Annotated in this window: 97 protein-coding genes, 1 tRNA gene and 5 pseudogenes (1 of these 103 cut by a window edge); 40 read left to right on the forward strand and 63 right to left on the reverse strand. The window is 70.2% G+C overall.

Annotation, left to right across the window (positions count from 1 at the left end):
* The 3 genes from ACPT94_RS19460 to glgB form a co-directional block, all read left to right on the forward strand.
* Nucleotides 1-927 (forward strand): alpha-glucosidase C-terminal domain-containing protein (locus tag ACPT94_RS19460; protein ID WP_425246412.1); only part of this gene is annotated, 927 nt, incomplete at its 5' end.
* A 92-nt stretch (nt 928-1,019) separates the two neighbouring features.
* A complete protein-coding gene (locus tag ACPT94_RS19465; protein WP_425246413.1) occupies nt 1,020-2,390 on the forward strand; it encodes a maltokinase N-terminal cap-like domain-containing protein in 1,371 nt (456 codons plus the stop codon).
* Between the two features lie 13 nt (nt 2,391-2,403).
* Nucleotides 2,404-5,085, forward strand: coding sequence for a 1,4-alpha-glucan branching enzyme (glgB, locus tag ACPT94_RS19470; protein WP_425246414.1), 2,682 nt, complete (start codon nt 2,404-2,406; stop codon nt 5,083-5,085).
* A gap of 175 nt (nt 5,086-5,260) precedes the next feature.
* Here the strand turns inward: glgB and ACPT94_RS19475 are convergent, their stop codons facing one another.
* The 5 genes from ACPT94_RS19475 to ACPT94_RS19495 all read right to left on the reverse strand — a co-directional run bounded on the left by ACPT94_RS19475 (nt 5,261) and on the right by ACPT94_RS19495 (nt 10,473).
* Nucleotides 5,261-6,658: a cytochrome P450 family protein gene (locus ACPT94_RS19475; protein ID WP_360337739.1), complete on the reverse strand. Its 1,398-nt coding sequence runs from the start codon at nt 6,656-6,658 to the stop codon at nt 5,261-5,263.
* 75 nt (nt 6,659-6,733) lie between these two features.
* Nucleotides 6,734-8,965: a HelD family protein gene (locus tag ACPT94_RS19480; RefSeq protein WP_360337736.1), complete on the reverse strand. Its 2,232-nt coding sequence runs from the start codon at nt 8,963-8,965 to the stop codon at nt 6,734-6,736.
* A gap of 211 nt (nt 8,966-9,176) precedes the next feature.
* Complete coding sequence (locus tag ACPT94_RS19485) at nt 9,177-9,491, reverse strand: thioredoxin family protein (RefSeq protein WP_360337733.1); 315 nt, start codon at nt 9,489-9,491, stop codon at nt 9,177-9,179.
* A 14-nt stretch (nt 9,492-9,505) separates the two neighbouring features.
* Nucleotides 9,506-9,934 (reverse strand): MerR family transcriptional regulator, encoded by a 429-nt coding sequence (locus ACPT94_RS19490; protein ID WP_360337730.1) that lies wholly within the window; start codon nt 9,932-9,934, stop codon nt 9,506-9,508.
* A gap of 29 nt (nt 9,935-9,963) precedes the next feature.
* On the reverse strand, nt 9,964-10,473 hold the full coding sequence (locus ACPT94_RS19495) for an Lrp/AsnC family transcriptional regulator (RefSeq protein WP_360337727.1): 510 nt from the start codon (nt 10,471-10,473) through the stop codon (nt 9,964-9,966).
* A gap of 141 nt (nt 10,474-10,614) precedes the next feature.
* Between ACPT94_RS19495 and ACPT94_RS19500 the strand changes: the two genes are divergently transcribed.
* The 3 genes from ACPT94_RS19500 (at nt 10,615) to ACPT94_RS19510 (ending at nt 13,552) form a co-directional block, all read left to right on the forward strand.
* Nucleotides 10,615-11,505 (forward strand): Rossmann-fold NAD(P)-binding domain-containing protein, encoded by an 891-nt coding sequence (locus ACPT94_RS19500; RefSeq protein WP_360337724.1) that lies wholly within the window; start codon nt 10,615-10,617, stop codon nt 11,503-11,505.
* A 1-nt stretch (nt 11,506) separates the two neighbouring features.
* Nucleotides 11,507-12,412 carry an aldo/keto reductase gene (locus ACPT94_RS19505; RefSeq protein ID WP_360337721.1) on the forward strand — a complete coding sequence of 302 codons (906 nt, stop codon included), beginning with the start codon at nt 11,507-11,509 and terminating at the stop codon, nt 12,410-12,412.
* A 516-nt stretch (nt 12,413-12,928) separates the two neighbouring features.
* Nucleotides 12,929-13,552 (forward strand): TetR/AcrR family transcriptional regulator, encoded by a 624-nt coding sequence (locus tag ACPT94_RS19510; protein WP_425246415.1) that lies wholly within the window; start codon nt 12,929-12,931, stop codon nt 13,550-13,552.
* Nucleotides 13,553-13,710: 158 nt separating this feature from the next.
* On the opposite strand, the gene ACPT94_RS19515 is transcribed toward ACPT94_RS19510, so the two are convergent.
* Nucleotides 13,711-15,141, reverse strand: coding sequence for a cation:dicarboxylate symporter family transporter (locus tag ACPT94_RS19515; protein WP_360337774.1), 1,431 nt, complete (start codon nt 15,139-15,141; stop codon nt 13,711-13,713).
* A gap of 122 nt (nt 15,142-15,263) precedes the next feature.
* Between ACPT94_RS19515 and ACPT94_RS19520 the strand changes: the two genes are divergently transcribed.
* Together ACPT94_RS19520 and ACPT94_RS19525 are read left to right on the forward strand one after the other, a co-directional pair.
* Nucleotides 15,264-16,934 carry a sensor histidine kinase gene (locus ACPT94_RS19520; protein WP_360337715.1) on the forward strand — a complete coding sequence of 557 codons (1,671 nt, stop codon included), beginning with the start codon at nt 15,264-15,266 and terminating at the stop codon, nt 16,932-16,934.
* A complete protein-coding gene (locus ACPT94_RS19525; protein ID WP_360337712.1) occupies nt 16,931-17,683 on the forward strand; it encodes a response regulator in 753 nt (250 codons plus the stop codon). Before ACPT94_RS19520 ends, ACPT94_RS19525 begins: the two co-directional genes overlap by 4 nt.
* A gap of 198 nt (nt 17,684-17,881) precedes the next feature.
* Here the strand turns inward: ACPT94_RS19525 and ACPT94_RS19530 are convergent, their stop codons facing one another.
* A complete protein-coding gene (locus tag ACPT94_RS19530) occupies nt 17,882-18,442 on the reverse strand; it encodes a hypothetical protein (protein ID WP_360337709.1) in 561 nt (186 codons plus the stop codon).
* 45 nt (nt 18,443-18,487) lie between these two features.
* Here ACPT94_RS19530 and ACPT94_RS19535 point away from each other — a divergent pair, with 45 nt between their 5' ends.
* Nucleotides 18,488-19,333: a 5'-methylthioadenosine/S-adenosylhomocysteine nucleosidase gene (locus ACPT94_RS19535; protein ID WP_360337706.1), complete on the forward strand. Its 846-nt coding sequence runs from the start codon at nt 18,488-18,490 to the stop codon at nt 19,331-19,333.
* 386 nt (nt 19,334-19,719) lie between these two features.
* Here ACPT94_RS19535 and ACPT94_RS19540 read toward each other — a convergent pair whose 3' ends face one another.
* Complete coding sequence (locus ACPT94_RS19540) at nt 19,720-20,745, reverse strand: ATP-dependent 6-phosphofructokinase (RefSeq protein WP_360337703.1); 1,026 nt, start codon at nt 20,743-20,745, stop codon at nt 19,720-19,722.
* Nucleotides 20,746-21,056: 311 nt separating this feature from the next.
* Between ACPT94_RS19540 and pta the strand changes: the two genes are divergently transcribed.
* The 3 genes from pta (at nt 21,057) to pyk (ending at nt 25,936) form a co-directional block, all read left to right on the forward strand.
* A complete protein-coding gene (gene pta / locus ACPT94_RS19545) occupies nt 21,057-23,159 on the forward strand; it encodes a phosphate acetyltransferase (protein ID WP_425246416.1) in 2,103 nt (700 codons plus the stop codon).
* Complete coding sequence (locus ACPT94_RS19550; RefSeq protein WP_425246417.1) at nt 23,156-24,373, forward strand: acetate kinase; 1,218 nt, start codon at nt 23,156-23,158, stop codon at nt 24,371-24,373. Before pta ends, ACPT94_RS19550 begins: the two co-directional genes overlap by 4 nt.
* Before the next feature lie 132 nt (nt 24,374-24,505).
* Entirely contained in the window at nt 24,506-25,936 is a 1,431-nt protein-coding gene (gene pyk / locus ACPT94_RS19555; RefSeq protein WP_360337694.1) for a pyruvate kinase, read from the forward strand.
* A 94-nt stretch (nt 25,937-26,030) separates the two neighbouring features.
* On the opposite strand, the gene ACPT94_RS19560 is transcribed toward pyk, so the two are convergent.
* The 4 genes from ACPT94_RS19560 to ACPT94_RS19575 all read right to left on the reverse strand — a co-directional run bounded on the left by ACPT94_RS19560 (nt 26,031) and on the right by ACPT94_RS19575 (nt 30,399).
* Nucleotides 26,031-27,422 (reverse strand): hypothetical protein, encoded by a 1,392-nt coding sequence (locus ACPT94_RS19560; RefSeq protein ID WP_425246418.1) that lies wholly within the window; start codon nt 27,420-27,422, stop codon nt 26,031-26,033.
* Nucleotides 27,412-28,023 carry a DUF6114 domain-containing protein gene (locus tag ACPT94_RS19565; RefSeq protein ID WP_360337688.1) on the reverse strand — a complete coding sequence of 204 codons (612 nt, stop codon included), beginning with the start codon at nt 28,021-28,023 and terminating at the stop codon, nt 27,412-27,414. Before ACPT94_RS19565 ends, ACPT94_RS19560 begins: the two co-directional genes overlap by 11 nt.
* Nucleotides 28,024-28,142: 119 nt before the next feature.
* Nucleotides 28,143-28,778 (reverse strand): DUF6230 family protein, encoded by a 636-nt coding sequence (locus ACPT94_RS19570; protein WP_360337685.1) that lies wholly within the window; start codon nt 28,776-28,778, stop codon nt 28,143-28,145.
* 646 nt (nt 28,779-29,424) lie between these two features.
* Nucleotides 29,425-30,399 (reverse strand): tetratricopeptide repeat protein, encoded by a 975-nt coding sequence (locus ACPT94_RS19575; protein WP_360337682.1) that lies wholly within the window; start codon nt 30,397-30,399, stop codon nt 29,425-29,427.
* A gap of 226 nt (nt 30,400-30,625) precedes the next feature.
* Between ACPT94_RS19575 and ACPT94_RS19580 the strand changes: the two genes are divergently transcribed.
* Nucleotides 30,626-31,264 (forward strand): TetR/AcrR family transcriptional regulator, encoded by a 639-nt coding sequence (locus ACPT94_RS19580; RefSeq protein WP_360337679.1) that lies wholly within the window; start codon nt 30,626-30,628, stop codon nt 31,262-31,264.
* On the opposite strand, the gene ACPT94_RS19585 is transcribed toward ACPT94_RS19580, so the two are convergent.
* From ACPT94_RS19585 to ACPT94_RS19605, 5 genes are all read right to left on the reverse strand, one after another.
* Nucleotides 31,261-31,962, reverse strand: coding sequence for a hypothetical protein (locus ACPT94_RS19585; RefSeq protein WP_425246419.1), 702 nt, complete (start codon nt 31,960-31,962; stop codon nt 31,261-31,263). The genes ACPT94_RS19580 and ACPT94_RS19585 overlap by 4 nt on opposite strands.
* Before the next feature lie 35 nt (nt 31,963-31,997).
* Nucleotides 31,998-33,725 (reverse strand): coenzyme B12-dependent isobutyryl-CoA mutase large subunit, encoded by a 1,728-nt coding sequence (gene icmA / locus ACPT94_RS19590; RefSeq protein ID WP_360337673.1) that lies wholly within the window; start codon nt 33,723-33,725, stop codon nt 31,998-32,000.
* Between the two features lie 73 nt (nt 33,726-33,798).
* Nucleotides 33,799-34,137: a DUF3817 domain-containing protein gene (locus ACPT94_RS19595; RefSeq protein WP_360337670.1), complete on the reverse strand. Its 339-nt coding sequence runs from the start codon at nt 34,135-34,137 to the stop codon at nt 33,799-33,801.
* A gap of 132 nt (nt 34,138-34,269) precedes the next feature.
* The gene (locus ACPT94_RS19600) at nt 34,270-34,779 is read right to left on the reverse strand and encodes a MarR family winged helix-turn-helix transcriptional regulator (RefSeq protein WP_360337667.1); all 510 of its coding nucleotides are present in this window, start codon (nt 34,777-34,779) and stop codon (nt 34,270-34,272) included.
* Nucleotides 34,780-34,929: 150 nt separating this feature from the next.
* Entirely contained in the window at nt 34,930-35,925 is a 996-nt protein-coding gene (locus ACPT94_RS19605; protein ID WP_360337664.1) for a matrixin family metalloprotease, read from the reverse strand.
* 209 nt (nt 35,926-36,134) lie between these two features.
* Between ACPT94_RS19605 and ACPT94_RS19610 the strand changes: the two genes are divergently transcribed.
* From ACPT94_RS19610 to ACPT94_RS19620, 3 genes are read left to right on the forward strand one after another with little or no spacing between them, the layout of a single operon-like run.
* Nucleotides 36,135-36,887 (forward strand): hypothetical protein, encoded by a 753-nt coding sequence (locus ACPT94_RS19610; RefSeq protein ID WP_425246420.1) that lies wholly within the window; start codon nt 36,135-36,137, stop codon nt 36,885-36,887.
* The gene (locus ACPT94_RS19615) at nt 36,884-37,564 is read left to right on the forward strand and encodes a DUF4166 domain-containing protein (protein WP_360337658.1); all 681 of its coding nucleotides are present in this window, start codon (nt 36,884-36,886) and stop codon (nt 37,562-37,564) included. The genes ACPT94_RS19610 and ACPT94_RS19615 overlap by 4 nt, the downstream gene beginning before the upstream one ends.
* A complete protein-coding gene (locus ACPT94_RS19620; RefSeq protein WP_360337655.1) occupies nt 37,561-38,214 on the forward strand; it encodes a TetR/AcrR family transcriptional regulator in 654 nt (217 codons plus the stop codon). The genes ACPT94_RS19615 and ACPT94_RS19620 overlap by 4 nt, the downstream gene beginning before the upstream one ends.
* Before the next feature lie 175 nt (nt 38,215-38,389).
* Here ACPT94_RS19620 and ACPT94_RS19625 read toward each other — a convergent pair whose 3' ends face one another.
* Together ACPT94_RS19625 and ACPT94_RS19630 are read right to left on the reverse strand one after the other, a co-directional pair.
* Nucleotides 38,390-38,692 (reverse strand): MTH1187 family thiamine-binding protein, encoded by a 303-nt coding sequence (locus tag ACPT94_RS19625; protein WP_360337652.1) that lies wholly within the window; start codon nt 38,690-38,692, stop codon nt 38,390-38,392.
* Nucleotides 38,689-39,039, reverse strand: coding sequence for a DUF3817 domain-containing protein (locus tag ACPT94_RS19630; protein ID WP_425246421.1), 351 nt, complete (start codon nt 39,037-39,039; stop codon nt 38,689-38,691). Before ACPT94_RS19630 ends, ACPT94_RS19625 begins: the two co-directional genes overlap by 4 nt.
* A 196-nt stretch (nt 39,040-39,235) precedes the next feature.
* Here ACPT94_RS19630 and ACPT94_RS19635 point away from each other — a divergent pair, with 196 nt between their 5' ends.
* The 4 genes from ACPT94_RS19635 to ACPT94_RS19650 all read left to right on the forward strand — a co-directional run bounded on the left by ACPT94_RS19635 (nt 39,236) and on the right by ACPT94_RS19650 (nt 41,883).
* Entirely contained in the window at nt 39,236-39,868 is a 633-nt protein-coding gene (locus ACPT94_RS19635; RefSeq protein ID WP_189942729.1) for an AIM24 family protein, read from the forward strand.
* 1 nt (nt 39,869) lies between these two features.
* The gene (locus tag ACPT94_RS19640; protein WP_360337646.1) at nt 39,870-40,520 is read left to right on the forward strand and encodes an AIM24 family protein; all 651 of its coding nucleotides are present in this window, start codon (nt 39,870-39,872) and stop codon (nt 40,518-40,520) included.
* Complete coding sequence (locus ACPT94_RS19645) at nt 40,517-41,314, forward strand: AIM24 family protein (protein WP_360337643.1); 798 nt, start codon at nt 40,517-40,519, stop codon at nt 41,312-41,314. The genes ACPT94_RS19640 and ACPT94_RS19645 overlap by 4 nt, the downstream gene beginning before the upstream one ends.
* 92 nt (nt 41,315-41,406) lie before the next feature.
* Complete coding sequence (locus ACPT94_RS19650; RefSeq protein ID WP_360337640.1) at nt 41,407-41,883, forward strand: MarR family winged helix-turn-helix transcriptional regulator; 477 nt, start codon at nt 41,407-41,409, stop codon at nt 41,881-41,883.
* A 9-nt stretch (nt 41,884-41,892) separates the two neighbouring features.
* Here ACPT94_RS19650 and ACPT94_RS19655 read toward each other — a convergent pair.
* The 4 genes and pseudogenes from ACPT94_RS19655 to ACPT94_RS19670 form a co-directional block, all read right to left on the reverse strand.
* A pseudogene (locus tag ACPT94_RS19655) lies at nt 41,893-42,370 on the reverse strand (ATP-binding protein); the annotation flags it as partial.
* 151 nt (nt 42,371-42,521) lie between these two features.
* On the reverse strand, nt 42,522-43,814 hold the full coding sequence (locus ACPT94_RS19660) for an MFS transporter (protein ID WP_425246422.1): 1,293 nt from the start codon (nt 43,812-43,814) through the stop codon (nt 42,522-42,524).
* 338 nt (nt 43,815-44,152) lie between these two features.
* Nucleotides 44,153-45,109 carry a methylmalonyl Co-A mutase-associated GTPase MeaB gene (gene meaB / locus ACPT94_RS19665; protein WP_360337634.1) on the reverse strand — a complete coding sequence of 319 codons (957 nt, stop codon included), beginning with the start codon at nt 45,107-45,109 and terminating at the stop codon, nt 44,153-44,155.
* A gap of 42 nt (nt 45,110-45,151) precedes the next feature.
* Nucleotides 45,152-46,354 carry an acetyl-CoA C-acetyltransferase gene (locus tag ACPT94_RS19670; protein WP_360337631.1) on the reverse strand — a complete coding sequence of 401 codons (1,203 nt, stop codon included), beginning with the start codon at nt 46,352-46,354 and terminating at the stop codon, nt 45,152-45,154.
* Between the two features lie 150 nt (nt 46,355-46,504).
* Here ACPT94_RS19670 and mce point away from each other — a divergent pair, with 150 nt between their 5' ends.
* From mce to ACPT94_RS19705, 7 genes are all read left to right on the forward strand, one after another.
* Entirely contained in the window at nt 46,505-46,945 is a 441-nt protein-coding gene (gene mce / locus ACPT94_RS19675; RefSeq protein ID WP_360337628.1) for a methylmalonyl-CoA epimerase, read from the forward strand.
* 233 nt (nt 46,946-47,178) lie between these two features.
* On the forward strand, nt 47,179-51,054 hold the full coding sequence (scy, locus tag ACPT94_RS19680; protein WP_425246423.1) for a polarized growth protein Scy: 3,876 nt from the start codon (nt 47,179-47,181) through the stop codon (nt 51,052-51,054).
* 183 nt (nt 51,055-51,237) lie between these two features.
* Nucleotides 51,238-52,173: a coiled-coil domain-containing protein gene (locus ACPT94_RS19685; protein WP_360337621.1), complete on the forward strand. Its 936-nt coding sequence runs from the start codon at nt 51,238-51,240 to the stop codon at nt 52,171-52,173.
* 154 nt (nt 52,174-52,327) lie between these two features.
* Nucleotides 52,328-53,281 carry an ABC transporter ATP-binding protein gene (locus ACPT94_RS19690; protein ID WP_425246424.1) on the forward strand — a complete coding sequence of 318 codons (954 nt, stop codon included), beginning with the start codon at nt 52,328-52,330 and terminating at the stop codon, nt 53,279-53,281.
* Nucleotides 53,282-53,283: 2 nt separating this feature from the next.
* Nucleotides 53,284-54,054 (forward strand): ABC transporter permease, encoded by a 771-nt coding sequence (locus ACPT94_RS19695; protein ID WP_425246425.1) that lies wholly within the window; start codon nt 53,284-53,286, stop codon nt 54,052-54,054.
* Between the two features lie 111 nt (nt 54,055-54,165).
* Nucleotides 54,166-55,629 (forward strand): ABC transporter ATP-binding protein, encoded by a 1,464-nt coding sequence (locus ACPT94_RS19700; RefSeq protein WP_425246426.1) that lies wholly within the window; start codon nt 54,166-54,168, stop codon nt 55,627-55,629.
* Nucleotides 55,626-56,495 (forward strand): ABC transporter permease, encoded by an 870-nt coding sequence (locus tag ACPT94_RS19705; protein WP_425246427.1) that lies wholly within the window; start codon nt 55,626-55,628, stop codon nt 56,493-56,495. The genes ACPT94_RS19700 and ACPT94_RS19705 overlap by 4 nt, the downstream gene beginning before the upstream one ends.
* Nucleotides 56,496-56,553: 58 nt before the next feature.
* Here the strand turns inward: ACPT94_RS19705 and ACPT94_RS19710 are convergent, their stop codons facing one another.
* Nucleotides 56,554-56,886 (reverse strand): ATP/GTP-binding protein, encoded by a 333-nt coding sequence (locus ACPT94_RS19710; protein WP_360337606.1) that lies wholly within the window; start codon nt 56,884-56,886, stop codon nt 56,554-56,556.
* 223 nt (nt 56,887-57,109) lie between these two features.
* Between ACPT94_RS19710 and ACPT94_RS19715 the strand changes: the two genes are divergently transcribed.
* Nucleotides 57,110-58,138, forward strand: a complete 1,029-nt coding sequence (locus tag ACPT94_RS19715) for an LLM class flavin-dependent oxidoreductase (RefSeq protein ID WP_360337603.1) — start codon at nt 57,110-57,112, stop codon at nt 58,136-58,138.
* A gap of 85 nt (nt 58,139-58,223) precedes the next feature.
* Here the strand turns inward: ACPT94_RS19715 and ACPT94_RS19720 are convergent, their stop codons facing one another.
* The gene (locus ACPT94_RS19720) at nt 58,224-58,616 is read right to left on the reverse strand and encodes an SCO5389 family protein (RefSeq protein ID WP_360337600.1); all 393 of its coding nucleotides are present in this window, start codon (nt 58,614-58,616) and stop codon (nt 58,224-58,226) included.
* A 308-nt stretch (nt 58,617-58,924) separates the two neighbouring features.
* On the opposite strand from ACPT94_RS19720, the gene nucS reads away from it, so the two are divergent.
* Nucleotides 58,925-59,596: an endonuclease NucS gene (gene nucS, locus ACPT94_RS19725; RefSeq protein ID WP_026084867.1), complete on the forward strand. Its 672-nt coding sequence runs from the start codon at nt 58,925-58,927 to the stop codon at nt 59,594-59,596.
* Nucleotides 59,597-59,685: 89 nt separating this feature from the next.
* Here the strand turns inward: nucS and ACPT94_RS19730 are convergent, their stop codons facing one another.
* Both ACPT94_RS19730 and ACPT94_RS19735 read right to left on the reverse strand, forming a co-directional pair.
* Entirely contained in the window at nt 59,686-62,196 is a 2,511-nt protein-coding gene (locus ACPT94_RS19730; protein ID WP_425246428.1) for an ATP-binding protein, read from the reverse strand.
* 235 nt (nt 62,197-62,431) lie between these two features.
* On the reverse strand, nt 62,432-62,755 hold the full coding sequence (locus tag ACPT94_RS19735) for an STAS domain-containing protein (protein WP_360337593.1): 324 nt from the start codon (nt 62,753-62,755) through the stop codon (nt 62,432-62,434).
* Nucleotides 62,756-63,176: 421 nt separating this feature from the next.
* Between ACPT94_RS19735 and ACPT94_RS19740 the strand changes: the two genes are divergently transcribed.
* On the forward strand, nt 63,177-63,749 hold the full coding sequence (locus ACPT94_RS19740; RefSeq protein ID WP_360337590.1) for a cob(I)yrinic acid a,c-diamide adenosyltransferase: 573 nt from the start codon (nt 63,177-63,179) through the stop codon (nt 63,747-63,749).
* Nucleotides 63,750-63,808: 59 nt separating this feature from the next.
* Here the strand turns inward: ACPT94_RS19740 and ACPT94_RS19745 are convergent, their stop codons facing one another.
* The 3 genes from ACPT94_RS19745 to ACPT94_RS19755 all read right to left on the reverse strand — a co-directional run bounded on the left by ACPT94_RS19745 (nt 63,809) and on the right by ACPT94_RS19755 (nt 69,516).
* Nucleotides 63,809-64,228 carry a hypothetical protein gene (locus ACPT94_RS19745; protein ID WP_425246429.1) on the reverse strand — a complete coding sequence of 140 codons (420 nt, stop codon included), beginning with the start codon at nt 64,226-64,228 and terminating at the stop codon, nt 63,809-63,811.
* Complete coding sequence (locus ACPT94_RS19750) at nt 64,225-68,778, reverse strand: DNRLRE domain-containing protein (protein ID WP_360337584.1); 4,554 nt, start codon at nt 68,776-68,778, stop codon at nt 64,225-64,227. The genes ACPT94_RS19745 and ACPT94_RS19750 overlap by 4 nt, the downstream gene beginning before the upstream one ends.
* A gap of 153 nt (nt 68,779-68,931) precedes the next feature.
* Nucleotides 68,932-69,516, reverse strand: coding sequence for a hypothetical protein (locus ACPT94_RS19755; protein WP_360337581.1), 585 nt, complete (start codon nt 69,514-69,516; stop codon nt 68,932-68,934).
* A gap of 152 nt (nt 69,517-69,668) precedes the next feature.
* On the opposite strand from ACPT94_RS19755, the gene ACPT94_RS19760 reads away from it, so the two are divergent.
* From ACPT94_RS19760 to ACPT94_RS19770, 3 genes are all read left to right on the forward strand, one after another.
* Nucleotides 69,669-70,874 (forward strand): sensor histidine kinase, encoded by a 1,206-nt coding sequence (locus ACPT94_RS19760; RefSeq protein ID WP_360337578.1) that lies wholly within the window; start codon nt 69,669-69,671, stop codon nt 70,872-70,874.
* The gene (locus ACPT94_RS19765; protein WP_360337575.1) at nt 70,871-71,512 is read left to right on the forward strand and encodes a response regulator; all 642 of its coding nucleotides are present in this window, start codon (nt 70,871-70,873) and stop codon (nt 71,510-71,512) included. Before ACPT94_RS19760 ends, ACPT94_RS19765 begins: the two co-directional genes overlap by 4 nt.
* 131 nt (nt 71,513-71,643) lie before the next feature.
* Nucleotides 71,644-73,467: a glycosyl hydrolase family 18 protein gene (locus ACPT94_RS19770; protein WP_425246430.1), complete on the forward strand. Its 1,824-nt coding sequence runs from the start codon at nt 71,644-71,646 to the stop codon at nt 73,465-73,467.
* A gap of 118 nt (nt 73,468-73,585) precedes the next feature.
* On the opposite strand, the gene ACPT94_RS19775 is transcribed toward ACPT94_RS19770, so the two are convergent.
* From ACPT94_RS19775 to ACPT94_RS19905, 27 genes and pseudogenes are all read right to left on the reverse strand, one after another.
* Nucleotides 73,586-74,032, reverse strand: coding sequence for a DUF2550 domain-containing protein (locus ACPT94_RS19775; RefSeq protein ID WP_360337569.1), 447 nt, complete (start codon nt 74,030-74,032; stop codon nt 73,586-73,588).
* Nucleotides 74,033-74,180: 148 nt separating this feature from the next.
* Nucleotides 74,181-74,552, reverse strand: a pseudogene (locus tag ACPT94_RS19780) (F0F1 ATP synthase subunit epsilon); the annotation flags it as partial.
* 237 nt (nt 74,553-74,789) lie between these two features.
* Nucleotides 74,790-76,226, reverse strand: a complete 1,437-nt coding sequence (gene atpD, locus ACPT94_RS19785) for a F0F1 ATP synthase subunit beta (protein WP_360337563.1) — start codon at nt 76,224-76,226, stop codon at nt 74,790-74,792.
* Complete coding sequence (locus tag ACPT94_RS19790) at nt 76,226-77,143, reverse strand: F0F1 ATP synthase subunit gamma (protein WP_360337560.1); 918 nt, start codon at nt 77,141-77,143, stop codon at nt 76,226-76,228. The genes atpD and ACPT94_RS19790 overlap by 1 nt, the downstream gene beginning before the upstream one ends.
* Nucleotides 77,144-77,164: 21 nt before the next feature.
* The gene (gene atpA, locus ACPT94_RS19795) at nt 77,165-78,757 is read right to left on the reverse strand and encodes a F0F1 ATP synthase subunit alpha (RefSeq protein WP_360337557.1); all 1,593 of its coding nucleotides are present in this window, start codon (nt 78,755-78,757) and stop codon (nt 77,165-77,167) included.
* Nucleotides 78,758-78,876: 119 nt separating this feature from the next.
* Nucleotides 78,877-79,692, reverse strand: a complete 816-nt coding sequence (locus ACPT94_RS19800; RefSeq protein ID WP_360337554.1) for a F0F1 ATP synthase subunit delta — start codon at nt 79,690-79,692, stop codon at nt 78,877-78,879.
* Nucleotides 79,689-80,234 (reverse strand): F0F1 ATP synthase subunit B, encoded by a 546-nt coding sequence (locus tag ACPT94_RS19805; RefSeq protein ID WP_360337551.1) that lies wholly within the window; start codon nt 80,232-80,234, stop codon nt 79,689-79,691. Before ACPT94_RS19805 ends, ACPT94_RS19800 begins: the two co-directional genes overlap by 4 nt.
* A gap of 41 nt (nt 80,235-80,275) precedes the next feature.
* Nucleotides 80,276-80,527 (reverse strand): ATP synthase subunit c family protein, encoded by a 252-nt coding sequence (locus ACPT94_RS19810; RefSeq protein ID WP_360337548.1) that lies wholly within the window; start codon nt 80,525-80,527, stop codon nt 80,276-80,278.
* 72 nt (nt 80,528-80,599) lie between these two features.
* Entirely contained in the window at nt 80,600-81,421 is an 822-nt protein-coding gene (gene atpB / locus ACPT94_RS19815; protein ID WP_360337545.1) for a F0F1 ATP synthase subunit A, read from the reverse strand.
* A gap of 225 nt (nt 81,422-81,646) precedes the next feature.
* Entirely contained in the window at nt 81,647-82,093 is a 447-nt protein-coding gene (locus tag ACPT94_RS19820; protein ID WP_360337542.1) for a Cg1360 family ATP-synthase-associated protein, read from the reverse strand.
* A 389-nt stretch (nt 82,094-82,482) separates the two neighbouring features.
* Nucleotides 82,483-83,775, reverse strand: a complete 1,293-nt coding sequence (locus ACPT94_RS19825) for an MraY family glycosyltransferase (protein ID WP_360337539.1) — start codon at nt 83,773-83,775, stop codon at nt 82,483-82,485.
* A gap of 293 nt (nt 83,776-84,068) precedes the next feature.
* The gene (locus ACPT94_RS19830; RefSeq protein ID WP_360337536.1) at nt 84,069-84,503 is read right to left on the reverse strand and encodes a hypothetical protein; all 435 of its coding nucleotides are present in this window, start codon (nt 84,501-84,503) and stop codon (nt 84,069-84,071) included.
* A 179-nt stretch (nt 84,504-84,682) separates the two neighbouring features.
* Nucleotides 84,683-85,915, reverse strand: a complete 1,233-nt coding sequence (gene glyA / locus ACPT94_RS19835; RefSeq protein WP_360337533.1) for a serine hydroxymethyltransferase — start codon at nt 85,913-85,915, stop codon at nt 84,683-84,685.
* Between the two features lie 218 nt (nt 85,916-86,133).
* The gene (locus ACPT94_RS19840) at nt 86,134-86,814 is read right to left on the reverse strand and encodes an arsenate reductase/protein-tyrosine-phosphatase family protein (RefSeq protein WP_360337530.1); all 681 of its coding nucleotides are present in this window, start codon (nt 86,812-86,814) and stop codon (nt 86,134-86,136) included.
* Nucleotides 86,811-87,458, reverse strand: a complete 648-nt coding sequence (locus ACPT94_RS19845; RefSeq protein WP_360337526.1) for an L-threonylcarbamoyladenylate synthase — start codon at nt 87,456-87,458, stop codon at nt 86,811-86,813. Before ACPT94_RS19845 ends, ACPT94_RS19840 begins: the two co-directional genes overlap by 4 nt.
* 55 nt (nt 87,459-87,513) lie before the next feature.
* A complete protein-coding gene (prmC, locus tag ACPT94_RS19850; protein ID WP_360337769.1) occupies nt 87,514-88,353 on the reverse strand; it encodes a peptide chain release factor N(5)-glutamine methyltransferase in 840 nt (279 codons plus the stop codon).
* Between the two features lie 109 nt (nt 88,354-88,462).
* The gene (gene prfA / locus ACPT94_RS19855; RefSeq protein ID WP_360337523.1) at nt 88,463-89,530 is read right to left on the reverse strand and encodes a peptide chain release factor 1; all 1,068 of its coding nucleotides are present in this window, start codon (nt 89,528-89,530) and stop codon (nt 88,463-88,465) included.
* A gap of 108 nt (nt 89,531-89,638) precedes the next feature.
* Nucleotides 89,639-89,860, reverse strand: coding sequence for a 50S ribosomal protein L31 (rpmE, locus tag ACPT94_RS19860; protein WP_189942647.1), 222 nt, complete (start codon nt 89,858-89,860; stop codon nt 89,639-89,641).
* 260 nt (nt 89,861-90,120) lie between these two features.
* On the reverse strand, nt 90,121-91,275 hold the full coding sequence (locus tag ACPT94_RS19865) for an LCP family protein (protein ID WP_360337519.1): 1,155 nt from the start codon (nt 91,273-91,275) through the stop codon (nt 90,121-90,123).
* Nucleotides 91,276-91,491: 216 nt separating this feature from the next.
* Nucleotides 91,492-93,258, reverse strand: a complete 1,767-nt coding sequence (locus ACPT94_RS19870) for a trypsin-like serine protease (protein WP_425246433.1) — start codon at nt 93,256-93,258, stop codon at nt 91,492-91,494.
* A gap of 332 nt (nt 93,259-93,590) precedes the next feature.
* Nucleotides 93,591-95,567, reverse strand: coding sequence for a transcription termination factor Rho (gene rho, locus ACPT94_RS19875; protein ID WP_425246434.1), 1,977 nt, complete (start codon nt 95,565-95,567; stop codon nt 93,591-93,593).
* A gap of 408 nt (nt 95,568-95,975) precedes the next feature.
* Nucleotides 95,976-96,905: a homoserine kinase gene (thrB, locus tag ACPT94_RS19880; RefSeq protein ID WP_360337510.1), complete on the reverse strand. Its 930-nt coding sequence runs from the start codon at nt 96,903-96,905 to the stop codon at nt 95,976-95,978.
* Between the two features lie 261 nt (nt 96,906-97,166).
* Entirely contained in the window at nt 97,167-98,225 is a 1,059-nt protein-coding gene (gene thrC, locus ACPT94_RS19885) for a threonine synthase (RefSeq protein WP_425246435.1), read from the reverse strand.
* A 6-nt stretch (nt 98,226-98,231) separates the two neighbouring features.
* Nucleotides 98,232-99,524 carry a homoserine dehydrogenase gene (locus tag ACPT94_RS19890; protein ID WP_360337505.1) on the reverse strand — a complete coding sequence of 431 codons (1,293 nt, stop codon included), beginning with the start codon at nt 99,522-99,524 and terminating at the stop codon, nt 98,232-98,234.
* 212 nt (nt 99,525-99,736) lie between these two features.
* Nucleotides 99,737-101,128, reverse strand: coding sequence for a diaminopimelate decarboxylase (gene lysA, locus ACPT94_RS19895; protein WP_425246436.1), 1,392 nt, complete (start codon nt 101,126-101,128; stop codon nt 99,737-99,739).
* Nucleotides 101,129-101,143: 15 nt separating this feature from the next.
* Nucleotides 101,144-102,139: an ArgS-related anticodon-binding protein NrtL gene (gene nrtL / locus ACPT94_RS19900; RefSeq protein ID WP_425246437.1), complete on the reverse strand. Its 996-nt coding sequence runs from the start codon at nt 102,137-102,139 to the stop codon at nt 101,144-101,146.
* Between the two features lie 203 nt (nt 102,140-102,342).
* Nucleotides 102,343-102,897: a response regulator gene (locus tag ACPT94_RS19905; protein WP_360337496.1), complete on the reverse strand. Its 555-nt coding sequence runs from the start codon at nt 102,895-102,897 to the stop codon at nt 102,343-102,345.
* A 117-nt stretch (nt 102,898-103,014) separates the two neighbouring features.
* Here ACPT94_RS19905 and ACPT94_RS19910 point away from each other — a divergent pair.
* Nucleotides 103,015-103,086, forward strand: a tRNA-Arg gene (locus ACPT94_RS19910).
* 273 nt (nt 103,087-103,359) lie between these two features.
* Here ACPT94_RS19910 and ACPT94_RS19915 read toward each other — a convergent pair.
* Nucleotides 103,360-104,205 (reverse strand): annotated as a pseudogene (locus ACPT94_RS19915) (nuclease-related domain-containing protein).
* A 108-nt stretch (nt 104,206-104,313) separates the two neighbouring features.
* Nucleotides 104,314-105,689: pseudogene (locus ACPT94_RS19920) on the reverse strand (tyrosine-type recombinase/integrase).
* A 482-nt stretch (nt 105,690-106,171) separates the two neighbouring features.
* Between ACPT94_RS19920 and ACPT94_RS19925 the strand changes: the two are divergent.
* The 3 genes from ACPT94_RS19925 (at nt 106,172) to ACPT94_RS19935 (ending at nt 108,885) form a co-directional block, all read left to right on the forward strand.
* Nucleotides 106,172-107,269, forward strand: a complete 1,098-nt coding sequence (locus ACPT94_RS19925; RefSeq protein WP_425246438.1) for a helix-turn-helix domain-containing protein — start codon at nt 106,172-106,174, stop codon at nt 107,267-107,269.
* Nucleotides 107,266-107,817 carry a PIN domain-containing protein gene (locus tag ACPT94_RS19930; RefSeq protein ID WP_425246439.1) on the forward strand — a complete coding sequence of 184 codons (552 nt, stop codon included), beginning with the start codon at nt 107,266-107,268 and terminating at the stop codon, nt 107,815-107,817. Before ACPT94_RS19925 ends, ACPT94_RS19930 begins: the two co-directional genes overlap by 4 nt.
* Before the next feature lie 945 nt (nt 107,818-108,762).
* Nucleotides 108,763-108,885: a hypothetical protein gene (locus ACPT94_RS19935; protein WP_425246440.1), complete on the forward strand. Its 123-nt coding sequence runs from the start codon at nt 108,763-108,765 to the stop codon at nt 108,883-108,885.
* A gap of 108 nt (nt 108,886-108,993) precedes the next feature.
* Here ACPT94_RS19935 and ACPT94_RS19940 read toward each other — a convergent pair whose 3' ends face one another.
* Both ACPT94_RS19940 and ACPT94_RS19945 read right to left on the reverse strand, forming a co-directional pair.
* Nucleotides 108,994-109,761 carry a hypothetical protein gene (locus ACPT94_RS19940; RefSeq protein ID WP_425246441.1) on the reverse strand — a complete coding sequence of 256 codons (768 nt, stop codon included), beginning with the start codon at nt 109,759-109,761 and terminating at the stop codon, nt 108,994-108,996.
* 732 nt (nt 109,762-110,493) lie between these two features.
* A pseudogene (locus ACPT94_RS19945) lies at nt 110,494-110,821 on the reverse strand (IS110 family transposase); the annotation flags it as partial.
* 533 nt (nt 110,822-111,354) lie between these two features.
* Here ACPT94_RS19945 and ACPT94_RS19950 point away from each other — a divergent pair.
* From ACPT94_RS19950 to ACPT94_RS19960, 3 genes are read left to right on the forward strand one after another with little or no spacing between them, the layout of a single operon-like run.
* Entirely contained in the window at nt 111,355-111,651 is a 297-nt protein-coding gene (locus ACPT94_RS19950) for a DUF6313 family protein (protein WP_425246442.1), read from the forward strand.
* Nucleotides 111,648-111,953 carry a hypothetical protein gene (locus ACPT94_RS19955; protein ID WP_425246443.1) on the forward strand — a complete coding sequence of 102 codons (306 nt, stop codon included), beginning with the start codon at nt 111,648-111,650 and terminating at the stop codon, nt 111,951-111,953. The genes ACPT94_RS19950 and ACPT94_RS19955 overlap by 4 nt, the downstream gene beginning before the upstream one ends.
* A 19-nt stretch (nt 111,954-111,972) precedes the next feature.
* Complete coding sequence (locus ACPT94_RS19960; RefSeq protein WP_425246444.1) at nt 111,973-112,695, forward strand: pentapeptide repeat-containing protein; 723 nt, start codon at nt 111,973-111,975, stop codon at nt 112,693-112,695.
* 339 nt (nt 112,696-113,034) lie between these two features.
* Here the strand turns inward: ACPT94_RS19960 and ACPT94_RS19965 are convergent, their stop codons facing one another.
* Both ACPT94_RS19965 and ACPT94_RS19970 read right to left on the reverse strand, forming a co-directional pair.
* Nucleotides 113,035-114,273, reverse strand: a complete 1,239-nt coding sequence (locus tag ACPT94_RS19965) for an MFS transporter (protein WP_425246467.1) — start codon at nt 114,271-114,273, stop codon at nt 113,035-113,037.
* Between the two features lie 404 nt (nt 114,274-114,677).
* On the reverse strand, nt 114,678-114,709 hold the 3' end of the coding sequence (locus ACPT94_RS19970) for an ISNCY family transposase (RefSeq protein ID WP_425246445.1). It continues 1,333 nt past the right edge of the window; 32 of the gene's 1,365 nt are visible here — the last part of the coding sequence; its start codon lies beyond the right edge, outside the window; its stop codon occupies nt 114,678-114,680.

Below are 114,709 nucleotides of genomic sequence, written 5' to 3' on the forward strand. Positions count from 1 at the left end.
GCGGAGGCCAACCAGTGGCCGGAGGACGTCGTCGACTACTTCGGCGACTACGCCTCCGGCGGCGACGAATGCCACATGGCCTTCCACTTCCCGGTCATGCCCCGCATCTTCATGGCCGTCCGCCGGGAATCCCGCTATCCCGTCTCGGAAATCCTCGCCAAAACGCCCGCGATTCCGTCCGGTTGCCAGTGGGGCATCTTCCTTCGCAACCACGACGAGCTCACGCTCGAAATGGTCACCGACGAAGAACGCGACTACATGTACGCGGAATACGCGAAGGACCCGCGGATGCGCGCCAACATCGGCATCCGCCGCCGGCTCGCGCCCCTCCTCGACAACGACCGCAACCAGATCGAGCTGTTCACCGCACTCCTGCTGTCCCTCCCCGGCTCGCCGATCCTCTACTACGGCGACGAGATCGGCATGGGCGACAACATCTGGCTCGGCGACCGCGACGCCGTCCGCACCCCCATGCAGTGGACACCGGACCGCAACGCAGGTTTTTCCTCCTGCGACCCCGGCCGGCTCTACCTGCCGACCATCATGGACCCCGTCTACGGCTACCAGGTCACCAACGTCGAGGCGTCCATGGCCTCGCCCTCCTCGCTGCTGCACTGGACGCGGCGCATGATCGAGATCCGCAAGCAGAACCCCGCTTTCGGACTCGGCTCCTACACCGAGCTGTCCTCGTCCAACCCGGCCGTGCTCGCCTTCCTGCGCGAGTACGAGGACGATCTCGTCCTGTGCGTGCACAACTTCTCGCGCTTCGCCCAGCCCACCGAGCTGGACCTGCGCCGGTTCGAGGGCCGCTACCCGGTCGAACTCTTCGGCGGGGTCCGTTTCCCCGCCGTCGGCGAGCTGCCGTACCTGCTCACCCTCGCAGGACACGGCTTCTACTGGTTCCGGCTCCGTCGGGACGCCGTCTAGAACCCTGCGGCGGGGCGGTTTCCCCTGCCCCGCCGGGGGCACGCATCAGTAACACCCCGACCCCGCCCCCCTGGGGAAAGGAACGTGACGCCATGGCGGAAACGGTCACCCTTTCCGGCAAGACGAGCGCAGGCCTCCTCGCGTCACTGACGCCCCTGCTGCGGGAGTGGCTGCCACGGCAGCGGTGGTTCGCCGGCAAGGGGAGTCCGGTCACCGGGTTCTCGCTGGTGGCGGCCACCGAGCTGCTGCCGGCCGGATCCCGGCTCGGCCTGTACCACCTGCTGGTGCGCGCCCACCAGGGAAGCATGCCCGGCGACTGCTACCAGCTCCTGCTCGGCGTACGCGAGGCGCTGCCGCCCCGGCTGGCGCCCGCGCTGATCGGCCACGTACCGGACGGGCCGCTCGCCGGACGGACGGTGTACGACGCCCTGTACGACACCCGGCCCGCCGAGGTGCTGCTGGAGGCGCTGCGCGCCCGGGCCCGGATCGGCGTCCTGCGCTGTGAGCGGGACCCGGCCCAGGAGATACGCACCGGCCTCATACCCCGCCGCCTGACGTCCGAGCAGTCGAACTCGTCGGTCGTCTATGGCGATACGTTCATCCTGAAGCTGCTGCGCCGGGTCGTCCCCGGCACCAATCCCGACCTGGAGCTGCCGCTGGCGCTGGCCCGTGAGGGCTGTCCCCGGGTGCCGGCGCCGACGGCGTGGATGCACGCCGACCTCGACGGGGACTCGTACGTCCTGGGCGTGCTCCAGCCGTATGTGCAGGGCGCGACGGACGGCTGGGAGCTGGCGCTGCGGGAGCTGGCCAAGGGGGAGGACTTCGGCGCCGAGGCGCGGGCGCTGGGGCGCGCCACCGCCGAGGTGCACACGGCGCTCGCCCGCGCCCTGCCCACCGCGACCCTGGGGCACGCGCAGCTGGGGCCGCTGGCCGACGGCATGATCGAGCGGCTCGACGCGGCCGCGCAGGCGGTGCCCGCGCTGCACCCCTACGCGCCGGCCCTGCGCACCGCCTTCACGGCGCTGGCCGACCTCGCGGCCGAGGGCCACACCTGGACCGCCCAGCGCGTCCACGGCGACCTGCACCTCGGACAGTGTCTGCGCGCGCCCTCCGGGGAGTGGGCGCTGATCGACTTCGAGGGCGAGCCGGCCCGGCCGCTCGCCGAACGCCGGATGCCGCAGCCGGCGGTGCGGGACGTGGCGGGGATGCTGCGCTCCTTCGACTACGCGGCCCACTCGGCCGACCCGCCGGCGCCCGGCTGGGCCCACGCCTGCCGGGCGGCGTACTGCTCCGGGTACGCCGAGGTGGCCGGTGCCGACCCCCGGACCGACCCCGTGCTGCTGCGCGCCTACGAGACCGACAAGGCCGTCTACGAGGTCGTCTACGAGGCCCGGCACCGCCCCGACTGGCTCCCCGTCCCGCTGTCCGCCATACGCAGGCTCGCCGCATCCGACCAGCTCTGAGGAGGCTTCGCTCGTGACTCCCAGTCCCCCGTCCGACGGTTCGAACCCGAAGAAGAAGGCTGCCGCCGAGAAAGCGGTGGCGAAGAAGGCGGTGGCGAAGAAGGCGGCGGGCAGGACGACAGCGGCGGCCAAGAAGGCCACTGCCGAGAAGACCACTGCCAAGGCCGCGCCTGCCAAGAAGACCGCCGCCAAGAAAACCGCTGCCCAGCAGGCCGCTGCCAAGACGACACCTGCCAAGAAGACCACTGCCAAGAAAACCGCTGCCCAGCAGGTCGCTGCCGAGAAGGTCACCGCGAAGAAGGCGCTCGCCAAGAAGGCGCCCGCGAAGAAGACGGCGGCGACGGCGAAGACTGCGGCAGAGACGACGGTGGCGAAGAAGACGGCGGCCAAGAAGACCGTGGCGAAAAAGGCGGCCGCCAAGAAGACCGTGGCGAAGAAGGCGCCCGTGAAGAAGGCTCCGGCAAAGAAGCCCGCCGTCGAGCCGGTCGTCGGGTCTTTGGCGGTCGCCCTCTCCCCCGCCCTGGACGCCGCCGACCGTGAACGCCTGCTGCACGGCACCCACCACGACCCGCACGCCGTCCTCGGCGCGCATCCGGCGCCCGGCGGGATCGTCTTCCGGGCCTTCCGTCCCTACGCCCTGTCCGTGACGGTCGTCGCGGGCGACCTGCTCGCCGAGCTCCACGACGACGGCGACGGCTTCTTCTCCGGCCTGCTGCCCCTCCAGGAGGTCCCGGCCTACCGCCTTCTCGTGGCGTACGAGAGCACGGTGCAGGAGACCGAGGACGCGTACCGTTTCCTGCCCACGCTGGGCGAACTGGACCTGCATCTGATGGGCGAGGGCCGGCACGAGCAGTTGTGGACGGTGCTCGGCGCGCACCCGATGACCCACGACGGCGTGGCCGGCACCCGCTTCTCCGTGTGGGCGCCGAACGCGCGCGGGGTGCGGCTGGCCGGCACCTTCAACTACTGGGACGGCACCGGGTACCCGATGCGCTCGCTCGGCTCCTCCGGGGTCTGGGAGCTGTTCGTGCCGGGCATCGGCGAGGGCGAGCTGTACAAGTTCGAGATCACCCGTCCCGACGGCTCGCGCAGCCTGCGCGCCGACCCGCTGGCCCGCCGTACGGAGGCCCCGCCGGCCACCTCGTCGATCGTGCACGCCTCACACTACGAGTGGGGCGACGAGGAGTGGCTGGCCCGCCGGGCCGACCGTCCGGTCCACGAGGCCCCGTTCTCCGTGTACGAGGTCCACCTCCCGTCCTGGCGTCCGGGACTGACGTACCGCCAGCTCGCCGAGCAGCTCCCGGCGTACGTCAAGGACCTGGGCTTCACGCATGTCGAGCTGATGCCGATCGCCGAGCATCCCTTCGGCGGCTCCTGGGGCTACCAGGTCACCGGCTTCTACGCGCCCACGGCCCGGCTCGGCACGCCGGACGACTTCAAGTACCTCGTCGACGCCCTGCACCGGGCCGGGATCGGCGTCCTCATGGACTGGGTGCCGGCCCACTTCCCGCGCGACGACTGGGCGCTGGCGGAGTTCGACGGGCGCCCGCTGTACGAGCACGAGGATCCGCTCCGGGCCGCCCACCCCGACTGGGGGACCCTGGAGTTCGACTTCGGGCGGCGCGAGGTGCGCAACTTCCTGGTGGCCAACGCGGTGTACTGGTGCGAGGAGTTCCACATCGACGGGCTGCGGGTGGACGCGGTCGCCTCGATGCTCTACCTCGACTACTCGCGCGAGCCGGGCCAGTGGACGCCGAACGAGCACGGCGGCCGGGAGAACCTGGACGCGGTGTCCTTCCTCCAGGAGATGAACGCGACCGTCTACCGTCGCGCGCCCGGGGTCGTGACGATCGCGGAGGAGTCCACGGCCTGGGACGGCGTCACCCGGGCCACGCACCACCGGGGCCCGAGCGGCTTCGGCGGGCTCGGCTTCGGCCTGAAGTGGAACATGGGCTGGATGCACGACTCGCTGCAGTACGTCGCCCACGAGCCGGTGCATCGCAAGTACCACCACCACGAGATGACCTTCTCGATGGTGTACGCGTACAGCGAGAACTACGTCCTGCCGATCTCCCACGACGAAGTCGTGCACGGCAAGCGGTCGTTGGTGTCGAAGATGCCCGGTGACTGGTGGCAGCGGCGCGCCGACCTCCGTGCCTATCTCGGGTTCATGTGGGCCCACCCCGGCAAGCAGCTCCTCTTCATGGGGCAGGAGTTCGCCCAGGGCGCGGAGTGGTCCGAGGCGCACGGCCCCGACTGGTGGCTCCTCGACCCCGCCTACGGCGCCGAGGCCGACCACCGGGGGGTGCGGGACCTGGTCCGCGACCTGAACGCCGTCTACCGTTCGACCCCCGCCCTCTGGGAGCGGGACACCACCCCCGACGGCTTCCAGTGGGTGGTCGGCGACGCGGCCGACGACAATGTGCTGGCCTTCCTGAGGTACGACGCCGACGGCACGCCGCTGCTCGCCGTCTGTCACTTCTCCCCGGTCGTCCGCCCCGACTACCGCCTCGGCGTTCCCGACGACATCCCCGCCTGGCACGAGGTCCTGAACACCGACGCCGCCCGCTACGGCGGCAGCGACGTCACCCACCCGCACCCGGTGAAGCCGGAACCCCAGGGCCGGCACGGCCGACCGGCCAGCATCCGCCTGACCCTGCCACCCCTGGCGACGGTATGGCTCCGCCCGGCCTAGCGTTTCCTCGCCCCACCGCCGCCCCTACGGCCTCGTCCTCGGACAACGCCGGATGGGGCGGGTGTGGTGCGTCTTTTCGGCCGACCGAGTCGGGCGGTGGGTGGGCATGGGCCGGGGGTCTGGGGGCGGAGCCCCCAGGTACGGGACGGGTAGGGGCGGCGGGGGCGAAGAACCCTCAGCGGCCGCCGGACATCAACCGCCGCAGCGCCGCCAGCAACCCCTTGGCCTGCCGCTCGGCGCCCTGCGCATCGGCAGTCGGGGAGGTCGGCTCCGCCCGGCGGGACGACGGCGCCGTCGACGTCAGTTCGTAGCGCACCGGGAGAACCCGCAGCCCCCGCACCACCGGCCCGGACCGCCAGGGCAACTGGTCGTGCGGGAGGGCCAGTTCGGCCTGCGCGAAGTGGTCGAAGACGCGGCCGACGGCCGTGGTCACGATCAGGGAGCCCAGTTCGCGGGCCGCGGTGGGGCACTGGTGAGGGCCCGCGCCCCAGCCGAGGTGGGCCCGGGTGGAGACCGTGGAGCCGACGATGTGGGAGGACCCGAGGTCCAGCAGGTCGCGGTGGGCGGAGGCCGCGGACGGGGAGACGGCGTCCCCGGCGCGGATCCAGTAGTTGCCGAGCGGCACGTCCCGCGCGGCGAACCGGAAGCACATGTTGGCGACCGGCGGATTGGCGAGGGCCGCCCGGTTGACCGTCTCGCCGAGCTGCCCGGCGGAGAGGCTGCGGCGGACGGTGGCGTTGCCGCGCAGCACCTCCAGCAGGGTGTTGAGGACCATGTTGCCGGTGATGTCGTTGAGGTAGACGGCGTTCATGAACAGCTCCCGGCCGAGCTGTTCGTCGCTGAGGTCGGGGTCGGCGAGCAGCAGGTAGGACGTGAGGTCGTCGCCGGGGAGGGCCCTGCGGTGGGCGGCGAGCCGGGTGAAGGCGGCCAGGGCGCGGGCGGTGGCGGGGCCCGCGTCGGGGCCGCCGTCGAGCATCCGCCACAGGTCCATGACCAGCTCGTCGCCCAGCTCGACCGGGCAGCCGAACAGCTTGGTGGTGACCATCAGCAGCAGCGGCCGCGTGTACTGCGCGCCGAGGTCGGCGAAGCCGGTGCGGCCCGACTCCGCGGCGAGCAGGGCCACGAGTTCGTCGGCGTAACGGGCGACGGCCGAGCGCAGCTCCCAGCCCTCCGGGCTCCTCGCGTTCTGGAACGGGCTCAGCGAGGCGTGGTGGGTGCGGCGGACCGCCCGGTGCTCCTCGTCGTCCATGAACATCATCTGGCGTACCTCGTAGCCCGCCAGCAGCGGCCACTGGGGCGGCAGCGCGCCCTGCGCCCGGGCCCGCCAGTGCCGTACGTCGCGCCGCCACAGGCACTCGTTGCGCAGGACCTCCAGCACCTCCCGGTACTCCAGTACCAGCCACACCGGTACACCCATCAGACCGACCGGCGCGACCGGCCCGTGGATGCGCCGCAGCCGTTCGTACACCGCGCCCGGGTCGGCGTCGAACTCCGCGGTGAGCAGCGGCTCCACCGTCAGCGACCCGAGCTCGGGTGCGTCGGACGGTGCGGTGTCGTGGGGGTGGGCTTCCATACCGCAACGCTTACCGCACCGTCCGTGCACGCGCAGTGATCACGGCGTGAACTGTTACGTCTTGGTGATCCTGCGTTACGCGAGGGCTCCCGCCAGCGCTTTCGGCAGCGCCTTGGTATGCACCACAGCGAGCCGCTGCGTGGCCCGGGTCAGGGCGACGTACAGGTCGCTCGTGCCGTACCCGGCCGGTTCGACCACGAGCACCGAGTCGAACTCCAGTCCCTTGGACTGACGGGGATCCAGCAGTACGACGGGCCGCGTGAGGTCCGGCTCGGCGCCCGCCGTCACTCCGTCGAGTCTCGCGGCCAGCCTGCGGTGCAGCTCGCGCGGGGCGATCACCGCGAGCCGGCCCTCGGCGGGGGTGAGTTCCTCGACCGCCTTGGCGACCGCGCCGGGCAGGTCGTCGGTGGCGCGCGCCCAGGGCCGTACGCCGGTGGAGCGCACCGAGCTGGGCGGGACGAAGTCCGGGTGCTCGGCGCGGACGACGGCCGCCGCGACCTCCATGATCTCGGCCGGGGTGCGGTAGTTGACGCCGAGGCGGGTGTGCTCCCAGCGGTCCTCGACGTACGGCTCGAGGATCTTCGACCAGGAGCCCACGCCGGCCGCTTCCGCCGTCTGCGCCGGGTCGCCGACCAGGGTCAGCGAGCGGGTCGGGCTGCGCCGCATCAGCAGCCGCCAGGCCATCGGCGACAGCTCCTGCGCCTCGTCGACGATGATGTGGCCGAACGCCCACGTCCGGTCGGCCGCCGCGCGCTCGGCGGCGCTGCGGTGGTCGTCCTCCTCGTGCCGCTCGGCGAACCGCTCGGCGTCGATGATGTCGTGCGCGGACAGGACCTCGGAACCGTCGGGGTCGCTGTCCTCCTTGTCCTCGAACTCGTAGGTCCGGGAGGCGTAGGAGACGTCCAGCACGCCCTGGGCGTAGGCGATCTGCCGCTCCCGCTCGCGCTCGGCGCGCTCCCGCGCCAACCGGTCGTCCTCACCGAGGAGTTCGGCGGCCTCGTCGAGCAGCGGCACGTCCGCGACCGTCCACGCCCGGGTCACCGGGCGGCGGATGGCGGCCGCGTCCTCGTCGCCGACGTACCCCTCGGGGTCGGCGAGGAAGTCGGCGACCACGCGCTGCGGGGTGAGCACCGGCCACAACTGGTCGATGGCGGACCACACTTCGGGATTCTCGGCGAGCTCGTCGCGGATCTGGGTGATGTCGCTGGGGTCGAGGAGGCTGGACCCGTCGTAGGGGTCGGTGCCGACGCGTTCGGCGTACAGCTCGGTGAGGGTGTTGAGGATGTGGCCCTCGAAGTGCTCGCGGGCCGCGTTGTGCGGCAGCTTCGCGGCCCGGGTGCGCTCGCGGGCGACGCCCACGAGCCCGTCGTCGAGCATCAGCACCTCACGGTCGTGCTCGATGGCGATCACCGGGTCGGGCAGCGCCTGCCGGTCGCGTACGACGGCGGCGAGGACGTCGGCCATGTCGGCGCGGCCCTTCACGGCGGCGGCCTCGGGCGTGTCCGTGGCTGTGGCCCTGACGCCCGGGTACAGCTCGCCGACCGTCGCGAGCAGCACGCCCGTCTCGCCCAGCGAGGGCAGCACCTGGCCGATGTAGCCGAGGAAGGCGGGGTTGGGGCCGACGATCAGGACGGCACGTTTGGCGAGCAGCTCGCGGTGTTCGTACAGCAGGTAGGCGGCGCGGTGCAGGGCGACCGCCGTCTTGCCGGTGCCGGGCCCGCCCTCGACCACCAGCACCCCGCGGTGGGGCGCGCGGATGATCTCGTCCTGCTCGGCCTGGATGGTCTGCACGATGTCGTTCATGCGGCCGGTGCGCGCGGAGTTGAGCGCGGCGAGCAGGACGTCGTCGCCGGCCGGGTCCTCGTGTCCGGTGCGGGTGGCGTCGCCGAGGTCGAGGAACTCGTCGTGCAGGGCGGTGACCCGGCGGCCCTCGGTGCTGATGTGCCGGCGTCGGCGCAGGCCCATCGGGGTGTGGCCGGTGGCGAGGTAGAAGGGGCGGGCGACCTGGGCCCGCCAGTCGACGAGGACGGGTGTGCGCTCGGCGTCGTCCAGGCGCAGACCGATCCGGCCGATGTGGTGGCTCGTACCGGAGGACAGGTCGATGCGGCCGAAGCAGAGGGAGCCTTCCACGGCGTTCAGCGCGGCGAGCAGCCCCGAGCGTTCGGCGACCAGGATGTCCCGCTCCAGCCGGGCCTGCCTGGGCTTGTCGCCCTGGGCGAGCGCGTCGGCGACGGCGGTCTCGGTGTCGCCGCGCAGCGCGTCCACGCGCGCGTACAGGCCGTCGATGAATTCCTGTTCACCGCGCATTTCACCATCGGTGAATTCGGCGTGTGACTCGGTGTTTGACAATTCTGCTCCCGCCCGGATATACTGTGCCCACTGAACTTCTTTCGCGACCGATCCCCACAAGTCGCGAACCATTGAATATACGCACAGAAAACCCCCGGGCGCAATTACCCGGGGGTTTTTCTCTGCACGAGGGATGCCGAAGGCCTCGGGGGCGGGCGATCCCGGAGTGTCAGATCACGTCCGCCAGCTCCTCCAGCAGCCGGCGCTTCGGCCGCGCCCCCACCATCGCCTTCACCGGCTCACCTCCGCGGAACACCATGAAGGTCGGCATCGACAGCACCTTGTAGTGGTTCGTCGTCGCCGGGTTGTGGTCGACGTTCAGCTGCACCACCTTCAGCCGCTCCCCCTCCTCCGCGGCGAGCGCGCTCAGTACCGGCGCCATCTGCCGGCACGGCGGGCACCAGTCGGCGGTGAACTCCACCAGCACCGGCAGCTCCGCCCCCAGCACCTCCGCCCCGAAGTCCGCGTCCGTCACCTCGGTCACTCCGGCCGCCTTGATCACCGTTGCCGCCCTCCCAGTTCGCACACGGGTTCCGGACCCCCCGGAACCAGCGCCTCGGCGGCCAGCTCGTCCCGCGCCCGCTCGGCCCGCTGGAGCTGTCCGGCGACCTTCTCCCGCACCGCCCGCAGCTCCCCGATGAGCGCGTCCAGCTCGTCCAGCTTGCGCCGGTACACCGCGAGCGACGCCGGGCACGAGTCGCCCTCCGGGTGCCCGGCGCGCAGGCACTCCACGAAGGGCCGGGTCTCCTCCAGGTCGAACCCGAAGTCCTGCAACGTCCTGATCTGCTGCAACAGTCGCAGGTCGCGCTCGTCGTAGTCACGATGACCCAGCTCGTCACGGCGCGCGGGCAGCAGCCCCCGCGACTCGTAGTACCGCAGCGCCCGCGTGGTGGTCCCGGCCCGTGCGGCCAGCTCGCCGATTCGCATACCGACGACCGTACGGCTTGACGCCGACGTCAAGGCAACAGCGGTTTGCGCTCCACCGGCGAGGTCAGCACGATCGACGTCGTCGTGCGGCCGAGGGCCGAGACCTCCTCCAGGACCTCCTCCAGGTGGACGGTGTCCCGGACGGCGACCTTGAGGATCCAGCAGTCCTCGCCGACCACGTGGTGCACCTCGGTGATCTCGGACCGTCCGATCAGCTCCAGGGTGCGCGGATGCTTCAGGTTGTAGCCGCCGTGCGGATTGACGCGGATGAACGCCTGGATGCCGTACCCGAGGCGGGCCGGGACGACATGGGCGCCGTAGCCGCTGATCACTCCGGCGGCCTCCAGTCGCCGCACCCGCTCGGTGACCGCCGCCGGGCTGAGGCGCACCCGGCGGCCCAGCTCGCTGAGCTTGATCCGGCCGTCGGTCTGGAGCAGCTCCAGGATCTGACGGTCCAGCGAGTCGAAGGCCGCCGATGTTTCGTCGGCGGCAGGGCGAAGATGCCGTGGTTCTTTCGGCGCTGCGGCCTGAACTCCCATGGTTCCCCCTTCAGGACGGGTGTGTACGCCAGGAGAATCATGGTCATGGAAAAGAGCGAAGAGGTAAAGCCGGCAGAGACAAAAGCAGGGGAGGCGAGGGAAGGAGCGGCAAAGGCGGGAGAGGGGAGGGCGCGGGAGGTATTGGTCATCGGCGGGAACCGCTATTTCGGCAAACGCCTCATCGCGCGGCTGCTCGCCGCCGGGGACCGGGTGACGGTCCTGAATCGCGGATCGTCGCCGCCGCCCGAGGGCGCCATTCATCTTGTCGCCGACCGGAATGACGAGACGTCGCTGACCACGGCGCTGGGTTCGCGCACCTTCGACGTCGTCGTCGACCAGGTCTGTTACACGCCACGCCACGCGGCGATCGCCCGCCGGGTCTTCGCCGGCCGCACCCGCCGCTATGTGATGACCTCGACCGTCGAGGTCTACGAGTACGAGGACTCGATCGCGCTCGTGCGGGAGCGGGACGTGGACCCTCTCGACGTGGCTGTCGATCTCGGACTCCCCTGGGACGAGCCGGAGTTCCTCCACACGCACTACGGCGAGGGCAAGCGGCAGGCGGAGGCGGTGTTCGCGGCCGGCCCGGACTTCCCCTGGACGGCCGTCCGGGTCGCCCATGTCCTCGGTGGGGCCGACGACTTCACCGGTCGCCTCGACCACTACGCCGACCGCATCCGCACCGGTGAGCCGATCGCCGTCCCGGTGGCGAACCAGCCCGCCACCTACATTCACGTCGAGGAGATCGCCGACTTCCTCGCCTGGGCGGCGGGCCAGGAGTTCACCGGGCCGGTCAACGCCGCCTCCAGCGGGCTGCTGACCACCGAGGAACTGTGCGCGCAGGTGGCGACGCACTTCCCGCAGGGCAGGACGGTCTTCCGGGCCGTCGAGGTCGGCGAGGTCTCCCCGTTCTCCTTCACCCGCTCCTACGGCATGGACACCTCCCGGGCCGGCCGGCTCGGATACCGCTTCGGCGACGTACGGCAGTGGTTGCCGCGGGCCGTCGCCGAGACCCTGGGAAAGGACGACTGACATGCGCCGGCGCATCCTTGGCGACCTGCGGGTGAGCGCGATCGGGCTCGGCGCGATGCCGTTGTCCATCGAGGGGCGCCCCGACGAGGCCCGCGCCCTGGCCACGGTCCACGCGGCGCTCGACGCGGGCGTGACCCTGCTGGACACGGCCGACTCCTACCACCTGCCGGGTGCGGAACCCGGGCACAACGAACGGCTCGTGGCCCGTGCCCTGGCCACCTACGGCGGCCCCACGGACGACGTGCTCGTGGCGACCAAGGGCGGCCGGGGCAGACCGGCCGGCGCGGACTGGACGGTGAACGGCGACCCCCGCCACCTCAAGGCCGCCGCGGAGGCCTCCCTCAAGCGGCTCGGCGTCGACGCGATCGGCCTGTACCAGCTGCACAAGCCGGACCCGGCGGTGCCCTTCGAGGAGTCGGTGGGCGCCCTGCGGGACCTCCTCGACGAGGGCAAGATCCGCCTGGCCGGCATCTCCAACACGGACACGGACCGGATACGGCGGGCCCACGCGATCCTCGGTGACCGGTTGGTCTCGGTCCAGAACCGCTACTCCCCGGCCGTCCGCGACAGCGAACGCGAGCTGCGGCTCTGCGCCGAGCTGGGACTGGCGTTCCTCCCCTGGAGCCCGCTGGGCGGCATCTCCCGCAGCTCCCTGGACGGACCCTCCCGTCTGGAGGGCGAGCGGCGTTTCGGCGCCTTCCACGAGATCGCCCGCGAGAGGGGGGTGAGCCCGCAGCAGGTCTGCCTGGCCTGGCTCCTGTCCCGCTCCCCGACGGTGATCCCGATCCCCGGCGCGAGCCGGCCGGAGACGATCCGGGACTCCGCCCGTGCGGTGGACCTGGTACTGGCGGAAGTGGAGCTGGAGCGGCTGGAGCGATCGGTCAGGAACAGCGCCGCCGCGCTGTGACACCGCCCGGATCCCTGCCGGGGCGGCTCGCGCTGTCCGGCCGGAACTGTCGGCGACCGAGCGGCTGCTGCTCACCGACGACGACGGGGCGGGCAGGTCGCCCCTGCCCACGGTGCCCGCCGGACACCCTGCGGCCGAGGGCGAGGCGCGCGGGCCGCGCGCGCTGACGGTGGGGCCGCTCACACAGGCCACCGTGTCCGACCGGCCCGACCGTACGGCCCGGGACATCTTCGCGTCGGCGCTGGGACCGGAGCGGGCCGAGAGCCGGGACCGGCGCGAGCCAAGAGGCGCTGCTTCTCCCCTCCGCTCGGCCAGGAGCCTTCGTACGGACGGCGAGACCCGGGGCGGCGAGCGCTGGGACCGGAGCGGGCCGGGAGGGTGCCGCAGTCTCCACCTCGCCGGGACCGGAGCGGGCCGCGAGGGTGCCGCAGTCCACCTCACTGGGACCGGAGCGGGCCGCGAGGGCGCCTCGGTCCACCTCCTCGCCGCCCACCGTCCTGTGGGAAGGCGGGCAGAATGGCCGCCATGACCACGGGTAACACCGGTCGCGCAGAGACCAACCGCCGCCGCATCCTCGAGGTGGCCCTCGGTGAGCTGCTGCGCGACCCCGACGCGTCCATGGACCAGATCGCCCGCGCGGCCGGCGTCGTGCGCCGCACGGTGTACGGGCACTTCCCCAGCCGTGAGGCGCTGGTCGGCACGCTGGTCGACGGGGCGGTGGAGGCGCTGGCGACCGCGCACACGGCGGCCCGGGAGGGCGTCGCGGACCCGGCGGAGGCGGTGGCGCGCTCGGTGCTCGCGGTCTGGGAGATCGCCGACCGCTACCGGCTGCTGGTCGCGCTGGCCCAGCGCACGGTCACCATGCAGGGCATCCGGGAGCGGCTCGCCCCGGTCCGCGAGAACAGCGTCCGTCTGCTCCAGCGCGGCCTGGACGAGGGCACCTTCGCCTCGCCCCTCACGGCGCCGGCCCTGGCCTACGTCCACGAACAGATCCTGTTCGCCCTGATGGAGGCCGTGAACGACGATCTGCTGAACACACGGGAGGCGGGCCGCTCGGCCGCGGTCACGGTGCTGACCGCGGCGGGCGTGCCCGCCCATCTGGCCACCGCGCTGGTGGCGAGGGTGAGTCGGTCCGGCTGAGGAACAGGCCGGGAAAAGGCGGACCGGGCGGCTGAGCAACGGGGGAGTACTCAGCCGCCCGGAGTGGGTGGGGCGGATTCCGCCGGGGATCCGGCCGGATGCCCGGCCCCGGTTCAGGCGGGGCCGGACAGCCGGAGCAGGGATCCCTTTTCAGGGGGTCAGGCCTTGGCGAGTTCCTTGTCGCCGCCCTCGCGCTGCTCGGGCACCTCCGCCGTCGCGGGAGCGGAGCCGTGGCCGTCGTCGAGCAGGGTCTTCTCGTCGAAGGGCGCCTGGCCGGCGAGGACCTGCTCCACGCGGGCCTTGTCGATCTCCTTGGTCCAGGTGCCGATCAGGACGGTGGCGACGGCGTTGCCCGCGAAGTTGGTGAGGGCGCGCGCCTCGCTCATGAAGCGGTCGATGCCGACGATGAGGCCGATGCCGTCCACCAGGGCGGGCTTGTGCGACTGGAGGCCGCCGGCCAGCGTCGCGAGGCCGGCGCCGGTGACACCGGCGGCGCCCTTGGAGGCGACGAGCAGGAAGAGCAGCAGCGGGATCTGCTCGCCGACCGACATCGGCGTACCCATGGCGTCGGCGATGAACAGCGAGGCCATGGTCATGTAGATCATGGTGCCGTCGAGGTTGAAGGAGTAGCCGGTCGGGACGGTGATACCGACGACGGGCTTGCTGACACCGAGGTGCTCCATCTTCGCGATGAGGCGCGGCAGCGCGGACTCGGAGGAGGAGGTCGACAGGATCAGCAGGAACTCACGGCCCAGGTACTTGAAGAGCGCGAGGATGTTCAGGCCGGCGACGATCCGCAGCAGCGCGCCGAGGACGATGAAGACGAACAGGAAGCAGGTGACGTAGAAGCCGAGCATCAGCACGGCCAGGCTCTTCAGCGCGTCGAGGCCCGCGGAACCGGTGACCGCCGCGATGGCGCCGAAGGCACCGATCGGAGCGGCCCACATCACCATGGCGAGGATGCGGAAGACGAGCCGCTGGATGTGCTCGACACCGCGCAGGATCGGCTCCCCGGCCGTACCCATGGCCTGCAGGGCGAAGCCGGCGAGCAGGGCGATGAGCAGGGTCTGGAGCACCTCGCCGCCGGTGAAGGCGGAGACGATCGTGGTCGGGATGATCCCGAGCAGGAACTCGGTGGTGTCCTTGGCCTCCGCGTCGACCTGCGCGTGACCGGCGTCCTTGACCGCGTCGGTGACCGCGAGACCGGTGCCCGGCTCGAGGATGTTGCCGACGATCAGACCGATGCCCAGTGCCACCAGCGACATCACCAGGAAGTAGCCGAGGGCGATACCGCCCACTGCGCCCACCTTGGCGGCCTTCCGGACGGAACCGATCCCGAGCACGATCGTGCAGAAGATGATCGGCGAGATCATCATCTTGATCAGGTTCACGAAGCCGGTGCCGATCGGCTTCAGCTCGACCGCGAAGTCGGGCGCGATCAGACCCACGGCGATGCCGATGGCGACCGCGACGATCACCGCGATGTACAGGTAGTGGGTGCGGTCCCGCTTGGCGGCGGGTGCGGCAGGTGCCGTATTCGGAGTGGGACTGGCGGCCACGGCTGCCCTCCTTGACGTCTTCGTCGGCATCACCGGCGTGCGGCTCACGTCCGGGGGATAAGGGGAATGCCGTGACTATCCCCCCGTACTGTGAGGGCGGTCACCCTTCCGTTCATTTAGTTCACGCTTACGGACAGGGGCACACTGACGACATGCGCATCCCCGTCCCGAGACCCCGCAGCCTGGCCGGCCAGCTGTTCGCCATGCAGGCGGTGCTGATAGCGGTCGTCGTCGCCGGATACGCGCTGTTCACGTACATCAGCGACCGCGGCCAGGCCGAGGAGGCCGCGGCCCGCCAGGCCACCGCCGTGGCCCGCTCGGTCGCCGACTCCCCCTCCGTCCGCGAGGCGATCCGCACCCCGAACCCCACGGCCGAACTCCAGCCGTACGCGCTGCGGATCATGCACGACACCGAGGTCGACTTCGTCACGATCATGAATCCGGCCGGCATCCGCTGGACCCACCCCGACGTCGACGAGATCGGCAAGCACTTCCGCGGCAACACCGCCCGGGCCCTGAAGGGCGATACCTTCACCGAGACCTACACCGGCACCCTCGGCCCCTCCGTCCGCGCGGTCACCCCCATAGAGGACGGCGACCAGCGGATCGTCGGCCTGGTCAGCGCGGGCATCAAGGTCGAGGCGATCAGCAGGCGGGTCTCGGACCAGGTGACGGCCCTGTTCGGCGTCGCGACCGGCGCCCTCGCCCTGGGCGCGATCGGCACGTACGTCATCAACGCCCGCCTGCGCCGCCACACCCACGGCATGAACGCGGCCGAGCTCAGCCGGATGCACGACTACCACCAGGCGGCGCTGCACGCCGTCCGCGAGGGCCTGCTGATGCTGGACGGCCAGTACCGGGTGGCACTGATCAACGACGGCGGCCGCGAACTGCTGGGCGTGGGCGGGGACGTGGTCGGCCGGTCGGTCGCCGACCTCGGCCTGCCCGCCCCCCTGACGGGCGCCCTGCTGTCGTCGGAACCGCGGGTCGACGAGGTGCATCTGACGGCCGACCGGGTGCTGGTGGTGAACACGTCACCGGTGTCGGGCGGAGAGCGCAGGGGAACGGTGGTCACCTTGCGAGACGTCACCGAACTCCAGTCCTTGATGGGCGAGTTGGACTCGGAGCGGGGCTTCACACAGGCGCTGCGCTCCCAGGCCCACGAGGCGGCGAACCGCCTGCACACGGTCGTGTCACTGATCGAACTGGGCCGTGCCGAGGAAGCGGTGGAGTTCGCCACCGCCGAACTGGAACTGGCCCAGGCCCTCACCGACCAGGTGGTGGCGGCCGTGAGCGAGCCGGTCCTGGCGGCTCTGCTCCTGGGCAAGACCGCGCAGGCGAACGAGCGGGGCGTGGAGCTGGTGGTGTCGGAGGAGAGCGGTCTGGACGACGGTCTCCTGCCGGAGTCGTTGCCCGCTCGCGACCTGGTCACCATCCTCGGCAACCTCATCGACAACGCGGTGGACGCGGCACAGGGGAGCGTGCCGGCGCGGGTGACGGTGACGGCGTTCACCGACGGCCTTCCCGGAGCCGCCGGCAGGGATGCCCCTGGTGGTGCCGGTGAGCTGGTGCTGCGGGTGGCCGACACGGGCGCAGGAGTGGACCCCGCGCACGCCTCCCAGGTCTTCGAACGCGGCTTCTCGACCAAGCCGGCGGGCCCCGGCGGCCGGGGCCTGGGTCTGGCCCTGGTACGACAGGCCGCGCACCGCCACGAGGGCACGCTCTCGGTGGCGGAGGCCGAGGGGGGCGGGGCGGAGTTCACGGTGCGGTTGCCGTTGCGGACGACGGCCGCCGCGGCGCCGGTGTCGGGAGGCGAGAGATGACTGGTGGGACGGGCGGGACCGGCGGTAATGGCGGCGGTGGCGGTACCGGCGCCCCGGGCACCTCGGGCGAAGAGCCGATCCGGGTGCTGGTCGTCGAGGACGACCCCGTCGCCGCCGACGCGCATGTCATGTACGTCGGACGCGTGCCGGGGTTCATTGCGGTCGGCAAGGCGCACACCGGTGCGGAGGCGCGGCGCCTGCTCGACCGTACGCCGGTCGACCTGCTGCTGCTGGACCTGCACCTGCCGGACGGGCACGGGCTGCAACTGGCACGGTCACTGCGGGCGGCGGGCTATCACGCGGACGTGATAGCGGTGACGTCGGCGCGGGATCTGACGGTGGTCCGGGAGGGGGTCTCGCTGGGGGTCGTGCAGTACGTGCTCAAGCCGTTCACCTTCGCGACGCTGCGGGACCGGCTGGTGCGGTACGCGGAGTTCCGGGGGGCGGCCGGGGAGGCGAGCGGCCAGGACGAGGTGGACCGGGCACTGGCCGCGCTCCGGGCTCCGGGGCCGGCGGCCCTTCCCAAGGGGTTGAGCGGGCCCACGCTGGAACGGGTGACGGGGGCTGTACGGGACGCGGAGGAGGGGTTGACAGCCGCCGGGGTGGCCGAGGCCGTGGGGATCTCGCGGATCACCGCCCGGCGGTATCTGGAGCATCTGGTGGAGGCGGGGAGGGCGGAGCGGAAGCCGTTGTACGGGCAGGTGGGGAGGCCGGAGCTGGTTTATCGGTGGGTTCGGACCAGCCGGTGAGGGACTCCGCTGCGGTGCGGACTTCCGCCGCTTCGGTGGGGGCGTCGGCCTCGGTATAGGCGTCGGCGGCCTGGAGGCAGGCGGTGCGGGCTGCGGCGAAGGAGCCGGCGTCCGCGGCCTGCCGGCCGTACTCGACCTTCCCGATCACCGTGCCGTTGAACTCGGCGCCCTGGAAGTCCACATGGTCGTCGTAGCGGCTCATGCCCCGCTGCTCCCTCCGCCCCCGAACGGCACCGCGTACCGCACGACGTACACCCCGAGCCCCACCACGGCCCCCGCCTCCACGACGGACACCACCAGCAACCCCGCCGAGACCTGTCCCCCGCCCCAGTACACGACCAGCGCGCTCAACGGCACGACGCAGAACGCCAGCAGATCCACCACGCACTGCACGAGCTTCCGCGAGAACCGCCGGGCATCGCTGCGATGAAAGCTCTCCCACCGGAACGCCTCCGCGGTGCCGTCCCCGGCGAGTTCGGCGAGCCGAGGCCCCAACTCGCCCCGCACATACCGCCCGATCGCCGAGATCTTCTCGTCGTTGACCAGGTAGGTCCACCCCAGCACGACGCACACCGGCGGCAGGGCCAGCAGCATGTCCGTCTGCTTGGCCTGGGCCGCGGCGGCGATGACGGCCGCGACGACAGCCAGCGTGACGTACAGCAGATTGTCCCGGAACCCGATCCGCGCCTTCTGCTCGTCCTTCACACTCTGGTACTCCGCGAGCAACAACTGCCCGACGGTGACGTCCTGTTCGGCCATGGCAAGCGCCCCTTCCCCCGATGGACTTGGCAGTACCTTAAAGGGGTGCCGGAGACATACCCCACCGTTGTGGTCCTCACCGCCCTGCCCGTCGAGTACGACGCCGTGCGTGCCCACGTCGAGGTGCTCGACGAAGAAGAGATCGTCCTCGGTGACGGAACGCGCCTCGAACAGGGCCGTCTGCCCGGTACGCCCTGGACGGTGGCGATCGCCGAACTGGGCGAGGGCGCGCTGACGACCGCCGCGCTCACCACCCGCATCGTCTCCGAACTCCACCCCGAGGCGCTGCTGTTCGTGGGCGTCGCGGGCGGCCTCAAGGACGACCTGGAGATCGGCGACGTCGTCGTCGGGACCAAGGTGTACGCGATCCACGGCGGCAAGGAGTCGGACGCCGGATTCCACGCCCGCCCCGAGGCCTGGCACGGTTCGCACCGGCTCCTCCAGGCGGCCCGTTCGGCGCTGCGGGGCCTGGACGGCGTACGGGGGCACCGCAAGCCCATCGCCTGCGGCGACGTCGTCCTCGCCGGCGAGCGGACGGCGCTGCGCAAGCGCATCCAGCGGACGTACGACGACGCGTACGCCATCGAGATGGAGGGCTCGGGCGCGTCCCACGCGGCGCACCTGAGCGGGCAGCTGGACGCCCTCGTCATCCGGGGCGTCAGCGACCTCGCCGACGCGGGCAAGGCGGACGCCGACGCCGGCGGCTCCCAGGAACTCGCCGCCGCGCAGGCCGCGAAGGTCGCGGTGGCGGTCCTGCGCAAGCACCAGCCTCGCGCCTCGGCCGGCTCCTCCGACACCAAGGAGGGTCCCCGACACGGCGGCGACCACATCGACTTCCGGGGCGGCACCTTCCACGGCCCCGTCGTCGGGAAGATCACCGGACGCCCGTAGAGCCACGGTCCACGGCCCGGTCCCCCGGGCGACGGCCGCGCTCCCTCCCCGCCCGTGGGGCTTCACCGGCCGGCGGGAACAGCTGGACCGCCTGCTCACCCAGCTCGCCCCCACCACCGACGACTCCGGCACCCTCCCCGTCCTCGTCCTCGCCGTCACCGGCATGGGCGGCATCGGCAAGACGGCACCGGCGGTGGAGGCGGCGCACCGGGCGTGCGGGAAGGGGTGGTTCCCGGGCGGGACGCTCTTCGTGGACCTGCGGGGCTACGACGACAACCCGCCCGCACCGCCTACCTCGAAGCAGCCGAAGCCTTCATCCGGGCCAAGGCTCCCGACCGAGCAGCCCTGGCCCGGCACTTCGCAACCGGACTGACCGCCCCACCCGACTAGAAAACGGACTCCGCCTCGTCCATCCGATCCTTCGGGACCGTCTTCAGTTCGGTCACCGCCTCCGCCAACGGCACCATCTTGATGTCGGTCCCCCGCAGCGCGGTCATGTTCCCGAACTCGCCCCGGTGCGCCGCCTCCACCGCGTGCCAGCCGAAGCGGGTCGCGAGGACACGGTCGTACGCGGTCGGGGTGCCGCCCCGCTGGACGTGCCCGAGGATGACCGGGCGGGCCTCCTTGCCGAGCCGCTTCTCCAGTTCGTACGCCAGCGCCGTGCCGATGCCCTGGAAGCGCTCGTGGCCGAACTTGTCGATCGCGCCCTTGCCGTAGTCCATGGAGCCGTCGGCGGGGTGGGCGCCCTCCGCGACGCAGACCACCGCGAACTTCTTGCCGCGGGCGAACCGCTCCTCGACCATCTTCACCAGGTCGGCGGGGTCGAAGGGGCGCTCGGGCAGGCAGATGCCGTGCGCGCCCGCCGCCATGCCGGACTCCAGCGCGATCCAGCCGGCGTGCCGGCCCATGACCTCGACGACCATCACCCGCTGGTGGGACTCGGCCGTCGTCTTCAGCCGGTCCATGGCCTCCGTGGCGACGCCGACCGCCGTGTCGAAGCCGAAGGTGCGGTCCGTCGAGGAGATGTCGTTGTCGATCGTCTTGGGGACGCCCACCACCGGCAGGCCCGCGTCGCTCAGCATCCGCGCGGCGGTCAGCGTGCCCTCGCCGCCGATCGGGATCAGCGCGTCGATGCCGAACTGGTGGATCATGTCGGAGGCGTTCTCGCAGGCCTCGCGGAGGCGGTCCCGCTCCAGTCGCGACGAGCCGAGGATGGTGCCGCCGCGGGCCAGGATGCCGCTCACGGCGTTCAGGTCGAGCGCACGGTAGCGGCCGTCGAGGAGGCCGGCGTAACCGTCCTCGAACCCGATGACCTCGTCGCCGTAGTTGTCGACCGCGCGGTGCACGACCGACCGGATCACTGCGTTCAGGCCGGGGCAGTCGCCACCTGCGGTGAGAACTCCGATGCGCATCGTGCTGTGTCTCCTGCTCGCTGTTGATACCGGTGAGCCGTCTCCGATTGTTTCATGCCGTCCAGGGCACTGTCGCTTGACGGGCGCCTTATCCAGACGCGGGGGTATTGTCAAGAGGGTTCTGCTCACCCCGGTGGGCGATTTTTGTGCACAGCGTGCCCGCACGGGCAACCCGACGAACAGCACAACGAGCGATCGACGGCGAACGAAGACGACCGACGATCGACAACCGTCGGTCGACGACGAACGATCGGCGACGGACGGTCGACGACGAACGATCGACGAACGACGAGACGGAACGGAGAGCACGCGTGACGCGCAGCGTGTACGTGACCGGGATCGACCGCGGCGACGGCCGCCAGGTCGTCGAGCTGGGGGTCATGGAGCTCCTGACGCGGCAGGTCGACCGGGTGGGCGTCTTCCGCCCCCTCGTCCACGACGGGCCCGACCGCTTGTTCGAACTGCTGCGTGCCCGGTACCGGCTGGCCCAGGACCCGGCCACCGTCTACGGCATGGACTACCACGAGGCGTCCGCCCTCCAGGCGGAGCGGGGCGCGGACGAGCTGGTCTCCACCCTCGTCGACCGGTTCCACCGCGTCGCCCGCGACTACGACGTCGTCCTCGTGCTGGGCACCGACTACGCCGACACCCAGTTCCCGGACGAGCTGTCGCTGAACGCGCGTCTCGCGAACGAGTTCGGCGCCTCGGTGATCGCCGTCGTGGGCGGCCGCAAGCAGACCGCGGAGTCCGTGCTCGCCGAGACCCGCAACGCCTACCGTGCCTACGAGGGGCTGGGGTGCGACGTCATCGCCATGGTCGCCAACCGGGTCGCCCGGGAGGACCGGGAGGGGATGGCCGAGCAGCTCGCCTCCCGGCTGCCGGTGCCCTGCTACGTCGTGCCCGACGAGCCCGCCCTCTCCGCGCCGACGGTCGCGCAGGTCAGCCACGCCCTGGGCGCGAAGGTGCTGCTCGGCGACGACTCGGGGCTGGCGCGTGACGCCCTCGGCTTCGTCTTCGGCGGCGCGATGCTGCCGAACTTCCTGCCCGCCCTGACCCCGGGCTGCCTGGTCGTCACACCGGGCGACCGCGCGGACCTGGTCGTCGGCTCGCTCGCCGCGCACAGTGCCGGCACCCCGCCGATAGCCGGCGTGCTGCTGACCCTGAACGAGGTGCCGAGCGACGACATCCTCACCCTCGCCGCCCGTCTCGCCCCCGGCACCCCCGTCCTGTCGGTGTCCGGCAACAGCTTCCCCACGGCCGAGCAGCTGTTCTCCCTGGAGGGCAAGCTGAACGCGGCCACCCCGCGCAAGGCGGAGACCGCGCTCGGCCTCTTCGAGCGGCACGTCGACACCGCCGGCCTGCTGGGCCGGGTCTCCGCGCCCAGCAGTGACCGTGTGACGCCCATGATGTTCGAACACAAGCTGCTGGAGCAGGCCCGCTCCGACCGGCGCCGTGTGGTCCTCCCCGAGGGGACGGAGGAGCGGGTGCTCCACGCCGCCGAGGTGCTGCTGCGCCGCGGGGTGTGCGACCTCACCCTCCTCGGCCCCGGGGACCAGATCCGCAAGAAGGCCGCCGACCTCGGCATCGACCTCGCCGACGCCCAGTTGATCGATCCGGCCACCAGCGAGCTGCGCGACTCCTTCGCCGAGCTGTACGCCGGCTTCCGCGCCCACAAGGGCGTGACCGTGGAGCTGGCGTACGACGTGGTCTCCGACGTGAACTACTTCGGCACGCTGATGGTGCAGGAGGGGCTCGCCGACGGCATGGTCTCCGGTTCCGTGCACTCCACGGCCGCGACCATCCGGCCGGCCTTCGAGATCATCAAGACGAAGCCGGACGCCGACATCGTCTCGTCCGTCTTCTTCATGTGCCTCGCCGACCAGGTCCTCGTGTACGGCGACTGCGCCGTGAACCCCGACCCGAACGCCGAGCAGCTCGCCGACATCGCCATCCAGTCGGCCGCGACCGCCGCGCGGTTCGGCGTGGAGCCGCGGATCGCGATGCTGTCGTACTCCACGGGTACGTCCGGGTCCGGCGCGGACGTCGACAAGGTGCGGGAGGCGACCGAGCTGGTGCGCTCGCGCCGGCCCGACCTCAAGATCGAGGGGCCCATCCAGTACGACGCCGCCGTGGAGCCGTCCGTCGCGGCGACCAAGCTGCCGGGGTCCGAAGTCGCGGGCCAGGCGAGCGTGTTGATCTTCCCGGACCTCAACACCGGCAACAACACCTACAAGGCCGTACAGCGTTCGGCCGGGGCGATCGCGGTCGGGCCGGTGCTGCAGGGTCTGCGCAAGCCGGTCAACGACCTGTCCCGGGGCGCTCTCGTCCAGGACATCGTCAACACCGTCGCCATCACGGCGATCCAGGCCCAGACCCCGACCCAGTCCCCCAGCGAAAAGGCGTCCCAGCAGTGAGCGGCACCCGCGTCCTCGTCCTGAACTCCGGCTCGTCGTCGGTGAAGTACCAGCTGCTCGACATGAGCGACAGCAGCCGGCTGGCCGTGGGGCTCGTCGAGCGCATCGGCGAGCAGTCCTCCCGGCTCAGGCACACGCCCCTCGCCACCGGGAAGGACGCCGGCGAGTCGCGTGAGTGGACGGGGCCGATCGCCGATCACGACGCCGCGCTGAAGGCCGTCGCGGAGGAGCTGGCCAAGGACGGGCTCGGCCTCGACTCGCCCGAGCTGACCGCGATCGGGCACCGGGTGGTGCACGGCGGGAAGCACTTCACCGAGCCGACCGTGATCGACGACACGGTGCTCGCCGAGATCGAGCGGCTGATCCCGGTGGCCCCGCTGCACAACCCGGCCAACCTGACCGGGATCCGTACGGCGCGGGCGCTGCGGCCCGACCTGCCCCAGGTCGCCGTGTTCGACACCGCGTTCCACACGACGATGCCGGAGTCCGCCGCCCGTTACGCGATCGACGTGCGGACGGCCGACGAGCACCGCATCCGGCGCTACGGCTTCCACGGCACCTCGCACGCCTATGTCTCCCGCGCGACGGCGAAGCTGCTGGGCAAGGCCCCGGAGGAGGTGAACGTCATCGTGCTCCACCTCGGCAACGGGGCGTCCGCGTCGGCGGTGCGCGGGGGCCGGTGCGTGGACACGTCCATGGGACTGACCCCGCTCGAAGGCCTCGTCATGGGTACTCGGTCCGGAGACACCGACCCGGCCGTCATCTTCCATTTGGCGCGTGTTGGCGGAATGTCCATCGACGAAATCGACACTCTCCTCAACAAGAAGAGCGGGCTGATCGGCCTGTGCGGCGACAACGACATGCGGGAGATCCGGCGGCGGATCGACGAGGGCGACGAACAGGCGAAGCTCGCCTTCGACATCTACATTCACCGGTTGCGGAAGTACATCGGCGCCTATTACGCGGTACTCGGCCGGGTGGACGCGGTGGCGTTCACGGCCGGGGTCGGGGAGAACGCGGCGCCGGTGCGCGAGGCGGCCGTCGCGGGCCTGGAGACCCTGGGCCTGGCGGTGGACGCCGGTCTGAACGCCGTACGCAGTGACGAGCCGCGGCTGATCTCGCCCGGGGACGCGCGGGTGAAGGTCGCCGTGGTGCCCACGGACGAGGAGCTGGAGATCGCCACGCAGACCTACGCATTGGTGGGGCGGCATTGATATGCGGCTCCGCCGCGTGACACCGAGCAGGAAAGTAACTGAGCAGGAAAGCAACTGAGCACCGGCCGTCTCATTTGTATCTTCCGCCAGACGGAATATTCCGGAGCGAAACAAACCGATAGGATCGCCCCCATGCGCCGTTCGAAAATCGTCTGTACTCTCGGCCCCGCGGTCGACTCCCATGAAATGCTCGTGTCGCTGATCGAGGCCGGCATGAACGTGGCCCGCTTCAACTTCAGCCACGGCACCCACGCCGAGCACCAGGGCCGGTACGACCGGGTCCGGGCCGCCGCCAAGGAGACCGGCCGGGCCATAGGTGTCCTCGCCGACCTCCAGGGCCCCAAGATCCGTCTCGAGACCTTCGCCGAGGGGCCGGTCGAGCTGGTGCGCGGTGACGAGTTCACCATCACCACCGAGGACGTGCCCGGCGACAAGACGATCTGCGGCACCACCTACAAGGGCCTGCCCGGCGACGTCTCGCGCGGCGACCAGATCCTCATCAACGACGGCAACGTCGAGCTCAAGGTCCTGGACGTCGAGGGCCCGCGGGTGCGGACGATCGTCATCGAGGGTGGCGTCATCTCCGACCACAAGGGCATCAACCTGCCCGGCGCGGCCGTCAACGTGCCCGCGCTGAGCGAGAAGGACGTCGAGGACCTGCGGTTCGCGCTGCGGATGGGCGCGGACCTGGTCGCGCTGTCCTTCGTCCGGGACGCCAAGGACGTCGCCGACGTCCACCGCGTGATGGACGAGGAGGGCCGCCGCGTCCCCGTCATCGCCAAGGTGGAGAAGCCGCAGGCGGTGGAGAACATGGAGGACGTCGTGATGGCGTTCGACGGCGTGATGGTCGCCCGTGGTGACCTGGCCGTCGAGTACCCGCTCGAGAAGGTCCCCATGGTGCAGAAGCGCCTGATCGAGCTGTGCCGGCGCAACGCCAAGCCGGTGATCGTCGCGACCCAGATGATGGAGTCGATGATCACCAACTCCCGTCCGACCCGCGCCGAGGCCTCCGACGTGGCCAACGCGATCCTGGACGGCGCCGACGCGGTCATGCTGTCCGCCGAGTCGAGCGTGGGCGCGTACCCGGTCGAGACCGTGAAGACGATGTCGAAGATCGTCGCCGCGGCCGAGACGGAGCTGCTGAGCAAGGGCCTTCAGCCGCTGGTCCCGGGCAAGAAGCCGCGTACGCAGGGCGGTTCGGTCGCGCGTGCCGCCTGTGAGATCGCGGACTTCCTGGGCGGCCGGGGCCTGGTGGCCTTCACCCAGTCCGGCGACACCGCCCGCCGGCTGTCCCGCTACCGCGCCTCCCAGCCGATCATCGCGTTCACCACGGACGAGGGCACCCGCAACCAGCTGGCGCTCAGCTGGGGCGTCGAGTCGCACGTCGTGCCGTTCGTGAACAGCACCGACGAGATGGTCGCCCTGGTCGACCAGGAGATCACCCGCCTGGGCCGCTTCGAGCCGGGCGAGATCGTCATCATCACCGCCGGCTCGCCGCCCGGCGTCCCCGGCACCACCAACATGGTCCGCGTCCACCACCTGGGCGAGGGCAGCCGCAGCTGAGCCCGAAGAGGCCTCTGTACGGCGCTGAGGGCGCCCCCTGTGACAGGGGGCGCCCTCAGCTGTGTGCGGCTCCCGAACGGGCCTGCAGCGGGCCTTACTTCGTGTTGTAGACGTGCATCCCCGGGATGTGCAGGTCGCCGCCGAACTGGCCGGCCTGGACGACCTTCACCTTGGTGAAGTAGATCAGCGGGATGTTCAGCGGGGGCGGGTTCTCCGGGCTGAACGTCACCGGGATCAGACCGAACAGGTTCCCCGAGATGCTCTCGGTGTACATGGTCGTGACGCCGTTGCGGATGGTCGAGGTCGTGCCCGAGCCGGCCTGCACGTGGTAAGTGACGCCGGACTGCTTGTCCTTGACCGTCTGGTGCAGGTCGCCGATGTCGGTGCCGCCGGAGATGACGTACTTCAGGACCTTCTTCTTGGTCCCGTTGGCCGTCTTCACCTCGACGACGCCCTGGTAGTCGGCGTCCTTGAGCAGCAGCGAACTGGCGTCCAGGTACCAGGGGTCGTCCGCCAGCGGCACCTTGTTGTCGACGCCGCTCTCGTCGTCCGTGGCGGCCGGGCAGTCGTCCGGGTCCGTCGAGGCGCTCGCCGACGGGCTCGGGGAGGCGGTGGCGTCGCTCGCGTCGGCGGCCGCCTCCTCGGCCTTCTCCGTGGTGTCCTCGGTGGCCTTCTCCGCCTTCTCGGCGGTGTCCTTCACCGCGTCGCTGACGGCGTCGGTGGTGTCCTTGGCGTTGCCCGAGTCGTCCTTGCCGGAGCCGGACGAGCCGGAGCCCGAGCCGGAGCCCGAGGAGGTGTCCCCGCCGGTGCCCGTGGAGGCCGACTCCGAGGCCGACGGCGACGGGCTCGCACTGGCCGTCGCGCCGGAGTCCTTGCCGTCGAACAGGTCGGTCAGGGTGTCCCCGATGGTCTCCAGGACGTTCTTGTCCGTCTCGGAGGGCGAGGGGCTCGCCGTCGGGGTGTCACCGCCGGACGAGGACGCCGACTTCTCGGGCGCGGACGCCGGGGAGGACGCCGACGGCGCGGGCTCGGCCCCGTCGCCGGAACCTGAATCCGACGAAGAGTCGCCCGAGGTGCCCTTGCCGCCGGAGGAGTCCGAGGAACCGTCGCCGGAGTCGTCCTTGGACTCGTCCTTGGAACCGGTCTTGTCCTCGTCCGCCTTGTCCTCGTCCGCCGACGCGCTCTCCGAGGCGGACGGCGAGGGCGACGCGGAGGCGTCCTCCTCGCCCTCCAGTGCCGCGACGCAGTCCTTGTACTCGTCGACGGTGAGGTTCTTGGAGGAGGGCTGGTCCTCCGCGTTGGCGAGGGTCGGTGTGAACCCCATGCCCATGAGGACCGCGGTCGGCATGGCCGCCAGGGCTATCGCCTTGCCGGCCGGCATGTGGAGCCTGGTGAACAGCGGCTTCTTGGGTGCCGCGTGCCGCGGCCCGGTTCTCACACGGGCAGCGTCCACATCGCTCCCGGTGGTCACCTCGTCAGCCGGCACTGTGCCTCCCGTTCGCCCCGTTGGCCGGGCTCGTTCCTGACAGATCGTTCGGCACGTCCGCGCCGTCGGCGTCCTTGGTGAGGGCCGGGCCCGTGCTGTACGGGTTCACCGTGGGCTCACCGGCCGGGGCGCCGCCCTCGGGGAACACACCGGCGGGGGCGCCTCCCGGAGCCGCGGCCGCCTCCGGCGCCGGCTCGGGCGCCGGCGGGGCGCCCGGGGCCCAGGACACGGCCATCGCTCCGCCGATCAGCGCGAAGAGGAAGCCGATGAGGAAGCCGCCGAGGTTGGACACCGGGATGGACACCAGGCCCAGCAGGATCGCCGCGACGCCCGCGAAGACCCGTACGTGCTTCTGGAACCACAGACTGACGCCCAGGACGCCCAGCAGCACGCCGATGATCAGGGATCCGGCGCCCGCGGTGGTCGCCATCGCCAGCGTCAGGTGGCCGATCTGCAGGTGTGCGTACGGGAAGTACGCGATGGGGAACCCGCCGAGGAGGACGAACAGGCCGGCCCAGAACGGCCTCGTGCCCCGCCAGGCGCGGAACTGCTGCCTCCGGCGGGTGAACTGGCCGGTGGCGGCAGGAGTCTCGGCGCTCATGGAAAACAGCTCCCTGGTGCGGCGTTGCTGTGGTGGAGATGTGGGCCGCGAGTGAAGACGCGGCGCTTCAGACTGGACGGGCGGGGGCGCCGAAGGCTCCCCCGCCCGTCAGAGAGTGCTTAGTAGCACTCCTTGACACCCGTCGACAGCGACATCTTCAGGCCGCTGAGCTTGAAGGTTCCGGCGGTGGTGGCCCACGCCGTCTGCTTCACGTCGGTCAGGACGGCCTTCTCGGCCTGCTGGCCGAACCCGTACGGGTTGGCCTGCTCGCCGCCGCCCTTCATGCCCGGACCCTTGTTGAGGTCCTTGGCGGCCACACCGATGTCGATGTTCGTGAACGTGGCGTCGGCGGCCAGGTCCTCGACGTCGATGTAGAGGTTCTCGGCCTCGACCGGCGTGCCGTTGCCGCCGGCCTTCAGGGTGAGACTGACCGAGCCGAGCAGCGGGATGTTCGGGGTGACCACGGACTGGCACATGTTCGTGATCGAGGCGTTCTTGAACGCCGAGACGGCGACGGGGTGAGCCGTCTTCTTGCCGTCGAGGGTGTACCCCGAGTCAAGGGCGCCGTACTGCGAGAAGCCGTCACCGACGAGCTTGTCGGCCGTGACCTTGAACGACTGCCCCGACACGCTGAACGACGCGGCGAGCGCACCCTGGGCGAGGGCGATGCCTATACACGCCGTGGCGGCCACGCTGGGCACCATGACCACAGCGAACCGCTTCCATCTCGTCCCGCCACGCACCTGGGACTCCATATTTCCTCCTTCTCGGACGTACATCTCCTGGCCCCGACTCGCCTCCTGATGCGGCGGCCCAGCCGGGCAGGGATGGGAGAAGTGCTACGTCCTCGGGAAGGAGAGCGCCTGCACTCGGAGGCGCGAACCGCGCACCGATCACCGGCGATCACCCCCGAGCGACAACCACTGGTCGCGCCTGACACGCATCACGCACAACCTTGCTGGACAGGCTTCGCCGTGGCGAAGACCCCCCTGCCCAAGGGCCGGCGCCACTGCCGTCGGCCCTGCTCGGTGGGGACCCAGGAAAACCCGTTGACCCAACCGGCTGTCGGGGTACGGGAATGGACCGAGCGTGGCCGATCGTGGTGCATTCTCGCCGCCCGCACAAGGGGGTTCGTTACTCGCTAGTAACGGCCGGATAACCGAACAACGACCCACAGGTCTCGACCGGCAACAGTCGGTGGCAATCATGCCCAAGACAAAACTATTGATCGCTGGACAGAACCCGACAGAACCAAGCCCCCGACTTACTAGCAGTAACAGCGGCCGCGATTACCAAGATTTGGTAAAGCGCGGCCGCAGGGGGACTAGGTCGGCAGAACTTTCACTCGGGCATCACAGGCCGTGGCGTTTAGCGACTGGTCAGAACCGGGCCCCAGCCGGCTCAGAACAACGCCCGCGCCAGCGCCCGCCGCGCCCCGGCCACCCGGGGGTCCTCGGGCCCGACCACCTCGAACAGCTCCAGCAGCCGCAGCCGTACGGCGTCCCGCTCCTCACCGGCCGTGCGCTGCACGGTCTCGATGAGCCGGCCGAACGCGTCCTCGACATGACCACCCACCAGATCCAGGTCGGCGGCGGCGATCTGAGCCTGTACGTCGGCCGGCTTCTCGGCGGCTTCCTTGCGCACCTGCTGCGGGTCCATGTCCTGCACCCGCTGGAGCAACTCGGCCTGCGCGAGCCCGAGTTTGGCCTCGGTGTTGCCGGGGTCGTCGACGAGCACGTTCTGGTACGCCCGTACGGCACCGCCCAGATCACCCGCGTCCAGCGCCTGTACGGCGGCTTCGAGCAGGGCGTCGTACGGACCGGCCGGCGCCGCGGGAGCCGCGGTACGGCCGCCGGGCTCGGCGTCCGGGTCGACGGTCAGGCCGGTGAGCCCGAAGCGCTGCTCGGCGACGGTCACCAACTGGTCGAGGGTCTGCCGGATCTGCGCCTCACCGGCGGCCCCCTGGAAGAGCGGCAGCGCCTGCCCGGCGACGACAGCGAACACAGCCGGGATGCCCTGCACCCCGAACTGCTGCATCAGCATCTGATTGGCGTCGACGTCGATCTTGGCAAGCAGGAAGCGCCCGTCGTACTCGACGGCGAGCCGCTCCAGGACGGGGCTCAACTGCTTGCAGGGCTGACACCACTCCGCCCAGAAGTCGATGACGACGGGCACCTCGGCGGACCGCTGAAGGACGTCCCGCTCGAATCCGGCCTCATCGACGTCGATGACGAGATCGGCAGGGGACACGGCCCCCGCACCGCCCTGCCGGGCCGCTTCGGCGCGCGCCTGCTCCGCCTTCGCCTTGGCCTCCTGGGCCGCCTTCACCGCGGCGAGGTCGACGACTCCGCTCATGGACATGTTCCGTGGCTGCATGCGTCTATCCTCCCCCGTCCGCGCGTATACGTGAAAAGCGTCCGTCAACAGGCGCCGGGTCCCCACCCACGCCCTGCGGTCGCGGCTCGCGCACGTCCAGCACGAGCTTTCGCTACGAGTCGTAGCGTAATGGCACCGAGTGCCTCCACGACGGCCCTCCCCCGGTGATCTCCCTCACGGCGTGACGGGAGACGCGGAGGCGGGAACCGGCGGTTATGGTCGGGGAATGCCGAGCCGCAGACCCGTTTGCCGTACCGGCCGCCCCCGCAGCGCCGCCGCGGACGCCGCGATCCTCGCGGCGACGCGGGAGGCGCTGGTCGAGCTCGGCTGGTCGAAACTCACGCTGGGAGACGTGGCGACGCGCGCCGGGGTTGCGAAGACCACCCTCTACCGCCGCTGGGCCGGCAAGAACGAACTCGTCGTCGACGCCGTCGCCGAGCTCTTCGGCGAACTGCAACTCCCCGACCGCGGCAGCCTCGCCGCCGACATCGAGGGCGTGGTCCTGCAGTTCGCGGCGATTCTCGCCCGGCCCGAGGCCAGAAGCGGCCTGATGGCGGTCGTCGCCGAGTCCACCCGCGACGACGCCCTGCGCGAACGCATCCGCTCCTCCATCGTCGAACCCCAGAAGGGCCTGGTCCTGGAGGGCCGCGCCCGCGCGCAGGCGCGCGGCGAACTCGCCCCGGAGACCGACCCCGAGGAAGCCGCCCGCACGGTCGACCTCATCTTCGACATGGTGGCGGGTGCGGTGGTCCACCGCACCCTGGTGAGCGCGGAACCCGCGGACGAGGAGTGGGTACGCCGCTTCACCACGGTGCTGATCGCAGGACTCGGCGCGACGAGCGCCGGACCTGGCGGGAGGCCCTAGTCGGTCTCGGCGAGGCCCCGGCGTCGGAGTTCTCGCAGCAGGGCGATCTGGGCGGCGCGGTCGGGGGCGGACTTGTCGGCGATGAGGATGGTGTCGCGGTGGCCCGAGCCCGCCAGCATGTCGATCTGCACCCACAGGAGGGAATCCCTGATGCCCGGCACGCTCCGCCACTCGCCGCTCTCCGCCTGCTCCGCCGTCACCACCACCTGCGTCTCCGGGTCCCGCCGCACCAGCCGGGCCGGCACGGCGCTGCGGAAGTCCAGGCCGCTGGTGAGCCCGGAGATGTCGAGGGCCCAGTCGCCGTCACAGATCAGCTCGACCCAGTGCTCCCCGTTGGCACGCGCGTAGCGCGGTCGCAGCCCGGCGGGCAAGGGCGGCAGGTCCGGAAGGAGGGTGATGTGGGCGAAGTGCCCGCGCAGCACCACCCGGCGGTAGGCGCAGCCCCATACCCGCAGGTGGTTCTCCTCCGGAGCGGTCATGCCGTCGATGAGGACGTTGTCCAGGAGCGCCCCCTCCAGGAGGCAGTCGCGCGTCGTGCACCCGCGCAGCGTGATGTCCCGGAAGACGGGCCGCTCGGCGGGATCCTCGACGGCGCGGACGATCCCGCCGAACAGCTCGTAGCCGTCGAGTTCCCGCCCCTGGATCACCGTTCCCGGGCCCGAGCGGAGGGCTCCGGTACTGCCCGGCAGTTGCTTCATGCGCGGGATGGTCCCGGACGGGGGTAAGGAACCGTTCAGAAGCCCGCCGGCTCCGTGTACACCCCCCACTCCTCGCGCAGCACGTCGCAGATCTCGCCCAGCGTCGCCTCGGCCCGTACGGCGTCGAGCATCGGCTCGATCATGTTGCCGCCGTCGCGTGCGGCGGCGAGCAGAGCGTCGAGGGCGCCGCGCACGGCGGCCTCGTCCCGGGCGGCCCGGCGCGCGCCCAGCATCCGCACCTGCTCGCGCTCCACCTCGTGGCTGACGCGCAGGATCTCCAGGTCCCCGGTCACCGAGCCGGTGTGGGCGTTCACTCCCACGACCTTCTTCTCGCCCTTCTCCAGGGCCTGTTGGTACCGGAACGCCGACTCGGCGATCTCCCCGGTGAACCAGCCGTCCTCGATCCCCCGCAGAATCCCGGACGTCACCGGCCCGATCGGGTGCTGCCCGTCCGGATGCGCCCGCAGCCCCCGCTCCTTGATCTGCTCGAAGATCTTCTCGGCGTCGGCCTCGATCCGGTCCGTCAGCTGCTCGACGTACCAGGAACCGCCCAGCGGGTCCGCCACGTTGGCGACCCCGGTCTCCTCCATCAGCACCTGCTGGGTTCGCAGCGCGATCTCCGCCGCCTGCTCGCTCGGCAGCGCCAGCGTCTCGTCCAGCGCGTTGGTGTGCAGCGAGTTGGTGCCGCCCAGCACCGCCGCGAGCGCCTCCACCGCCGTACGCACCACGTTGTTGTACGGCTGCTGGGCCGTCAGCGAGACGCCGGCGGTCTGGGTGTGGAACCGCAGCCACTGCGCCTTCTCGGTCCGCGCCCCGTACACGTCCCGCATCCACCGCGCCCAGATCCGGCGCGCCGCACGGAACTTGGCGATCTCCTCGAAGAAGTCGACGTGCGCGTCGAAGAAGAAGGAGAGACCGGGGGCGAACACGTCGACGTCGAGCCCACGGCTCAACCCCAGCTCCACGTACCCGAACCCGTCCGCCAGCGTGTACGCCAGCTCCTGCGCGGCCGTCGCGCCGGCCTCGCGGATGTGGTAGCCGGAGACGGACAGCGGCTTGTAGGCGGGGATGCCGGACGCGCAGTACTCCATCAGGTCGCCGATGAGGCGAAGGTGCGGCTCGGGCGGGAAGAGCCACTCCTTCTGCGCGATGTACTCCTTGAAGATGTCGGTCTGGAGCGTGCCGTTGAGGACGGACGGGTCCACACCCTGGCGCTCGGCGGCGACCAGGTACATGCAGAAGACGGGCACCGCGGGCCCGCTGATCGTCATCGAGGTGGTCACATCCCCCAGGGGGATGTCCTTGAACAGCACCTCCATGTCGGCCGCCGAGTCGATGGCGACCCCGCAGTGCCCGACCTCGCCCAGCGAGCGCCGGTCGTCGGAGTCACGGCCCATGAGCGTCGGCATGTCGAAGGCGACGGACAGACCCCCGCCGCCGTTGGCGAGGATCATCTTGTACCGCTCGTTGGTCTGCTCGGCGTTCCCGAACCCGGCGAACTGGCGGATGGTCCACGTCCGCCCTCGGTACCCGGTCGGATACAGCCCGCGCGTGAACGGGTACTCCCCCGGCCACCCGATCCGCTCGAAGCCCTCGTACGTGTCGCCGGGCCGGGGCCCGTACACCGGCTCCACGGGGTCCCCGGAGAGCGTGGTGCGTGTCCAGTTCCGGGGCTCCGCCCCGGTGGCAGCGTCGCGCTTGCGCGCGGCGTCGTACCGGGCCTGCCAGCGTCGGCGGCCCTCCTCGATGGCGTCAGCGTCCATGCTTCGAATTTACTAGGACGTCCTAGTAAATGTCGATGGGAACCCGCCGCACGCGTGCGTACGGCGGTGGCGGTTACGCCTTGGCGACGGCTGCCGCGTCCTCGGCGACCTTGGTCTCCAGCTCGCGCGTGACGCTCCGCTCCACGAAGAAGGCGGCCGTGGGCACGGTCCCGGCGAGCAGCACCCACAGCTGCTTGCGGACCGGCCACTTCGCCTTGGAGCCCAGGTCGAAGGCGAAGACGAGGTAGAGGACGTACAGCCAGCCGTGCGCGATGCCGACGACGCTGGTGAAGCTGTCCGCGCCATCCATCTTGAGCAGGTACTTGGCGATCACGCCCAGGGTCAGCAGGACGAGCAGCACGCCGGTGACGTAGGCCATGACGCGGTAGCGGGTCAGCACGCTTCGTTTCATGGATACGAGCGTAACCGCCCGAAAAACCCCCGCTCCGGCGGGGACGGCACACCATCCCGCGGTAGCGCGTCAGGATGCTCGGATCGCCTCCGCAGCGGCGGAGAGCAGCGCGCGCCGGCCCTTGCGAAATCTCTACTCGTCGTCGAAGTCGTGCGCCGCGATCCGCAGCGGCCGCAGCATCGCGAAGATCTCTCCGCACTCCTCCGCGTCGTACACCCCGAGCCCGAAGTCCATGGCCATCAGGTCGCGGGTGGCGGCCTCCACGACCTCGCGGCCCTTGTCGGTGATGGTGGCGAGGGTGCCGCGGCCGTCGTTGGGGTTGGGGCGCTTGGCGACCAGGCCCGACCGCACCAGGCGGTCGACGGTGTTCGTCACGGACGTGGGGTGCACCATGAGCCGCTCGCCGATCTTCGACATGGGCAGCTCGCCCTGCTGGGAGAAGGTGAGCAGCACCAGCGCCTCGTAGCGCGCGAACGTCAGCCCGTACGGCTTGACCACCGCGTCCACCTCGGCGAGCAGGATCTGGTGGGCGCGCATGATCGAGGTGATCGCGGCCATGGACGGCACGTTTCCCCAGCGCTGCTTCCAGAGCTCGTCGGCGCGGGCGATGGGGTCGAAGGGGAGGCTGAGCGGCTTCGGCACGGCATCAGACCCTACCCGTCGGTCATATCGTGGTCAGCCCCGTCTCGGCTTTCGGTCCACCGGGACCGCGGGACCGACGGCCGCGCAGCCGCGCGTCGGCCTCCCCACCAGCGCCTCCGGGCTCACCGGCCCCTTCGCCTCGCTGCTCCCTCAGTAGATGCTGCGCAGTCCGAGGACGTCGCCCCGGCCCAGGGTGCGGGCGGACGTGGAGCACGCGAACGAGTTGGTGTACATGGTCTGGCCCTCGTGTCCGGGGCCGACGTGGGAGAGGCCGAAGACGTGGCCCGCCTCGTGCGTGGCGACGCTGCGGATGTCGTACGCGTTCTTGCAGTCGGCGGTGGGGGTGTTGGTGAAGGTGTAGTCGGTGGTGTTGAAGCGGACGTCGGCCTCCTTCAGCCAGTCCAGGCCCCCGTCGGGCACCGTGCGGCTCCAGGAGCAGGTCGTGGCGACGACGTCGGCGGTGAGGTCCCCGGCGTCCCAGACGCTCACCCCGTCCCGGGCGGTGCAGCGGGCCTCGCGGTCGATGTCGGCCTCGTGATAGGTCCGGGAGTGGTACTTGGCCCGCGCGCCGACCGCGTCGCCGTACCCGCAGTCGTTGCGGGTGCCGGTGATGGTTCCGATGGCGTCCTCGAAGGTGCGGCGGGCCTCGGCGAGGGAGAGATTGCCGGGCAGGGCGTCGTCCCCGATCCACCAGTCGTACGTGCCGTACTCCTTGTGGTCGGCCACGGCGTAGGCGGTGTCGGCGCACGCGGCGCGGGCGGCGGCCGGAGCGGCGACGCGCGTGTGCTTGTGGGGCCCGGCGTCCGCCTTCAGGTCGTAGGAGACCCTGCCGTCGGCGGCGACCTCCAGGGTGAAGCCGTGCCGTGAGCCGTCCACCGACAGGGAGTCGACGCTGACCTGCATGCCCGGTTCGGGGACGGTGACGCCGACGCCGGCGTGGGTGACGAGGCGTCCGACGGCGGCGCAGTCGAGCACGGAGCTTCCGGCGGGCAGGTCGTCGACGGTGAGCGCCCCGCGCCCGGGCCCGCATCCGCCGCCTCCCGCGCGCATGGGTGTGTCACCGCCGCCCACCACCGCCACGGAGACCGCCAGCGCCGTCGCCGCGATCGCCCTGCCCACCAGCCCCGGCCCGCGCCGCCCTGTCACTTCGCCTCCGCCTGAGTGCCTGCCCGTTGCCCGGGAGTGCCTGCCCGCTGCTCGGAACGTGATCGATTGCCGCGGAGAGGTTAACCAGCCCACGCAGTATGAAAACCTGCCTCGCCACACCCGTTTGAGCGATCGCTCAAACGGGTGTACTGTCCCATCGCGACACTTTGAGCGATCGCTCAAAGACCGGTCCGAGCTGGGGGATTCACATGGGGCTCTATGTAGAGGCGCGGATCCGCGCCGACCTGGACGACCTGTGGAGGCGTACACAGGACCCGGCCCAGCACCAGCGCTGGGACCTCCGTTTCACCCGGATCGCCTATCTGCCCCGGGCGGAGGGCGAGCCGCAGCGCTTCCGCTACGCCACGCGCGTGCTGCCGTTCCTGACCATCGCGGGCACCGGCGTCTCGGCGGGGGAACGCGAGCGCCCCGACGGCACCCGCACCTCCGCCCTGCGCTTCGCCTCCCCCCACCCGCTCTCCCTGCTGGCCGAGGGCAGCGGCTACTGGCGCTACGTCCCCGACGGCGACGGGGTTCGCTTCCTCACCGGCTACGACTACCGGCCCCGCTGGGGCGCCTTCGGCGCGCTCGCCGACCGCCTGGTGTTCCGCCCTCTGATGAGCTGGGCGACAGCCTGGTCCTTCGACCGGCTGCGGCTGTGGCTGGAGCGCGGCATCACCCCGGAGCGCGCGTTGCTGAACTGGCTCACGGAACTCGCCGTGCGCGCCCTCGTCATCACGGTCGCCTGCACCGGGCTCGGCCTGGAGTCCCTGCTGCGTCTCCTGGGCCCGTTCGCGGCGTCCACGGCGTACCTGTGCCCGCTGTTGCTGAGCGTCCTGGTGTGCCTGGCGCTCTTCAAGGCGCCGCTCGCCGCCACGCCCGCCGCCCGCCGCTGTCTGCGCACGCCCCCGGCCCACGCGCGTGCGCCCCGTGTCCTGCGCTCCCTGGAGAACCCGCGATGACCTCGATCTTCCGTACGGCGATGGGCGCCGACTTCGACCGGCTGCACCCGCAGGTGCGGCGCCGCTTCTCGGTGGGGCTGACGAGCGGTCAGGCCTGCACGGGGCGGGGGGTGATGGACCGCATCTGGCACGGGCCGGCGTTCGTGAAGCCGTTCCTGGCGCTGGGCGCCACCCGCAACATCCTCGTCCCGCGCGCGGGACGCGCGGTGCCCTTCGTCATCGAGAACGTGCCGTACACCGACTCCTTCGGCCGTGAGACGGTGAGCTTCGTGCGTACCTTCGACCTGCCCGGCCGGGCCCGCCGGTTCGACGCCCAGATGGTGCTCGCCCCGACGGGCGACCGCATCCTCGACTACCTCGGCACCCATCAGCACCTCGCCACCGACCTGCACTTCCACGCCGAACCGGACGGCTCCCTGCTGATCCGTTCCGGTGAACACCGGTTCCGGGAAGGCGTGGTGGACGCGCGCGTGCCCGAGCTGATCGGGGCGACGGCGGAGGTGCGGGAGTCGTACGACGACGCGGCCGGCCGCTTCCGCATCCGCGTCAGCGTGGTGAACCGTTACTTCGGCCCGTTGTTCGGCTACGAGGGCTCCTTCACCGCCACCTACACGGACGTCCGCTCGTGCGGTGTGCGCCCGGGGCTGCGGCCCGTGCGCGAGGAGGCTCGCGCGTGAGCCCGGAGACCGCCAAGTCGCTGGAGACGAAGACGAAGCTGCTGGAAGGGGCCCTGCGCACGCTCACCGAGCAGGGCATCGCCAAGACGTCGGCCCGGACGGTCGCGGCGGCCGCCGGGGTCAACCAGGCGCTGGTCTTCTACCACTTCGGTTCGGTGGACGAACTGCTCGCGGCGGCCTGCCGGTACGGGGCGGAGCGGACGGTGGCGCGCTACCGGGCCCGCTTCGAGACGGTCACCTCGCTGTCCGAGCTGCTCGCCGTCGGGCGGGAGATCCACGAACAGGAGCTGACCGGAGGGTACGTGATGCTCCTCGGCCAGCTCCTGGCCGGTGCGCAGACCCACGCGACGCTCGGGCCGGCCACCGCGGCGGGGCTCGACCTGTGGATCGTGGAGATCGAGAAGGTCCTCGACCGGGTGCTCAAGGAGACCCCGTTCGGCGAGTTCACCGACCCGAAGGGGCTGGCCCGGGCGGTCGCGGCCTCGTTCGTCGGCATCGAGCTGTACGAGGGGGTCGACGGGGCGGGGGCCGCGGCGGCGCTGGACGCGCTGGAGCAGCTGGGAGTGCTGGTGAGCGCGCTGGAGGAGCTGGGCCCGGTGGCCCAGCGAGCGGTACGGCAGTACCTGCGGCGGGCCTCCGGGAAGCGGTGAACGCACTGGACCGGTGCCCGCCGCGAGGCGGTGACCACGGAAAGCGGGCCCGCCGGGAGACGCTGACCACCTGGGGAGCGCCCCCGGGAGAGGGTGACCACGTGGCAAGGGTGTCCCCGGGAGACGGTGACCGCCGGGAAGCGGTGGCCGATGCCGCCTCCCGGCCGGCGTCGCGCTACTCCCCCGGCCGGGCCAGGTGCCGTTCGACCGTCTCCACCTTCGACGTCAGTCCGTCCGTCACTCCGGGACGGATGTCCGCCTTGAGGACCAGGGACACGCGCGGCGCCCGCTGTTCGACGGCGGCCACGGCGCGCCGGACGACGTCCATGACCTCGTCCCACTCGCCCTCGATGGACGTGAACATGGCGTCGGTGCGGTTGGGCAGCCCGGACTCGCGGACCACACGGACGGCGTCGGCGACATACTCCCCGACGTCCTCGCCGACGCCCAGCGGGGTGACCGAGAAGGCGACGATCACGCGTTCACGATCCCTTCCTTGCGGGCGCGCTCCGCGATCACCGCGTCCTCACTGAGGCGGCGCAGCTTGCGCTCGGCGATGAAACCGCCGCCGGGGATGATCGAGTACGAGAAGTAGAGGGCGCCCGTCCTGACGTCCCACTTGGTGCGGTTCCAGGCGTCGAGCCAGAAGAGCACGTAGAGGATGAACAGCACGCCGTGGATCGGCCCGAGCACCGGAGCGACATTGAAGCCCTCGGCGACGGTGTACTTGATGATCGTGCAGGCCGCGAGCACGATCCAGGAGATGCCCTCCGGGACGGAGACCAGGCGGAGGCGGCGGAGGGCGGAGGCTGTCTTGAGGTCCACGGGTCACCTTCGGTGGGAGACATCGACGGTCTGGCGTTTGTGAACGAACGCACAAGCTTGTCCATTGTGGCAAACGGGCGCGGGCCGACCGGCGTGGGGGTCCGGCCCGTCGCCCCCTAGGGGGACGATCAGGGGTGATCTCCACCCGCGGGATCTGTTGGCCGAGGCACCCGGCGGATACCTTCACAGCGTGGCGATGTTCCGACTGCAAGGCAGCAAGGTGCTCGCCGTCGACGTGACCGGGGACGCCGTGAAGGCGAAGAACGGCTCGATGGTCGCGTACGACGGTCAGATGGCCTTCAAGAAGCTCAGTGGTGGCGGCGAGGGGCTGCGCGGGATGGTGACGCGGCGGCTCACCGGCGAGCAGATGACCGTGATGGAGGTGAGGGGGCAGGGGACGTGCTGGTTCGCGGATCGGGCCTCCGAGATCAACCTCGTCAATCTCCAGGGGGACAAGCTGTACGTGGAGTCGAGCAACCTGCTCGCGACGGACGCGGGACTGCGGACGGGGACGAGCTTCACCGGCCTGCGCGGGGCCTCACAGGGCAACGGTCTGTTCACGACGACCGTCGAGGGTCACGGACAGGCGGCGATCACCTCGGACGGACCGGCGGTGGTGCTCAGGGTCAGCCCGCAGTACCCGCTGACCGTCGACCCGGGGGCGTACATCGCGCATCAGGGCAACGTCCGGCAGTCCTTCCAGTCCGGTGTGACGTTCCGCACCTTCATGGGGGAGGGCGGCGGCGAGGCCTTCCAGATCCGGTTCGAGGGGGACGGCCTGGTGTACGTGCAGCCGAGCGAGCGGAACACGATCGCGGGGGACGTCTGACATGCCGTTCCGCGAGATCAACTCCAAAATGATCGAAGCGACCGTCCTGCCCGGTCAGCGCCTGTTCAGTCAGCGCGGCGCGATGCTCGCGTACAAGGGCGAGGTGTCCTTCACCCCCAACATGCAGGGCGGCCAGGGCGGCGTGATGTCGATGATCGGCCGGCGCCTCGCCAACGAGGACACGCCCCTGATGACCGTCGAGGGCAGCGGCACCGTCCTGTTCGGGCACGGCGGCCATCACGTCCAGGTCATCCAGCTCACCGGCGACACCCTGTACGTGGAGGCGGACCGTCTCCTCGCCTTCGAGGGCACGCTCCAGCAGGGCACGATGTTCATGGGCTCCCAGGGCGGCGTCATGGGCATGGTCCGCGGCCAGATCAGCGGCCAGGGCCTGTTCACCACGACCCTGAAGGGCCATGGCGCGGTGGCCGTGATGGCCCACGGCGGTGTCTTCGAGGTCCCGATCACCCCCCAGCGCCCGGTCCATGTCGACCCGCAGGCCTACGTCGCCCACCACGGCGACGTGCGCAACAAGCTGTCGACCGCCCTGGGCTGGCGGGACATGGTGGGCCGCGGCTCCGGCGAGGCGTTCCAGCTCGAGCTCAGCGGCAGCGGTGCGGTGTACGTCCAGGCGTCGGAGGAGAAACTGTGACCACCTACCCGGGCACCGGCCCCACCGTCCTCGACCCGACGACCCTGCCGGTCGACGACAACGTCAACGCGTACACCTTCTGCGTGGAGCTCAAGGGGAGCCAGTGGTTCCTGCAGAAGGGGAAGATGATCGCCTACTACGGCTCGATGGAGTTCAACGGTGTCGGGCACGGCCGGCTGGACCGCCTCGTGCGCACGTCCTTCCATTCGCCTCTGCACGCGAGCGACTGGGTCGTCGCGGAGGGCTCGGGCAAGATGCTCCTCGCCGACCGGGCCTTCGATGTGAACTCGTACGACCTGGACGACGGCAATCTGACCATTCGCTCGGGCAATCTGCTCGCTTTTCAGCCAAGTCTGTCGCTGAAGCAGTCGATCGTTCCGGGTTTTCTCACGCTCATCGGAACCGGAAAGTTCGTCGCCGCATCTAACGGTCCGGTGGTGTTCATGGAACCCCCGATCCGGGTGGACCCGCAGGCGCTCGTCGGCTGGGCCGACTGCCCGTCCCCGTGCCATCACTACGACCACGGGTACATGACGGGCGTGATGGGCGGTCTACGTGCGCTGACGGGCCTGGGCGGCGCCTCCGGGGAGGAGCACCAGTTCGAGTTCGTCGGGGCCGGCACGGTGCTGCTCCAGTCGACCGAGACCCTCATGGCCGAGCAGGCCACGGGGGCGGTGCCGCACGAGCCGGGAGTGCCCGGGGGCGGCGGGCCGCTGGGCGGACACGGCGGACAAAGCGGCACACCGCGCCTTCCCGGACAGCTGGGAGATCTCCAGCGGCGCTTCGGGCTGTGAGCGGTAGTCTGCGGAGTGTGACATCGAACGCGTGCGCGCAGTCACACCACCCTCACTAGTTCGCCTTTCAACATTTTAGGTAGACTTCATTCATGGAGACCGAAACGGCCACGCGCTGGCTGACCGATGCGGAGCAGTGCGCCTGGCGCACCCACCTGGAGGTCAACAGGCTGTTGACGTACCAGCTCGAAAAGGACCTGCAGCCGTTCGGCCTGACGATGAACGACTACGAGATCCTCGTGAACCTCTCCGAGTCGGAGGGCGTACGGATGCGGATGAGCGATCTCGCGTCAGCCACCCTCCAGTCCAAGAGTCGCCTCTCGCACCAGATCACCCGCATGGAGAACGCCGACCTGGTGCGCCGTGAGAACTGCGAGTCCGACCGCCGCGGTCTGTACGCGGTCCTCACCGAGCACGGCATGGAGACGATGAAGAAGGTCGCGCCTCATCATGTGGCGTCTGTGCGGCGGCACTTCATCGACCTCCTCTCCCCCGAGGCCCTGACGGAACTCGACAAGGCCCTGAAGCCCATCGCGGACCACCTCCGCGGGCAGCGGGGACGCCCGTAGCACCCTCTCGGAGACCGGCAGGCGGAGCTCGGACAGGGCTCCGCCTGCGGGCGTCTGACGGACCGTGAGGGTGCCCCCGGACCGTACGGCCACATCGCGGGCGACGGCCCGCCCCAGCCCCACTCCGTCCCGCCCCGCCCTCGTCCTCGTCACGGCTGCGCGCGCCATCCAGCCGTACGAACCGCTCGAAGGCGCGCTCCCGGTCCGCCTCCGGGACGCCGTCCCCGTCGTCGGCTACACCGACGACAGCCCACTCCCCCCTCCCGCCGTACGGCCACGGTGACGCCGAACGGGCGTGCCGCTGCGCGTCGTCGAGCAGGTTGGCGAGCACCCGCCCCAATTGCCCCCGCGATCCGGCCACTTCCACGGCCTCCGCGTCCACGGTCACACCCGACCGGCCGGACGCCTCCTCCCGCGTCGGCGCCGCCAGGTCCAGCCGCGTGTCCACCGACCGCTCCCCCGCGTCCAGCCGGGCCGGCAGCAGGACACCGACGACACGGACGGCACCGACCACGGCCACGACGGCCGGCACCGGGCCACTTCACCCGGAACCGCGGCCGGGTGCCCGCCCTGGAGGACGACCGGCCGCGGCGTACGAAGGACCGGCCACCGCGACAGGGCAGCACACGACGCGGCGATCACCGCGACACCCCGTCCACCCGCCCCTGCGACCGACCCCGCTCAGGGGCGCGGACGCGGTCCGGGTCGCGGCTCCCCCGCACGGCGGCCGCCGCCGTGAGCAGTGCCGTGCCGCCCGCCGCCGCGAAGCAGTGGGCGAGCGGAGCGTGGGCGAGCAGCAGACCGGCCGTCGCTGCGCCCAGTGAACTCCCCGCGTTGACACCGGTGTTGATCCACGCCCCGGCACGGGTGCGGGTGCCCGGCGCCGCCGACTCGTCGGCGATGAGGTAGGCCGTCGTCAGTGCCGGGGCGACGAAGACCCCGGCGCAGGCGAGGGCCGCCGCGAGCGTCCACAGGTCCGGGGCGAGTCCCGCACCGCCCAGTGCCAGCCCCAGGCCGGCCGCGAGGCGCGGCAGCCGCCTGTGCGCGGGGGTACGCCAGTCGATCGCGCCGTTGAGCAGCCCACCCACGGCGCTGCCCGCCGACAGTGCGGCGAGTGTCCAGGCGGCCGCCGCGTCGCCGTGTCCGTGGCGTACGGCGAAGGCGGTGACGAGCAGGTCGACGGCGCTGATCCCCAGCCCGGCGCCGGCCGCGACGAGGACCGGGCCGCGCAGCGCAGGGTCGAGCGTCCTCCGTTGCGCCCTGCCGGGGCCCGGCCGCCGCAGCGAACGCCCGGACGACCCGAATCCCTCGGGGCTCGGCACGCGCCGCACGCCCGGCGACGTCACGAAGGCAGCCGTCCCGGCGGCGATCAGCCCGGCACTGACCACCACACCGGCCGCAGGCGACGCGTACCGCACCAGAAAGCCCACCAGCACCGGCCCGGACACGTACAACAGTTCCTCGGCGACCCCGTCGAGGCTGTACGCCCGCTGCACCAACCGCCGGTCAGCCGTCAACTCGGCCCATACCGCCCGCATGACGGGCCCGAGCGGGGGCGCGCAGGCGCCGGCGAGCGCCGCGAGCACACCGAGTGCCACCGGCGGGGCTCCCGGCCGCCAGGTGGCGGCCGCCAGCGCGCACAGGAGGCCGGCGTAGAGGGCGGCCATGGGCGGCAGGGCGCGCCGGGGGCCATGGCGGTCGACCAGGCTCGCGCGCAGGGGCATGAGCAGCACCGCGGTGGCCCCGAAGAGGGCCACGACCGTGCCGGCCACGGCGTACGAGCCGGTCGCGCGGACCGACGCGAGCAGCACGGAGAGGGAGACGAGCCCGTACGCCAGCCGTCCGACGAGTGCGGCGGTGAAGGTACGACGGGCGTGCGGGACGCGAAGAACGGCGGCATACGTGGGCCGCGCGGCATCCGGAGAAGACAAGGGAGTTCCTCGGCTCGAGGCGGGACAAGGGGACGCCTGATCACCGCGACCTCGGCGGCCGACTGCCGCTCATCGGTCACGGGCCGGCGTGCCCTACGCCAAGAGGAGGAACATGGGCGTCAACGTAGCAGCGTGCCCGGCAGGTCGGCCACACAGAAACCGCTGGGGTGGCCGCCTGTCGGCGAAGGCGGGCGCCGCAACGCCGCCGCGCAGTCGTCCTTCGCTCGATCCACGAAACGCCCGGCGGCGACACCGTGCTCTTCATCGCCCGGGGCAGATCGTGCGGCAGACGCACCCGTGCTACGAGCAGTGCGCCTGCTGACCCGGCCCCGGGTGCCTCACCCCTGGGTGAGGCCCGCCACCAGTTCGTCCGCCGCCCGGTAGGGGTCCAGCTCCCCTGTGACGATCCGCTCCGCCAGCGCGCTCAGGCGTCGGTCCCCGTGCAGGTCGCCGATGCGTTCCCGCAGGGCCGTGACGGCGATGGTCTCCACCTCGCGGGCGGCGCGGGCGCGGCGGCGTTCGGCGAGGACGCCGTGCTCCTCCATCCAGGCGCGGTGCTTCTCCAGGGCCTCCACGACCTCGTCGACGCCCTCGGCGCGGGCCGCGACCGTCTTGACGATCGGGGGGCGCCAGTCGCCCGGGCCGCGGGCCTCGCCGAGGCCGAGCATGTGGTTCAGTTCGCGGGCGGTCGCGTCGGCGCCGTCCCGGTCGGCCTTGTTGACGACGTACACGTCGCCGATCTCCAGGATGCCCGCCTTCGCCGCCTGGATTCCGTCGCCCATGCCGGGGGCGAGCAGGACGACGCTGGTGTCCGCCTGGGAGGCGATCTCCACCTCCGACTGGCCGACGCCGACCGTCTCCACCAGGATCACCTCGCAGCCGGCGGCGTCCAGTACGCGGATCGCCTGCGGGGCGGCCCAGGCGAGGCCCCCGAGGTGGCCGCGGGTGGCCATCGAGCGGATGTAGACGCCCGGGTCCGACGCGTGCTCGGACATCCGGACGCGGTCGCCGAGCAGGGCGCCGCCGGAGAACGGCGAGGACGGGTCGACGGCCAGGACGCCGACCCGCTTGCCCTGCTTGCGGTACGCCGTCACCAGCGCCGAGGTGGACGTCGACTTGCCCACGCCCGGCGAGCCGGTCAGGCCCACCACGTAGGCGTTGCCGGTCAGCGGAGCCAGGGCCGCCATGACCTCCCTGAGCTGCGGAGACGCCCCCTCCACCAGGGAGATCAGCCGGGCCACCGCCCGGGGCCGGCCTTCCCTGGCCTGGGCGACCAGCGAGGAGACGTCCTGCATCACAGCTCCGTTCACGAAAGAGGGGCGTCCAGAAAGCGGGACTCAGGCCTTGGGTACCCGCACGATCAGCGCGTCACCCTGGCCGCCGCCACCGCACAGCGCGGCCGCGCCGACCCCGCCGCCCCGCCGCTTCAGCTCCAGGGCCAGGTGCAGCACGATCCGGGCGCCGGACATGCCGATCGGGTGGCCGAGGGCGATGGCGCCGCCGTTGACGTTCACCTTTTCCGTGGACACCCCGAGGTCCTTCATTGACTGGACCGCGACGGCGGCGAAGGCCTCGTTGATCTCGATGAGGTCGAGGTCGGAGACCTCCAGGCCCTCCTTCTTCAGGGCGTGCAGGATCGCGTTCGACGGCTGCGACTGCAGGGAGTTGTCCGGGCCCGCCACATTGCCGTGGGCACCGATCTCCGCGATCCACTCCAGACCCAGCTCCTGCGCCTTGGCCTTGCTCATCACGACCACGGCCGCCGCGCCGTCGGAGATCTGCGAGGACGAGCCGGCGGTGATCGTGCCGTCCCTGGTGAAGGCGGGGCGCAGCTTGCCGAGGGACTCGGCGGTGGTCTCCGGGCGGATGCCCTCGTCCTTGCTGAAGACGACCGGCTCGCCCTTGCGCTGCGGGATCTCCACCGGGGTGATCTCGGCCTCGAACAGGCCGTTCTTCTGCGCTGCGGCGGCCCGCTGGTGGGAGAGCGCGGCGATCTCGTCCTGCTCCGTCCGGCCCAGGCCGAGCCGCGTGTTGTGCTTCTCCGTCGACTCGCCCATGGCGATGTTCTCGAAGGCGTCGGTGAGACCGTCGTGGGCCATCGCGTCCAGCATCCCGACCGCGCCGTACTTGAAGCCCTCGCGGGACTTCGGCAGCAGGTGCGGGGCGTTGGTCATGGACTCCTGGCCGCCCGCGACGATCACGTCGAACTCACCCGCGCGGATCAACTGGTCGGCCAGCGCGATCGCGTCGAGGCCCGACAGACACACCTTGTTGACGGTGAGCGCCGGGACGTTCATCGGGATGCCGGCCTTGACCGCGGCCTGGCGGGCGGGGATCTGGCCGGCACCCGCCTGGAGCACCTGGCCCATGATCACGTACTGCACCTGGTCGCCGCCGATCCCCGCGCGGTCGAGGGCGGCCTTGATCGCGAAGCCGCCGAGGTCGGCTCCGGAGAAGGACTTCAGCGAGCCCAGCAGACGCCCCATGGGCGTACGCGCACCCGCGACGATCACCGAGGTCGTGCTGTTCGTTCCAGTCATGAGCTGCGATCCCCTTACCGGCCTGCACGGGCCGAGGAGTGAACGAGGGTTTACTTCGAATGTACTGAGCGGTAGTCCGCCCCGTCACCTGGCTGTCGGTGTGATCGCTCGCACGTTGCGTAACCACCTCCGGAGCGCTGCACTGAATCCATGCTGACGCGAATCGACCACATCGGGATCGCCTGCCACGACCTCGACGCCACCGTCGAGTTCTACCGCTCCACCTACGGCTTCGAGGTGTTCCACTCCGAGGTCAACGAGGAGCAGGGTGTGCGCGAGGCCATGCTCAAGATCAACGATACGTCCGACGGCGGCGCCTCGTACCTCCAGCTCCTGGAGCCGACCCGGGAGGACTCCACCGTCGCGAAGTGGCTCGCGAAGAACGGCGAGGGCGTACATCACATCGCTTTCGGTACGGCGGATGTGGACGGCGCCGCCGCCGACATCAGGGACAAAGGTGTACGCGTTCTGTACGAAGAGCCGCGACGTGGCTCCATGGGGTCACGAATCACCTTCCTGCACCCCAAGGATTGCCACGGAGTACTGACAGAACTGGTCACATCGGCCCCAGTTGAGTCACCTGAGCACTGACCCTCGTACATAGGGGCCGGTAGGGTTGGGTTCGGTCGCCGCTCGTGAGGGGCGACCGACGTCCTGCCGTCCAGGCGGCAGGACCAGCCGGGGTCCGGGTTTCGGGGGACGAGCGTCGGGGCAGCAGCCCGTGCTCCGCCGTTGATCTGACACCATTCCCCGGGGGCCCCGTTCGGCGGATGGACGGAGCTCGTTGGAGAAGCTTGCGACCAGGGGACGGATGGGACCGCGCAGTGCGGGGCTACGAGAGCCAGGAGCGGGAGCCGGCGGCTGACGTCGACCACCTCACTCGGTTCGAAGCCGAGATGAAGCGGCTGAAGACCGAGCGGGAAAAGGCGATCCAGCACGCCGAGGACCTCGGCTACCAGGTCGAGGTGCTGCGCGCCAAGTTGCACGAGGCGCGGCGCACCATCATGTCCCGGCCCGCCTTCGACGGCGGTGACATCGGCTACCAGGCCGAGCAGCTGCTGCGCAACGCGCAGCTGCAGGCGGACCAGATCCGCGCCGACGCCGAGCGCGAGCTGAGCCAGGCGCGGGCGCAGACCCAGCGCATCCTGCAGGAGCACGCCGAGCAGGCGGCCCGGCTCCAGGCGGAGCTGCACGCGGAGGCGGTGGCCCGCCGGCAGCAGCTGGACCAGGAGCTGGCGGAGCGCCGGCAGACCGTCGAGTCGCACGTCAACGAGAACGTGGCCTGGGCCGAGCAGCTGCGGGCCCGCACCGAGTCGCAGGCCCGCCGGCTCCTCGACGAGTCGCGCGCCGAGGCCGAACAGGCCCTGACGGCCGCGCGCGCCGAGGCCGAGCGGGTGGCCACGGAGGCCCGGCAGCGGCTGCAGAGCGAGGCCGAGGCGGCCCGTGCGGAGGCCGAGCAGCTGCTGCGCCGTGCCCGCGCGGACGCCGAGCGCCTGCTGAACGCCGCCTCCACCCAGGCGCAGGAGGCCACCGACCACGCCGAGCAGCTGCGCAGCTCCACGGCGAACGAGTCGGACGCCGCCCGCCGCCAGGCCCAGGAGCTGAGCCGGGCCGCCGAGCAGCGCATCGCGGAGGCCGACACGGCGCTGCGCGAGGCCCGTGCCGAGGCGGAGAAGCTCGTCGCCGAGGCCAAGACGGCCGCCGAGAAGGCGCTGCAGAGCGCCGAGTCCGCCAACGAGCAGCGCACGCGTACGGCGAAGGAACAGGTCGCCCGGCTGGTCAGCGAGGCGACCAAGGAGGCCGAGACCACCAAGGCGGACGCCGAGCAGGTTCTCGCCGACGCCCGTGCCGAGGCCGAGAAGGTCCTCGCCGAGGCCGCCGAGAAGGCCCGCACGCTCACCGCCGAGGAGAGCGCGACCCAGCTGTCGAAGGCGGCGAAGACCGCCGAGGACGTCCTGAACAAGGCGCAGGAGGACGCGCAGCGCACCACCAAGGCCGCCGCCGAGGAGGCCGAGCGCATCCGCCGGGAGGCCGAGGCCGAGGCGGACCGGCTGCGCGGCGAGGCGCACGACATCGCCGAGCAGCTCAAGGGCGCGGCGAAGGACGACACCAAGGAGTACCGCGCCAAGACGGTCGAGCTGCAGGAGGAGGCCCGCCGGCTGCGCGGCGAGGCCGAGCAGCTGCGTGCCGACGCGGTCGCCGAGGGCGAGAAGATCCGGGCGGAGGCCCGCAAGGAGGCCGTCCAGCAGATCGAGGAGGCGGCGAAGACCGCCGAGGAGCTGCTGTCGAAGGCCAAGGCCGACGCGGACGAGCTGCGCCAGAAGGCCACCACGGACAGCGAGAAGGTCCGTACGGAGGCCATCGAGCGGGCCACGACGCTGCGCCGCCAGGCCGAGGAGACGCTGGAGCGCACCCGCAAGGAGGCCGAGCAGCAGCGCGACGAGGCGGTCGACCTCGCGGAGACCATCACCTCCAACGCCGAACAGGCCGCGCGTGAGCTGCGCGAGGAGGCCGAGCGGGCGGTCGAGGCCCGGCGCGCGGAGGCCGCCGAGGAGCTGACGCGCCTGCACTCGGAGGCCGAGCAGCGGCTCGCCTCCGCCGAGCAGGCGCTCACCGACGCCCGTGAGGAGGCCTCGCGGATCCGCCGTGAGACCGCCGAGGAGACCGACCGGCTGCGCACCGAGGCCGCCGAGCGGATCCGCTCCCTCCAGCAGCAGGCGGAGGCGGAGGCGGAGCGGCTGCGCACCGAGGCCGCCGCGGACGCGTCCGCGTCCCGCGCGGAGGGCGAGGCCGTCGCCGTACGGCTGCGGTCGGAGGCCGCCGCGGAGGCGGAGCGGCTGAAGTCGGAGGCGCAGGACACCGCCGACCGGGTGCGCGCGGAGGCGCAGGCCGCGGCCGAGCGGCTGGCCGCCGAGGCGTCCGAGACGCTGGCCGCCGCGCAGGAGGAGGCCGCCCGGCGTCGCCGCGAGGCCGAGGAGCTGCTCGGCGCGGCCCGCCAGGAGGCCGACCAGGAGCGGGAGCGGGCCCGCGAGCAGAGCGAGGAACTGCTGGCGTCGGCGCGCCGGCGTGTGGAGGACGCGCAGGCCGAGGCCGTCCGCCTGGTGGAGGAGGCCGACCGGCGCGCCACCGAGATGGTGTCGGCGGCCGAGCAGCACGCCCAGCAGGTGCGGGACTCGGTGGCCGGGCTGCACGAGCAGGCCCAGGAGGAGATCACCGGGCTGCGTTCCGCCGCCGAGCACGCGGCGGACCGTACGCGGCGGGAGGCCGAGGAGGAGGCGGACCGGGTCCGCACCGACGCCTACGCCGAGCGGGAGCGGGCCAGTGAGGACGCCTCGCGGGTGCGGCGTGAGGCGAACGAGGCGGCGGAGGCCGCCAGGGCGCTGGCCGAGCGGACCGTCGGCGAGGCGATCGCGGAGGCGGAGCGGCTGCGCTCGGAGTCGGCCGCGCACGCCCAGCGGGTGCGTACGGAGGCCTCGGACACCATCGCCCAGGCCGACCAGGACGCGGCGCGCACCCGGGCGGACGCCCGCGACGACGCCAACCGCATCCGTTCGGACGCGGCGACGCAGGCGGACACCCTCATCACGGAGGCGCGCGCCGAGGCGGAGCGGCTGCAGACGGAGACCATCGCCGAGGCGGAGCGGCTGCAGTCGGAGACGGCCGCGGAGGCCGAGCGGGTGCGGGCCGAGTCGGTCGCCAAGGCGGAGAAGCTGATCGGGGACGCGAGCGGCGACGCGGAGCGGCTGCGGGCCGAGGCCGCCGAGACGGTCGGTTCCGCGCGGCAGCACGCCGAGCGGATCCGGGTCGAGGCCGAGCGGGTCAAGGCGGAGGCGGCCGCGGAGGCCGACCGCATGCTGAGTGTGGCGCGCGAGGAGGCCGACCGGACGCTGGACGAGGCCCGCAAGGACGCCAACAAGCGGCGTTCGGAGGCGGCCGAGCAGGTCGACACGCTCATCACGGAGACCACCGCCGAGGCGGACAAGCTGCTCACCGAGGCGCAGCAGCAGGCGCTGAAGACCACCGCGGAGGCGGAGGCGCAGGCCGACACGATGGTCGGCGCGGCCCGCGCGGAGGCCGATCGGCTCGTCTCCGAGGCGACGGTCGAGGGCAACGCCCGGGTGGAGAAGGCCCGCACGGACGCGGACGAGCTGCTCGTCGGCGCGCGCCGGGACGCGACCGCCATCCGGGAGCGGGCGGAGGAGCTGCGCGACCGCATCACCGCCGAGATCGAGGAGCTGCACGAGCGGGCCCGCCGCGAGGCCGCGGAGACGATGAAGTCGACCGGCGACCGCTGCGACGCGCTCATCAAGGCCGCCGAGGAGCAGCTCGCCAAGGCGCAGGCCAAGGCCAAGGAGCTGGTGTCGGAGGCCAATTCCGAGGCCGGCAAGGTCCGTATCGCCGCCGTGAAGAAGGCGGAGGGGCTGCTCAAGGAGGCCGAGCAGAAGAAGGCCACGCTCATCAAGGAGGCCGAGGAGCTCAAGGCCGAGGCGATCCGCGAGGCGCGGCGCACGGTCGAGGAGGGCAAGCGCGAACTGGAGGTGCTGGTCCGCCGTCGGGAGGACATCAACGCCGAGATCTCCCGGGTCCAGGACGTGCTGGAGGCGCTGGAGTCCTTCGAGGCTCCGTCCGCGGGCAAGGACGCGGCGGTCAAGGCGACGGTGGGCGCGCCCCGATCGGGTGGCAAGTCCTCGGAGGGCTAGCGGCCGGGCCGGAATCCGTTGTTGTCTGGGGCCTTTGACCAACTTTTTGGCAAGCCGTCCGCCGATTGGCCACCCAAAAGGGGTGTCATTCCTCAGATCAAACACGTATCCGCTCGATGACAGACCGCTTCGGCCCCTAGGATTCCACCTATCACCTCACCGGTCTCATTCGACAGGAACCCCATGAGCGACACTTCCCCCTACGGCTTCGAGCTTGTGCGGCGTGGATACGACCGCGCTCAGGTGGACGAACGGATCTCCAAGCTCGTCTCCGACCGTGACAGCGCTCTCGCCCGCATCACCGCTCTGGAGAAGCGCATCGAGGAGCTCCACCTCGAGACGCAGAACGCCCAGGCGGCCGTCAGCGAGGCCGAGCCGTCGTACGCGGGCCTCGGCGCGCGTGTCGAGAAGATCCTCCGCCTCGCCGAGGAAGAGGCCAAGGATCTGCGCGAGGAGGCCCGCCGCGCGGCCGAGCAGCACCGCGAGCTCGCCGAGTCGGCGGCCCAGCAGGTTCGCAACGACGCAGAATCGTTCGCTGCGGAGCGCAAGGCCAAGGCCGAGGACGAGGGCGTCCGGATCGTCGAGAAGGCCAAGAGTGACGCCTCGCAGCTGCGCGCCGAGGCCCAGAAGGACGCGCAGTCCAAGCGCGAGGAGGCCGACGCCCTCTTCGAGGAGACCCGCGCCAAGGCCGCGCAGGCCGCCGCCGACTTCGAGACGAACCTCGCCAAGCGCCGCGAGCAGTCCGAGCGCGACCTGGCGTCCCGTCAGCAGAAGGCGGAGAAGCGTCTCGCGGAGATCGAGCACCGCGCGGAGCAGCTGCGCCTGGAGGCGGAGAAGCTGCGCACGGACGCCGAGCGCCGCGCCCGCCAGACCGTCGAGACGGCGCAGCGCCAGGCCGAGGACATCGTGGCCGACGCCAACGCCAAGGCCGACCGCATCCGTTCGGAATCCGAGCGCGAGCTCGCGGCGCTCACCAACCGCCGCGACTCGATCAACGCCCAGCTGACGAACGTCCGCGAGATGCTGGCCACCCTGACGGGCGCCGCGGTCGCCGCCGCCGGCTCCCCGACCGAGGACGAGCCGATCTCCCGGGGCGTGCCGGCTCAGCAGACCCGGTAGTCACCGAGTACGAGCGAGGTGAGGGGCGGCGGAGCCTGGTCCGCCGCCCCTTTCGCCTGCGCCGGCACGGCTTTGACGGTTGTTGCCGCAGGCGTTGGCCGCTGTTTGCCCATCCGGGTGGCATCCGCCGCGCGTCGGTCATAGCGTGGCTCGCATGATCGAGCTCGAGGGTCTGACCAAGCGGTACGGCGACAAGGTGGCGGTCGACAACCTCACCTTCACCGTCAGACCGGGCATCGTCACGGGCTTCCTCGGTCCCAACGGCGCCGGCAAGTCCACCACCATGCGGATGATGCTCGGACTCGACCGGCCGACCTCCGGCGACGTACGCATCGACGGGCAGCACTACGACCGGCTCAAGGACCCGCTGAAGTACATCGGCGCCCTGCTGGACGCCAAGGCCGTGCACGGTGGCCGCAGCGCCTACAACCATCTGCTGTGCCTGGCGCAGAGCAACGGCATCCCCACGGGCCGGGTGCACGAAGTGCTCGACACCGTGGGGCTCACCGCCGTGGCGAAGAAGAAGGCGAAGGGGTTCTCGCTGGGCATGGGCCAGCGGCTCGGGATCGCGGGCGCGCTCCTCGGCGACCCGCGGATCCTGATGTTCGACGAGCCGGTCAACGGCCTCGACCCCGAGGGCATCCACTGGATCCGCACCCTGATGAAGTCGCTGGCCGCGCAGGGGCGGACGGTGTTCGTGTCGTCCCACCTCATGAGCGAGATGGCGCTGACCGCCGACCATCTCGTGGTCATCGGCCAGGGCCGGCTGCTCGCCGACACCTCCATGGCGGACTTCATCGCCCGTAACTCGCGGTCCTACGTCCGCATCCGCACCCCGCAGCGCGAGCGGCTGCTCGATGTGCTGCACGCCGCCGGGATCACCGTCGTGGAGACCGGCAACGGCACGCTCGAGGTCGACGGGGACAAGTCCGAGGCCATCGGGGAGCTGGCCGCGCAGCACCAGGTCGTGCTGCACGAGCTGAGCCCTCAGCAGGCCTCCCTGGAGGAGGCGTTCATGCAGCTGACCGCGGAGTCGGTCGAGTACCACGCGCACACCGACCCGGCCTCGCAGCAGCAGCCGTGGGGCGACGGCTGGAAGAGGGACTGAGCATGGCGGCGACACAGGTCATCCGGTCCGAGTGGACGAAGATCCGCTCCGTGGCGTCCACCGTCTGGACGCTCTCCCTCGCCGTTGTCGTCACCATCGCCCTCGGCATGCTGATCTCGGCGCTGTCGAAGAGCGAGTTCGACAACATGAGCCGGGGCGACCGGCTCTCCTTCGACCCGACGTTCATCAGCTTCGCCGGGATGAGCCTCGGTCAGCTCGCGATGATCGTGTTCGGGGTGCTGGTGATCTCCAACGAGTACAGCACCGGCATGATCCGCACCTCGCTGGCCGCTGTGCCGCAGCGCGGCGCCTTCCTGTTCAGCAAGATCGCGGTGGCGGCCGGGCTCGCCCTCGTCGTCTCGATGGCGACCAGCTTCGTCACGTTCTTCCTGGGCCAGGCGATGCTCGGCTCCCACAAGGCGTCGATCGGCGACACCGGCGTGCTGCGGGCGGTGATCGGCGGCGGCCTCTACATGACGCTGATCGCGGTGTTCTCCATGGGCGTGGCCGCGATGCTGCGTTCGCCGATGCTGTCGCTGGGCATCCTGATGCCGTTCTTCTTCCTCATCTCCAACATCCTCGGCAACGTCGACGCGACGAAGAAGATCGGCCGTTATCTGCCCGACCAGGCCGGCAGCAAGATCATGCAGGTGGTCACCCCGATCGACGACGACACACCGTACGGGCCGTGGGGCGGGCTCGCGATCATGGTGGTGTGGGTGGTGGCGGCCCTCGCCGGCGGATACCTGCTGCTGAAGAAACGCGATGCGTGAAGCTCGGGGCTTTACTTTGATTTGAGCGGAACCGTCAGCGCCTCGATATCCTCCTAACCCTTACGGGGGGCGTGCGCCCCGCTGTCCTGAACCTGTCGATGGGTGCGGAGCATGATCGAAGCAGTCGGCCTGACCAAGCGCTACGGCGACAAGACCGCTGTGTACAACCTTTCCTTCCAGGTACGACCGGGTGCCGTCACGGGCTTCCTCGGGCCGAACGGCTCGGGCAAGTCGACGACGATGCGGATGATCCTCGGCCTGGACAACCCGACCTCGGGGACGGTGACGATCGGCGGCTACCCGTACCGCAAGCTGCCGAACGCGCCCCGCCAGGTCGGGGCCCTGCTGGACGCCAAGGCCGTGCACGGCGGCCGGCACGCCCGCAACCACCTGCTGTGCCTGGCCCAGCTCTCGGGCATCCCGGCCCGCCGGGTGGACGAGGTCCTGGGCGTGGTCGGCCTCCAGGACGTGGCGAAGAAGCGGTCCAAGGGCTTCTCGCTCGGCATGGGGCAGCGGCTCGGCATCGCCGCCGCGCTCCTCGGCGACCCGCAGGTACTGCTGTTCGACGAGCCGGTCAACGGCCTCGACCCCGAGGGCATCCTCTGGGTGCGCAACCTGATGAAGTCCCTCGCGGCGGAGGGACGGACCGTGTTCGTCTCCTCGCACCTCATGAGCGAGATGGCGCTGACCGCCGACCACCTCATCGTCATCGGGCGCGGACAGCTCCTCGCCGACATGAGCGTGACGGACTTCATCTCGGCGAACTCCGCCGACTTCGCCCGCGTCCGCACCCCGCACACCGAGCCGCAGCTGCGCGAGAAGCTGGCCGCCGCGCTCACCGAGGCGGGCGGCCATGTGCTGCCCGAGCAGGACGGCGCCCTGCGCGTCACCGGCCTGGCCCTCCCCCGCATCAGCGACATCGCCCACGACACCGACGTACGCCTGTGGGAGCTTTCGCCGCACCAGGCCTCCCTGGAGGAGGCGTACATGCGGATGACGCAGGGGGCCGTCGACTACCGGTCGACCATCGACCAGAAGGCCGGCCTCCAGCAGCCGCTGCCGCCCGGCGCCCAGCCACCGATGCCGGTACCGGGCCAGGGCCAGCCCGGCTGGTACGCCCCGCCGCCCCCGCAGCACGGCTACGCACCGCCGCAGCCCGCCCAGGGCGCCGCGCCGGCGCAGGGGGCCGCTCCGGGGCCGTACGGCGCCCCGGGCGCGCCCGCCGCCCCGGCGCCGGGCGGCGCCAACCCGTACGCCCAGGCCGCCCCGGGTCAGCCCGCCGCCGCGCCGCCCGCGTCGGCGCAGTCGCCCGCCACACTGGCCCTCGCACCGCAGGACCAGGCACCGGCGGCCCCGGCAGCGGACGGCCCGCGCGCACAGGCGCCTTCCGCCGCCGCGCAGGTCCCCTCGCCCGCGAGCCAGACCCCGGCCGCGGGCGCGGCAGCCGCCGCTGCCCCGGCGCCGCAGGGCCAGGTCCCGGTGGTCCCGTCCGCCGCCGCGCAGGCCCCTGCCGGCCCCGCGCCCGCCGCAGGCGCCTCCGCACCCGCCCCGACCAAGACCGAGGACGCCCGATGAGCACGCCCCAGACCCCGGCTCCGCAGACCGCGCCCGCCTGGCAGGGGGCGCCCGGGGCCGCCTACCCCGGCTACACCTCGCCGATCCCCGTCGTGCGCACGCACCTGGGGCACGCCATCAGCTCGGAGTGGACGAAGATCCGGTCGGTGCGCTCCACGATGTGGACGCTGGGCGTGTTCGTGCTGCTCGTCGTCGGCATCGGTCTGGCGACCGCCGCGCTGGTCTCCGCCAACGCGGGCGAGGACGAGCTGTCCCGCGAGAACCCGCTGTCGTTCGGCTTCTTCGGACTGCTCCTCGGCAGCATGTGCATCATCACGCTCGGCGTGCTCACCACCGCCTCGGAGTACGGCACCGGCATGATCCGGACCACGATGGTGGCCTGCCCGACCCGCGGCCGGGTCCTCGCGGCCAAGGGCGTCGTGTTCTTCCTCGTCGCCTTCGTGGTGACGCTGGTGTCGGCGATCCTGGTCGCGATGGTGGACGTGGCCCTGATGCCGGAAGCCCGCGAGCCCTCCGGCGGCGAATGGCTGAAGGGCACGCTCGGTGTGTCCCTCTACATCGCCCTGCTCGGACTGCTGTCACTGGCCGTCGGCTCGGTCATCCGGCACTCGGCGGGCGCCATCACGGTCATGATCGGTCTGGTGCTGGCGCCGCTGGTGATCGCGCTCTTCATGTTCTCGTCGTCCCTGGAGGACCTGCGCCAGGCCCTGTTCGAGTACTCGATCCCCAACCAGCTCAGCGTCTTCTACTCCACCTCGCTGACCGACAGCGGCCCGTCCGGCTGGGACCCGCTGTGGATCGCGCTCGGTGTGACGGCCGCCGCGTTCGCGGGCGCCTTCGCGCTGCTGGAGAAGCGGGACGTGTGACCCTCGGGAGCCCTCTGCGCGAGGACCTTCTCCACCAGGACCTTCTCGCGAGGACCCGCTAGAACTTCGGCGCGTTACGGGACCGCCGCACCCCGGGGGTGCGGCGGTCCCGCGCGTTCCAGCAGGCCTTGTGCCAGTGTCTGCGGTCGTCGACGCCCGCGTGCTCGGGCCAGGCGACGACATGCGGCACACCGTCCGGGATCATCTGGTCGCAGCCGGGGCAGCGGTACGCCTTGCCCTGCGCGCTCGCGCCCGCCACGTGCCGCACGCTCCACTCATCGCCCTGCCAGCTCACCGAGGACTGCCAGCCGCCGTAGCGGCTCGCTCGGTCGTCCTCGGCGCTCCGGCCGGACGAGCCGTCACCCTTGGGTCGGTTGCGACGCGGGGACACGGGACACCTCACGGGGCTATACAGGGAGCAGGGTTGGTGTCCAGCCTACGCGGCGCCGACGGGGGTACCCGAAGGTCGCCGAACCTCACAAGTCCCCCTCCGATGTGCCCGATTCTGCAGACAATCCGCAAATCTCCCCGCCAGGCCGTGTCCTCGGCACGTGTCAGACGGTTATGCCGGGTGGGGGAGCTCCGTGTCGGGGCCAAGGAAGCAGGAAAGTCCCATGCGTGTTGGAAGTTTCGTGTTGGCGGCCCAGTTCCCGGGGCAGGGCCAGGGGGAGGCACTGCATCGCGCGGTCCGCTCCGCAGAGGTCGCCGAGGAGGCGGGCCTGGACTCGGTCTGGCTGGCCGAGCACCACTTCGTGCCGTACGGCACCTGTCCGTCCGCGGTCACCCTGGCCGCCTTACTGCTGGGCCGCACCCGGCGCCTCCGGGTCGGTACGGCGGTGAGCGTGCTGCCCACCGCCCACCCCGTCGCCCTCGGCGAACAGGCCGCGCTGCTGCATCTGACGAGCGGCGGCCGCTTCTCGCTGGGCGTGGGGCGCGGCGGTCCCTGGGTCGACCTGGAGGTGTTCGGCTCGGGCCTGGAGGCGTACGAACAGGGGTTCCCGGAATCGCTCGATCTGCTGGTGCGCTGGCTGCGCGAACCGTCCGTCGGTGCGGACGGCGAACGCTACCGCTTCCGCGAGGTCCCGGTGGTCCCCCGGCCGTCGGAGGCCCTGACGGAGACCGAGGGTCCGGAGGTGATCGTCGCGTGCACCTCCCCCGCGAGCGTGCGGCTGGCCGCCGAGCGCGGACTGCCGATGCTGCTCGGCATGCACGTCGGGGACGAGGAGAAGGCGGAGATGATCGCCCTGTGGCGCCGGCACGCGCGCGCGGCCGGGCGGCCGGCGGCGGAGATCGACGGCGCGGGCCATGTCTCGGCCGGTGTGTGCCAGATCGCGGACCGGCGTATCGACGCGGTGGAGACGCTGGTGAAGGCGATGCCGGGCTGGCTGAAGCAGGGCCTCGACGCACATGTGACGGTGGACGGCCGGAGCCGGTCCATGCGGGACCCGGTGGCGTACACCGAACTGCTCTGCGGGCTGCACCCGGTGGGCACCCCGCGGCTGTGCGCCGACCGCCTCGCGGCGACCAGCGAGCGGACCGGCATCTCGCGCTTCGCCCTCCTCGTCGAGGGCTCCGGCGACCTGGCGGCCACGGAGGAGAACGTTCGGCGGCTGGGCTCGGAGGTCCTCCCCCACCTCCGGTGAAGGGCCCCGCCGCCGAGGAGCTTGCCGCTCCCGTACCGCTGGCATCTCCCGCATGAGGAGCGGCAAGCAACAGGCTTTCACTGCCTCAGCAGTCCCGGAACTCCGGGGACTGGTTCAGCACCTGACTGCGGACCGAGGTGAAGCGGGTGAGCGTCTCGTCGACCGAGGTGTCCAACGGGAACACCGCCACCCGGTGGCAGTTCTGGAACGCCAGCCGCACACCGAAGTGTCGCTGCAGGGCGCCGCGAATCGCGTCACTCGCCAGCGCTCGCAGCAGCTGCCCGCGTGCCTGCTCGTCCGGCGGGGGCGTCTGGTTGTCGGCGAACTGTCCGCCGTCCACCTTCAGCTGGACCACCAGGGAGCTGATCATCTCCCATGCGTAGGGCAGGGAGGTCCGGACGCAGTCGACGAATTCTGCTTCGTCGACCTCGCCTCGCTCGGCCTGTTCGAGTAGGGCCGGTGAGACGTCGAGCGACATGGGTTCTCCTCTCGCACCCCCGAAGCGCAGGGGTTGCCGGACAGGGAAAGGGATTTCGCCATGCAAGAACACCGAGCACGCTGAGTACACGCATCGCGACCTCCCGTTCTCTACGGTAGGCAACGGACCGTGACCGCACCAGGAGAACGGGCACATAGGGAGGGCAGGTTGGGCCCACTATCGGCCACTGTCGAACTGAGGTTTTCCCGATCAAAAGGTGCGGGCCCCAGGGCTTCGGTTGAGGGTGAGGGCGGAGGGCAGGCGGGCGAATCGCGTGGCCCCTGGTACGTCGAGTAGCGTTGCCGACCATGCGTCTCGTCATTGCCCGGTGCTCCGTGGACTACGCGGGCCGGCTCACCGCCCACCTCCCCTCCGCCCCCCGTCTCATCCTGGTGAAGGCGGACGGCAGCGTCTCGATCCACGCCGACGACCGGGCCTACAAGCCCCTCAACTGGATGTCGCCGCCCTGCACGCTGAAGGAGGGCACCGGCGAGGAGGAAGGCGTCTGGACCGTCGTCAACAAGGCGGGCGAGAAACTGATCATCACCATGGAGGAGGTCCTCCACGACTCCTCGCACGAACTCGGCGTCGACCCCGGCCTGATCAAGGACGGCGTGGAAGCACACCTCCAGGAACTGCTCGCCGACCGCATCGAGACGCTCGGCGAGGGCTACACCCTCATCCGCCGCGAGTACATGACCGCCATCGGCCCGGTCGACATCCTCTGCCGGGACGCCGAGGGCCGGACCGTCGCGGTGGAGATCAAGCGGCGTGGTGAGATCGACGGCGTCGAGCAACTCACCCGCTACCTGGAGCTGTTGAACCGAGACCCCCATCTGGCGCCGGTGCGCGGCATCTTCGCCGCCCAGGAGATCAAGCCCCAGGCCCGCGTCCTGGCCACCGACCGCGGCATCGGCTGCCAGGTCCTGGACTACGACGCCCTGCGCGGCATCGAGGACGACAAGCTGCGGCTGTTCTGAGCGACGGCACGACGAATCGGTACGACGACGAGGGCCGGGTCCGGTGGAGGACCCGGCCCTCGTCGTTGTGCCGGAAAAGGGGTGGCGGCTCAGATCACCGGGTCGGAGGAGGCCGCCGACACCGAGGAGCCCGAGGCGCTGGGCGAACCGGCGCTGCTGCTCTCAGTGGTGACCGGGGCGGAGGCGGTGTCGCTGGCGGAGTTCGACGCGGAGGGTGATTCGCTCGGGGGCTGACTCGGCGATTCGGATGCGGACGGCGAGGGGGACCCGGAGCCCGTGCCTGTGCTGGACGACGTCGACGGGCTCGGTGATGCCGAGGAGCTGCTGCTCGAGGACGGCTTCCCCGTCGGCGAACCCGACGGCCGACTGCCCCCGGACCCCTGCGTGCCGCTGGGATCGTCCGAGGGGCGAGCCTCCTCTGTGGGCGTCGGATCGTCCGACGTCCCCATCGTCCCGTCCGGTCCCGGATCCGTCGGCCGGCTGGTCGCCACCCCGGTGTCCCCGTTGCCGGAGTCGTCGCCAGGGGTGTCCGCGCCCGGGCTGCCGTCGTCCGCGCCGGCGCTGGCGGAGGGCGTGACGCCGCCCCGGTCGGAGGGGTCGGTGGCGTCGTTGTTGGAGGTCGCGCCGAGTGTGACCACCGTGCCGAGCACGGCGACGAGCAGGGCGCCCGCGCCGGCCGCCACGAGGTTGCGCTTGGCCAGGCCCCGCAGGCCGCCCCGGCCGCGGTGCGCCGGTGCCGGGGAGGGCCGGGCGGTGACGACGGTGGGGCCGGTGGGCGGCGCCGACGGGAGGGCGGCCGTGATGGCGCGCGGCGGTGGCGCCGGCTCCTCGTGGCGGACGTCGGGCGCCTCGTCGCCGGCCGTGAGCGCCACCAGGCCGGGTATGTCGCCCGAGCGGTCGGCGACCAGGGCGAGGGCGCGGCGGCCGGCGACGGTGCCCCGCTTGTCGGCGAGGGCGCCGCGCAGGCCGAGGGAGGCCTCCAGTTCGGAACGGGCCCGGTCGAGCTGTCCGGCGCAGAGGGCGAGGACGCCCAGTTCGTGGTGGAAGTAGGCCCGGTCGGCGGACTCCCCGGCGAGGCGGGCGGCCTCGGCGCCCTCGTGCAGGGTCTGCTCCCAGGCGCTCCAGTGCAGCCCGGCGGCGAAGGCGGGCGCGGCGGTGCGGGCCAGCTGGACCGCGGTGGCCTCCTCGCCCTCTTCGGGTCGCTCGGTGGCGGGGACGGTCACGGCGAGGGCGGCGAGGATCGCGTCGGCCTCCGCGGACACCCGCTCGGGCGTCACCGAGGGGTGTCCGGCCCACCAGGCGTAGTGCTGGGCGGCGGTGTGGGCGCGGTCGGCGACGTCGTCGGCGTATCCGGCGGCTTCCAGCTGGGTCTGCACGCCGGCGGCGAGGCGGTAGCGGGCGCCGACCGGGGAGACGAGCCCGCAGGCCGCGAGTTCGCCGAGGGCGGCGTCGGCGTGGGTGTCGCCGACCAGGGCGGGCAGATGGGCCTGGTGCGGGACCTCACCGCCGAGGGCGACGGCGAAGCGCAGGGTGGCGCGGGCCGAGGCGCTGAGGCGGGCGGCGAGCAGCGGGGCGGGCGCGGCGGCCTCGCCCAGCGAGGGCAGGGGTATCTCCTCGGCCTCGCCGGCACCGGCGTCGAGGGGCGAGGCGAGCGGGCGGGCGTCCTCGAAGACGCCGAACTCGTCGACGGCGCCGGCGGTGGCCCGTAGCTGGTCGCGCTGGAGCAGCAGGGCGCCGGCCTGGACGAACCGCAGCGGCAGGCCCTCGGACTCGAACCAGAGGTCACCGGCCCAGTTGGCCTCCTCCTCGGTGAGGACCCGGCCGACGGCGCGCTCGATCACCTCGACGCCGCCCGCGCGGTCGAGGCCGCTCAGGGCGACCTCCTCGACGGCGGAGTCGGCGGAGGGCGCCGGGACGTCGGGGGCCGCGCCGAACAGGAAGGCGCACTCGGGGGTGGCGTCGAGCAGCTCGTCGAGGGCGGCGCCGCCGAACTCCAGGTCGTCGACCACGACGACCGCGCCGATCTCGCCGACGAGGGCCCGCAGTTCGTCGTCCTCGGGGCGGTGGAGGGGGGCCTCGTAGACGGTGTGGAAGAGGTCGTGCAGCAGGTCGGCCGTGGTGCGGTGGTAGCCGACGAGGCGGACGACGCCGTCGGGGGCGAGGTCGGCGCAGTCCTCGGCGACGAGGTCGAGCAGGCTGGTGCGGCCGGAGCCGGCGGGGCCGACGAGGCGGACGGAGCGGCCACGGGCGAGCAGACGCACCAGCTGCTCCCGCTCGTCCTGGCGGCCCAGCAGCGACTGCGTCGGCCGGGCGGGGCCGGCCGGTACGGGAGGCCTGGTCGCGCGGTCGGCCTCGGCGCGCGCCTCGGGCGTGCGCCTGGCGGGCCGTTCGGGCCGCTCGGTGGGCGGGCACAGCTCGATCTCGCTGCCGTCGACGGGGTTGACCGTGAGGAGGTGGTCCCCGCTGACGAGACGCACGGTGCGCGCGAGGGCCGGCGTGTGCGGGCCGAAGTCGGGCGTCAGGGGGTCCCTGGACGGGCGCGGACGCGGCGCTTGGCCGTCGTGGCCGTACTCCTCGGGTCCCCGGGTGTTCGGGTCCATGGGTTCAAGCCCCCCAAAAGCGTCGTGTGGCGGTAGCCCCTCCCGGCCTTGCTGCACACTGCGCTGTCGCTTCTGGTCCGGTGCCCGCTCGAGGGCTGCGGGCGGCGGGCAGACGAACCGTAAACCTTCGCACAGTATCTACGACAGTCCGGGGTGGCGCGCCGCCCGAGACGTCACGGTCCGGTCAGGATTGCGCGGCTTCACGTTTCTTCGCGGGTCTCCCGGTGTGCGGGTCTCACACTCCGGGCAGCGACTCCACGCCGATGCCGCCTTCGATGGCGAGGATCCGGTGCAGCCGGGTGGCCACCAGCAGGCGCTGCATCTGGGGCGGTACCCCGCGCAGGACCAGGCGGCGGCCGCAGCGGCCGGCCCGGCGGTGGACGCCCATGATGACGCCGAGTCCGGTGGCGTCCCAGGAGTCGAGTTCGGACAGGTCGAGCACCAGGTCGCCGACGCCGTCGTCCACCGCCGTGTGCAGGACCGTACGGGCGTCCGCCGCGCTGCGGACGTCGAGGCGGCCCCCGACGACCAGCTCGACGTGGTCGCCCCTGATGTACATAGCGCTCCCCTAAGCGTGCGTCTCGTGCTCCGCGGTGTGATGTCCGGTGTTGCCTCCTCTGACTGCGTGAAGCGCTCAGAGGTTGCCGTCTGTGAGCGAACCGATACTGAATTCACCCGCAGGGGTGAGACCTGTGGGGCCTGTGCGGTTCCGGGTGCTTGGAGAAGCCCTGCCCGCTCGCGCATCCGATCTCACCGGCATCAGCCATCCGGCGCATCGGCTGCCCTCCCCACGGCTCTCGGCCGGACACTAGCGGGCGTGAGGGCGCTGTGTGACCGGTAAGTAACGCGTCTCACGTCTCAGGGCGTGAGACGCCGGTCACGTCGTCAATTCCTGCCCGATTCACACCGATTGGCCCCGCACTGACCAGCGGTGACGAAGGGAACGGAACGGATCCGGAAGGACGGTCTAGATTGGCCGCATGGTCAATCTGACACGCATCTACACCAGGACCGGCGACCAGGGCACCACGGCCCTCGGCGACATGAGCCGGGTCGCCAAGACCGACCTGCGGATCGCCGCGTACGCGGACGCGAACGAGGCGAACGCGGTCATCGGTACGGCGATCGCGCTGGGCGGGCTCGACGAGGAGATCGTCAAGGTGCTCACCCGCGTGCAGAACGACCTGTTCGACGTGGGCGCGGACCTGTCGACCCCGGTGGTGGAGAACCCGGAGTTCCCGCCGCTGCGGGTGGAGCAGTTCTACGTCGACAGGCTGGAGGCCGACTGCGACCGCTTCAACGCGGAGCTGGAGAAGCTGCGCTCCTTCATCCTGCCCGGCGGCACCCCCGGCGCGGCCCTGCTGCACCAGGCCTGCACGGTGGTCCGTCGCGCCGAACGCTCCACGTGGGCCGCCCTGGAGGTCCACGGCGAGGTGATGAACCCGCTGACCGCGACCTATCTCAACCGGCTGTCGGACCTGCTGTTCATCCTGGCCCGGACGGCCAACAAGGCCGTGGGCGATGTCCTGTGGGTTCCCGGCGGGGAACGCTGAGGAGGCTCGCCCACGGCCGTGGGTGCCGGGCGGGGTGCGGTGACCCCGCCCGGCACGGCTCAGCCGGCTTCCTTCAGCTCACCGTCGGCGGTGAGCCGCAGCGAACCGGTCAGGGCCTGGTCGCAGCCCTCCTCGGTCTGCCGGAGGGTGATCGTGCGGGAGGCCTCCAGCTTCTTCGCTCCCGGGCCGCCGGAGAGCGTCAGGGTCACCTTCGGCTTTCGTTCGTCGAAGCCCTCGGGCAGGTGCACCCGGGCCCGGACCACGTCGCCGTACACCGCCGGCGCCCCGCTCGCGCAGTGGTCCGCGACGCACAACCGGTAGGTGGCGTCCGGGCCGTAGGGCAGCGCGTCGGCCTGCCAGGTGACGGCCACCTGCGGGACGAGGTCGAGCAGTTCGCACGGTTTCGCGGGCCCGCCGCACGCGGTCAGGGTCCCCAGGGCCGCGACGGCGGCGCCGGCCCACCGCACGGCCCTGTTCACCACTTCTTCACCAGTCCGGGCAGCGCGTCCTCGGCCAGCTTGATGTCGGTGAAGATGATCTCGCAGTCGTAGTCGGTGGCGTCGGAGCAGTCCTTGTCGTCGTTCCAGCCGTCGTCGTTGCCGTCGGAGCCGATGCCCCAGCCGGCGCACATGCCGCCGGAGATGACGCCCTTGGCGTAGATGTGGCCGTTGCTGAGGACGGTGTAGACGGGCCCGCCGGAGTCACCGGGGTAGTCGCAGGTCCCGGAGTTCTTCTTGGCGCGGGTGGCGTTCTTGATGATCGTGCCGTCGCTGTACTCGATGGTCAGCTTGCCGCTGGTGACCTTCCAGTTGCAGACCTCGCCGGTGGTCGAGCCGCCGGAGCAGAACTTCTGGCCCACCTTGGAGCGCGTGGTCCAGCGGTCCTGGATGCGGCGGGTGGAGGTGCCGCTGGGACCGCCCTTGTAGATGCGCGCCGAGACGTTGTACTTGTTGTCCAGCACCTCGCCGGTCACCAGGTCGCCCGAGTAGTACGACTTGCCGGCCACCTTCACCGATCCCTTGCTGTTGTTCCAGTTGTCGTACGCGACGAAGGCGAAGGTGACGTCCGGGTTCCAGCCGTCCATGTAGCCGTTGCCGGTGGTGCAGTGGCCCGCGCTGAGCATGTACGGCTTGCCCTGGTGGGTCCAGGGGAACGCGGTGGTGCACCGGATGCCGTTGCTGGTGGTGCCGTTGGAGTAGACCCGCACCGGCTCGTAGGCCGCGCCGCCCTTGTAGGGGGTGGCGTCACTGTAGCGGCCGGCCGAGTTGCGCAGGGCCGCCACCTCGGGGGCGACGCGGACCGCGACGGTGTCGCTGCCGTAGCGCTTGCCCAGGGCGTCGGCGACGGCGTCGTTGCCCGCCGGGACCTCGACGACGACACGGTTGTTCTCCGCGTCGACGGCGGCCGTGACCAACTGTGAGGCGCCGGGCACCTCCTCGTCGGTCAGCAGCAGCACCTCGTCGGTGATGGACTGCAGTTCGGCCTGGCTGTGCTCGACCTCCTCGGTCACGGGGGTGATCGTCGTGTCCTGGGTGGCCACCGGGTCGGCCACGCCGTCCTCGCCGGTCGGGGCGGTCACGTCGGTGTCCGGGTCGCCCGCGGCGCTGCCGTCGTCGCTGCCCTGGTCCACGGGGATGTCGGTGAGCGTGATGGCGGCGGTGGCGTCGGTCTTCGCGGCGCTGTCGGCGACCGGCGCGACGATCTTGCCGCTGTCGTCGTCGAGGTACGGCGGCGCGAAGGCGTCCGGGGCTGCCTCGGCGCGTTCCTCGGCGGCCTCCAGGGCGTAGGACTCGGCGGTGTCCGGCTCGGCGAGGGCGTCGAGGGCGACCGGCTGGGTGAGCACGTCGACCCGGTTGAGGACGACCCCGACCGGCTCGGAGGGGGCCGGGCTGTCGTCGCCCTCGAAGCGGACCCGCAGCTGGAGGTCCCCGTCGGCGGCGAGCGCGCCGGTGTCCCAGACCAGGCCGGACAGCGTGCCGCCGCTGACGGCGACGGGCCAGGTCACGGCCGTACCGGAGGCGTTGGTCACCTGCGCGGCCGGGATGTCGGTCCAGGCCTCGGTGTCCGCCCGGCGGTACTGGACGGTGGCGCCGGTCAGGTCGGCGGGGCCGGCGACGGCCAGCGGCACCTGGTGGCCGGCGTCCTCGCCGGGCAGCGGGGAGACGAGGCCGGCGGTGCCGACGTGGAAGGTGTACGCGGTGGCCGCGGAGGCGTTGCCCGCCTTGTCGACGGCGACCACGGTGAGGTGGTGGCTGCCCTCGTCCGGGACGGTCACCTGCACGGTGGTGGCGGCTCCGGCGGCGGCGACGGTGGTCTCGGCACCGTCGTCGAGCCGGTAGCGCAGGGAGCTCAGCCCGGCGTCGCCGGACGTCAGCTTGAAGGCGCCGGTGTCACCCGCGTCGCCGGCCCAGCCGTCACCGGGGAAGTCCGGTGAGCTGACGCCGGGGGCCGCGGGGGCCACGGTGTCGACGGTGAAGCGGTAGTGCGCGGCGGGCCCCCAGGTCCCGGCCGAGTCGACCGCGCGGACGTGCAGGTACCAGGTGCCCTCGCCCTTGGTGACGGAGTACGCGGCCGTCGAGCCGTCGGTGACGGTGTCGGGGACGGTGGTGGCGGAGGCGTCGACCGTGTAGCTGTATCCGGCGGCGGTACCGGCGGTCTGCCAGGCGGCCGAGAAGGCGGTGCTCCGGTAGGCGCCGGACTGGTCGGGGTGGCTGGTCGAGGTGATCGTGGGCCGCAGCGCCAGGCCGGCGTCGACCTGGAACGCGAAGTGGGCGGCGGTCGCCGACCAGTTGCCGGCCTTGTCCTTGGCGCGGACGTGGAGGTACCAGGTGCCGTCGGAGGCGACGGCCGCGCGGAACGTGGTGCCCGTCTGGACGGTGCCGGTGGTGGCGGGCACGGTGCTCGCGCTCTGGTCGACGCTCACCGCGTATCCGGCGACGCCGGAGTTGTCGGTGGGCGGGGTCCAGGAGAAGTCGGCGGTGCGGCTCGCGTAGACGGCGGAGGCCAGCGGGTGGGTGGAGGAGGTGACGGCGGGGGCGCCGGGCAGCGTCGTGTCCACGTGGAACGTGAAGTGCCGGGTGGCGGACCACAGTCCGGCCGCGTTGCGGGCGGCGGCGTGCACGTACCAGGTGCCGTCGGCGCGGTCGGCCGCCGAGACGGTGGTGGAGGTCTGGGTGACCTCGGTGCCCGCGGGGGTCAGCGGACTCTGGTCGATCTTGACGGCGTATCCGGTGATGGCGCTGGTGTCGCTCGCGCTCAGGGTGCCGGTGAAGTCGTTGGCGCCGTACCAGGAGTCCGGGGACGCGTGGGTGGTGCTGGCGATCGCCGGCTCGCCGGGCGCGGTCGGGTCGACGGTGAGGGTGCGCCAGCTCGACCATGCCTTGGACCAGTTGGCGCCGTCGTAGGCCCTGGCCCGCCACTTGTACACGCCCGAGGGCAGGGTCGGCGAGGCCCAGCTCGCGATGGAGGCCGGGGACAGGTAGGCCGTGGTGCCGGTGGTCCGGCGGGTGGCCAGGTCGGCGTCCCAGACCTCGAAGGTGTAGCGCAGCTCGTCGAGGTCGGCGTCGGTGGCGCGGGCCCGCAGCGTGGGCGTGGCGTCGGCCGTCGCGGTACCGCTGAGCGGCAGGAACGGGGCGGCGGTGCTCGGGTAGGCGTCGTAGGTGACGCTGAGGTGCGGCTCGGTGTCCGCGTCCTCGCCGGAGACGTAGTTGGCCGAGCGGTAGCGCCGCCAGGTCAGCGAGTCGGTCTCGTCGACGCCGCGGACCTGGACACCGTTGTTGTCCTCGCCGTCGGCCCAGGCCTGGACGATGGCGTCGACGTCGAAGTTCACGGTGCCGGCCGGGCAGTCGCTGGAGTAGCCCTTGGCGACCGTGGAGGTCACCGCGCCGGTGGTGGTGGTCGAGGGCTGCTCGCCCCAGGTGACGGCCGACGAGGTCCAGGCGGAGGTGACACGCCGGATCTGGGTGCCGGAGCCCGCGGTGGAGCAGGAGGAGGACCAGGTCGAGTAGAGGGCCAGGTTGGTGTCGACGATGTGCTTGCCGGCCAGGTCCGACACGTCGAACTTCAGGTACGAGCGGGCCTTGGTGGTGCCGCCGTCGTACGTGCCGGACTTCAGCTCGGTCGAGGAGACCTGCGAGTCGGGGTAGTTGGTGGCGACCCAGGTGTCGGTGCTCGCGGCGAGGGTGGACGTCGGGTCGACGGTGACGGGATAGTCGGCGGTCCTGAGGAACTCCGGGTCCGGGGTGAGGACCAGGGTCTGGCCGCCGTCCGCGTCCTCCTCGATCTCGGTGCCGACGGGCAGTTGCCGTTCCGGTTCGCCCGAGGCCGGGTCGCGGCTGGAGTCCCACATCATCGGCGCGGGCGCCTCGGCGACGAGCCGGCCGGCGGTGTCCTTCAGCAGCAGGTGGCCGGACTCGGCCTGGGACAGGCGCAGTCCGGCGGTGCGCACCGGTATGCGGTAGGTGACCTGTTCGGCGGGCGCCTCGGCCAGGACGACGTTCTGGGAGAAGCCGTCGGGCAGCGCGGTGACGGTGAGGGTCTCTGCCTGTCCCACCTCGTACGAGGCGGTGTCGCCCTCGATGTCCGGGGCGGGCAGCGGCTTCTGCCAGCCGAGCCCGAAGGACCGGCTCCCGTGGGTCACGGTGGCGAGCTTGGTGTCACCGCCGTCCGAGACGTCGACGTCGGTGGCGGTCGTCTCGGGGGTGAGGCTGGCGCCGGTGTCGGACAGTGTGGTGTCGATGGGATGCCAGGTCCCGTTCTCCTTCACCCGGACCGGGGCGGGGAACGCCTCCGCGGTGAGCGTGCCGTCCGGGTTGGCCCAGAGGCCGCCGGTCGCGGTGCGCTCCGAGAGGATCTCGATCCGGCGGCCCTGCGTCTGGGCGAGGAGCCGCGCCTCGGACTCGTCGGCGGCCTCGGCGGGGCCGAGGTCCCGTGCCGGCAGCGCGGCCGGTGCCGGTTCCGTGCCGGTGTCCGCCTGCGCCCCCTGCTCGACCACCGCGGCGAAGCCACCGGTCAGAGCCAGCACCAGCATGGCCGCCGTGGCTCGTTTCCGACCACTCCAGCGCGGTCTTCGCTGGGTCCGTATGTACGACGACAACGTCGTCTCCCTCCCTGTTGAACCCCGGACAAGATCGCCGGGAGGAGGAGTATGCAGGACGTTTGCCGGAATTTGACATTCCGTTAACTAGCGGGAGGCCTGTTCATGGGCTGCTGATTCCTCCGCCCTGTCGGGGGCAGCGGAACCCTTTTTCGGCCAGATCGCATAGGAGAGCGCGATCAGCCCGTGAATACCGGCGGCCCGGAGCGCCGCCCACTGGAAGCTCCGCAGGGAGGAGATGTCGCCGGAGTCACCGACGTACCAGACCGCCGCCTGCAGAAGTCCGCACGCCACGGCCGCCGCCAGGACCGTGCGCAGCCACAGCCGGCCCTCGTGCCGGGCGCGGGCCATGCCGTGCCGCGGGGGCTTCGGCGGGGGCGGGCCGCCGGCCAGGCGGTGGGCGGCGTGGCCGTCGAGCCAGCGGATGGTGTAGTGGCCGTAGGCCACGGTGTAGCCGATGTACAGCGCCGCCAGACCGTGCTCCCAGCCGGGTTCGGCACCGTTCTTCAGGTCCACGGCCGTCGCCACGAACAGGACCAGTTCCAGCACCGGCTCACAGAGCAGCAGCACGACACTCGTACGGCGCCACTTCAGCAGGTAGCGGACGGCCAGGCCCAGCGCCAGCAGCACCCAGAAGCCGACCTCGCAGGCGACGACCAACCAGACGATCACGGTTCGCTCCTCTCGCTCACCGTTCCAGGCTCGCGTCCACGACCGCCGGGTTCGTCGTCGCCGGTGACGAACTCGCGGTACATCGAAAGATGCAGTCGGGGACCGTTCTCCCGGAGCAGGCGGCCGCGGCGCGGGCCGTGTTGGATGGGTACATGGCCGTTCGACTCCCCCGCCCGCACCGCTTCGACGTCGTCGTCGCGGCCGGCGGGCTGCTCGGCGGGCTGCTGCTGTGGGGCATCGGGCTCGGGACCCGGCCCGCCGACGAGCCGATCGTGCTCCTCGACGGCCGCTGGCCGATCCTGGTGCCGCTCACCCTGATGGCGGGCTGCGAGGTGCTGCGCCGGGCCGCCCCGCGCCCGGTCCTGCTGATCGGCACGGTGGCGCTGACCGTGGACACCCTCACCCAGGGCAGCGTGGTCACGCTGCTGATGTTCACCGATCTGATGTACGCGGCCGTCCTGTACGGCCCGCCCGCCTCGGCCCGTCGCATTCCCTGGATCACCGGGCTGCTCACGGTGGCCGGGACACTGGTGCCGTTCGCGGTGTGGCGGGAGCCGCAGGCGCTGCTGATCGGGGTGGTCATCGGCGTCGTGGCGTTCGGGCCCGCGGCCACCGGCTGGATCGTGCGCGACCACCGGGACGCCGCCGTCGCCGCGCGGCTGCGCGCCGAACAGACCGCGCTGCTCGCCGAGATGGACCGCACGCAGGCGGTCGTCGCCGAACGCGCCCGGATGGCCCGGGAGTTGCACGACATGGTCGCCAACCACCTGTCCGCGATCGCGATCCACTCCACGGCCGCGCTCTCCCTCGACGACCCGGACACCTCGAAGGAGGCCCTGTCGGTCATCCGGGAGAACAGCGTGGAGGGGCTGGCCGAGATGCGGCGGCTGATCGGGATCCTGCGGGACGGCAGCGGCGACCACGAGCCGGCCGCCGCCCCCACCCTCGACGGCCTGGCCGCCCTGGTCGAGGGCGCCCGCGCCAACGGCCTCGACGTCACCCTGCGCGCCGACCACGCCGAGGTGCCCGCCCCGGTCGCGCTGGCCGCCTACCGGATCGTCCAGGAGTCCCTCACCAACGCCCTCAAGCACGCCTGCCCCGGCCGTGTCACCGTGCGCCTGGCCATGGGGGCGCCTCCCACGCCCGCAGGGCAGTGGGGGAAGGACGGCTCCCTCACCGTCGAGGTGACCAGCCCCTACGGCGACCGGGACGGCCCGCGCGCCCCCGGCTCGGGCGCCGGACTCGTCGGGATGCGGGAGCGGGCGGCGCTGCTGGGCGGTACGTTCACCGCCGGGCCGGAGGGCGCCCGGTGGACCGTACGCGCCACCCTCCCCGTCCCGGAAGGAGACTCCGCATGATCCGCGTCCTGGTCGCCGAGGACCAGTCCGCCGTCCGCGCCGGACTGGTCCTGATCCTGCGCAGCGCACCCGACATCGAGGTGGCCGGCGAGGCGGCGGACGGTGAGCAGGCGGTGGCCCTCGCCCGGGAACTGCGCCCGGACCTGGTGCTGATGGACGTGCAGATGCCGCGCCTGGACGGGGTGTCGGCGACCCGGAAGGTGGTCGACGAGGGGCTCGCGGACGTCCTCGTGCTGACCACCTTCGACCTCGACGAGTACGTGTTCGGGGCGCTGCGTGCCGGGGCCGCCGGGTTCCTGCTGAAGGACGCCGAGGCCAAGGACCTCCTCGCGGCGGTGCGGACCGTGGCGCGCGGCGAGGGCATCGTCGCCCCGGCCGTCACCCGCCGTCTCATCGCGGAGTTCGCGGCCCGTCCGGTACGGGAGCCGAAGGCCGACCCGGCGGTTCTGGAGTCGCTGACCCGGCGCGAGCGCGAGGTTCTCGCGTGTCTCGGCGAGGGGCTGTCCAACGCGGGGATCGCGGAGCGCCTCGACATGGCGGAGGCGACCGTGAAGACGCACGTCAGCCGTCTCCTCGGCAAGCTGGAGCTGCGCAGCCGCGTACAAGCCGCCGTGCTGGCCCAGGAGTTGGGGATCTAGTACCGGGAAGCAACGCGGAGTCGCCCACTGGTCCAGACCCATTGACCCGTGGTCCAGACCTTTCTATTCTCGCGGCACCGTGGGTGTGAAGGCTCAGTCACGCCCCCCAACTCCCCACAAGGAGGCGCAGGATGCGCTTCAGACACAGAGTTGCGGCAGGCTTCGCGACCCTGTTGCTCCCCCTGGCGGGTCTCGTCGGTCTCGCGAGCTCCGCCCAGGCCGCGACATCGGCGACCGCCACCTACACCAAGCCCCAGGACTGGGGCACCGGCTTCGAGGGCAAGTGGACGGTGAAGAACACCGGCACCACCACCCTCACCTCCTGGACCGTCGAGTGGGACTTCCCCTCCGGCACCGCCGTCACCTCCGCCTGGGACGCCGACGTCACCTCCTCCGGCACCCACTGGACCGCGAAGAACAAGTCCTGGAACGGCACCCTCGCCCCCGGCGCCTCCGTCTCCTTCGGCTTCAACGGCACCGGCTCCGGCTCCCCGTCCAACTGCAGGCTCAACGGCGGCGGCTGCGACGGCACCTCCGTCCCCGGCGACGCGGCCCCCTCCGCCCCGGGCACCCCCACCGCCTCCGACATCACCAACAGCTCGGTGAAGCTGACCTGGAGCGCGGCCACCGACGACAAGGGCGTCAAGAACTACGACGTCCTGCGCGGCGGCGCCAAGGTCGCCACGGTGACGACCACCTCGTACACCGACACCGGCCTGACCGCCGGCACCGACTACTCCTACACCGTCCAGGCCCGTGACACCGCCGACCAGACCGGCCCGGTCAGCGGAGCGCGCGCCGTGCGCACCACGGGCGGCACCACCGAGCCCCCGCCCACCGGCAACAAGGTCAAGCTCGGCTACTTCACCGAGTGGGGCGTCTACGGTCGCAACTACCACGTCAGGAACCTGGTGACCTCGGGCTCCGCGGCGAAGATCACCCACATCAACTACGCGTTCGGCAACGTCAGGAACGGCCAGTGCGTCGTCGACGACACCTACGCCGCCTACGACAAGGCCTACACCGCCGACCAGTCCGTCAGCGGCACCGCCGACACCTGGGACCAGCCGTTGCGCGGCAACTTCAACCAGCTGCGCCAGCTGAAGGCGAAGTACCCGCACATCAAGGTGCTGTACTCCTTCGGCGGCTGGACCTACTCCGGCGGCTTCGCGCAGGCCGCGGCCAACCCGTCCGCCTTCGCCGCCTCCTGCAAGGCGGTCGTCGAGGACCCGCGCTGGGCCGATGTCTTCGACGGCATCGACATCGACTGGGAGTACCCGAACGCCTGCGGTCTGACCTGCGACACCTCCGGCCCGGCAGCCTTCCGGAACCTGATGTCGGCCCTGCGGTCGGCCTTCGGCTCCAACTACCTCGTCACCGCGGCCATCACCGGGGACGGCTCCTCCGGCGGCAAGCTCGACGTGGCCGACTACGGCGGCGCCGCCCAGTACCTCGACTGGTACAACGTGATGACGTACGACTACTTCGGCGCCTTCGACGCGGACGGCCCGACCGCTCCGCACTCGCCGCTGACCTCGTACTCCGGCATCCCGGCCGCCGGCTTCAACTCCGCCGACGCCATCGCGAAGCTGAAGGCCAAGGGCGTCCCCTCCGCCAAGCTCCTGCTCGGCATCGGCTTCTACGGCCGCGGCTGGACCGGCGTCACCCAGTCCGCCCCCGGCGGCACGGCGACCGGCGCGGCACCCGGCACCTACGAGGCGGGCATCGAGGACTACAAGGTCCTGAAGAACACCTGCCCCGCCACCGGCACCGTCGCCGGCACCGCGTACGCCCACTGCGGCACCAACTGGTGGTCGTACGACACCCCGTCGACGATCGCCGGGAAGATGAGCTGGGCCAGGAACCAGGGCCTGGGCGGCGCGTTCTTCTGGGAGTTCAGCGGCGACACCGGCAACGGAGAGCTGGTGAGCGCGATCAACAGCGGGCTGTCGTAGCAGAGCTCACGGGACCGTGAAGTAGCAGAGCTCACGGGACCGTGAAAAAGTCCCCTGGGCCACAATGACGCTCCCCCAGACTTCGTCCGGGGGACCCCCACCCAGCGGGTGAATCCGGCTACGCCACATTCACCCGCTGGCCGGGCGGGGCTGCCTCCAGCCACGCGAGGAAACCGGTGAGCGCGTCTTCGCTCATGGCGAGTTCGAGACGCGTGCCCCGGTGGGTGCAGGCGAGGACCACCGCGTCGGACAGGAGCGCCAGCTCCTCCTCGCCCTCGGGAAGACGGCGGCCGGCCACCTCGATGGAGGCGCGCTCCAGGATGCGGCGCGGGCGGTAGGCGTAGGAGAAGACCCGGTACCACTCGATGCGGTCGCCGTTGTAGCGGGCGACACCGTAGCTCCAGCCCTTGCCGCTGGCGTCCGGTTTCTCGGGGACGTCCCAGCGCAGGGAACAGTCGAAGGTGCCGCCGGAGCGCTGGATGAGTCTGCGGCGCAGGCCGAAGACGAACAGGCCCAGCACCACCAGGGCCACGACGATTCCGCACACAGTCAGAGCGAGGACCATCGACACCGACCTCCTCGTCTCCTAGGTACCTTCAATACAGGTAACGGAACGGAAAAAACATCCATATCTGCCTCAGCCGCGGCCGGCACCGGAAGACTCCCGGTGCCGGCCGCGGCTGAGTGACGTCATACAGCTCCGCGCCCGGGCACCGCGTGGCCCCCGCACGCAGTCGTACGTCCGCGCGGCGCTCGGCGACGGCGTCGCCTTCCGCCTTCGCGCGCTCCAGCTCCCGCTCCGCGCGCTGGACGTCGATCTCGTCGGAGAGCTCGGCGATCTCGGCCAGCAGCGACAGCTTGTTGTCCGCGAACGAGATGAAACCGCCGTGCACCGCGGCGACGACCGTCCCACCATCACTCGTACGGATGGTCACCGGGCCCGACTCCAGCACACCGAGCAGCGGCTGGTGACCGGGCATGACGCCGATGTCGCCGGACGTGGTGCGCGCGACGACCAGGGTGGCCTCGCCGGACCAGACCTCTCGGTCGGCCGCGACCAGCGCGACGTGCAGCTCAGCAGCCAAGGTGGCTCCTCGGGTCACCACCCGGCTTCTCGCGCCGGGTGTTGCGTATAAGTCTAGTAGGGCTCCGAGCACCTGGGCGTCGGGGCCCGGCCCCAGGACTCTGCTGGGGGTGTGGGGCCGCGCGGCGGCAGCCGCACACGACACGGCCCCAGGGGATGCAGCAGTAGGCGTGACAGAGGGGGCGGGACGAACCCGCCCCCTCCGGTGTGAGCACCGGGCTCACGCAGAGCTCAGAGCTCAGGAGACGCCCAGCTCCTTGGCGTTGGCCTTGAGGTCCTCGAGGCCACCGCACATGAAGAACGCCTGCTCCGGGAAGTGGTCGTACTCGCCGTCGCAGATCGCGTTGAAGGCCGCGATCGACTCGTCCAGCGGGACGTCCGACCCGTCGACGCCGGTGAACTGCTTGGCGACGTGGGTGTTCTGGGACAGGAAGCGCTCCACGCGACGGGCACGGTGGACGACGAGCTTGTCCTCCTCGCCGAGCTCGTCGATACCGAGGATCGCGATGATGTCCTGGAGGTCCTTGTACTTCTGCAGGATCGTCTTGACACGCATGGCGGCGTCGTAGTGGTCCTGCGCGATGTAGCGCGGGTCCAGGATGCGGGACGTGGAGTCCAGCGGGTCCACGGCCGGGTAGATGCCCTTCTCGGAGATCGGACGGGAGAGAACCGTCGTCGCGTCGAGGTGGGCGAAGGTGGTGGCCGGGGCCGGGTCGGTCAGGTCGTCCGCGGGGACGTAGATCGCCTGCATCGAGGTGATCGAGTGACCACGGGTCGAGGTGATGCGCTCCTGGAGGAGACCCATCTCGTCGGCCAGGTTCGGCTGGTAACCCACCGCGGAGGGCATACGGCCGAGCAGGGTCGACACCTCGGAGCCCGCCTGGGTGAAGCGGAAGATGTTGTCGATGAAGAACAGCACGTCCTGCTTCTGGACGTCACGGAAGTACTCGGCCATGGTGAGGCCGGCCAGCGCGACGCGCAGACGGGTGCCCGGGGGCTCGTCCATCTGACCGAAGACCAGCGCGGTCTTGTCGATGACGCCCGAGTCCGACATCTCCTCGATGAGGTCGTTGCCCTCACGGGTGCGCTCACCGACACCGGCGAACACGGAGACACCGTCGTGGTTGTTGGCGACGCGGTAGATCATCTCCTGGATGAGCACCGTCTTGCCGACGCCGGCACCGCCGAACAGACCGATCTTGCCGCCCTTGACGTACGGGGTCAGCAGGTCGATGACCTTGACGCCGGTCTCGAACATCTCGGTCTTCGACTCGAGCTCGTCGAAGTTCGGGGCCTTGCGGTGGATGGACCAGCGCTCGCCGTCGTAGGTCTCGTCGACGTTCAGCACCTCACCGAGGGTGTTGAACACCTTGCCCTTGGTGAAGTCGCCGACCGGGACGGTGATGCCCGTGCCGGTGTCGGTGACCGCGGCCTGGCGGACCAGACCGTCGGTGGGCTGCATGGAGATGGTGCGGACCAGGCCGTCACCCAGGTGCTGGGCGACCTCCAGGGTCAGGATCTTCTTCTCGCCGGCGTTCGCCGGGTCGGAGACCTCGACGTGCAGGGCGTTGTAGATCTCCGGCATCGCGTCGACGGGGAACTCCACGTCGACGACCGGGCCGATGACCCGGGCGACGCGGCCCGTGGCCGTCGCGGTCTCAACAGTGGTGGTCATTAGCGGTCACTCCCCGCGGTCGCGTCGGCCAGGGCGCTCGCGCCACCGACGATCTCGCTGATTTCCTGGGTGATTTCGGCCTGGCGGGCCGCGTTGGCAAGCCGGGAGAGGCTCTCGATGAGCTCTCCGGCGTTGTCGGTGGCCGACTTCATCGCGCGCCGCGTGGCGGCGTGCTTCGAGGCCGCCGACTGGAGGAGCGCGTTGTAGACACGGCTCTCCACGTAGCGCGGCAGCAGGGCGTCGAGGACGTCCTCCGCCGAGGGCTCGAAGTCGTACAGCGGGAGGATCTCGCCCGCCGGCTTCGACTCCTTGGCCACCTCGTCGAGGCTGAGCGGCAGCAGACGGTCGTCGAGCGCCGTCTGCGTCATCATCGAGACGAACTCGGTGAAGACGATGTGGATCTCGTCCACGCCGCCCTCGGCCGTTTCCTTCTCGATCGCCTCGATCAGCGGGGCCGCGACCTTCTTGGCGTCCGCGTACGTCGGCTCGTCGGTGAAGCCCGTCCACGACTCCGCGATCTTGCGCTCACGGAAGTTGTAGTGGGCGACACCGCGCCGGCCGACGATGTACGTGTCGACCTGCTTGCCCTCGGCCTCGAGGCGCGCCGTCAGCTGCTCCGCGGCCTTGATGGCGTTGGAGTTGAAGGCACCGGCCAGACCGCGGTCGCTCGTCAGGAGCAGCACCGCGGACCGCGTGACCGTCTCGGCCTGCGTGGTCAGCGGGTGCTTGGTGTTGGAACCGGTACCGACCGCCGTGACCGCGCGGGTGAGCTCGGTCGCGTACGGCGTGGAGGCCGCCACCTTGCGCTGCGCCTTGACGACGCGCGAGGCGGCGATCATCTCCATCGCCTTCGTGATCTTCTTGGTCGCGGTGACGGATCGGATGCGACGCTTGTAGACCCGGAGCTGGGCTCCCATGAGTCAGGTCCCTTCCTTACGTCACTTGGAGACGTTGACGGGCGCTTCTTCGCCGAGCAGCTTGCCGTCCGAGGTCTCGAACTGCTTCTTGAACTCCGCGACGGCGTCGTCGATCGCCTGGATGGTGTCGTCCGACATCTTCGCGCCCTCCTTGATGGAGGTCATGAGGCCCTGCTCCTTGCGGTGCAGGTACTCCAGGAGCTCCTTCTCGAAGCGGCGGATGTCGGCGACCGGAACCTCGTCCATCTTGCCGTTGGTGCCGGCCCAGATGGAGACGACCTGGTCCTCGGTGGCCATCGGCTGGTACTGCGCCTGCTTCAGCAGCTCGACCATGCGCGAACCACGCTCCAGCTGCGCCTTCGACGCGGCGTCCAGGTCGGAACCGAAGGCGGCGAACGCCTCCAGCTCACGGAACTGGGCGAGGTCGACGCGCAGACGGCCGGAGACCTGGCGCATCGCCTTGTGCTGCGCGGAACCACCGACTCGGGAGACGGAGATACCGACGTTCAGCGCGGGACGCTGACCGGCGTTGAACAGGTCCGACTCCAGGAAGCACTGGCCGTCGGTGATGGAGATGACGTTGGTCGGGATGAACGCCGAGACGTCGTTGGCCTTGGTCTCGACGATCGGCAGACCGGTCATCGAGCCGGCACCCATGTCGTCGGAGAGCTTCGCGCAGCGCTCCAGCAGACGGGAGTGCAGGTAGAAGACGTCACCGGGGTAGGCCTCGCGGCCCGGCGGGCGGCGCAGCAGCAGCGACACGGCGCGGTAGGCGTCGGCCTGCTTCGACAGGTCGTCGAAGATGATCAGGACGTGCTTGCCCTCGTACATCCACTGCTGACCGATGGCCGAACCGGTGTACGGCGCCAGGTACTTGAAGCCGGCCGGGTCGGACGCCGGGGCGGCGACGATGGTCGTGTACTCCAGCGCGCCGTTCTCCTCCAGCGCGCGGCGGACCGACGCGATGGTCGAGCCCTTCTGGCCGATGGCGACGTAGATGCAGCGGACCTGCTTCTTGGGGTCGCCCGAGCGCCAGTTGTCGCGCTGGTTGATGATCGTGTCGACGGCCAGGGCGGTCTTGCCGGTCTGGCGGTCACCGATGATCAGCTGACGCTGACCACGGCCGATCGGGGTCATCGCGTCGACGGCCTTGTAGCCGGTCTCCATCGGCTCGTGCACCGACTTGCGCTGCATGACCGTGGGGGCCTGCAGCTCGAGGGCGCGGCGGCCGGACGTCTCGATCTCACCGAGGCCGTCGATCGGGTTGCCGAGCGGGTCGACGACGCGGCCGAGGTAGCCCTCGCCCACCGCGACGGAGAGGACCTCACCGGTACGGGTGACCGGCTGACCCTCCTCGATGCCGCTGAACTCACCGAGGACGATGGCACCGATCTCGCGCTCCTCGAGGTTGAGGGCGAGGCCGAGGGTGCCGTCCTCGAACTTCAGCAGTTCGTTGGCCATGGCCGAGGGCAGGCCCTCGACCTTCGCGATGCCGTCGCCGGCAAGGGTGACCGTACCGACCTCCTCGCGCGAGGCCGCGTCCGGCTTGTACGACTGGACGAAGTTCTCCAGCGCGTCCCGGATCTCCTCCGGCCGGATCGTGAGCTCCGCCATCTGGGTTCCCTGCTCTCCTTGTTGGGCCCGAAGTTTCTTTGGGGGTCTGGGGGCGACCCCCAGGAATCCTCTGCACGGCCCAACCAGGGCCGTAAGCACTACTGCGTGTTCAGTTGCTGCTAGCTCGCCATGCGGCGGGCGGCGTCCTCGATGCGGTCCGCGAGGGAGCCGTTGATCACCTCGTCGCCGACCTGCACCCGGATCCCGCCGAGGACCTCGGGGTCCACGTCGAGGTTGAGGTGCATCTGACGGCCGTAGAGCTTCGCCAGGGCGGCGCCCAGACGCTGCTTCTGCCCGTCGGTCAGCGGCACCGCGGACGTGACGACGGCCACGACGCGGTCCCGGCGGTCGGCGGCGAGCTTGGACAGGGACTCGAGTCCCGTCTCCAGGCTACGTCCCCGCGGCGCGGTCACAAGGCGCGTCACCAGACGCTCGGTGGCCGCGTCGGCCCGGCCGCCGAGCAGGCTGCGCAGCAGCTCGCCCTTGGCCGAGACGGTGGCCTTCCGGTTCGTCAGTGCGGCGCGCAGCTCGGTGTTCGAGGAGACGATCCGCCCGAAGCGGAACAGCTCGTCCTCGACGTCGTCCAGCGTGCCGGCCTGCTGCGCGGCGGTGAGGTCGGCGATGGTGGCCAACTCCTCCAGCGCGTCCACCAGGTCGCGGGACTGCGACCAGCGGGAGCGCACCATGCCGGCCACCAGGTCGGCGGTGGTGCCGCTGATCTGGCCGCCGAGCAGGCGCTGGGCCAGCCCGGCCTTGGCCTCACCGGCCTGCGCCGGGTCGGTGAGGACCCGACGCAGCGACACCTCGCGGTCGAGCAGCGCGGTGACGGCCGCCAGCTCGGCGGCGAGCTGCGTCGCGTCCACGGACGTGGAGTCCGTCAGCGCGTCGAGACGCTCGCGTGCGGCTGCCAGGGCCTCGCGGCTCGCTCCGATCATCGCGCGGCCTCGGCCTTCTCCTCGAGCTCGTCGAGGAAGCGGTCGATGACGCGGCTCTGCCGGGCGTGGTCCTCGAGGGACTCACCGACGAGCTTGCCGGCCAGTTCGGTGGCGAGCTTGCCGACGTCCTGACGCAGCGCGGACGAGGCGGCCTTGCGGTCGGCCTCGATCTGGGCGTGACCGGCGGCGACGATCTCCTCACGCTGCCGCTGGCCTTCCGCGCGCATCTCGGCGATGAGCGCGGCGCCCTGCTCCTGAGCCTCCTGGCGCAGGCGCGCGGCCTCGTGGCGGGCCTCGGCGAGCTGAGCCTTGTACTGCTCGAGAACGCTCTGTGCCTCGGTCTGAGCGGCCTCCGCCTTCTCGATACCGCCCTCGATGGCCTCGCGACGCTCTTCCAGAACCTTGTTGATGTTCGGGAGGAGCTTCTTGGCAAGGAAGCCGAAGACGATGACGAAGGCGATCAGGCCGATCACGAGCTCCGGAATCGGCGGGATGAGGGGGTTTTCGGCCTCCTCAGCCGCCATCAGAACCAGGGGGCTCATATCAGTGCCTTTCGTCGAAAGGGGCAGTCCGACGGATCAGGTCAGGAGGTCGGGTAAACGAACGGCATGACCAGACCGATCAGGGCGAGCGCCTCACAGAAGGCGAAGCCGAGGATCTGGTTGGCACGGATCAGGCCGGCCGCCTCGGGCTGGCGGGCGAGCGCCTGGGTGCCGTTACCGAAGATGATGCCGACGCCGACGCCCGGGCCGATCGCGGCGAGACCGTAACCGATCGAGCCGAGGTTGCCCTTGATTTCGGTGGCGGCGAGGGTGGCCTGCGAGAGAGCGGACATGCCGGTTATTCCTTCTCTTTCAATGACCGGTGGGGGTTGGCCACCGGATGTCTGGATGGGGGTCGGGCTGGCTCAGTGGTGCTCGGCGAGCGCGCCCTGGATGAAGCTGCAGGTCAGCAGGACGAAGACGTACGCCTGCACCGCCTGGATGAAGAGCTCGAAGGCCGTCATCACGATGACCATCACGAACGAGACGGCGGAGTAGGCGATACCGATGCCGTTCAGCATGTACCAGCTGGCGATCGTGAAGAGCAGCAGGAGGGTGTGACCGGCGAACATGTTCGCGAAGAGTCGGACGGCGTGGGTGAAGGGCCGCACGAGGAGGTTCGAGAACAGCTCGATCGTCATCGACAGCGGCAGGACCCCGCCGAGGGACTTGTCGTAGCCGGTGAAGTTCTTCCAGGCGCCGACGAAGCCCTGGCGCTTGAACGTCAGCGAGACCCACAGGATGTAGACGATGCCGGCGAGGACCGCGGGGTACGAGATGATCGCGGTGACCGGGAACTGGGCGACCGGGATGATCGACCAGAGGTTCATCATCCACACGAAGAAGAAGAGCGAGACGACGAGCGGGACGTACTTCTCGCCTTCCTTCTTGCCGATGGTCTCGTAGACCACACCGCGCCGGATGAAGTCGTAGCCGGCCTCGGCGACCATCTGGAGCTTGCCGGGAACCACCTTCGGGCGGGCGAAGGCGGCCCAGAAGAAACCGACGATGATGATCGAGCCGAGCAGCGCCAGCAGCATCGTCTTGTTGAAGTACGAGTTGCCGTCCGCGTCGCCGAAGATCGGCTCGAACAGGAACGAGTGCAGGCCCGGAGCCGGGAAGCCACAACCGTCGAACAGGTGGCAGTCGGTCTCGAAGGCGAGCACCTGCGTCGGGTCAGCACTCACCGCGGGCTCCTTCGTCGTGGCGCATAGGTACGGCAACCTCGTTGTGTCGGCGCGGCGTACGGCCGCGTTTCGGCACGGGACTGGTGTTACGGATGTGGGGGCGGCGTGGGGGCATCTCGCCTCGCGCGTGAGCAGGCGTCAGCTCGGATGCCCGCGCCAGCGATGCCGCAGTTGGCACCGGACGATAGCAGGATCTCTCAGGCGTCTTTATCCCGGCCCTACCCCTCACGACGAGTGCCCCGTCTTTTCGGGCTTGTCGCCCGCAGAGGAGGCAGTCGAGTCGGGTTCGACGTAAAGGACCTTGGCCTTCATGTGGGCGCGCGTCTGCGCGGCGATCCAGGCGAGGGTGCCGGCGACGAGCGAGATCGCGAAGGCCCGGGGATTGAACAGCGTGGTGTTCTTGAAGGCGGCCATGAAGATGAACAGCAGCAGGATCTGCGCCGCGTAGAGCATCAGGCCCATGGCCTGGAAGAGCTGCGGAAGCGATTTGGCGGTGCGCTGCAGGACGTAGAGGCCGAGCCCCATGAAGAGGATGACCACCACCGTCGCGACGACGGCTCCGATCGCTCCCTTGCCACCGGCGACCACACCGCTGACGACGGCGGCAATCACGCCGACGGCAGCCGTGGGCACGGCGGCCTGGGCCAGGATCCGGACGTCGTTGGACGGCATGGCGGCAACTCCGCTTTCAAAGGGGGGCAGGGTGTCGTCATGGACGAGCGTAGTCCCGGTCCGAGGGGAGTGAGGACCTCCCACCCATGGACCGTCGCACTACGGTCCTTCGGCTCTATCCCGGGTTCTCGTGAACCGTATCACAAACTATTTGATGAGGTCTTTACCTGATGGGTGTGCTTGCTGTCACACATGAGAGTGACAGTGCGCGTCTGTGCAGAAACAGCGCCGACTTGTCTGGTATTGGGCGCTTTGAGGCCCTGTGACTTCCCCACGACTTGGCAATGCTCTCGTCAGATTCTTACCTTGCCCCTTGCGCGGACGACGCCCCCTTACCCGGGCGACGCCCCTCGCGGAGGCGAGTCCCCTTGCGGAGACGACGTCACGCCTCAGCGCCCGGCGCGTGCGGGCCGCTGCTCCGTCTCCCGTGCCCGGCCGCCGATCGCCGTCGCGCCGTTCAGGGAAGGCGTCCACTCGGGAACCGTCTCCACGGGCACCGGGGGGACGGTGACCCGGCGGCGCCGGTACCGGGGCGGCACGAAGCGCTCCGCCCAGCGCGGGGCCCGCGGTGTGAAGCGGGGCAGCAGGAGCAGCCCCAGGCCGACCGCGCTGAGGCCGACGATGCCGAGCAGGACCCACATGGACGCCGAGTGCACGGAGTAGGTGAGCATGCCGAACGCGATGAGCGCCGACCAGAAGTACATGATCAGGACGGCCCGGCTGTGCGAATGCCCGATCTCCAGCAGGCGGTGGTGCAGATGGCCCCGGTCGGCGGCGAACGGCGACTGACCGCGCCAGGTGCGGCGCACGATCGCGAGCACCAGGTCGGCGATCGGAATGGCGATGATCGTGAAGGGCATCAACAGCGGGATGAAGACGGGGAGCATCGCGTGTGTGGCGTTCCGCGCACCGCCGAGACCTTCGTTGAGCGCCTCGACGTCCAGTTGCCCGGTGATGGAAACCGCGCTGGCGGCGAGAACGAACCCGATCAGCATCGAGCCCGAGTCGCCCATGAAGATGCGGGCCGGGTGGATGTTGTGCGGAAGGAATCCGAGGCACATTCCCATGAGCAGGGCGCCGAAAAGCGTGGCCGGCGCCGCCGCGTCCGCTCCGTATCCGTACCAGAGGCGATAGGCGTAGAGGAAGAACGCCGCTGAGGCGATGCACACCATGCCCGCGGCCAGGCCGTCCAGACCGTCCACGAAATTGACGGCGTTGATGGTGATGACGACGAGCGCCACGGTGAGCAGGGTCCCCTGCCACTGCGTCAGCGACACCGTTCCGACACCCGGAATGGGCAGCCAGAGAATCGTCAGGCCCTGCAGAACCATGGCGCCCGCGGCAATCATCTGGCCGCCGAGTTTGATCAGGGCATCGATCTCGAACTTGTCGTCGAGCACACCGATGAGCCAGATCAGAGCCGCGCCGGAAATCAGCGCACGGGGTTCGTTGGACCGCTCGAAAACAAAGCTCAGATTGGGGAGGTGATCCGCCACGACGAGGCCGGCGCACAGTCCGAGGAACATGGCGATACCGCCGAGTCTCGGCGTGGGTTCCCGATGCACGTCACGGGCGCGGATCGCCGGCATGGCCCCGGCCACGATCGCGAACTTCCGCACCGGTCCGGTCAGCAGGTATGTCACCGCAGCTGTGACACAGAGCGTCAGCAGGTAATCACGCACGGCTTCCCCACGAGTGTCGCTGGCATCTCAGCGCCACACCCTGGCCCACGTGCCTGCCGGTACGGCATCAGGAGGTGGCGTGCAACGAGGCTACACGCCACCGGCGGACCGCATGCCTCGCTCTGGTCGTCACCAGTAACTGCTCACCAGATTTTCGGACGGTATGCGCACCCCTGCGCCGCGATACGTCGTTGGGGAAGGAGGGGACCGCCAGGGCGTTCCGGTCGAAGGCGGAACGCAAGGTACCCGCCACGGCCTCGGGCGCGTGACGGGTACCCCACATCGGCTGAACGCTAGGCGATGGCTTTTCCGCGGCCGCAGTACTTGGGCGTCCCGTCGGCACCGTCCTTGAGGCAGGCGGTGATTTCGATGGTCTTCCCCTCCGGAATGTTGGGGAGCACCAGGTGCTTGCAGCCGTTACCGGCGCCGTCCGCGTCTTCCACGGTCTTCGCCTGGAAGTGGTCCCCCACCGGATAGGTGGCCACGGCCCACACCCTCAGGCCGTCGGCCTGCTTGTCGCACGCCCCGAGCGTCTCCCGGTCGTGAAGGCTCTCGTCGACCCAGAACTTGCTGTCTCCCCACACGATGGCCGTGCCACCGATGGCCCCGCCGTCGGTCGTCTTGACGGAGACGGTCGTGCTGGCCGAGGCCGGACCGATCTGGAGCGCGAATGCGGCGGCCGCGATGGACGCGACAAAACCACTACGAATAAGAATTCTGCTGGTCATGCAGACAATCCCCCATGAACAAAACCCTTACGGGTCTTTCGCCAATTGCAGTGCAGAGGCTAACAAGTTGCGAGTCGCACCTGCAACTTCAAAAGACCCGACCCCCTTTGAGCCTGACCCCCTTTTCACCCCATTCACCCGAACCGATCGAACCGGGAATCAATGGGACTGAAAAGGAATCAATACGGCGGAAATGACGCCGTCAGTTCCTGCACCTCCCGGCGGGACTCCGCACCGCCGACCTCGTCCCGCAGCACGCCCGCCATCAGCTTGGCGATGTGTGCCATCTCCTCCTCCCCCATGCCCTGCGTGGTCACCGCGGCCGTGCCCAGGCGCAGACCACGCGCGTCGGCGTGCGGCAGAGCGCAGCAGTCCAGCACCATTCCGGCGGCCGCGAGCCGTCCGCGCGCGGTGCGCCCGTCGACACCGAGCGGCGCCGGGTCGGCGGTGATGAGGTGGGTGTCGGTCCCGCCGGTGGTGACGGCGAACCCCTCGGCCTCCATCCGGTCGGCGAGCATCCTCGCGTTGGCGACCACCTGATGGGCGTACCCGGCGAACGCCGGTGTCGCCGCCTCCCCGAACGCGACCGCCTTCGCGGCGATGGTGTGCATCTGCGCACCGCCCTGGGTGAAGGGAAAGACGGCCCGGTCGACCCGCTCGGCGAGTTCCGCACCGCACAGGATCATCCCGCCCCGCGGCCCCCGCAGCACCTTGTGCGTGGTCGCGCAGACGACGTCGGCGTACGGCACCGGCGAGGGCGCGGCTCCGCCGGCGACGAGGCCGATGGGGTGGGCGGCGTCGGCGATGAGATACGCGCCGACCTCGTCGGCCACGGCCCGGAAGTAGGCGTAGTCGATGTGCCGGGGGTAGGCGATGGACCCGCACACGATCGCCTTGGGCCGATGGCTGCGGGCCAGCGTCCGCACCTGCTCGTAGTCGATGAGCCCGGTCTCGGCGTCCACCCCGTAGGGGACGAAGTCGAACCAGCGGCCGGAGAAGTTGACGGGCGAGCCGTGCGTGAGATGGCCGCCGTAGGGCAGGCCGAGGGCGAGGACGGTGTCACCGGGCCGCAGCAGCGCCGCGTACGCGGCCAGCACGGCCGACGACCCCGAATGCGCCTGCACATTGGCGTGTTCGGCCCGGAACAGCGCCTTGGCGCGCCCCACGGCGAGACGCTCGGCGACATCGACGATCTCGCAGCCGCCGTGATGACGAGCCCCCGGATACCCCTCCGCGTACTTGTTGGCGAGCGGGGAGCCGAGCGCGGCCAGCACCGCCGGCGAGGTGAAGTTCTCAGCGGCGATCAGCTGCAAGGTCGACGCCTGCCGCTCCCTCTCCCCCAGCAGAACCTCGGCGAGCTCAGGATCCTGCCGCTGCAGGACATCGGCCTCGATGGCGTGGCTGACCGGCATGGTGGGCTCCGGGGCGTCGACGGTGACGTAGGTCCAATGTAGGCCGGGGACGGATGAGACGCGCGATCGACCCGAACCCGATCCTCGGGCCCGCCCCGGAACCCCCGTCCACGCCGACCCGACCCCCGACGCGCCCCTCGCACCCACTCGGCCCGGCAGGCCTTCGGGCACGGGCCGCCGCGATGGACTCCGACCGCGGGCTCGGCCGGTCCCCCACCTCAAGCCCGCGCGGGGACCCCCGTCAACGCCGTCACCACAGGGTCGAGCGCCTGATGTATCTCGTCCCCGATCGACCGGAAGAACGTCAGCGGAGCCCCGTACGGGTCGTACACCTCGTCCGCCTCCACCGTGGGCGCCAGCAGCCACCCGCGTAGAGCGGCCGCCGCGCGGACCAGGGCGCGAGCGCGCTGCACCACGCCGTCCTCCAGTGGGGGAAGCGTCGCGGGGTCGATGGCGTTGACGAGGCGGGTGAACTCCTTGAGGGTGAAGGTGCGCAGGCCCGCCGAGTGGCCCATGGAGATGACCTGGGCGCGGTGGTCACGGGTGGCCGTCAGCACCAGGTCGGCCCGGATGACGTGCTCGTCGAGCAGCTCACGCCCGGTGAAGCCGGAGGCGTCCGCGCCGAACTCGGCCAGCACGGCCTCCGCGTTGGCCTCCATGGGCGCGCCCTCGTGGCCCCAGGTGCCCGCGCTCTCCACGATCAGCCCGCCGCCCAGCACCCCGAGTCGCTGCGACACGAAATGCCGGGTCAGCCGCTCGGTGATCGGCGAGCGGCAGACGTTGCCGGTGCTGACGTGGAGGATGCGGAAGGTGTCGCGCGGAAGCCCGACGAAGGTCGTCGTGATCTCCGCAGCGCGTTCCCCGTTGCCTATGCCACGCCCCGCGTCAGGGGCTGTCAATTCGCCACCTCGAGGTCGGGTACGACCTTTCGCAGCTCGTCCGCGGAGATCGCGCCCGCGCGCAGCAGCAGCGGCACCTCACGGCTGACGTCGACGATCGAGGAAGGGACGTTGCCGGGGGTCGGGCCGCCGTCGAGGTAGACGGAGACGGAGTCGCCGAGCATCTCCTGGGCGGAGTCGCAGTTCTCCGGCGCCGGGTGTCCCGTCAGGTTGGCGGAGGAGACCGCCATCGGGCCGACCTCCGTCAGCAGCTCGATGGCGACCGGGTGCAGCGGCATGCGCACGGCGACCGTGCCCCGGGTGTCGCCGAGGTCCCACTGCAGGGACGGCTGGTGCTTGGCGACGAGCGTGAGCGCGCCCGGCCAGAAGGCGTCGACCAGCTCCCAGGCCAGCTCGGAGAAGTCCGTGACGAGGCCGTGCAGGGTGTTCGGGGAGCCGATGAGGACAGGGGTGGGCATGTTGCGGCCCCGGCCCTTGGCCTCGAGCAGGTCGCCGACGGCCTCCTTGGAAAAGGCGTCGGCGCCGATGCCGTACACCGTGTCCGTGGGGAGGACCACCAGCTCGCCGCGTCGGACGGCGGACGCGGCCTCACGCAGACCCGTCACGCGGTCGGTCGCGTCATTGGTGTCGTATCGCCGAGCCATGTCTAGCGGTCCTCCTCGTGCACGTACTGCTGGGGGTCGGAAGTCGGGGCGGCGCTCACGGCAGTGCCTTGCGGGCCGTCGCGAAGCGCGGGCGGTTGTTGAGGTCGGGGTGGTCGGCCGCGTCGGCCCAGCCCCGCTCCTCGGTGAAGATCCACGGCACCTGGCCGCCCTGGGTGTCGGCGTGCTCGATCACGACGACGCCGCCGGGGCGCAGGAGCCGGTGTGCGGTCCGTTCCAGGCCCCGGATGAGGTCCAGGCCGTCCTCGCCGGAGAACAGGGCCAGGTCGGGGTCGTAGTCCCGGGCCTCGGGGGCGACGTACTCCCACTCGGTGAGCGGGATGTACGGCGGGTTGGAGATGACCAGGTCGACCTGGCCGTCGAGGTCCGGGAAGGCGGTCAGCGCGTTGCCCTGACGCAGGTCGACCCTGGACCCCTCCATGTTCTTACGCGTCCACACCAGGGCGTCCTCGGACAGCTCCACGGCGTGCACGCGGGAGCGCGGGACCTCCTGGGCGAGGGCGAGCGCGATGGCGCCGGAGCCGGTGCACAGGTCGACGATGCAGGGCTCGACGACGTCCATGGCGCGCACGGCGTCTATGGCCCACCCGACCACGGACTCGGTCTCGGGCCGCGGGACGAAGACGCCGGGGCCGACCTGCAGCTCCAGGTAGCGGAAGTAGGCCCGCCCGGTGATGTGCTGCAGCGGCTCGCGCTGCTCGCGCCGGGCGATGACCTCCCAGTACCGGGCGTCGAAGTCGGAGTCCTTCACGGAGTGCAGTGCGCCGCGCTTCACGCCGTGCACGAACGCGGCGAGCTCCTCCGCGTCGTTGCGCGGCGAGGGCACGCCGGCGTCGGCCAGCCGCTGGGTGGCCTGAGCTACCTCAGCGAGCAGCAGGCTGCGAGGGCTCGAGGGTCGCCCCCCAAAGGATTGCTGCACGCATGTCCTCCGTGTCGTACTCGTCCGTGCGTACTGCCTCTTACGCCGCTGGTCCGTGCGTACTGCCTTACGCCGCCGCCAGCTTCGCCGCCGAGTCCGCGTCGACGCAGGCCTGGATCACCGCGGCGAGGTCGCCGTCCAGGACCTGGTCCAGGTTGTACGCCTTGAAGCCGACGCGGTGGTCCGAGATGCGGTTCTCCGGGAAGTTGTAGGTGCGGATCTTCTCGGAGCGGTCGACGGTGCGGACCTGGCTGCGGCGGGCGTCGGCGGCCTCCCGCTCCGCCTCCTCCTGTGCCGCCGCGAGCAGCCTGGAGCGCAGGATACGCATCGCCTGCTCCTTGTTCTGCAACTGGCTCTTCTCGTTCTGGCAGGAGGCCACGACTCCGGTGGGAATGTGCGTGATGCGCACGGCGGAGTCGGTGGTGTTGACGGACTGACCGCCCGGGCCGGAGGACCGGTAGACGTCGATGCGCAGGTCGTTCGGGTTGATCTCGACGTCGACCTCCTCGGCCTCCGGCGTGACGAGCACACCGGCCGCGGAGGTGTGGATACGGCCCTGGGACTCGGTGGCCGGCACCCGCTGCACGCGGTGCACACCGCCCTCGTACTTCAGCCGCGCCCAGACGCCCTGACCGGGCTCGGTCACGCCCCGCGTCTTGACCGCGACCTGGACGTCCTTGTAGCCGCCCAGCTCGGACTCGGTGGCGTCGATGATCTCGGTCTTCCAGCCGACGCGCTCGGCGTAGCGCAGGTACATCCGCAGCAGGTCGCCCGCGAACAGCGCGGACTCGTCACCGCCGGCGCCCGCCTTGATCTCCAGGATGACGTCCTTGTCGTCACTCGGGTCACGCGGGATGAGCAGGAAGCGCAGCTTCTCGGTCAGCTCCTCGCGCTGCTTCTCCAGCTCCTTGACCTCGGCGGCGAAGTCCGGGTCGTCGGCGGCGAGTTCGCGCGCGGTCTCGATGTCGTCGCCCGTCTGCTTCCAGGAGCGGTACGTGGCGACGATCGGGGTGAGCTCGGCGTAGCGCTTGTTCAGCTTGCGCGCGTTGGCCTGGTCGGCGTGGACCGACGGGTCGGCGAGCTTCTTCTCCAGGTCGGCGTGCTCACCGACGAGTTCCTCGACGGCCTCGAACATCTCTGGCTCCTGTACTGCGGACGAAAGGGAAGGCGGGCGACCAAAAACGCCGGTCCCGGCGCACGCCTCGAAGGGGCGCGCGACCGTGGACCGGCGAAAAGGGGCTCGCTACTTCTTGGAGCCGGCGGCCTTGCCGAAGCGGGCCTCGAAGCGGGCCACACGGCCACCGGTGTCGAGGATCTTCTGCTTGCCCGTGTAGAACGGGTGGCACTCGGAGCAGACGTCGGCGCGGATGGTGCCGGCCTCGATCGTGCTACGGGTGGTGAACGACGCGCCGCAGGTGCAGCTGACCTGCGTCTCGACGTACGCGGGGTGGATGTCGCGCTTCAAGGTGTCTCCTAGGTATCGGGAGGGCGCCGGGTCGCAGCCGCGGGATGCGAAAGCGTGAACCGGAGCCGACGAACCAGTCTGCCAGGACTGGCGCCATCCCCCAAAACCGGGGGGCGAGCTGTTCTATTCCCCGGGGTGCCGGAGAGGGGGAGGGTACACGGCTGAGCTACGGGTTGCGGGCCGCGATGGGACCGTCGGCCCTGGCGGAGGGGAGCGTTTCCCGGCGGACGGCAGTCCGCTGTCGCAGGTCCTGCGCGGCCCTACGACGACCTCACGACCCCCGCCGCCTCGCCCGTGGCGTTGCCCTCCGTGGCCGTCTTCGGGATGGGCTGGTCGTTCTTGAGGGCCGTCCAGACCTGCTGGGCCTTCTTCTCCTGGACGAGGACCCGGTTGGGGTTGGCGGGGTCGTACTGGACCGGCATCGTGACCATGGTCATGTCGGCCGGGCCGATGCCCTTGAGGCCGTTCGCGAAGGACATCAGGGAGTTCAGGGAGCCGAGGTCGGAGTCGGTGGTGACGGCCTTGGTGGCGGTGTCGGCGAGGTCGTACAGCTTGGTGCCGCTGGTGAAGAGGCCGATCTGCTTGACCTGGTTGACCAGGGCCTTGACGAAGGCCTGCTGGAGCTGGATGCGGCCCAGGTCGGAGCCGTCGCCGACGCCGTGCCGGGTGCGGACCAGGGCGAGGGCCTGCTCGCCGTCGAGGTGGTGGGTGCCGGCCTTGAGGTCGAGGTGGCTGTCGGGGTCCTTGATGTTCTTGGTGGTGGTGACCTCGACCCCGCCCAGCTCGTCGATGAGCTTCTGGAAGCCGGAGAAGTCGACCTCCAGGTAGTGGTCCATGCGGACGCCGGTGATCGACTCGACGGTCTTGACCGCGCAGGCAGCGCCACCCGTGGTGTACGCCGAGTTGAACATCACGTCGTTCGCGGCGTCGTGGGTGACGCCCTTGGTGTCGGTGCACTCGGGGCGGTCGATGAGGGTGTCGCGCGGCAGGGAGACCACGCTGGCCTTCTTGTGCCCCTCGTAGACGTGGATGATCATCGCCGTGTCGGAGCGGGCGCTGCCGTCGTCGGTGCCGCCGCCGAGCTTCTTGTTGGCGCCGGAGCGGGTGTCCGAGCCGAGGACGAGGATGTTCTCGGAGCCGTTGTCGACCTTCGTGGGCCGGTCGGTGCCGAGGGCCTGGTCGATGTCGACGCTCTTGATGTTGCCGTTGAGCTTGAAGTAGACGTACCCCACGCCGGTGCCGCCGAGGACGGCGATGCCCGCCGCGGTCCATGCCGCGATCAGCAGACCCTTGCGCCTGCTCCGGGGCTTGCGGCGACGGCCCTTCGCGCGGCGGCGCGAACCACTGCTGCCGGGCTGATCCGGTATGCCGGCCTCTCCCGGTATGCCGGGCTCCGGCGTGCTCTCGGCGGACATGTGCTCCTCGGTTCTCGTTCGGTCGGTTACCCCCTGCAGTCAGGGTCAGGCCTGGTCCGTTTCTCCGTTTCGGACCCTTACCGCACCATCGTCACTCCTGCCCCGTCAGACGGGGAAACTGCGGAAAGGGTTGCACAACGCACTGTGCCCGACCCTCGAAGGGTCGGGCACAGTGCGTGACCGGTCGAGCGGGGCGCACCCCGCTCACCTGCGATGTCAGCCGAACAGGTTGTACGCCTGCCAGCCGGTGCCGAAGTCCTTGCGTGTGGCGAAGATCCCACCGGACGCGGCGCCGTTGCCGTTGCCCGGGTACAGCCAGAGCTTGCCGGCCGAGTCACGGGCCAGGAGGTCCGCGTGACCGTCGCTGTTCACGTCACCGACGGTGATCAGGGCGTTGAAGCTGCTGGTGGTGAACTTGCCGACGAGACGGCGGGCCTCGAACGGAGCGGAGGCCTTGCCGGTGCCCCGGTAGAGGTAGGTCGAGCCGTCGGAGGCGCGGGCGAGGATGTCGGCCTTGCCGTCGTTGGTGAAGTCACCGTGACCGCGGACCGCGTTGTACTGGCCCCAGCCGCCGCCGACCAGGGTCGGCGCGGCGAAGCCGCCGGCGCCGTTGCCCGCGTAGATGTAGAGGTTGCCGGTGGAGTTCACCGCGAGCATGTCGGGCTTGTCGTCGCCGGTGACATCACCCGGGACGAGGATCTGCTTGTGCGCGCCCCAGCCCTTGGCGACGAGCTTGTACTGCCACTCGCCCTGGGTGCCGTCGGGACCGGGCACGTAGTGGTCCCAGTACACGTCACCGTTGCCGACGCGGTACAGCAGGTCGTCGTAGTCGTCCACGTTCAGGTCGTTCTGGACGAGCAGGTTGACGTTGCCGAAGTTGCCGAGGTTGTCGGTGCGGGTCAGACTCGTGACCTTGGAATTCCAGCTGAACAGGCTGGCGTCCGACGTGCGACGCGCCAGCAGGTCGGCGGTGTGGTCGGCGTTCCAGTTGGCGTCGTTAACCCGGGCGCGGATCGGAGCGGCGTACGTGCTCACCTTCGCGTACACGCCGTACTTGCCCGGCGCCGAGCAGTCGACGTCGCCCCAGGAGACGATGCCGACGAGCTTGCCGCCGGCCACCAGCGGGCCGCCGGAGTCACCGTTGCAGGTGGTCTCGGTGGTGGCGTCGTCACCGGTCGGAGCGGCACCGGCGCAGACCATGTGGCCGACGATGTAGTCCGAGCCGTACGCGGTCTGGCACGCGGCGTTGGAGTTGATGTCGGCGTCCGCGACCTTGAGCGTCTGCGAGGCGCTGTCGGGGACGGTGGAGCTGGTGCGGCCCCAGCCGTACACCTTGGCGTCCGTGCCCGGGGTGTAGAGCGCCGTGTCGGTGTTCTGCATGATCGGCAGCGGCTTGGCCTTGACCGGAGCGGTCAGGGTGAGAACGGCCACGTCGTTGTCGATCGTCACGGGGTTGTACTGCGGGTGGTTCCACTGACGGTACGCACCGCGCACCTCACCGCCGTGGAAGTCCCAGCTGCCGTCGGCGTTCTCGGTGGGGAGCTGGTCCGTGCCGGTGATGACCGTGCCGGTCTCGTACCACTTGATGCCCTTGACGCAGTGCGCGGCGGTGACGACCTTCGACGGAGCGACGACGACGCCGCCGCAGAAGTAGCCGTTGCCCTCTGCGTCCTCGAAGTGGAGCTGGGCCATCCACGGCGCCGTGGAGATGGTGGTCTCCTGGCCGCCGATGATGCGGGTGGTCGGCGCGGTGGTCCGGGCCGACCGCGGCGACGTGACGAGCTTCTGCTTGCTGGCCTCGTCGGCCTTCATCGCCTCGACCACGCGGGAGCGCAGTTCCTTCTGGGAGAGCGGAGCGGCCTTCTGCTGGGAGGCGGTGATCTCCGGACGCTCGCCGGCTTCCGCGGCCTGCGAGCCGGACATCATCAGCGCTGAGCCGCCCAGGGCGAGCGCGACGGCGACGGCCGGTACCGCAAGACTCATGCGGCGCTTGTGCCGACTACCACGAGTGCGTATCTGCACGCGGTAACCCCTCGGGTTGTACCGGCAGAGCGCAACCGCCCCACCGGTGGAAACTGGGTCAACGGTGGGGCGCGAAGAACATGTGGGCAGGCCAGAACCGAGGCTCCCGGCCTCTCATGGCACTGCGGTGGAATCCCCCCACCTCGATTGGGCGATGATACGCGCGTCAACTGATGGTTGACCAGTGGCGGATGGGGTCACGGACAAAACGAGACCGCCCCGTCACCTCAGAGGTGACGGGGCGGTCCGTTACCGGGTTGCACGGCTACGTCGAGCCGCGTACCGATACGACGTCAGTCGCCGTTCGGCATCGGCGTCGTCTTCTGGATCTGCAGCAGGAACTCGGCGTTCGACTTCGTCTGCTTCATCTTGTCGAGCAGCAGCTCGATCGCCTGCTGCTGGTCGAGCGCGTGCAGCACCCGCCGCAGCTTCCAGACGATGGCGAGCTCCTCGTTGCCGAGCAGGATCTCTTCCTTACGGGTACCGGACGCATCGACGTCCACCGCCGGGAAGATCCGCTTGTCGGCGAGCTTCCGGTCGAGCTTGAGCTCCATGTTGCCGGTGCCCTTGAACTCCTCGAAGATCACCTCGTCCATGCGGGACCCGGTGTCCACCAGCGCGGTGGCGAGGATGGTGAGCGAGCCGCCGTCCTCGATGTTCCGCGCCGCACCGAAGAAGCGCTTCGGCGGGTACAGGGCGGTCGAGTCGACACCACCGGACAGGATGCGGCCGGAGGCCGGCGCGGCGAGGTTGTACGCACGGCCCAGACGCGTGATCGAGTCGAGCAGCACGACGACGTCGTGGCCGAGCTCGACCAGGCGCTTCGCACGCTCGATCGCCAGCTCGGCGACCGTGGTGTGGTCCTCGGCCGGGCGGTCGAAGGTCGAGGAGATGACCTCGCCCTTGACCGACCGCTGCATGTCGGTGACCTCTTCCGGACGCTCGTCGACGAGGACGACCATCAGGTGGCACTCGGGGTTGTTGTGCGTGATCGCGTTGGCGATCGCCTGCATGATCATGGTCTTGCCGGTCTTCGGCGGGGCCACGATCAGACCGCGCTGCCCCTTACCGATCGGCGACACCAGGTCGATGATGCGGGTGGTGAGGACACCGGGGTCCGACTCCAGACGGAGGCGGTCCTGCGGGTACAGCGGGGTGAGCTTGTTGAACTCCGGGCGGCCGCGGCCGTGTTCGGGCGCCATGCCGTTCACGGAGTCCAGGCGCACCAGCGCGTTGAACTTCTCGCGCCGCTCGCCTTCCTTGGGCTGACGCACGGCACCGGTGAGGTGGTCACCCTTGCGCAGGCCGTTCTTACGGACCTGGGCGAGGGAGACGTACACGTCGTTCGGACCGGGCAGGTAGCCCGAGGTGCGGATGAAGGCGTAGTTGTCGAGGATGTCGAGGATGCCCGCGACGGGGATCAGGACGTCGTCATCGGCGATCTGCGGCTCGGCGGCGCCGATCTCGTCGCGGCCACGGCGGCCACGGCGGTCGCGGTAGCGGCCGCGACGGCCACGGCGGCCGCCCTCGAAGTCGTCGTCGTCCTGCGGACCGGCGCTCCGGTCCGGACGGCCGCCGCCCTGCTGCTGGCTCTGCTGCTGCTGGCGCTGGCCACCCTGGCCCTGGTCGTCGCCCTTGCCGCGGCGGTCGCGGTCACGGCCGCGCTCACGGCGGTCACGACGGCGGCCCTCGCCACCGTCGGCGTCACCCTTGGCGTCGCCCTGCGGCTGAGCCTGCTCGGGCTGCGCGGGGCTCTCGACCTTGAGTGCGGCCTTCGCCTCCGCGGTGACGGTCTCGGGGCTGCCCGCCTCGGCGGTGGCGCGGCGACGACGGCGCTCGGTGGGAGCGTCATTGCTGGCCGGCTGGCCGGGGATCTCGATCTGCTGCTGGGCCACGGCCTTCTCGGCGGGGGCCTCGGCCGGGGCGGTGTCCGCCTTCTTCTCGGCGGCGGCATCACCCGTACGCGCCTTGGAGGTGGCGCGGCGCTTCGGCTTGGTCTCTGTGGGGGCTTCGGCCTTCGCGGCCGGGGCGCCACCTGCGGCCTGCGCCTCCTTGATGACCTCGATCAGCTGGCTCTTGCGCATACGCGCGGTGCCCCTGATGCCGAGGCCGGATGCGACCTGCTGCAGCTCGGCCAGCACCATGCCCTCGAGGCCGGTACCGCGGCGCCGCCGGGAGCCGGCACCGGTGGCAGGCGCGGAGGCGTCCGTGGCGGGCGCGGCAGCGGTCTCCTCGACACGTGCGCCCATCAGATCGGTGGTGTCGCTCACGAAGGGTCCTTCCCTGGAGCGGACGTCGGCCTGTCTGGCTCGGCGACCGGTTGTGCTGTCCGACTTCGGTCCTTGGTGTGGCGAAGCCGGGGCGGTGGTCCGCCAAAGCGGCGGAAGAGATATCTGGTGATTGGCGCTTCCTCGACGAGCCGTGACACCCAGTGTCACGTGGCGTGGTCGCACCGGTTCCGGAGCGTGCCCGGCAGACCGCTCAGCGTCGCTGTACGGCGTACTGCCCAGGTACGACGTACGGAACGCAGTGCGGCTTGGGGAGCTCCCGGAAGAATGTCTGTCCCGGACGGGGACACGAAGCACCTCGCCATGGTGGGGTCGGGTGCAGACTTGAGGTTAACACTACCGGATCCAACAAACATTCCCCCTCTCGAAATCCGGCAACCATCACGCTTTTCAGATGTCGCCGGAGGGCGCGAGCGGCAACACGCACGCTCCCTGCAGGTCCAGGGCCAGCCGGTTCGCGGCCCAGTCCGCGCCGGCCAGGGCCTCGACCTTGTCGGCCGTGTCCGCGTCGGCCAGGGCCATCACGGTGGGTCCGGCGCCGGAGATCACCGCGGGGATCCCGTCGGCGCGCAGCCGCTCCACCAGCGCGGCGCTCTCCGGCATGGCCGGCGCGCGGTACTCCTGGTGGAGGCGGTCCTCGGTGGCGGGCAGCAGCAGCTCGGGGCGCCGGGTGAGGGCCTCGACGAGCAGGGCGGCACGGCCCGCGTTGGTGGCGGCGTCGACGTGCGGCACGGTGCGCGGGAGCAGGCCGCGCGCGGTCTCCGTCAGGACCGGCTTTCCGGGCACGAAAACCACCGGAACGATGGAATCGGAGGGCTCCATCCTGATCGCCCGCGCGGCGCCCGCCTCCATCCAGGAGAGGGTGAAGCCGCCGAGCAGACAGGCCGCGACGTTGTCCGGATGTCCCTCTATCTCGGTCGCGAGCTCCAGGAGCGCGGTGTCGTCCAGCTTGGACTCCCCGCCTATGGTCACGGCGCGGGCGGCGACGATTCCGGCGCAGATGGCGGCGGAGGAGGAGCCGAGGCCACGGCCGTGCGGGATGCGGTTGGCGCAGACGATCTCCAGGCCGCGCGGCTGGCCGCCCAGGACGTCGAAGGCGGTGCGCAGGGAGCGGACGAGGAGGTGTTTCTCGTCACGCGGCAGCGTCTCGCTGCCCTCCCCCGCGATGTCGATGTGCAGCCCGGAGTCGGCCACCCGGACGACCACGTCGTCGTACAGCCCCAGCGCGAGGCCGAGGGCGTCGAAGCCCGGGCCGAGGTTGGCGCTGGTGGCGGGGACGCGCACCCGGACGGCGGCGGCGCGGAACGCTGGACCGGCCATCGCTCGTTGACTCTCCTTGAGCTGCGTGATGGTCGAATGACATTCGATGACGTACGAAGACCCACGGGCCGCTGCGGACGGCGCGGCCCCGTGGCCGGCCGCGCGATATGCGGAGGCATATGCGGTAGGCGGGTTCGGTACAGCCTATCGAAGGAAGGTTCTGTGGCGACATAGGGCGCACAGGAGGCGCACGATGCGTGTCGTAAGCCCCCTGTGCACCCGCGAGGGGGTTAACCCCTCGGTCGTCTCTCGTGTCCCTGATCAGGCGAGGCCGAGGCGCGTGGCCGCGGTCACCGCGTCGACGGGGACGGTGACCGGCTGCGGGGCGCCGGCGACGGCCCAGTCGGGGTCCTTCAGTCCGTTGCCGGTGACGGTGCACACGATCTTCTGCCCCGGGTCGACCTTGCCCTGCTCGGCGGCCTTGAGCAGACCGGCGACGGACGCGGCGGACGCGGGCTCCACGAAGACGCCCTCCTCCGCGGCCAACAGCCGGTAGGCGCGCAGGATTTCACGGTCCGTCACCTCGTCGATGAGACCGCCGGACTCGTCCCGCGCCGCCAGCGCGTACTGCCAGGAGGCGGGGTTGCCGATCCGGATGGCGGTGGCGATGGTCGACGGGTCCTTGACGACCTCACCGCGCACGATCGGGGCACTGCCGGACGCCTGGAAACCCCACATGCGGGGGGTCCTGGCGGCGACGCCGTCGGCGGCGTACTCCTTGTACCCCTTCCAGTACGCGGTGATGTTGCCCGCGTTGCCGACCGGCAGGACGTGGATGTCGGGGGCGTCCCCGAGCATGTCCACGATCTCGAACGCGGCGGTCTTCTGACCCTCGATACGTACCGGATTGACCGAATTGACCAGTGCTACGGGGTAGTTGTCGCTGAGCGAGCGGGCCAGCGTGAGGCAGTCGTCGAAGTTGCCGTCGACCTGCAGGATCTTCGCGCCGTGGACGAGCGCCTGCCCCATCTTGCCGAGCGCGATCTTGCCCTGCGGCACGAGGACCGCCGACACCATGCCGGCGCGCACGGCGTACGCAGCGGCGGAGGCGGACGTGTTGCCCGTGGAGGCGCAGATGACCGCCTTCGCGCCCTCCTCCTTGGCCCGGGTGATGGCCATGGTCATGCCGCGGTCCTTGAAGGACCCGGTGGGGTTGGCGCCCTCGACCTTGAGATGGACCTCGCAGCCCGTGCGCTCGGAGAGCACCTGCGCGGGCACGAGGGGCGTGCCGCCCTCGCGGAGCGTCACAACCGGCGTGCTGTCGGATACCGGCAGCCGGTCCCGGTACTCCTCGATGATTCCGCGCCACTGGTGGGTCATTGCTGGTTACTCTCCTTCAACCCGCATGATGCTGGCGACACCCCGCACGGTGTCGAGCTTGCGCAACGCCTCGACGGTCCCGGTGAGGGAGGCGTCGGACGCGCGGTGGGTGACGACGACGAGGGAGGCCTCGCCGTCCTTGCCCTGCTGACGAACCGTATCGATGGACACCCCGTGCTCGGCGAACACGGTTGCCACCTGGGCGAGAACACCCGGTTTGTCCGCGACGTCGAGACTGATGTGGTAGCGGGTGACCACGTCGCCCATCGGCGACACGGGCAGGGCGGCGTACGCCGACTCGCCGGGCCCCGTCGCCCCGCTGAGCCGGTTGCGGCAGACGGCGACGAGGTCGCCGAGAACGGCGGAGGCGGTGGGGGCACCGCCCGCGCCGGGGCCGTAGAACATGAGCTGACCGGAGGCGTCCGACTCCACGAACACCGCGTTGTACGCCCCGCGCACGGAGGCGAGCGGATGGGTCAGCGGAATCATGGCGGGGTGCACGCGCGCGGTGACCGACCCCCCGTCAGCCGCCCGCTCACAGATGGCGAGCAGCTTGATGGTGCACCCCATCTCCTTGGCGGAGGCGAAGTCGGCGGCCGTGACCTCGGTCATGCCCTCGCGGTAGACGTCGTCGAGACGCACCCGCGTGTGGAAGGCGATCCCGGCGAGGATGGCGGCCTTGGCGGCTGCGTCGAAACCTTCGACGTCGGCGGTGGGATCGGCCTCGGCGTACCCGAGAGCCGTGGCCTCGTCGAGCGCCTCCTGATATCCCGCCCCCGTCGAATCCATCTTGTCGAGGATGAAGTTGGTGGTCCCGTTGACGATGCCCATCACCCGGTTGATCTTGTCGCCGGCGAGGGACTCGCGCAGCGGCCGGATCAGCGGGATGGCGCCGGCGACGGCGGCCTCGTAGTAGAGGTCCTTGCCGTTCTCCTCGGCGGCGGCGTGCAGGGCGGCCCCGTCCTGGGCCAGCAGCGCCTTGTTGGCGGAGACGACGGAGGCGCCGTGCTCGAAGGCGGTGGTGATGAGGGTACGGGCGGGCTCGATGCCCCCGATGACCTCGACGACGACGTCGATGTCGCCGCGTTTGACGAGGGCGGTGGCGTCGGTGGTGACGAGGGCCGGGTCGATGCCCTCCCGCACCTTGGAGGGCCGGCGCACGGCGACCCCGGCCAGCTCCACCGGAGCCCCGATCCTCGCGGCGAGGTCGTCGGCGTGCGTCGTCATGATGCGCGCCACCTCTGAGCCGACCACTCCACAGCCCAGCAGCGCCACCTTCAGCGGACGCGTACGCATCATCCGACCTCGTTTCCTCATACCGTCTACGGTTGGACCAGTCTCACTCACCGGACCGGAGTTTCTATCCCCGGTCCGGATCGTGAGACATCTATTTCATTTTCCCGGGGGCGGCAGACAGAAGATCTTCCACCCCTTTTTGGTCGAGCCTTTCCCCTGCCCTTTCTCAACTTTCGGCTTCCGGCTCTCGGCTCTCTGCTTTCTGCTCTCGGCTCTCAGCCGACGTCGAGCCGCAGGAGGTCCTCCTCCGTCTCCCTCCGCACGATGACCCGGGCCTCCCCCTCGTGCACGGCGACGACCGGCGGCCGCAGCACGTGGTTGTAGTTGCTGGCCATGGACCGGCAGTACGCGCCCGTGGCCGGTACGGCGATCAGGTCACCCGGTGCCACGTCCCCCGGCAGGAACGCGTCCTTCACAACAATGTCACCGCTCTCACAGTGCTTGCCGACCACGCGGGCCAGCATCGGCGCGGCGTCGGAGGTGCGGGAGACGAGGGCGACGCTGTACTCCGCGTCGTACAGCGCGGTGCGGATGTTGTCCGACATGCCGCCGTCGACGGAGACGTACGTACGCAGCCCGTCGAGGGGCTTGATGGTGCCGACCTCGTAGAGGGTGAAGGCGGTGGGCCCGACGATGGCGCGGCCGGGCTCGACGGAGATACGCGGCGTGCGGAGCCTGGCGGACTCACACTCACGGGTGACGATCTCGGTCAGCGCCTTGGCGATCTCGTGCGGCTCACGGGGGTCGTCGTCGCTGGTGTAGGCGATGCCGAGACCACCGCCGAGGTCGATCTCGGGCAGCTCGACACCGTGCTCGTCCCGGATGTCCCTGAGCAGCCCGACGACCCGGTGGGCGGCCACTTCGAAGCCGGACATGTCGAAGATCTGCGAGCCGATGTGGCTGTGGATCCCGATGAGCTCGAGCCCGTCGAGCTGGAGCGCCCGCCGCACGGCCTCGGCGGCCTGTCCCCCGGCCAGCGGGATCCCGAACTTCTGGTCCTCGTGGGCGGTGGCGATGAACTCGTGCGTGTGTGCTTCCACGCCGACGGTGATACGGATCTGGACGCGCTGCCGCTTGCCGAGGGACTGCGCGATGTGGGCGACGCGCACGATCTCCTGGAAGGAGTCGAGAACGATCCGCCCCACACCGGCGCGGACGGCCCGCTCGATCTCCTCCTTGGACTTGTTGTTGCCGTGGAAGGCGATGCGGTCTGCGGGCATGCCGGCGGAGAGGGCGGTGGCGAGCTCGCCGCCGGAGCAGACGTCGAGGTTGAGCCCCTCCTCGTGCAGCCAGCGGACGACGGCGCGGGAGAGGAAGGCCTTGCCGGCGTAGAAGACGTCGGCGTCGGTCCCGAAGGCGCTGCGCCAGGCACGCGCCCGCGCCCGGAAGTCGGCCTCGTCGAGGATGTAGGCGGGGGTGCCGTGCTGTTCGGCGAGGGTCTTCACGTCGACGCCGCCGACGGTGACGACGCCCCGGGCGTCACGGCTGACGGTCTGGGCCCACACCTTCGGGTCGAGGGCGTTGAGGTCGGCGGGCGGGGCGGAGTAGTGGCCCTCGGGGAGGACGTCGGCGTGACGGGGCCCGGCGGGGTGTGCGGAACGGCTCATCTTGGGCGTGCTCTTTCAGAGGTGATCGGGTGCGTCGATGCCGAGCAGGGTCAGGCCGCCGGCCAGCACCGTCCCGACGGCTTCGGCGAGCGCGAGCCGGGCGCGATGGGCGGCCGAGGGTTTCTCGTCTCCGCGCGGGAGGACGGCGGGCAGGAAGGGGAGGGTGCTGTCGGCGATGTCCACGAGATGCCGGGTGAGGCGGGACGGGGCGCCGATGCCGTCCGGGTGCGGAAGGACGCCGGCCGTGGTGAGGACGCGGGGGTAGTCCGCGAGGAGGGTCACGAGGTACCGGGTGTCCGGCACCTCCACGTCACCGGGGTCGGCGGTGAACCCGAGGGCGGCCGCGTTACGGCTGACGGCACGGGTGCGGGCGTGCGCGTAACGGACGCGGAACAGGGGGTTGCTCTCGCGCTGGACCAGGTGGTCGGCCGTGATGCGCGGCCGGTCGTGCGGGGCGGGGTGCAGCAGCGCCCAGCAGGCGGCGTCGAGCCCGAGAGGGGCGGGGTCCTCCGGCGCCGGAACGGGCCGCAGGTTCACGGGTTCACGGTGCTCGATCTCGACGCGGCCGCCCTGCGAACCGACGATCCGCGCGAGCGCGTCGGCGAGGACCTCGGCGCGGACGTCGTAGGGGACGCGGAGTTCGAAGACCCGCCCGGCGAGGGCGGAGCTGTGCCCGTAGCGCGAGCCGTCCCCGAGGATCCGCTGAACGAGGGCGGCGGAGGTCGCGACGTGGTCAAGTCTGATGTTGAGAAACCCCGGCCCGGTGATCTCGACGCCGACGACGCCCGCGGCACCGGCGAGGTGCGGCCGTAGCACCTCGGCGACACGAAGCGGCGGCTGCCCGGCAGGACGCGCCAGCTGAAGGGCGATGTTGGTCGCGTAGTCCCCGGCCCCTCCCGGCCCCGGCGGCCCCACGACCGCACGCGCGGGAACGGCCACCCTCAGCTCCCCGGCATCGACAGCACGCCGTACCGCATGCAGCACGGTGCGCGAGAGCTCGACGGGGGTCACGGCACAAGGGTAGGGGAGGAGGGGGGTGGGGGTGCGAGCCGGTTTGGGGAGGGTCCGGGATGTGGACGGGGGAGGGTGGACGAGGGGAGGCTATGGCTGTCCAGGGCTGGGGGAGATCGACGGACGGCAGCCGGTTGTTCCCACGCCGGGTTACTACTACTGGGGGTTTTACTCCCCCGTCGGGTTACTACTACTGGAGGTTTCTACTCCGCCGTCGGCCCGTTCCCGTTCCCATTCCCCACGCCGACACCTTCCCCGCTGCCGAGCACGGTCCCGATCCCGAGGGCACCTCGCGCACGCATCGGGCCGGTCCCCTCCCCGTCGGCTTCCCCGCCCTTCCCCTCCATGAGCCTCCAGACGAGGCTGATGAGTTCGGCGGGTTCGAAGGGCTTGGGAAGAAAGGCGTCGACACCGGCGTCGAGGCCGGCCTCCACCTCGTACGGCGTACAGGCGCTGATGATCGCGAGGGGAAGGTCCCGGGTGAGCGGATCGGCACGCAACCGCGCGGCGGTGCGCAGCCCGTCCAGCCGAGGCATGACGACATCGAGGGTCACAAGATCGGGCCGCACCTGATGAACGACATCCAGACACTCGGCACCATCGGACGCGGTCACGACCTCGAGGCCCTCCAGCTCGAGATTGACCCTGATCAGCTGCCGGATGACCTTGTTGTCGTCCACAACAAGCACCCGGCCCGACGCGCCTGGCACAACTCGAGAGTAGGTCCCGGCCAGCCACCGCGTCCGGGTTTTCCCCACTTCCACCCCGTGCGGGGGACCCACGCCCCGTCGCCCCCCGTAAACCCGTTCATGAACACCCCGAGGGAGCTGGTAGTGTTCTACACGTCGCCGCGAGCGAGAAGCTCCGCCCGACACGCCCCCGTAGCTCAGGGGATAGAGCAACGGCCTCCGGAGCCGTGTGCGCAGGTTCGAATCCTGCCGGGGGCACCTTGATTCAGGTGCCCAAAGACCCCGTCACCAGCGGAAACGCTGAGGGTGGGGTCTTCGCGTATGTGCAGGCGTGTGCCGCTTGGAGCGGCTGTATGTCGGGGGCTGTGGACGAGGCGTGGACGGGATCTTGGGGCATCGCCGCAGGTGAGGTCCGCGAAAAGACGGGAGTCTGCATCAGCGCCAGTCGACCGCTCCCAGACGATGGCCGCGCCGTGGAGGCTGCCCGCAGTACCCCATGGGAATGATCGATGCCCCGCTGAAGGGCCCGGCTCAAGCCTTGCTCCAGGCCTGGCGATGGCGAGCGACGCTGTACACCTGCTCGACCTGCTCGGCCGTCAGCACCCCTGAGAGCGGCGCAAGAGCCGCTACTTGGCGCTCCTGATACACCCGGACGCTGAGTTGCGTGGCGACCACCTTGAGATCGGTGACGCCGACGAAGACGAGTACTGGCTCGACCGGTACGGGAAAGCCGCAGTAGTGCTCAAGCACCCGGACCACACGCTTGGCCTCCGCCCGGCTCTTGCGCGCGTAGGGCGCCGGTTTTCCGTGATTGACCTTCACGGCATCGTCGCCGACCCATGCGGCCTTGTCGTGGTGGTGCTTCGTATTGATGCTGAACACCCCGCCAGGCCCGATCAGCAAGTGATCGACGTCCACGTGGTTGGCCAGGGGGATGCAGAACCCTCCATCCGTGACGCTCCAAGCGGTTCAGCTCGGCTCCAACCCGCCTCTCCCCCGCCATTCCCTTACGCCATGAGTCCCACTCGGTGGGGCGCCGCAGGAGCCGTGAGACGACTCGCTCGATGAGACCTGGGCCGGATTTGTTGAGCAGGTCACGGAGTGCCTCACCGGGACGGTTGGTGGACAGGTCGTCTGCCGGCGTCAGAGGCGGCAGCAGCGGGCGAACTTCAGCTTCAGGTGCCTCCTGCGGCAAGACCGGCTCGGGGCTGTCCCGTAAGTGGTGTGTCAGCACGGCGATCACGTCGTCGTGATACTGATCGACCAGGACGGTGATGTCCTCCGTCCTCACGTCCGCCCAGCCGACCGCGGTTCCATCGGGCAGATTCGCATACAGGCGATCATGTCCGTACCGCAGCGCGTGACCTTCAGCTCCACGAGCCCCCCCTCGTCCGCTCTCGGCTCGAAGCATCGCAGCAGGGTAAGGCCTAAAACGAGAGAGGCTCCGGACAAGATGCCCGGAGCCTCAGTGCGGTGCAGGGTGCCTCACTCGTACTCGCGAAGGAGGTCCTCGATACGCCGGTTGGCGACATCCTGCCGTCCGTCGAGGCACTTCGCGTAGCGGGTCAGCAGGACTTCAACGCTGTTGCCGGCGCGCTCGGCAACTTCGGTGGGATCTACTCCGGCATTGAGCCACGTCGACAGCGCCGAGTGGCGGAGGTCGTACGGCCGACTCGCGAGCGGCGAGGCTGCGACGGCCGGCGGGAGCGCGAGGAGCCGGGCTTCCTGCCACACGCGGTAGTAGGTCGAGGAGGGGACGACCGAGCCCTCGCTGAAGAAGAGCCGTCCGTCGTCCGCCGTACCGAAGGTCGCCAGATGCTCGCGGAGCACGGCGACGAGGTGAGGCGGGATCGGCACCCGCCTCACGTCCTCGGTCGGTCGGTTCTTCAGCCCGCGGTCGTCGTGGGTCTCCCCGAGTCGGTCCACTGCTTGCCGACGGACGGACGGGTCCGGTGGAGCAGTGCTGAGCCCCAGCCGTGTTCGGGGAGGTTCAGATCAGTCTCGACGAGGCCGACCGCTTCCGCTGGCCGAAGACCACCGAAGTACATGGCGGCGAACAGACCCACGAGTCGACGGCCACGAGCACGCCGGTACCCGCCGACGTAAGAGACGGCCGCCAGGAGGTTCCGAGCCTGCTCCGGATTGGCAACCACCCGCGGATCGACTTGGTTGGACACCTTCGGTTTCTCCCAGCGAACGGCCGTGATCGGGTTCTCCCGCAGCTCCCCCAGGTCGACTGCGTAGTTCGCAGCGTTGACGAGAGTCCGGCGCTTACGCCGCACGGTTTCGGCTGCTGCCGCTGTTCCGTCGAGCTTGAGTTTCAGAGAGTCGAGCACTGCGCGAGCCGTGGCAGGTTCGGCAAGATCAACGAGCGGCCGAGACGCCTTGGACACCCAATGAAGAACGTTTCGCACGTCGTTCGGGACTTCGCGGTCGTTGGGCGCCGGCAGTACGAAAGCCCAGTTGCGGAGTGCTTTGCGGATCGTCTCGTCAGACGGCCGGCCGGGACGCTCGCCGAGAAGCTGCATGGTCACGCTGGTGAGCGATTCGTTGATGCCGTCGCGCGTGTTGGGGGCGGCGTGCGGCCACTTCATGGCGAGGTACCGCAGCGCGAAGGCGTACCAAGACACGGCCGACTTCGTCTCCTCCATCGATGCCGGAAGACCGGTCCCCGTGTCGAACTCCTCGCCGTCGCGCATCGCACGCATGAGCTTCGTGCGGTAGTGGTCGGCAAGCGCCTTGGTGCGGAACGACTCCGAGAAGACGATGCCTGCTACGGACCAGCGGACAGCATACGAAGGCGTCTTAGTGTCACGCTTACGGACGCCCCAGACCTTCACGGAATGCGATCCGCACGTCACGCGAAAGACGTGGCATGAAGTTCTCGATTCCACAAAGCGCGCGCACAAAGGCTTCCTGAAGCGCGTGGAAGCCACGGCCGGCGGCTGGACACCCGTTGCACCCGATCTGGCTCCGCGGGTCATCTCGCCCCGCAGCCCAGACACCACCGAGACGGACGAACCCACCGACACCGGCCAGGGGCAGCTTGAGTTGTGACAACTGCTCACGGCGGTCTCCCTGGTCCCGCCTAGAGCAGGGAGACCGCCGTGAGCTCTGTGCGTCATGGGCTACTCATGCGCAGGGCAAGGCAAACCGCCGCGCGCTCACTGCTGACCAGGCAAGTTGCCGCTGCCTCCGAAGCCCCCGCGCAGGGCAGACGCACGCTTGCAAACCTACGAAAGGTGTCGCGCACACCGACGGGTGATGTTCCAGTGGGCGCTGCCCCCACTGGAGCCCTACGCCTACAGTACCGAGCCTTCGCCCTTGTGCTAAATTCGCACACATGGAGATTGGGGCGCGCGTTGCTGAGGCTAGGCTGGAGCGCGGGGTCACCCAGGCGCAACTTGCTGCCACTATTGGGCTAGATCGCACCGCTCTAGCGAAGATCGAATCGGGCAGTCGCCGTGTAGCCGCTGTGGAACTCGTGGCAATCGCGCGTGAGCTGGGGCGTCGTGTGGAGTGGTTCGTTGCCGAGACTCCACCTGCACTCGCTTCGTACCGCCGAGCCCAACCGGGAGTCGCTGTTCAGGTGATCGACACCGAACTCGACGCACTAGTCCGCGATGCAGAATTTGTCGCCTCACACTGTCCCGAGCTGGTTGCAGGACAACCAGGCACCTTGCCCCACCCCACCACCGCGGAAGAGGCCGAGGAGCTAGCCGTCACCGCTCGTGGCCTCCTCGGGCTAAGTCCGGAGCAACCAGCACATGAGCTCTCCAGGCTGGTAGCCGGCGTTGGGCTATTGGTGTTCTCCGAAGATCTCGGAGAGGGCGCGGATGCTGGCACGGTGCTGTTGAGACAGGGCGGTGTTGCACTCATCAACGGCCATTGGCGGGTCGGCCGACGCCGCCTCGCTACTGCCCACGAGTTGGGACATTACCTCGTGGCTGATGAATTTTCTCTGGACTGGCGGGTTGCTGCGTCTGAGGCGTCAGGAATAGAGGCCCGACTAGACCGGTTTGCCCGAGCCGTGCTCTTGCCACGCGAGGACCTACGAGCACGCTGGCAGGAATGGTTGGCCATTCCGGACGAGAATTGGCGTGACGCTGCTGTACGCGCCGCTAGTCACTACGAAACAGACATGGCAACTCTGGCTCGTAGACTGCTTGAGGTCGACCTGGTTGACAAGAGTCGCGCGGATGATATTCGCCGCGTCCAAACCAAGCAGGCCGATATAGTCGAGAAAAATCTCGTCGTTCGGGACGAACTAGCACCAGTAGCATTGCCGCGCACGTTCGAGCAAGCGGTGCTGAAGTTGTTCCGCCGCGAAGTAATCACTGCCGGTCGAGCTCTGGGGCTACTGCGCGGCACTTTTACCGAGTCTTCTCTTCCCACCCTGCCTCTCGCACCTGAGGCGGAGATTTGGGAAGTGACCTCGTGACTGACGATGGAACCGTATATGTACTAGACACGGGACCATTGAGTCATTTTGCGAAGGCTCAGTGGCTTGGGATCCTGAAAACCGTCCTGAAAGAATACCGCGTAGTTATTCCGGATGTCGTGGCGGCCGAGTTGCGCAACGGGTCAGCCCAACATCATCACTTGCAGTCTGTCCTCGAAGCCGAATGGATTGAGACTGTGTCCCTCGAAAGCCCAACAGAGTTACTGGCCTTCGCCGAGTATGAGCGCCTGATGGTCGGTCCGGACGGGCGCAACATCGGAGAGTGTGGCGTGCTTGCACTGGCTGAGACACTACCGAGCGCTGTGGCAGTAGTCGATGATCGAGTAGCCGTAAAGGCAGCCCGGGACCGCTCAGTCACGGTGCGTCGAACCCTGAACTTGCTGTGTGACGCCATTCGTTCCGGGCTGCTTACAGTGCCTCTGGTATCTGCGCTCGCAGATGACCTTCTCAAAGGTCAGTACCGACTTCCCTTCCAACCGGGCGAATTCGCCGATTGGTGCACCAGAGAGGGAATTTTGTTGTCGTGATTCTCTCCCGGCGACGCATGGAGGTCGAAGGCTCGGCGACCGCATAAGTGACTTGTCCCGCCTCTTGGACCATCTGCGGACGAGTGATCGGAGGCCGACGGGCAAAGCTTCGGTGACCTGCGCGTTCGTCTGCGCCAGAAACGGCCTCCGGAGCCGTGTGCGCAGGTTCGAATCCTGCCGGGGGCACCTTGGATCAGGTGCCTAAAGACCCCGCCATCAGCACTTTTGCTGAGGTCGGGGTCTTCGCGCATGTGCAGCCATATGCCGCTCGGAGCGGTTGTATGTCGGGGGCTGTGGACTATGCGTGGACTGGCCGCAGGGCAGGAATCCGCAGGTCAGGACTGGAAACGACGAGGCCCCCAGACTGTAGTCCAGGGGCCATGATGCCGCAGTTGCGCGTGTCGGAGGTGTGCCGGGTCAGGGCCCGTCGCCGGGGTCGTCCTCCTGGTCGTCGTCCTCGCCGAGGAGTTCAGCGATCCGACGGTTGGCTACGTCCTGACGGCCATCGAGGCACTTCGCGTACCGGCTCAGCAGCACCTCGACGCTGTTGCTTTGCTGGACAGGTCGAGGAACCGGTTACCGTCACGAAGGTTCTCTGACTCAGCACACTAGGCCGAGCCGTGCAGTTCATTGGCTACTGTCGGCGCGTCGGGGGAAGCCAGGCAGGTGCCAGGAGGTGGGGATGTCCAGTGCGACCATCTCTGTGATCATTGCAATCGTCATGCCGCTTGATGGGCCAGCGCCCCACCGCCGGCGATAGTCTGCGGACCCATCCCAGAGAGGCGGCCCAGTGAGCTTCGACGCAGAACGATCAGCGCGCATCGCAGCCATACAGGAAACCGCCCGACCCGTCTGGGAGTCGACCCGCGACACGGACACACTCCAGCAGTTCCTCAAAGACAACGGGTGCCACGGCGTGGAAGCCGTGTTCGTGACCATGGGCTCTTGAACTGCGATCTTGCCGAAGCCCAGCGAGCCTTCTTCAACGCCCCATGCCGCGATGCCGAACGCCGGTTCCACAACCAGGCCCTGACCCTGCTCGAAGAGGCCGCCGACACCGACGCCTGACAGCACCGGCGACACACACAGCCCCTTGACTCGGCCATTAGGGCTCCACCGACCTCAGCAAGACACACTGGACGGCCTGAAAGAATAAGAAAGACCTGCAAAACCGGCTTACATGATCTCAGCAAGACTGGCTTTCACGAAGGCCTCGGCACGGACTGGATCGGTAATGCATCCTCCTACCTGGAGGGTGCCCGCCGGGAGAGGCTGGTAAAAATACTTACCCTGCCCCGGCGGTGTCGCCTTGAGGGAAGTATCGATCTTACACCACCCAGGGATCGCCGAATCGGAGATATTTTCCGGAAACAGGTGCGCCGTAAGATCGATCTGAACCGGGTTGTATTGCAATTTGAACCAGCAACACTCTCCGGTTTTAAGTATCAGACCCAGCTCATCGAGCGGCGCGAGCAGCGAGGTGGTCGCCCTCAGGAACCACCAAACGACTTCACAATAGTCCTCGAATTCGTTTTTATCAGGCGGCTGCGCTCCGTCATGCTCGACAGCATTACGAAGACGATTCATACGCTGCAGCATGCGCCGCCGGATCACTCCCCAACTCTCAAGGACAGCGAGCCAACCCCCAGCCTTACATTGCGGGTACTGCTTCAGCCCGTAGAGCTTGTCTAGATGTTCCAAGCGAGTCTGCATTGCTCTCTTGAGAGCAAGAATGCCATCGATTCGGTCATACGCGTTGGCATGATTAGACAGCCGATATTCTGCATGCACCAACGAAGCGTTGGCACGATGCTTTAGCGTTAGGCGCTCTGCATCCACACCGTATCGCGAAAAGCCATCGCTGAAGCTCTCGTCAAAATCTATCGAGAGCCAATATGTGCTCATTTCAGCCGTCACGCCATCCATCGTAATGGCCTTCGGCATGCCAAGCATTGAGTTTTCCGCCGTTGACAGTCCAGCGCAAGATCCGAATCATCCCGTCCGACTCCGGCCGAGGCCTACCAGTCCAAAGCCGAGCGTCCTCCCGGGCCGTCCTGGGGCCGTGGAAGGGCGCTCAACGATGACCAACGTCGACAACTGCCGACAGCTCAACAGCAGGTCAGAGCGCTGATCAAGGGCGGCCGCAGGTCACGACCACCATTGATCAGTTGTGGCTGTGTAGCAGCGCAGCGCGTCATCATGAAGCATGGGGATTGATCTGGCGCTGCACTCGTCACGGTCGACACATAACAACTGGCGCAAGTCCCGCGCAATGCTCCTGCGGAGCTCCTACGGGCACGGCGACGCACTGGCCGATGCACTCGGCTCGCTCCAGTTCCTCGGAGTATCCGGGAGGCTCACCGCCGTCAATCCGTACGGGGACACGTTGATGAACGAACAAGAGGCCGCGGCTGCCCTCCAGGAGATCCACGGCTTGAGACGGAGTTGCGCTGAAGAGCGTCAGCTCGCTGCGCTGGAGTATCTCACAGCGATGCTGGAACAGTGCGCGGCTACCCCAGGCAGCTACTTGTGGTTCGCAGGCGAATGAAGCTTCCGCCAGCTGACCGTGTGAGTGTCTAGTGATGATCTTCGAGTGATGTCGCGCTGCGGTTGCCCTTCGCTCCAGGTCAGAACACGCCATCCAGCGACATCACGCGGCGAAGCTCAGTAACTGCCGTCGGCGGTAATCCCGGCGTCCTTGGCGTCGGTCTTGCCTTCACCCCGGTAGCCCTCGGAGGCGCGGCTGACGGCTCGGCCGGGGAGGTAGAGCGTGTGCTGGCCGTAGTTGAGCAGCAGATCGATCAGCAGGGCGGCGCCGCCATCGGCTAGGTCGATGCCCCAGGTGGACCTCATCGCCCAGGGCAAGCACGTCGGCCAGGAGCTTCAGCAACTCCGTCTCGTCGTTGGCCACTCGCCGCGACAGAAGCCGCTTGCCGGTCTCGTCGATCACCACGCAGTGGTGATCGGTTCTGCCGGCATCGATGCCGGCCCAGATCGCTGTCACGCGCTCTCCACGGGTCGGTTGCCTACCTGAACCACAGACGACCTCGCTGGCGAGTCCCTACTCAGCGATCGGATCGCAATTCCTCATCAGCAGCCGAGTCGTCGGGGGGCGGGCGGCGAATCGTAAGACAGCCACGGACGGCAGACCACTGAAAGCCACACCTGACACCCCTGGGTGAGCCAACCCTACGAATGGCTCGCTCATCCCGATCAACAAGGTAGGGACCACTGACCCCTTGGAATCGATCATCTAGTTGAGACCCGACCTCAGCGCATAGATCGAGGACGAAGATCTCCGACTCCGGAAGTTCGAGTACCGCATCCCGACAGGGTGACTGCTTTCGCTGTTTCCCTGCGTGCCGACGGCAGTTGCCCCTAGCGTGCTCTGCCGTGACCGTGCCGCCAACGACACCTCCAGTACCGCCGGCACCTTCGCCACCTCCTCGGCCGGGTGCGGGGCAACGAGTCGCCGGGTGGTGGGCGCGCCGGTACGCCCTGGGTCGCCTCCCATACTGGTTACTCACTCGCGCTGCCGTGGTGCTCGCCCTCTGTGCCATCCTTTTCATCCTGAACGGTGTGCTACTCGGCTGGGCAGCCGCATACGAAATCCTGATCGGGATTGCCTCGCCCGCTAAGGCGGACCCCGGGTGGGCGGCCTGGCCGCTGTCTGTGGTCGGCTGGGCCGCGATCCCCGCCTTCGTCGGCGGCACAGCCGGCTACCTCATCACCGCCCAGATCACAAGGCACCAGACCCGTGACTACGACGCCGTCATAGCCGAGATTCGTGCCCTTGCCCAATCCCCGACGGGCTCGGGGGACAGCAACGCGTGATCACGCTCCATGAGCTCTTTGAGCGCGGCGGCGAGACCGCCGCGGCCGCGTTGACCTTCGGTGGTCTTCACCCGGACCCGGATGACGGCGTACCCCAACAACCCGTGATCGATTGGAAGGCCGCTGAGCAGCATTTCCGTCAGCTCCAAATCCTGATCATGGCTGATCCCAAGGCGCCACCCGGGGCAGGCCCCCGCGAGCAGGAGCGCCGAGCGGAGAACGCAGCCACTGACTGCCTCCTGTACATCAATGCCGCTGGCGGCCGCTGCCCGATCTGCCAGCGCCGCGTCCTCGCCGGATGACCGCCCTACCCTGGAGACCGTGGTGGACGACACAGAGACCCAACGACAGGTCGGCGTTCTGCGCGGGCTGCTATATCTCGCATGCCCAGACGCCCCCACCACCGCGCTTGATGCTGCCGCCCACGCCATCGCAGAACGCTCCGCCGACCCGGGCCCACCCACACACGCCAGCCCCGAAGCTGCACGCCTCGCACTCCAGCGACCCGACAACGACGCACCCCGCAACCTCACCCGTGCGGATTTGGCTGGTGCTTATCTCTTCGATGTCAACCTAGCCAAAGCTGAACTAACTGATGCGAATCTCAGCGATGCCTACCTGTTCGGCGCAGACCTGACCAAAGCGAATCTTAGGGGCGCGGATCTGACCCGTGCCGGTCTGAGTAACGCGTTCCTGACCAGCGCGAACCTGACCGATGCAGACTTGACCGAGGCAGTCCTGTTCCACGCACGTCTAGACAGCGCTGACCTAACCGGGGCGTATGTGACGCGAGGATTCCTCATCAACGCGGTCCTCACCAACACGATCCTCACTGGCACAGTCCTTACCGGCTCCGTCTTGTTCGGCGCGGATCTGACTGGAGCCGTCGGTCTGGAGCTGAAGCCAGGAATCGAGTGGAACCGGGGAACCAGATGGCCCGAAGGCTTTGCCGAACGCGCCCTCGCCCGATCCGATGAGATCAGTCCTGGCACCTACCGCGTACGCGACGGCACATCCCCAGATCGTTTGCCCGCATTGACCTGAACTCCGCTCCTGAAGTCCACCACCCTGGACCGTAGTCCAGGGGCCGTCACGCCGCAGGTACGTGTGTCGGGGGTGACCGGGCGGCCTTCTGGTCGTGGGTCTCCCCCAGGAGCTCAGCCATCCGACGGTCGGCGACATCCGTCGAGGCGCTTCGCGTACCGGGTCAGCAGGCCCAGCCTGGAGGCCCAAGAGGCCAACCGGGACCGTCCAGTAGTGCGGGCAGCGAAGGGAGACGGCTTGAACCGGTTGAGACGTACAAGTCGCTCTGCCACTCCGCGCGGGCAGCGCGAGTACGGCCACGCCGGAGTGGCTGCGTAAAGCCCAGGGTGGGCGGCCGTTTTACGGCGCGTCGTGCGAGGTCGGAAGCTCTCGGCCCAGGCGTACGAGTGGGGACAAAGCCATGACCACTGGGGACAGCATCATGCCGGCGGCCGTCACCAGGAGGCTGGTGCGTAGGCCCCACTCCTGCGCGAGGAATCCGCCGACCAGGGAGCCGAGCGGGGTCAGCCCCATGCCGACGCACGTGATGGTCGCGGCCGCGCGGCCCTGCATTCCGTTCGGAGTGACGGCCTGGCGGATGGCCATGACCGTGACATTCACCAACTGGCCGCCGCAGCCGAACACGAAGCCGACCGCAAGGAGCGCGGGGACCGTCAGCGCAGGGGAGCCGTGCAGCGCGGGCACGCACAGGAACGCGCCGTCGCCGAGTGCCGCCGCGCACACGAGTACCGTGCCATGACCGAACCGGCTCGGCAGGCGGGCGGCGAGCAGCGAGCCCAGGAGCGCGCCCGGTCCCGCCGCCGTGAGCGCAAGTCCGACGACGGTGCCCGACAGGTGCAGTTCCCGCGGCAGGAAGAGCAGATAGACGGTCATCAGGGCCGCGTAGGAGAACTGGAAGGCGGCCGAGGCCAGGCATACGGTCCGAAGCACGGTGTCGCCGGCGACGAAACGCAGGCCCTCATGGATGCGTTGCCAGAACCGAAGGGGGTGTTCCAGGCGCTCCGGCATCGATTCGGCTCGGCGGATCCGCCGGATCGACAGGAACGACAGCGCGAAGAACAGCGCGCCGGAGGCGGCGGCGATCGGCGCCGACAGCAGGGACACCAACGCACCGCCGAGAGCGGGACCGCCGATCTGCGCCGCGGACCGGCTGCCCTCGAGCGCGCTGTTGCCGCGCACCAGTTGGTCGCGTTCCACCAGCCGTACCAGGGACGCCTGGTATGCCACGTCGAAGAACACGGACAGGGTGCCGACGGCGAAGGCTAGCGCGAGCAGAGCGGGCAGGCCGAGCCAGCCGAAGAGGCCGGCCGTGGCGGCGGCGCCCAGAGCCAGGGACCGGCCGAGGTCCGTGAGCACCATCGTCGTGCGGGTCCGCCACCTGTCCACCCACGCGCCGACGAAGAGCGAGAGCAACAGGATCGGCGCCTGCCCCACCGCGCGCAGGACGCCCAGCTGGCCGGCACTGGCGTTCAGCGTCAGGACGGCGAAGAGCGGCAGAACCACCAGACTTGCGTGTTCACCCAGTTGGGAGGCTGTCTGCCCCATCCAGAGCCTGCGGAAGTCGGCGTCCCGCCACAGGCTTGGCGAAACAGAGGGATCGGAAGGATCAGAAAGATCAGAAGGAACAGGAGGAACACGAGGAACAGGGCGACCGGGGTCGGACGCAGCTGAGGAAGCGGACGGCACGGGAATCCCTTGGGTTGCCGACGACGAGGCCCGCCACCGAGCACCTGAGAGGTGCACCGACGGTTCAGGCAGGAAAGGCTCGCTGTGCCGCAACATCAAGGGCAGCACGCGATGACAGGCCGGTCACGGCCGACAACGTCAACGCGCGCTCTGAACACCGACCATGTCTCGGCTCCTCCTGGGTGACTCGCTGCGCCCACACCCTAGCTACTTGCCCCTGAAAAAGTGTTTGGGCTGGTGACGGAGCCGGTAATGCGGGATGGCGCTGTGTCCCTGGCCGGTTGGCGGCATGTGCCTCACCGGCTGAGGACGGTCATCCGCTGGAGGT

Origin of the sequence: Streptomyces aurantiaciflavus (genome assembly GCF_049808595.1) — a bacterium.
In the GTDB taxonomy this organism is placed as follows: Bacteria; Actinomycetota; Actinomycetes; order Streptomycetales; family Streptomycetaceae; genus Streptomyces.

What these genes read in the sequence shown, in the direction of transcription:
- ACPT94_RS19465 (WP_425246413.1), top strand. Translation starts at nt 1,020, where the DNA reads ATGGCGGAAACGGTCACCCTTTCCGGCAAGACGAGCGCAGGCCTCCTC.
- ACPT94_RS19475 (WP_360337739.1), bottom strand. Translation starts at nt 6,658, where the DNA reads ATGGAAGCCCACCCCCACGACACCGCACCGTCCGACGCACCCGAGCTC.
- ACPT94_RS19480 (WP_360337736.1), bottom strand. Translation starts at nt 8,965, where the DNA reads ATGCGCGGTGAACAGGAATTCATCGACGGCCTGTACGCGCGCGTGGAC.
- ACPT94_RS19490 (WP_360337730.1), bottom strand. Translation starts at nt 9,934, where the DNA reads ATGCGAATCGGCGAGCTGGCCGCACGGGCCGGGACCACCACGCGGGCG.
- ACPT94_RS19495 (WP_360337727.1), bottom strand. Translation starts at nt 10,473, where the DNA reads ATGGGAGTTCAGGCCGCAGCGCCGAAAGAACCACGGCATCTTCGCCCT.
- ACPT94_RS19505 (WP_360337721.1), top strand. Translation starts at nt 11,507, where the DNA reads ATGCGCCGGCGCATCCTTGGCGACCTGCGGGTGAGCGCGATCGGGCTC.
- ACPT94_RS19510 (WP_425246415.1), top strand. Translation starts at nt 12,929, where the DNA reads ATGGCCGCCATGACCACGGGTAACACCGGTCGCGCAGAGACCAACCGC.
- ACPT94_RS19515 (WP_360337774.1), bottom strand. Translation starts at nt 15,141, where the DNA reads ATGCCGACGAAGACGTCAAGGAGGGCAGCCGTGGCCGCCAGTCCCACT.
- ACPT94_RS19520 (WP_360337715.1), top strand. Translation starts at nt 15,264, where the DNA reads ATGCGCATCCCCGTCCCGAGACCCCGCAGCCTGGCCGGCCAGCTGTTC.
- ACPT94_RS19525 (WP_360337712.1), top strand. Translation starts at nt 16,931, where the DNA reads ATGACTGGTGGGACGGGCGGGACCGGCGGTAATGGCGGCGGTGGCGGT.
- ACPT94_RS19530 (WP_360337709.1), bottom strand. Translation starts at nt 18,442, where the DNA reads ATGGCCGAACAGGACGTCACCGTCGGGCAGTTGTTGCTCGCGGAGTAC.
- ACPT94_RS19540 (WP_360337703.1), bottom strand. Translation starts at nt 20,745, where the DNA reads ATGCGCATCGGAGTTCTCACCGCAGGTGGCGACTGCCCCGGCCTGAAC.
- pyk (WP_360337694.1), top strand. Translation starts at nt 24,506, where the DNA reads ATGCGCCGTTCGAAAATCGTCTGTACTCTCGGCCCCGCGGTCGACTCC.
- ACPT94_RS19565 (WP_360337688.1), bottom strand. Translation starts at nt 28,023, where the DNA reads ATGAGCGCCGAGACTCCTGCCGCCACCGGCCAGTTCACCCGCCGGAGG.
- ACPT94_RS19570 (WP_360337685.1), bottom strand. Translation starts at nt 28,778, where the DNA reads ATGGAGTCCCAGGTGCGTGGCGGGACGAGATGGAAGCGGTTCGCTGTG.
- ACPT94_RS19575 (WP_360337682.1), bottom strand. Translation starts at nt 30,399, where the DNA reads ATGCAGCCACGGAACATGTCCATGAGCGGAGTCGTCGACCTCGCCGCG.
- ACPT94_RS19580 (WP_360337679.1), top strand. Translation starts at nt 30,626, where the DNA reads ATGCCGAGCCGCAGACCCGTTTGCCGTACCGGCCGCCCCCGCAGCGCC.
- ACPT94_RS19585 (WP_425246419.1), bottom strand. Translation starts at nt 31,962, where the DNA reads ATGAAGCAACTGCCGGGCAGTACCGGAGCCCTCCGCTCGGGCCCGGGA.
- icmA (WP_360337673.1), bottom strand. Translation starts at nt 33,725, where the DNA reads ATGGACGCTGACGCCATCGAGGAGGGCCGCCGACGCTGGCAGGCCCGG.
- ACPT94_RS19595 (WP_360337670.1), bottom strand. Translation starts at nt 34,137, where the DNA reads ATGAAACGAAGCGTGCTGACCCGCTACCGCGTCATGGCCTACGTCACC.
- ACPT94_RS19610 (WP_425246420.1), top strand. Translation starts at nt 36,135, where the DNA reads ATGGGGCTCTATGTAGAGGCGCGGATCCGCGCCGACCTGGACGACCTG.
- ACPT94_RS19615 (WP_360337658.1), top strand. Translation starts at nt 36,884, where the DNA reads ATGACCTCGATCTTCCGTACGGCGATGGGCGCCGACTTCGACCGGCTG.
- ACPT94_RS19635 (WP_189942729.1), top strand. Translation starts at nt 39,236, where the DNA reads ATGTTCCGACTGCAAGGCAGCAAGGTGCTCGCCGTCGACGTGACCGGG.
- ACPT94_RS19640 (WP_360337646.1), top strand. Translation starts at nt 39,870, where the DNA reads ATGCCGTTCCGCGAGATCAACTCCAAAATGATCGAAGCGACCGTCCTG.
- ACPT94_RS19650 (WP_360337640.1), top strand. Translation starts at nt 41,407, where the DNA reads ATGGAGACCGAAACGGCCACGCGCTGGCTGACCGATGCGGAGCAGTGC.
- meaB (WP_360337634.1), bottom strand. Translation starts at nt 45,109, where the DNA reads ATGCAGGACGTCTCCTCGCTGGTCGCCCAGGCCAGGGAAGGCCGGCCC.
- ACPT94_RS19670 (WP_360337631.1), bottom strand. Translation starts at nt 46,354, where the DNA reads ATGACTGGAACGAACAGCACGACCTCGGTGATCGTCGCGGGTGCGCGT.
- mce (WP_360337628.1), top strand. Translation starts at nt 46,505, where the DNA reads ATGCTGACGCGAATCGACCACATCGGGATCGCCTGCCACGACCTCGAC.
- ACPT94_RS19685 (WP_360337621.1), top strand. Translation starts at nt 51,238, where the DNA reads ATGAGCGACACTTCCCCCTACGGCTTCGAGCTTGTGCGGCGTGGATAC.
- ACPT94_RS19690 (WP_425246424.1), top strand. Translation starts at nt 52,328, where the DNA reads ATGATCGAGCTCGAGGGTCTGACCAAGCGGTACGGCGACAAGGTGGCG.
- ACPT94_RS19695 (WP_425246425.1), top strand. Translation starts at nt 53,284, where the DNA reads ATGGCGGCGACACAGGTCATCCGGTCCGAGTGGACGAAGATCCGCTCC.
- ACPT94_RS19700 (WP_425246426.1), top strand. Translation starts at nt 54,166, where the DNA reads ATGATCGAAGCAGTCGGCCTGACCAAGCGCTACGGCGACAAGACCGCT.
- ACPT94_RS19705 (WP_425246427.1), top strand. Translation starts at nt 55,626, where the DNA reads ATGAGCACGCCCCAGACCCCGGCTCCGCAGACCGCGCCCGCCTGGCAG.
- ACPT94_RS19715 (WP_360337603.1), top strand. Translation starts at nt 57,110, where the DNA reads ATGCGTGTTGGAAGTTTCGTGTTGGCGGCCCAGTTCCCGGGGCAGGGC.
- ACPT94_RS19720 (WP_360337600.1), bottom strand. Translation starts at nt 58,616, where the DNA reads ATGTCGCTCGACGTCTCACCGGCCCTACTCGAACAGGCCGAGCGAGGC.
- nucS (WP_026084867.1), top strand. Translation starts at nt 58,925, where the DNA reads ATGCGTCTCGTCATTGCCCGGTGCTCCGTGGACTACGCGGGCCGGCTC.
- ACPT94_RS19730 (WP_425246428.1), bottom strand. Translation starts at nt 62,196, where the DNA reads ATGGACCCGAACACCCGGGGACCCGAGGAGTACGGCCACGACGGCCAA.
- ACPT94_RS19735 (WP_360337593.1), bottom strand. Translation starts at nt 62,755, where the DNA reads ATGTACATCAGGGGCGACCACGTCGAGCTGGTCGTCGGGGGCCGCCTC.
- ACPT94_RS19740 (WP_360337590.1), top strand. Translation starts at nt 63,177, where the DNA reads ATGGTCAATCTGACACGCATCTACACCAGGACCGGCGACCAGGGCACC.
- ACPT94_RS19750 (WP_360337584.1), bottom strand. Translation starts at nt 68,778, where the DNA reads ATGCTGGTGCTGGCTCTGACCGGTGGCTTCGCCGCGGTGGTCGAGCAG.
- ACPT94_RS19760 (WP_360337578.1), top strand. Translation starts at nt 69,669, where the DNA reads ATGGCCGTTCGACTCCCCCGCCCGCACCGCTTCGACGTCGTCGTCGCG.
- ACPT94_RS19765 (WP_360337575.1), top strand. Translation starts at nt 70,871, where the DNA reads ATGATCCGCGTCCTGGTCGCCGAGGACCAGTCCGCCGTCCGCGCCGGA.
- ACPT94_RS19770 (WP_425246430.1), top strand. Translation starts at nt 71,644, where the DNA reads ATGCGCTTCAGACACAGAGTTGCGGCAGGCTTCGCGACCCTGTTGCTC.
- ACPT94_RS19775 (WP_360337569.1), bottom strand. Translation starts at nt 74,032, where the DNA reads ATGGTCCTCGCTCTGACTGTGTGCGGAATCGTCGTGGCCCTGGTGGTG.
- atpD (WP_360337563.1), bottom strand. Translation starts at nt 76,226, where the DNA reads ATGACCACCACTGTTGAGACCGCGACGGCCACGGGCCGCGTCGCCCGG.
- ACPT94_RS19790 (WP_360337560.1), bottom strand. Translation starts at nt 77,143, where the DNA reads ATGGGAGCCCAGCTCCGGGTCTACAAGCGTCGCATCCGATCCGTCACC.
- atpA (WP_360337557.1), bottom strand. Translation starts at nt 78,757, where the DNA reads ATGGCGGAGCTCACGATCCGGCCGGAGGAGATCCGGGACGCGCTGGAG.
- ACPT94_RS19800 (WP_360337554.1), bottom strand. Translation starts at nt 79,692, where the DNA reads ATGATCGGAGCGAGCCGCGAGGCCCTGGCAGCCGCACGCGAGCGTCTC.
- ACPT94_RS19805 (WP_360337551.1), bottom strand. Translation starts at nt 80,234, where the DNA reads ATGAGCCCCCTGGTTCTGATGGCGGCTGAGGAGGCCGAAAACCCCCTC.
- ACPT94_RS19810 (WP_360337548.1), bottom strand. Translation starts at nt 80,527, where the DNA reads ATGTCCGCTCTCTCGCAGGCCACCCTCGCCGCCACCGAAATCAAGGGC.
- ACPT94_RS19820 (WP_360337542.1), bottom strand. Translation starts at nt 82,093, where the DNA reads ATGCCGTCCAACGACGTCCGGATCCTGGCCCAGGCCGCCGTGCCCACG.
- ACPT94_RS19830 (WP_360337536.1), bottom strand. Translation starts at nt 84,503, where the DNA reads ATGACCAGCAGAATTCTTATTCGTAGTGGTTTTGTCGCGTCCATCGCG.
- glyA (WP_360337533.1), bottom strand. Translation starts at nt 85,915, where the DNA reads ATGCCGGTCAGCCACGCCATCGAGGCCGATGTCCTGCAGCGGCAGGAT.
- ACPT94_RS19845 (WP_360337526.1), bottom strand. Translation starts at nt 87,458, where the DNA reads ATGGCTCGGCGATACGACACCAATGACGCGACCGACCGCGTGACGGGT.
- prfA (WP_360337523.1), bottom strand. Translation starts at nt 89,530, where the DNA reads ATGTTCGAGGCCGTCGAGGAACTCGTCGGTGAGCACGCCGACCTGGAG.
- ACPT94_RS19865 (WP_360337519.1), bottom strand. Translation starts at nt 91,275, where the DNA reads ATGTCCGCCGAGAGCACGCCGGAGCCCGGCATACCGGGAGAGGCCGGC.
- ACPT94_RS19870 (WP_425246433.1), bottom strand. Translation starts at nt 93,258, where the DNA reads ATGAGTCTTGCGGTACCGGCCGTCGCCGTCGCGCTCGCCCTGGGCGGC.
- thrB (WP_360337510.1), bottom strand. Translation starts at nt 96,905, where the DNA reads ATGGCCGGTCCAGCGTTCCGCGCCGCCGCCGTCCGGGTGCGCGTCCCC.
- thrC (WP_425246435.1), bottom strand. Translation starts at nt 98,225, where the DNA reads ATGACCCACCAGTGGCGCGGAATCATCGAGGAGTACCGGGACCGGCTG.
- ACPT94_RS19890 (WP_360337505.1), bottom strand. Translation starts at nt 99,524, where the DNA reads ATGATGCGTACGCGTCCGCTGAAGGTGGCGCTGCTGGGCTGTGGAGTG.
- lysA (WP_425246436.1), bottom strand. Translation starts at nt 101,128, where the DNA reads ATGAGCCGTTCCGCACACCCCGCCGGGCCCCGTCACGCCGACGTCCTC.
- ACPT94_RS19925 (WP_425246438.1), top strand. Translation starts at nt 106,172, where the DNA reads ATGGAGATTGGGGCGCGCGTTGCTGAGGCTAGGCTGGAGCGCGGGGTC.
- ACPT94_RS19940 (WP_425246441.1), bottom strand. Translation starts at nt 109,761, where the DNA reads ATGCCGAAGGCCATTACGATGGATGGCGTGACGGCTGAAATGAGCACA.